The sequence below is a fragment of the Sulfitobacter delicatus genome (assembly GCF_900102535.1).
GTDB classification, from domain to species: domain Bacteria; phylum Pseudomonadota; class Alphaproteobacteria; order Rhodobacterales; family Rhodobacteraceae; genus Sulfitobacter; species Sulfitobacter delicatus.
In genome coordinates, this window is record NZ_FNBP01000007.1 from 57,672 (window position 1) to 170,301 (window position 112,630).

Annotated in this window: 109 protein-coding genes and 1 riboswitch (1 of these 110 running past the window's edge); of the genes, 60 read left to right on the plus strand and 49 right to left on the minus strand. The window is 61.4% G+C overall.

From position 1 onward, the window contains the following. From BLS57_RS12670 to BLS57_RS12690, 5 genes are all read left to right on the plus strand, one after another. Positions 1 to 1,139, plus strand: the 3' portion of a protein-coding gene (locus BLS57_RS12670; RefSeq protein ID WP_093742875.1) for a M20 aminoacylase family protein. It extends 34 nt beyond the left edge of the window; only the last 1,139 of its 1,173 coding nucleotides appear in the window; the start codon falls outside the window, past its left edge; the stop codon is at positions 1,137 to 1,139. Between the two features lie 72 nt (positions 1,140 to 1,211). Then, positions 1,212 to 2,351 (plus strand): M20/M25/M40 family metallo-hydrolase, encoded by a 1,140-nt coding sequence (locus tag BLS57_RS12675; RefSeq protein ID WP_093742878.1) that lies wholly within the window; start codon positions 1,212 to 1,214, stop codon positions 2,349 to 2,351. Between the two features lie 395 nt (positions 2,352 to 2,746). Next, entirely contained in the window at positions 2,747 to 4,351 is a 1,605-nt protein-coding gene (locus BLS57_RS12680; protein WP_244153685.1) for a flavin monoamine oxidase family protein, read from the plus strand. 3 nt (positions 4,352 to 4,354) lie between these two features. Next, positions 4,355 to 4,789, plus strand: a complete 435-nt coding sequence (locus BLS57_RS12685; RefSeq protein WP_093742881.1) for a c-type cytochrome — start codon at positions 4,355 to 4,357, stop codon at positions 4,787 to 4,789. 2 nt (positions 4,790 to 4,791) lie between these two features. Continuing rightward, positions 4,792 to 5,484 (plus strand): c-type cytochrome, encoded by a 693-nt coding sequence (locus BLS57_RS12690; RefSeq protein ID WP_167356430.1) that lies wholly within the window; start codon positions 4,792 to 4,794, stop codon positions 5,482 to 5,484. Positions 5,485 to 5,580: 96 nt separating this feature from the next. Here the strand turns inward: BLS57_RS12690 and BLS57_RS12695 are convergent, their stop codons facing one another. The 8 genes from BLS57_RS12695 to BLS57_RS12730 are packed head-to-tail and all read right to left on the minus strand — an operon-like array spanning position 5,581 to position 13,929. Beyond that, positions 5,581 to 6,297 (minus strand): cytochrome c oxidase assembly protein, encoded by a 717-nt coding sequence (locus BLS57_RS12695; protein WP_093742885.1) that lies wholly within the window; start codon positions 6,295 to 6,297, stop codon positions 5,581 to 5,583. Positions 6,298 to 6,309: 12 nt separating this feature from the next. Then, entirely contained in the window at positions 6,310 to 6,639 is a 330-nt protein-coding gene (locus BLS57_RS12700; RefSeq protein WP_093742887.1) for a hypothetical protein, read from the minus strand. Further along, on the minus strand, positions 6,636 to 9,173 hold the full coding sequence (gene ctaD / locus BLS57_RS12705) for a cytochrome c oxidase subunit I (protein WP_093742889.1): 2,538 nt from the start codon (positions 9,171 to 9,173) through the stop codon (positions 6,636 to 6,638). Before ctaD ends, BLS57_RS12700 begins: the two co-directional genes overlap by 4 nt. Beyond that, complete coding sequence (coxB, locus tag BLS57_RS12710) at positions 9,170 to 10,111, minus strand: cytochrome c oxidase subunit II (RefSeq protein WP_093742891.1); 942 nt, start codon at positions 10,109 to 10,111, stop codon at positions 9,170 to 9,172. The genes ctaD and coxB overlap by 4 nt, the downstream gene beginning before the upstream one ends. Next, positions 10,108 to 10,608 (minus strand): c-type cytochrome, encoded by a 501-nt coding sequence (locus BLS57_RS12715; RefSeq protein WP_208597568.1) that lies wholly within the window; start codon positions 10,606 to 10,608, stop codon positions 10,108 to 10,110. The genes coxB and BLS57_RS12715 overlap by 4 nt, the downstream gene beginning before the upstream one ends. Before the next feature lie 9 nt (positions 10,609 to 10,617). After that, on the minus strand, positions 10,618 to 11,436 hold the full coding sequence (locus BLS57_RS12720) for a c-type cytochrome (protein ID WP_093742893.1): 819 nt from the start codon (positions 11,434 to 11,436) through the stop codon (positions 10,618 to 10,620). Between the two features lie 22 nt (positions 11,437 to 11,458). Further along, positions 11,459 to 13,240 (minus strand): GMC family oxidoreductase, encoded by a 1,782-nt coding sequence (locus BLS57_RS12725; protein ID WP_093742895.1) that lies wholly within the window; start codon positions 13,238 to 13,240, stop codon positions 11,459 to 11,461. Further along, entirely contained in the window at positions 13,240 to 13,929 is a 690-nt protein-coding gene (locus tag BLS57_RS12730; protein WP_093742897.1) for a gluconate 2-dehydrogenase subunit 3 family protein, read from the minus strand. The genes BLS57_RS12725 and BLS57_RS12730 overlap by 1 nt, the downstream gene beginning before the upstream one ends. A gap of 115 nt (positions 13,930 to 14,044) precedes the next feature. On the opposite strand from BLS57_RS12730, the gene BLS57_RS12735 reads away from it, so the two are divergent. The 17 genes from BLS57_RS12735 (at position 14,045) to BLS57_RS12815 (ending at position 34,861) form a co-directional block, all read left to right on the plus strand. Beyond that, a complete protein-coding gene (locus BLS57_RS12735; RefSeq protein WP_341868833.1) occupies positions 14,045 to 15,076 on the plus strand; it encodes a sodium:calcium antiporter in 1,032 nt (343 codons plus the stop codon). A gap of 97 nt (positions 15,077 to 15,173) precedes the next feature. After that, entirely contained in the window at positions 15,174 to 15,941 is a 768-nt protein-coding gene (locus tag BLS57_RS12740) for a PRC-barrel domain-containing protein (protein WP_093742899.1), read from the plus strand. 58 nt (positions 15,942 to 15,999) lie between these two features. Further along, positions 16,000 to 17,601 (plus strand): sodium:solute symporter, encoded by a 1,602-nt coding sequence (locus BLS57_RS12745; protein ID WP_093742900.1) that lies wholly within the window; start codon positions 16,000 to 16,002, stop codon positions 17,599 to 17,601. Between the two features lie 3 nt (positions 17,602 to 17,604). Beyond that, positions 17,605 to 18,729, plus strand: a complete 1,125-nt coding sequence (locus BLS57_RS12750) for a mechanosensitive ion channel family protein (RefSeq protein WP_093742902.1) — start codon at positions 17,605 to 17,607, stop codon at positions 18,727 to 18,729. Between the two features lie 678 nt (positions 18,730 to 19,407). Beyond that, positions 19,408 to 19,902 (plus strand): hypothetical protein, encoded by a 495-nt coding sequence (locus tag BLS57_RS12755; protein WP_093742905.1) that lies wholly within the window; start codon positions 19,408 to 19,410, stop codon positions 19,900 to 19,902. Between the two features lie 317 nt (positions 19,903 to 20,219). After that, the gene (locus BLS57_RS12760) at positions 20,220 to 21,356 is read left to right on the plus strand and encodes an ROK family transcriptional regulator (RefSeq protein ID WP_093742907.1); all 1,137 of its coding nucleotides are present in this window, start codon (positions 20,220 to 20,222) and stop codon (positions 21,354 to 21,356) included. A 3-nt stretch (positions 21,357 to 21,359) separates the two neighbouring features. Further along, on the plus strand, positions 21,360 to 22,286 hold the full coding sequence (locus tag BLS57_RS12765) for a carbohydrate kinase family protein (protein WP_093742909.1): 927 nt from the start codon (positions 21,360 to 21,362) through the stop codon (positions 22,284 to 22,286). A 92-nt stretch (positions 22,287 to 22,378) separates the two neighbouring features. Then, complete coding sequence (zwf, locus tag BLS57_RS12770) at positions 22,379 to 23,842, plus strand: glucose-6-phosphate dehydrogenase (protein WP_093742911.1); 1,464 nt, start codon at positions 22,379 to 22,381, stop codon at positions 23,840 to 23,842. After that, positions 23,839 to 25,647 (plus strand): phosphogluconate dehydratase, encoded by a 1,809-nt coding sequence (gene edd, locus BLS57_RS12775; RefSeq protein WP_093742913.1) that lies wholly within the window; start codon positions 23,839 to 23,841, stop codon positions 25,645 to 25,647. The genes zwf and edd overlap by 4 nt, the downstream gene beginning before the upstream one ends. 3 nt (positions 25,648 to 25,650) lie before the next feature. Further along, on the plus strand, positions 25,651 to 26,304 hold the full coding sequence (eda, locus tag BLS57_RS12780) for a bifunctional 4-hydroxy-2-oxoglutarate aldolase/2-dehydro-3-deoxy-phosphogluconate aldolase (protein ID WP_093742915.1): 654 nt from the start codon (positions 25,651 to 25,653) through the stop codon (positions 26,302 to 26,304). Further along, positions 26,301 to 27,914 carry a glucose-6-phosphate isomerase gene (pgi, locus tag BLS57_RS12785; protein WP_093742917.1) on the plus strand — a complete coding sequence of 538 codons (1,614 nt, stop codon included), beginning with the start codon at positions 26,301 to 26,303 and terminating at the stop codon, positions 27,912 to 27,914. Before eda ends, pgi begins: the two co-directional genes overlap by 4 nt. Positions 27,915 to 28,028: 114 nt before the next feature. Continuing rightward, positions 28,029 to 29,060, plus strand: coding sequence for a LacI family DNA-binding transcriptional regulator (locus tag BLS57_RS12790; protein ID WP_093742919.1), 1,032 nt, complete (start codon positions 28,029 to 28,031; stop codon positions 29,058 to 29,060). A gap of 115 nt (positions 29,061 to 29,175) precedes the next feature. Beyond that, on the plus strand, positions 29,176 to 30,477 hold the full coding sequence (locus BLS57_RS12795; protein WP_093742921.1) for an ABC transporter substrate-binding protein: 1,302 nt from the start codon (positions 29,176 to 29,178) through the stop codon (positions 30,475 to 30,477). Positions 30,478 to 30,586: 109 nt separating this feature from the next. Further along, entirely contained in the window at positions 30,587 to 31,453 is an 867-nt protein-coding gene (locus BLS57_RS12800) for a carbohydrate ABC transporter permease (protein WP_093742923.1), read from the plus strand. Positions 31,454 to 31,463: 10 nt separating this feature from the next. Then, positions 31,464 to 32,294 (plus strand): carbohydrate ABC transporter permease, encoded by an 831-nt coding sequence (locus tag BLS57_RS12805; RefSeq protein WP_093742925.1) that lies wholly within the window; start codon positions 31,464 to 31,466, stop codon positions 32,292 to 32,294. A 15-nt stretch (positions 32,295 to 32,309) separates the two neighbouring features. After that, positions 32,310 to 33,314 carry an ABC transporter ATP-binding protein gene (locus BLS57_RS12810; protein WP_093742927.1) on the plus strand — a complete coding sequence of 335 codons (1,005 nt, stop codon included), beginning with the start codon at positions 32,310 to 32,312 and terminating at the stop codon, positions 33,312 to 33,314. Positions 33,315 to 33,388: 74 nt separating this feature from the next. After that, positions 33,389 to 34,861: a mannitol dehydrogenase family protein gene (locus BLS57_RS12815; protein WP_093743139.1), complete on the plus strand. Its 1,473-nt coding sequence runs from the start codon at positions 33,389 to 33,391 to the stop codon at positions 34,859 to 34,861. Between the two features lie 22 nt (positions 34,862 to 34,883). Here the strand turns inward: BLS57_RS12815 and BLS57_RS12820 are convergent, their stop codons facing one another. Further along, a complete protein-coding gene (locus tag BLS57_RS12820; RefSeq protein ID WP_093742929.1) occupies positions 34,884 to 36,104 on the minus strand; it encodes an FAD-dependent oxidoreductase in 1,221 nt (406 codons plus the stop codon). Positions 36,105 to 36,287: 183 nt separating this feature from the next. Here BLS57_RS12820 and BLS57_RS12825 point away from each other — a divergent pair, with 183 nt between their 5' ends. Then, positions 36,288 to 36,560, plus strand: coding sequence for a hypothetical protein (locus tag BLS57_RS12825; RefSeq protein ID WP_093742931.1), 273 nt, complete (start codon positions 36,288 to 36,290; stop codon positions 36,558 to 36,560). Between the two features lie 48 nt (positions 36,561 to 36,608). On the opposite strand, the gene BLS57_RS12830 is transcribed toward BLS57_RS12825, so the two are convergent. The 5 genes from BLS57_RS12830 to BLS57_RS12850 all read right to left on the minus strand — a co-directional run bounded on the left by BLS57_RS12830 (position 36,609) and on the right by BLS57_RS12850 (position 41,675). Then, a complete protein-coding gene (locus tag BLS57_RS12830) occupies positions 36,609 to 37,274 on the minus strand; it encodes a L,D-transpeptidase (protein WP_093742933.1) in 666 nt (221 codons plus the stop codon). Positions 37,275 to 37,415: 141 nt separating this feature from the next. After that, a complete protein-coding gene (locus BLS57_RS12835; RefSeq protein ID WP_093742936.1) occupies positions 37,416 to 37,844 on the minus strand; it encodes a YqaA family protein in 429 nt (142 codons plus the stop codon). Position 37,845: 1 nt separating this feature from the next. Then, the gene (locus tag BLS57_RS12840) at positions 37,846 to 39,171 is read right to left on the minus strand and encodes an MFS transporter (RefSeq protein WP_093742938.1); all 1,326 of its coding nucleotides are present in this window, start codon (positions 39,169 to 39,171) and stop codon (positions 37,846 to 37,848) included. A gap of 103 nt (positions 39,172 to 39,274) precedes the next feature. Beyond that, positions 39,275 to 40,894, minus strand: coding sequence for a BCCT family transporter (locus BLS57_RS12845; RefSeq protein ID WP_093742940.1), 1,620 nt, complete (start codon positions 40,892 to 40,894; stop codon positions 39,275 to 39,277). 136 nt (positions 40,895 to 41,030) lie between these two features. Continuing rightward, a complete protein-coding gene (locus BLS57_RS12850) occupies positions 41,031 to 41,675 on the minus strand; it encodes a 2-hydroxychromene-2-carboxylate isomerase (protein ID WP_244153686.1) in 645 nt (214 codons plus the stop codon). Positions 41,676 to 41,869: 194 nt separating this feature from the next. Here BLS57_RS12850 and BLS57_RS12855 point away from each other — a divergent pair, with 194 nt between their 5' ends. From BLS57_RS12855 to BLS57_RS12865, 3 genes are all read left to right on the plus strand, one after another. Further along, positions 41,870 to 42,085, plus strand: a complete 216-nt coding sequence (locus tag BLS57_RS12855) for a hypothetical protein (RefSeq protein ID WP_093742944.1) — start codon at positions 41,870 to 41,872, stop codon at positions 42,083 to 42,085. A gap of 122 nt (positions 42,086 to 42,207) precedes the next feature. Then, complete coding sequence (locus tag BLS57_RS12860; protein WP_093742946.1) at positions 42,208 to 43,182, plus strand: glucokinase; 975 nt, start codon at positions 42,208 to 42,210, stop codon at positions 43,180 to 43,182. A gap of 47 nt (positions 43,183 to 43,229) precedes the next feature. After that, complete coding sequence (locus tag BLS57_RS12865) at positions 43,230 to 44,513, plus strand: glycerate kinase type-2 family protein (RefSeq protein WP_093742948.1); 1,284 nt, start codon at positions 43,230 to 43,232, stop codon at positions 44,511 to 44,513. A gap of 76 nt (positions 44,514 to 44,589) precedes the next feature. On the opposite strand, the gene BLS57_RS12870 is transcribed toward BLS57_RS12865, so the two are convergent. From BLS57_RS12870 to BLS57_RS12900, 7 genes are all read right to left on the minus strand, one after another. Beyond that, positions 44,590 to 45,681, minus strand: a complete 1,092-nt coding sequence (locus BLS57_RS12870; protein ID WP_093742950.1) for a Zn-dependent alcohol dehydrogenase — start codon at positions 45,679 to 45,681, stop codon at positions 44,590 to 44,592. Positions 45,682 to 45,752: 71 nt separating this feature from the next. Continuing rightward, complete coding sequence (locus tag BLS57_RS12875; protein ID WP_093743141.1) at positions 45,753 to 46,964, minus strand: TCR/Tet family MFS transporter; 1,212 nt, start codon at positions 46,962 to 46,964, stop codon at positions 45,753 to 45,755. 4 nt (positions 46,965 to 46,968) lie between these two features. Next, on the minus strand, positions 46,969 to 48,294 hold the full coding sequence (locus tag BLS57_RS12880; RefSeq protein WP_093742952.1) for a lyase family protein: 1,326 nt from the start codon (positions 48,292 to 48,294) through the stop codon (positions 46,969 to 46,971). A gap of 2 nt (positions 48,295 to 48,296) precedes the next feature. Then, positions 48,297 to 49,100 (minus strand): 3-oxoadipate enol-lactonase, encoded by an 804-nt coding sequence (gene pcaD / locus BLS57_RS12885; protein ID WP_093742954.1) that lies wholly within the window; start codon positions 49,098 to 49,100, stop codon positions 48,297 to 48,299. A gap of 193 nt (positions 49,101 to 49,293) precedes the next feature. Then, complete coding sequence (locus BLS57_RS12890) at positions 49,294 to 50,265, minus strand: threonine ammonia-lyase (protein WP_093742957.1); 972 nt, start codon at positions 50,263 to 50,265, stop codon at positions 49,294 to 49,296. Continuing rightward, the gene (locus BLS57_RS12895) at positions 50,262 to 51,086 is read right to left on the minus strand and encodes an alpha/beta fold hydrolase (RefSeq protein WP_093742960.1); all 825 of its coding nucleotides are present in this window, start codon (positions 51,084 to 51,086) and stop codon (positions 50,262 to 50,264) included. The genes BLS57_RS12890 and BLS57_RS12895 overlap by 4 nt, the downstream gene beginning before the upstream one ends. Next, positions 51,087 to 51,773, minus strand: a complete 687-nt coding sequence (locus BLS57_RS12900; RefSeq protein ID WP_093742962.1) for a haloacid dehalogenase type II — start codon at positions 51,771 to 51,773, stop codon at positions 51,087 to 51,089. Positions 51,774 to 51,967: 194 nt separating this feature from the next. Here BLS57_RS12900 and BLS57_RS12905 point away from each other — a divergent pair, with 194 nt between their 5' ends. Both BLS57_RS12905 and BLS57_RS12910 read left to right on the plus strand, forming a co-directional pair. Further along, positions 51,968 to 52,405, plus strand: coding sequence for an FKBP-type peptidyl-prolyl cis-trans isomerase (locus BLS57_RS12905; RefSeq protein ID WP_093742964.1), 438 nt, complete (start codon positions 51,968 to 51,970; stop codon positions 52,403 to 52,405). A gap of 99 nt (positions 52,406 to 52,504) precedes the next feature. Continuing rightward, a complete protein-coding gene (locus BLS57_RS12910) occupies positions 52,505 to 53,620 on the plus strand; it encodes a THUMP domain-containing class I SAM-dependent RNA methyltransferase (protein ID WP_093742966.1) in 1,116 nt (371 codons plus the stop codon). A 367-nt stretch (positions 53,621 to 53,987) separates the two neighbouring features. Here BLS57_RS12910 and BLS57_RS12915 read toward each other — a convergent pair whose 3' ends face one another. Together BLS57_RS12915 and fabB are read right to left on the minus strand one after the other, a co-directional pair. After that, positions 53,988 to 54,779 carry an enoyl-ACP reductase FabI gene (locus BLS57_RS12915; protein ID WP_093742968.1) on the minus strand — a complete coding sequence of 264 codons (792 nt, stop codon included), beginning with the start codon at positions 54,777 to 54,779 and terminating at the stop codon, positions 53,988 to 53,990. Between the two features lie 9 nt (positions 54,780 to 54,788). Further along, positions 54,789 to 56,018: a beta-ketoacyl-ACP synthase I gene (gene fabB, locus BLS57_RS12920; RefSeq protein ID WP_093742970.1), complete on the minus strand. Its 1,230-nt coding sequence runs from the start codon at positions 56,016 to 56,018 to the stop codon at positions 54,789 to 54,791. Positions 56,019 to 56,182: 164 nt separating this feature from the next. Between fabB and BLS57_RS12925 the strand changes: the two genes are divergently transcribed. Both BLS57_RS12925 and BLS57_RS12930 read left to right on the plus strand, forming a co-directional pair. Continuing rightward, positions 56,183 to 57,562 (plus strand): NAD-dependent succinate-semialdehyde dehydrogenase, encoded by a 1,380-nt coding sequence (locus tag BLS57_RS12925; RefSeq protein WP_093742972.1) that lies wholly within the window; start codon positions 56,183 to 56,185, stop codon positions 57,560 to 57,562. 70 nt (positions 57,563 to 57,632) lie between these two features. After that, entirely contained in the window at positions 57,633 to 58,235 is a 603-nt protein-coding gene (locus tag BLS57_RS12930; RefSeq protein ID WP_425274348.1) for an SDR family oxidoreductase, read from the plus strand. 67 nt (positions 58,236 to 58,302) lie between these two features. Here BLS57_RS12930 and fabA read toward each other — a convergent pair whose 3' ends face one another. Then, positions 58,303 to 58,812, minus strand: a complete 510-nt coding sequence (fabA, locus tag BLS57_RS12935; protein WP_093742974.1) for a bifunctional 3-hydroxydecanoyl-ACP dehydratase/trans-2-decenoyl-ACP isomerase — start codon at positions 58,810 to 58,812, stop codon at positions 58,303 to 58,305. Between the two features lie 161 nt (positions 58,813 to 58,973). Here fabA and irrA point away from each other — a divergent pair, with 161 nt between their 5' ends. Continuing rightward, complete coding sequence (irrA, locus tag BLS57_RS12940; RefSeq protein ID WP_093742976.1) at positions 58,974 to 59,393, plus strand: iron response transcriptional regulator IrrA; 420 nt, start codon at positions 58,974 to 58,976, stop codon at positions 59,391 to 59,393. 6 nt (positions 59,394 to 59,399) lie between these two features. Here irrA and BLS57_RS12945 read toward each other — a convergent pair whose 3' ends face one another. Next, positions 59,400 to 60,302, minus strand: a complete 903-nt coding sequence (locus BLS57_RS12945; RefSeq protein WP_093742978.1) for a LysR family transcriptional regulator — start codon at positions 60,300 to 60,302, stop codon at positions 59,400 to 59,402. Positions 60,303 to 60,394: 92 nt separating this feature from the next. Between BLS57_RS12945 and BLS57_RS12950 the strand changes: the two genes are divergently transcribed. After that, positions 60,395 to 61,195: a phytanoyl-CoA dioxygenase family protein gene (locus tag BLS57_RS12950; RefSeq protein WP_093742980.1), complete on the plus strand. Its 801-nt coding sequence runs from the start codon at positions 60,395 to 60,397 to the stop codon at positions 61,193 to 61,195. A 152-nt stretch (positions 61,196 to 61,347) separates the two neighbouring features. Next, on the plus strand, positions 61,348 to 61,674 hold the full coding sequence (locus BLS57_RS12955; protein ID WP_093742982.1) for an SH3 domain-containing protein: 327 nt from the start codon (positions 61,348 to 61,350) through the stop codon (positions 61,672 to 61,674). 43 nt (positions 61,675 to 61,717) lie between these two features. Here the strand turns inward: BLS57_RS12955 and BLS57_RS12960 are convergent, their stop codons facing one another. The 4 genes from BLS57_RS12960 to BLS57_RS12975 all read right to left on the minus strand — a co-directional run bounded on the left by BLS57_RS12960 (position 61,718) and on the right by BLS57_RS12975 (position 64,966). Continuing rightward, positions 61,718 to 62,338, minus strand: coding sequence for a class I SAM-dependent methyltransferase (locus BLS57_RS12960; protein WP_093742984.1), 621 nt, complete (start codon positions 62,336 to 62,338; stop codon positions 61,718 to 61,720). A gap of 1 nt (position 62,339) precedes the next feature. Then, positions 62,340 to 63,119 carry a CDP-diacylglycerol--serine O-phosphatidyltransferase gene (gene pssA / locus BLS57_RS12965; RefSeq protein ID WP_093742986.1) on the minus strand — a complete coding sequence of 260 codons (780 nt, stop codon included), beginning with the start codon at positions 63,117 to 63,119 and terminating at the stop codon, positions 62,340 to 62,342. A gap of 9 nt (positions 63,120 to 63,128) precedes the next feature. Further along, positions 63,129 to 63,821, minus strand: coding sequence for a phosphatidylserine decarboxylase (locus tag BLS57_RS12970; protein WP_093742988.1), 693 nt, complete (start codon positions 63,819 to 63,821; stop codon positions 63,129 to 63,131). A 275-nt stretch (positions 63,822 to 64,096) separates the two neighbouring features. Then, positions 64,097 to 64,966 (minus strand): hypothetical protein, encoded by an 870-nt coding sequence (locus BLS57_RS12975; RefSeq protein WP_093742990.1) that lies wholly within the window; start codon positions 64,964 to 64,966, stop codon positions 64,097 to 64,099. Between the two features lie 123 nt (positions 64,967 to 65,089). Between BLS57_RS12975 and miaB the strand changes: the two genes are divergently transcribed. Further along, the gene (gene miaB / locus BLS57_RS12980; protein ID WP_093743146.1) at positions 65,090 to 66,394 is read left to right on the plus strand and encodes a tRNA (N6-isopentenyl adenosine(37)-C2)-methylthiotransferase MiaB; all 1,305 of its coding nucleotides are present in this window, start codon (positions 65,090 to 65,092) and stop codon (positions 66,392 to 66,394) included. 33 nt (positions 66,395 to 66,427) lie between these two features. On the opposite strand, the gene BLS57_RS12985 is transcribed toward miaB, so the two are convergent. After that, positions 66,428 to 66,772, minus strand: coding sequence for a hypothetical protein (locus BLS57_RS12985; RefSeq protein ID WP_167356431.1), 345 nt, complete (start codon positions 66,770 to 66,772; stop codon positions 66,428 to 66,430). 428 nt (positions 66,773 to 67,200) lie between these two features. Here BLS57_RS12985 and BLS57_RS12990 point away from each other — a divergent pair, with 428 nt between their 5' ends. The 7 genes from BLS57_RS12990 (at position 67,201) to metK (ending at position 73,457) form a co-directional block, all read left to right on the plus strand. Continuing rightward, on the plus strand, positions 67,201 to 67,776 hold the full coding sequence (locus tag BLS57_RS12990; protein WP_425274349.1) for an OmpA family protein: 576 nt from the start codon (positions 67,201 to 67,203) through the stop codon (positions 67,774 to 67,776). Positions 67,777 to 67,789: 13 nt separating this feature from the next. After that, the gene (locus BLS57_RS12995; RefSeq protein ID WP_208597569.1) at positions 67,790 to 68,113 is read left to right on the plus strand and encodes a hypothetical protein; all 324 of its coding nucleotides are present in this window, start codon (positions 67,790 to 67,792) and stop codon (positions 68,111 to 68,113) included. A gap of 147 nt (positions 68,114 to 68,260) precedes the next feature. Then, positions 68,261 to 69,250, plus strand: coding sequence for a PhoH family protein (locus BLS57_RS13000; protein WP_093742996.1), 990 nt, complete (start codon positions 68,261 to 68,263; stop codon positions 69,248 to 69,250). Positions 69,251 to 69,254: 4 nt separating this feature from the next. Beyond that, complete coding sequence (gene ybeY, locus BLS57_RS13005; RefSeq protein ID WP_093742998.1) at positions 69,255 to 69,779, plus strand: rRNA maturation RNase YbeY; 525 nt, start codon at positions 69,255 to 69,257, stop codon at positions 69,777 to 69,779. Between the two features lie 15 nt (positions 69,780 to 69,794). Then, positions 69,795 to 70,697: a hemolysin family protein gene (locus BLS57_RS13010; RefSeq protein WP_093743000.1), complete on the plus strand. Its 903-nt coding sequence runs from the start codon at positions 69,795 to 69,797 to the stop codon at positions 70,695 to 70,697. Continuing rightward, entirely contained in the window at positions 70,694 to 72,190 is a 1,497-nt protein-coding gene (gene lnt, locus BLS57_RS13015; RefSeq protein WP_093743002.1) for an apolipoprotein N-acyltransferase, read from the plus strand. The genes BLS57_RS13010 and lnt overlap by 4 nt, the downstream gene beginning before the upstream one ends. Positions 72,191 to 72,221: 31 nt before the next feature. Further along, positions 72,222 to 72,271: riboswitch (SAM-SAH riboswitch) on the plus strand. A 4-nt stretch (positions 72,272 to 72,275) separates the two neighbouring features. Then, on the plus strand, positions 72,276 to 73,457 hold the full coding sequence (gene metK / locus BLS57_RS13020) for a methionine adenosyltransferase (RefSeq protein WP_093743004.1): 1,182 nt from the start codon (positions 72,276 to 72,278) through the stop codon (positions 73,455 to 73,457). 91 nt (positions 73,458 to 73,548) lie between these two features. Here metK and BLS57_RS13025 read toward each other — a convergent pair whose 3' ends face one another. From BLS57_RS13025 to trmB, 4 genes are all read right to left on the minus strand, one after another. After that, positions 73,549 to 74,181 carry a (d)CMP kinase gene (locus BLS57_RS13025; protein WP_208597570.1) on the minus strand — a complete coding sequence of 211 codons (633 nt, stop codon included), beginning with the start codon at positions 74,179 to 74,181 and terminating at the stop codon, positions 73,549 to 73,551. Beyond that, a complete protein-coding gene (locus BLS57_RS13030; RefSeq protein ID WP_093743006.1) occupies positions 74,178 to 74,675 on the minus strand; it encodes a hypothetical protein in 498 nt (165 codons plus the stop codon). Before BLS57_RS13030 ends, BLS57_RS13025 begins: the two co-directional genes overlap by 4 nt. Then, complete coding sequence (aroA, locus tag BLS57_RS13035; RefSeq protein ID WP_093743008.1) at positions 74,672 to 76,024, minus strand: 3-phosphoshikimate 1-carboxyvinyltransferase; 1,353 nt, start codon at positions 76,022 to 76,024, stop codon at positions 74,672 to 74,674. The genes BLS57_RS13030 and aroA overlap by 4 nt, the downstream gene beginning before the upstream one ends. A 123-nt stretch (positions 76,025 to 76,147) precedes the next feature. Next, positions 76,148 to 76,849, minus strand: coding sequence for a tRNA (guanine(46)-N(7))-methyltransferase TrmB (trmB, locus tag BLS57_RS13040; RefSeq protein WP_093743010.1), 702 nt, complete (start codon positions 76,847 to 76,849; stop codon positions 76,148 to 76,150). A 143-nt stretch (positions 76,850 to 76,992) separates the two neighbouring features. Between trmB and BLS57_RS13045 the strand changes: the two genes are divergently transcribed. The 5 genes from BLS57_RS13045 (at position 76,993) to BLS57_RS13065 (ending at position 81,442) form a co-directional block, all read left to right on the plus strand. Further along, on the plus strand, positions 76,993 to 77,802 hold the full coding sequence (locus BLS57_RS13045; RefSeq protein ID WP_093743012.1) for a response regulator: 810 nt from the start codon (positions 76,993 to 76,995) through the stop codon (positions 77,800 to 77,802). A 253-nt stretch (positions 77,803 to 78,055) separates the two neighbouring features. Beyond that, on the plus strand, positions 78,056 to 79,870 hold the full coding sequence (rpsA, locus tag BLS57_RS13050; protein ID WP_279626456.1) for a 30S ribosomal protein S1: 1,815 nt from the start codon (positions 78,056 to 78,058) through the stop codon (positions 79,868 to 79,870). Positions 79,871 to 80,150: 280 nt separating this feature from the next. Next, positions 80,151 to 80,435, plus strand: a complete 285-nt coding sequence (gene ihfB, locus BLS57_RS13055) for an integration host factor subunit beta (RefSeq protein WP_093743016.1) — start codon at positions 80,151 to 80,153, stop codon at positions 80,433 to 80,435. Then, a complete protein-coding gene (locus tag BLS57_RS13060; protein ID WP_093743018.1) occupies positions 80,435 to 80,785 on the plus strand; it encodes a lipopolysaccharide assembly protein LapA domain-containing protein in 351 nt (116 codons plus the stop codon). The genes ihfB and BLS57_RS13060 overlap by 1 nt, the downstream gene beginning before the upstream one ends. A 9-nt stretch (positions 80,786 to 80,794) precedes the next feature. Continuing rightward, the gene (locus BLS57_RS13065) at positions 80,795 to 81,442 is read left to right on the plus strand and encodes a phosphoribosylanthranilate isomerase (protein ID WP_093743020.1); all 648 of its coding nucleotides are present in this window, start codon (positions 80,795 to 80,797) and stop codon (positions 81,440 to 81,442) included. Between the two features lie 78 nt (positions 81,443 to 81,520). On the opposite strand, the gene BLS57_RS13070 is transcribed toward BLS57_RS13065, so the two are convergent. The 5 genes from BLS57_RS13070 to BLS57_RS13090 all read right to left on the minus strand — a co-directional run bounded on the left by BLS57_RS13070 (position 81,521) and on the right by BLS57_RS13090 (position 87,274). Next, positions 81,521 to 83,017, minus strand: a complete 1,497-nt coding sequence (locus tag BLS57_RS13070; protein WP_093743023.1) for a phosphomannomutase/phosphoglucomutase — start codon at positions 83,015 to 83,017, stop codon at positions 81,521 to 81,523. 27 nt (positions 83,018 to 83,044) lie between these two features. Next, the gene (kdsA, locus tag BLS57_RS13075) at positions 83,045 to 83,878 is read right to left on the minus strand and encodes a 3-deoxy-8-phosphooctulonate synthase (protein WP_093743025.1); all 834 of its coding nucleotides are present in this window, start codon (positions 83,876 to 83,878) and stop codon (positions 83,045 to 83,047) included. Beyond that, a complete protein-coding gene (locus tag BLS57_RS13080) occupies positions 83,875 to 85,632 on the minus strand; it encodes a KpsE/RkpR family capsule polysaccharide export protein (RefSeq protein ID WP_093743027.1) in 1,758 nt (585 codons plus the stop codon). Before BLS57_RS13080 ends, kdsA begins: the two co-directional genes overlap by 4 nt. Then, positions 85,610 to 86,269 carry an ABC transporter ATP-binding protein gene (locus BLS57_RS13085; RefSeq protein WP_093743029.1) on the minus strand — a complete coding sequence of 220 codons (660 nt, stop codon included), beginning with the start codon at positions 86,267 to 86,269 and terminating at the stop codon, positions 85,610 to 85,612. The genes BLS57_RS13080 and BLS57_RS13085 overlap by 23 nt, the downstream gene beginning before the upstream one ends. 198 nt (positions 86,270 to 86,467) lie before the next feature. Next, complete coding sequence (locus BLS57_RS13090; protein WP_208597571.1) at positions 86,468 to 87,274, minus strand: acyl-homoserine-lactone synthase; 807 nt, start codon at positions 87,272 to 87,274, stop codon at positions 86,468 to 86,470. Between the two features lie 214 nt (positions 87,275 to 87,488). Between BLS57_RS13090 and BLS57_RS13095 the strand changes: the two genes are divergently transcribed. Next, positions 87,489 to 88,964 (plus strand): sensor histidine kinase, encoded by a 1,476-nt coding sequence (locus BLS57_RS13095; protein ID WP_093743031.1) that lies wholly within the window; start codon positions 87,489 to 87,491, stop codon positions 88,962 to 88,964. A 45-nt stretch (positions 88,965 to 89,009) separates the two neighbouring features. Here BLS57_RS13095 and BLS57_RS13100 read toward each other — a convergent pair whose 3' ends face one another. The 3 genes from BLS57_RS13100 to BLS57_RS13110 form a co-directional block, all read right to left on the minus strand. After that, positions 89,010 to 90,041 (minus strand): permease, encoded by a 1,032-nt coding sequence (locus BLS57_RS13100; protein WP_244153687.1) that lies wholly within the window; start codon positions 90,039 to 90,041, stop codon positions 89,010 to 89,012. Continuing rightward, a complete protein-coding gene (locus BLS57_RS13105) occupies positions 90,034 to 90,375 on the minus strand; it encodes an ArsR/SmtB family transcription factor (protein ID WP_093743035.1) in 342 nt (113 codons plus the stop codon). The genes BLS57_RS13100 and BLS57_RS13105 overlap by 8 nt, the downstream gene beginning before the upstream one ends. A 116-nt stretch (positions 90,376 to 90,491) precedes the next feature. Then, positions 90,492 to 90,857, minus strand: a complete 366-nt coding sequence (locus BLS57_RS13110; protein WP_093743037.1) for a VOC family protein — start codon at positions 90,855 to 90,857, stop codon at positions 90,492 to 90,494. A gap of 105 nt (positions 90,858 to 90,962) precedes the next feature. Here BLS57_RS13110 and BLS57_RS13115 point away from each other — a divergent pair, with 105 nt between their 5' ends. Beyond that, positions 90,963 to 91,562: a uracil-DNA glycosylase family protein gene (locus BLS57_RS13115; protein WP_093743039.1), complete on the plus strand. Its 600-nt coding sequence runs from the start codon at positions 90,963 to 90,965 to the stop codon at positions 91,560 to 91,562. Further along, positions 91,543 to 92,337, plus strand: a complete 795-nt coding sequence (locus BLS57_RS13120) for an SseB family protein (protein ID WP_093743041.1) — start codon at positions 91,543 to 91,545, stop codon at positions 92,335 to 92,337. Before BLS57_RS13115 ends, BLS57_RS13120 begins: the two co-directional genes overlap by 20 nt. Positions 92,338 to 92,339: 2 nt before the next feature. Here BLS57_RS13120 and BLS57_RS13125 read toward each other — a convergent pair whose 3' ends face one another. Then, complete coding sequence (locus tag BLS57_RS13125) at positions 92,340 to 93,548, minus strand: CaiB/BaiF CoA transferase family protein (protein ID WP_093743043.1); 1,209 nt, start codon at positions 93,546 to 93,548, stop codon at positions 92,340 to 92,342. A gap of 20 nt (positions 93,549 to 93,568) precedes the next feature. After that, positions 93,569 to 94,177, minus strand: coding sequence for a GcrA family cell cycle regulator (locus BLS57_RS13130; protein WP_093743044.1), 609 nt, complete (start codon positions 94,175 to 94,177; stop codon positions 93,569 to 93,571). A 360-nt stretch (positions 94,178 to 94,537) separates the two neighbouring features. Between BLS57_RS13130 and BLS57_RS13135 the strand changes: the two genes are divergently transcribed. From BLS57_RS13135 to BLS57_RS13145, 3 genes are all read left to right on the plus strand, one after another. Continuing rightward, positions 94,538 to 95,713: an aspartate aminotransferase family protein gene (locus tag BLS57_RS13135; RefSeq protein WP_093743154.1), complete on the plus strand. Its 1,176-nt coding sequence runs from the start codon at positions 94,538 to 94,540 to the stop codon at positions 95,711 to 95,713. Positions 95,714 to 95,780: 67 nt separating this feature from the next. Beyond that, positions 95,781 to 96,686 carry an ornithine carbamoyltransferase gene (gene argF, locus BLS57_RS13140; protein WP_093743046.1) on the plus strand — a complete coding sequence of 302 codons (906 nt, stop codon included), beginning with the start codon at positions 95,781 to 95,783 and terminating at the stop codon, positions 96,684 to 96,686. Next, entirely contained in the window at positions 96,683 to 97,708 is a 1,026-nt protein-coding gene (locus tag BLS57_RS13145; protein WP_093743048.1) for a 2-dehydropantoate 2-reductase, read from the plus strand. Before argF ends, BLS57_RS13145 begins: the two co-directional genes overlap by 4 nt. 49 nt (positions 97,709 to 97,757) lie before the next feature. Here BLS57_RS13145 and BLS57_RS13150 read toward each other — a convergent pair whose 3' ends face one another. Continuing rightward, entirely contained in the window at positions 97,758 to 99,239 is a 1,482-nt protein-coding gene (locus BLS57_RS13150) for an inorganic phosphate transporter (RefSeq protein WP_093743050.1), read from the minus strand. A gap of 178 nt (positions 99,240 to 99,417) precedes the next feature. Next, entirely contained in the window at positions 99,418 to 99,879 is a 462-nt protein-coding gene (locus BLS57_RS13155; protein WP_093743052.1) for an NUDIX hydrolase, read from the minus strand. A 137-nt stretch (positions 99,880 to 100,016) separates the two neighbouring features. On the opposite strand from BLS57_RS13155, the gene gndA reads away from it, so the two are divergent. Next, positions 100,017 to 101,465, plus strand: a complete 1,449-nt coding sequence (gndA, locus tag BLS57_RS13160) for an NADP-dependent phosphogluconate dehydrogenase (RefSeq protein WP_093743054.1) — start codon at positions 100,017 to 100,019, stop codon at positions 101,463 to 101,465. A gap of 177 nt (positions 101,466 to 101,642) precedes the next feature. On the opposite strand, the gene truA is transcribed toward gndA, so the two are convergent. Then, a complete protein-coding gene (gene truA / locus BLS57_RS13165) occupies positions 101,643 to 102,416 on the minus strand; it encodes a tRNA pseudouridine(38-40) synthase TruA (RefSeq protein ID WP_093743056.1) in 774 nt (257 codons plus the stop codon). Between the two features lie 89 nt (positions 102,417 to 102,505). Here truA and BLS57_RS13170 point away from each other — a divergent pair, with 89 nt between their 5' ends. From BLS57_RS13170 to BLS57_RS13180, 3 genes are read left to right on the plus strand one after another with little or no spacing between them, the layout of a single operon-like run. Beyond that, a complete protein-coding gene (locus BLS57_RS13170) occupies positions 102,506 to 103,933 on the plus strand; it encodes a YcjX family GTP-binding protein (RefSeq protein ID WP_093743058.1) in 1,428 nt (475 codons plus the stop codon). Next, positions 103,930 to 104,394: a GNAT family N-acetyltransferase gene (locus BLS57_RS13175; RefSeq protein ID WP_093743060.1), complete on the plus strand. Its 465-nt coding sequence runs from the start codon at positions 103,930 to 103,932 to the stop codon at positions 104,392 to 104,394. Before BLS57_RS13170 ends, BLS57_RS13175 begins: the two co-directional genes overlap by 4 nt. Next, complete coding sequence (locus tag BLS57_RS13180) at positions 104,394 to 105,398, plus strand: YcjF family protein (protein WP_093743156.1); 1,005 nt, start codon at positions 104,394 to 104,396, stop codon at positions 105,396 to 105,398. The genes BLS57_RS13175 and BLS57_RS13180 overlap by 1 nt, the downstream gene beginning before the upstream one ends. Before the next feature lie 6 nt (positions 105,399 to 105,404). Here the strand turns inward: BLS57_RS13180 and BLS57_RS13185 are convergent, their stop codons facing one another. Further along, on the minus strand, positions 105,405 to 106,181 hold the full coding sequence (locus BLS57_RS13185; protein ID WP_093743062.1) for a sulfotransferase family protein: 777 nt from the start codon (positions 106,179 to 106,181) through the stop codon (positions 105,405 to 105,407). Between the two features lie 150 nt (positions 106,182 to 106,331). Here BLS57_RS13185 and BLS57_RS13190 point away from each other — a divergent pair, with 150 nt between their 5' ends. From BLS57_RS13190 to BLS57_RS13205, 4 genes are read left to right on the plus strand one after another with little or no spacing between them, the layout of a single operon-like run. Next, entirely contained in the window at positions 106,332 to 108,380 is a 2,049-nt protein-coding gene (locus tag BLS57_RS13190; RefSeq protein WP_093743064.1) for an HAD family hydrolase, read from the plus strand. Beyond that, positions 108,377 to 109,534 (plus strand): glycosyltransferase, encoded by a 1,158-nt coding sequence (locus tag BLS57_RS13195; RefSeq protein ID WP_093743066.1) that lies wholly within the window; start codon positions 108,377 to 108,379, stop codon positions 109,532 to 109,534. The genes BLS57_RS13190 and BLS57_RS13195 overlap by 4 nt, the downstream gene beginning before the upstream one ends. Continuing rightward, positions 109,506 to 110,450 (plus strand): glycosyltransferase family 2 protein, encoded by a 945-nt coding sequence (locus BLS57_RS13200; RefSeq protein ID WP_093743068.1) that lies wholly within the window; start codon positions 109,506 to 109,508, stop codon positions 110,448 to 110,450. Before BLS57_RS13195 ends, BLS57_RS13200 begins: the two co-directional genes overlap by 29 nt. Next, positions 110,447 to 111,604, plus strand: coding sequence for a glycosyltransferase (locus tag BLS57_RS13205; RefSeq protein ID WP_208597572.1), 1,158 nt, complete (start codon positions 110,447 to 110,449; stop codon positions 111,602 to 111,604). The genes BLS57_RS13200 and BLS57_RS13205 overlap by 4 nt, the downstream gene beginning before the upstream one ends. On the opposite strand, the gene BLS57_RS13210 is transcribed toward BLS57_RS13205, so the two are convergent. Beyond that, the gene (locus BLS57_RS13210; RefSeq protein WP_093743070.1) at positions 111,601 to 112,350 is read right to left on the minus strand and encodes a Crp/Fnr family transcriptional regulator; all 750 of its coding nucleotides are present in this window, start codon (positions 112,348 to 112,350) and stop codon (positions 111,601 to 111,603) included. The genes BLS57_RS13205 and BLS57_RS13210 overlap by 4 nt on opposite strands. Positions 112,351 to 112,630 lie beyond the last annotated feature (280 nt).

Here is a 112,630-nt window from a genome sequence, read left to right on the forward strand (position 1 = left end):
CCGATCTAACCGCCATTCGCCAAGACATTCACGCCCACCCCGAACTGGGTTTCGAAGAGGTCCGCACCGCCGGGATCGTCGCCGAGAAACTGCGGGCTTACGGCGTGGACGAAGTCCACGAAGGGCTGGGCGGCACAGGGGTTGTTGGTATCATCAAAGGGACAGGGGGCGGTAACCGTCGCGTGGGTCTGCGGGCCGATATGGACGCGCTGCCGATTGTCGAGGATTCCGGCGTGCCCTATGCCTCGACCAACCCCGGTCGGATGCATGCCTGCGGGCACGATGGCCACACGACCATGCTCCTCGGTGCGGCGCGTTATTTGGCGGAAACACGTGATTTTGACGGCACCGTGGTGCTGATCTTCCAACCCGCCGAAGAAGGCTTGGGCGGTGCGCGGCGGATGCTCGAAGAAGGGCTGTTCGAGAAATTCCCCTGTGATGAAATCTACGGCATGCACAACGATCCAAATTCTGAGCCGGGCAAGGTCAATGTCACCCCCGGCCCGGCGATGGCAGGGGCGGCTTTCTTTGACATCACCGTCAAGGGCGTTGGCAGCCACGCCGCCATGCCACATCAGTCGCGTGATCCGATCGTCATCGGCACCGCGCTGGTGCAGCAGATGCAATCCGTGGTCAGCCGCAACACGCCACCGACCAAGCCGATTGTGCTCTCGGTCACCAAATTCAACGCAGGCTCAGCCTATAACGTCGTGCCGGATGCCGCGACCATTGCGGGCACGATCCGCTATTTTCATCAAGATGTCATTGAGATGGCCGAGGCCCGGATGCGCGAACTTTGCGCCGGGATGGCCAGCGCCTACGGGATCGAGATCGAGGTCGACATCCGCAATGTCTTTGACGTGCTGATGAACGACCCCGAGTTGACGACTGCCTATGTCGAGGCTGCCGCCAGCGTGGTGGGGGCCGAGAATGCGCGGGAGTCGACCGAACAGGCCAGCGGCTCCGAAGACTTCGCCGACATGCTGAAGGTCGTCCCCGGCGCCTATTGCCGGGTGGGTCACGCAGGCAGCGTGCCGCTGCACAATCCGGGCTTTGTGCTGGATGACGGCATCCTGCCCATCGGCGCGTCGATCTACGCCCGTATCGTGGAAACCCGCTTGCCCAAAGTCGGCAGCTAAACCGCCGCTTTTGTGGCCCTATTAAACAGCCCCGCGTTCGGCATTGGCCGCGCGGGCGCAAGGAACTTGTTTATGACAAACCCTCTTAATTTACCCTTTGATACCGATGAAATGCTCGCCGGGCTGCGCCCTTGGATCGAGACCGAAAGCCCCACTTTTGACGGTGCCGCCGTGAACCGCATGATGGATGTCGTGCAGCACGACCTCGCGGTGCTCGGCGCGCGGATTGAGCGTATCCCCAGCCCCATGGGCCTTGGCGACAGTCTGCGGGCGACCCTGCCGCATCCGCGTCAGGGGGAAGGGGGCATCCTGCTGCTTGGCCATATGGACACGGTGCATCCAGTGGGCACGCTCGCGAAACTTCCCTACAAGCGCGAAGGCAATATCTGCTACGGCCCCGGCCTGATGGACATGAAAGGCGGCAACTACGTCTACCTCGACGCGCTGCGCAAATTGCTGGCTGCCGGGGTTGAGACGCCGCTGCCGGTGACGGTGCTCTTCACCCCGGATGAGGAAATCGGCACCCCCGCCACCCGTGCATTGGTCGAGGCCGAGGCCAAACGCCACAAATACATCCTCGTCCCCGAACCCGCACGCCCCGACGGCGGTGCCGTGATCGGACGCTATGCCATTGCGCGCTTTAACCTCCAGACCCGAGGCCGCCCCAGTCATGCGGGCTGGGCTTTGTCCGAAGGCCGCTCGGCCATTGCGGAAATGGCGAAATCTGTGGGTGTGATCGAAGGCATGACCACCGAGGATTGCACCTTTTCACTCGGCGTTTTTCACGCGGGGCAGTGGGTCAACTGTGTGTCGTCCGTCTGCGATGCCGAGGTGCTCACCATGGCCAAGACCCAAGAGCAACTTGATGCGGGCGTAGCAAAGATGATGGCGCTGAACTCGGACAAAGGCGATGTCATCATGGAGATCCGCCGCGGGGTCACCCGTCCGGTTTGGGAACCTGACCAGCCGGGCACGATGGCGATGCTGAAACTGGCCCAAGAGATCGGCAGCGAGATCGGTATCGAGATTTCCGGCAGCTCCGCCGGGGGCGGCTCGGACGGGAATTTTACCGGCTTTCTGGGGCTGCCCACGCTCGACAGTATCGGCGTGCGCGGCAAGGGGCTGCATACGCTGCAAGAGCATATCTATGTCGATAGCCTCACCGAACGCGCCAAGCTCGCGGCGGGCTTGTTTTGTCGCCTGACGGGGTGAGAGGAGATACGGGCGCCGTCGAATTTTCGCGTTCGGCTGCGCTCGGATAGGCTTTCGCAAGGCGATCGAACTCAGCTTACGGACAGCGGCCGTGCAGTTTCCGCGCCGAAATGCAGCGTGACGCGAGCCGAAGGGTTTTAGACCGGGATTCTCATCTCTTCACGTTCGAGCTTTGCAGCGGTTTGCCCTGCTTTCGCGGCGCAAAGCGCAAAAAGCGGTCATCACTGCGATTCAGGCGCAATTTCAACCTCCATCCACGACCGTCCGCTCCTGCTGGCATGCATCTTGCCCAGTGCAGTAGCCCCTTGGCCTGCGCTTGCTGGAACCATTACGCAGCGGAAACGTTGACACACCAATTGTTCTGAAAATTTATCCTAACATAGGAGCGGTCACTCATGTCCCACCCCTCCAACGCCCAGCCTCCCTCGCGGCGCGATCTTCTTAAAATGATCGGATTGGCAGCAGGCTCTTCTACCATGCTGCATGCGATGTCCTCCTTAGGTCATGCCCGACAAAGCCCCTACAAAGGTCCCATAGACCTCTCGGGCGCACCAGAAGGGCGGAAGGTTGTGGTTCTGGGGGCAGGGCTTGCGGGGATGTGCGCCGCACTGGAACTGCGGAGCGCGGGTTACGAGGTCAGCATTCTAGAGTACCAAAAACGCGCTGGCGGACGGTGCTGGACATTGAAAGGCGGCGATGAGTTTGAGGAACTTGGGGGCTATAAACAAAAGGTAGAGTTCTCAAAGGGTCAGTATATCAACATTGGCCCTTGGCGTATTCCACATCACCATCTGGCATTGCTTGACTACTGCCACCGTCTGAACGTGCCCTTGGAAGTTTTCGTTCAAGAGAACCAGAATGCCTATCTCCATTCCCAAACAGCATTTGACGGTAAGCCGATCCGCTATGGCCATGCTTGGGCGGATTATGTGGGGCAGATCACCGAACTGCTCGCGAAGTCTGTGGATAAGGGGCGGCTCGACAGCCCGTTAAGTAAGGAAGACACCGAAATCCTGCTCGAGTCGCTGAAATCCTTTGGCGTTCTCAATAAGGATTACGCCTATGAGGCCAGCCTCGATACCGCTGAATACCGCGGCTATCCCGATGCAGGGGCGCCGGGTGGCGGGCTTTATAACGCGGCGCCTGAACCGTCCGAGCCGATTGAGCTAACGGACCTGCTGAAATCCCGTTTCTGGGAAAAGATGCGCAACCATACGACCTATCGCCACCATGCGCCGATGTTCCAGCCGGTCGGGGGCATGGAGGAAATTGCCCATGCTTTTGCCCGCGAGGTGGAAGATCTGATCACCTACAACGCCAAGGTTGACCGGATCAAACAGACCGAAAATGGCGTCGAAGTGGAATACTCTGGTGCCGATGGCGAAGGCAGCGGCGGGGTGGAGACGGCGGATTACTGCGTCTGCACGATCCCCTTTACCATCCTCAGCCAGCTCGAAGTCGATGTTTCTGCCGATATGCGTCGGGTCATGCGCGCGCTGCATTATCACGAGGCGGTCAAGGCGGGGCTGGAGATGAAGCGCCGCTTCTGGGAGCGTGACGAGCAGATCTATGGCGGCATTACACTGACCGACCTGCCGATTGCTGAAATCAGCTACCCTTCCGCCGAGATGCACTCGGATGGGCCGGGCGTGCTGCTGGGCGCCTATGTCTATGGCCCGCAGGCCTATGCCTTCAATTCCATGTCCCCGAAGGAGCGGTTGGAGACCGTGCTAGAGCAGGGCGCCAAAATTCACCCGCAGTACCGGGATGAGTTCAGCAATGGTGTGGTGCTAAGCTGGCACCGGGTTCCATGGATGCTGGGCTGCTACTCCGACTGGGATGACCGGGGCCGCGACTATGAGATCGCGGCAACGATGGACAATCGTCTGGTCTGCGCGGGGGAGCATATCAGCTACCTTCCCGGTTGGCAGGAAGGCTCGCTCTTGTCGGCATTGGATGCGGTGCGCCAAGTGCATGACCGCGCGGTTAAAGAGGGCTAAGCGATGCGTTATTTGATAGTGCCTTTACTGCTCGGCCTGGCCGCCCCGGGCTTTGCGCAGGAAGAAGAATCGCCGGTCGATGTGGGCCGCCGTGACCTCGGTTCTACGTTAGAAAAGTTCACCGACAGCGACGGCGCCGAGTTGTACCGCCGAGCTTGTTCCGGCTGTCACGGTCCCGAAGGGGAAGGCGCTTTTGGTGCCGGGAAATATCCCGCGCTCGCAGCCAATCCGCGTCTGGGCCATCCCCGCTATCCGGTCAATCTGATCCTGGAGGGCAACGGCGCGATGCCGTCCTTTGCGGACTGGCTGGACGACGAACAGGTGGCCGCAGTGGTGACCTATATTCAGACGAACATGGGCAATGACTACGCCGGAGAGGTGACTGCCGAGGATGTAAGCCGCATGCGCGAAGAATTTGCGGATCTGGATGAGGGATGATTATGAAACTCCATTATTTTCTACCACTCGCCCTAACCGCCGCGCTTGCTGCGCAGGCTGAAACGCCGCCCCCTCTGTTTGACGGCGTGGAAGGGGGCGAAGAGCTCACCCCTGATACCGCACTTGGCCGCACCGTGGCGTCAGGTGGTGCCCTGCATGGTGGTGTGGGGATGAAATGTATGGCCTGTCACGGGCTTGATGATGCTGGCGCCGGTTTGGGCGATATGCCCGGTCTTGCGGGGCAGCCCGCAGACTACCTTGTTGAACAGCTAGAGGCTTTCATGTCCGGCGCGCGGTTCTCGCCCATTATGGTGCCAATTGCGACACAACTGACCGACAAGGAGCGCATGGCCGTGGCGGACTACTATGCCTCAGTCGCGCCGAAGCTATCAAAGTTCGACCACGAGGCGCCGACCGATCTGGTACAGCGGGGCGGCGCGTTGGCGGCGTCAGGCAGCGACAGGGTTACAGCTTGTAGCCAGTGTCATGGCGGCGGCGATACCAGCGGTGCGGCGATCCCTCGGCTCAAGGGCCAGTCGGCGCAGTATATCGCGGATCAACTGGTGGCCTGGCGCGAGGGTGATCGGGCAAACGGACCCTTGGGTGTAATGGAGCAGATCGCCAAGTCGCTGACGCCTGAAGAGATCAAGGCCGTCGCACTGTATTACCAGCAGACACCCCCTGATACCCAGTAAGCTTGCGCAGTTTCCCCGCATAAGATCAAACAGCGCAGCGTGTCAAAACCACGTTGCGCTGTTCGCTTTTTCACCCTTTGTCAAAGGACCGCCGGCTCAAGCCGCCCCCCGCGGCAGCGCTTCTTGCCGCAGGAACAGCCGCACTTGCAGCGCCACCAACACCATGAAGAGCCCGCCGCCTGCGACCCACATCAACGCCCCGGCAAGCTGTTGGTCGGCCAGCGCGGATAGGCCGTAGGGCAGGGCGGTCATTGCGTGCCAGTCATGCCAAGCGGTAGGGGCGAGCGTCAGCGTCACTGCAAAGGCGGTCAACTGCGCGGCGGTGAAGACGGAAGGCACTGCGGCCTGTGCTCCAGCAGAACGGAAACTGGCAAAGAGGGCGATTGCTGTTCCGGTCAGCGACAGGTGCATCGCCCAATAAGTTACATCGGACTGCAGCGTAGCCGCATAGGGCGTTGGGCTATGCCATACCCAAAACAGCGCGGCGAAGAGCAGGGCCACAGGCCAGACCGGCAGGCGCAGCCGCGGCAAAGCTGCTGCGATCAGCGGCGCTGCGACCAGTGTCAGCAGGATATGCTGCCCGACCCGCGCTGAGAACAGCGCCATCGATGCGGCACAGAGGGGTGAGATGAATAGAAACGCAACCAGCGCCGCGCCGCTCATCGCCTGACCGCGCCGCTCGGCAGTCACCCACAGTGCTGCGGTAAAGAGCAGCAAACCGGCGAGCAACAGCGGGTCTAGCGTCCAGCGGGTCAGCAAGTCCCCGGGTAGAGGCGGGGTGCCGCAGAAAGGGGTATAGGCATCGGGTTCCATAAGGGTTCCTTTCTATCCGTGACAGCCGGGGAGGATCAGAACGGGAGTGAGGTTGGCGATCGTCGCGATCAGGGAAATCAAACCGGACCACCAAGCCGCCCGCGCCAGCGCAAACGCGTCGGGCGTTAACCCCGGTCGCCGCCCCTTGCTATGTGCGCTCCACATCCAGATGATTTGCAGGACCACAAATACCACGGTGATTGCCACCGCGGTGAGAACCAGATGTTCCGGCGAGAGCAGGGCTCGCGGCGCGCAAGCGGCAGAGATGAGCGCATACATTGTCGCGAAGTGAAGCGCCCAGAGCAGAACTGGTTTAGCGATACCTAGGGTCAGGCCTTTCATAGCGCACTCCCCGCCAGCAGATAGGCCGCTGCCGTCGCACCGCCCATGATCGCCACCACGCGGGCAAATGTCCCGATCAACAGGTTCGGCAGCATCTGCCCCGGCTTCACCGCGCCCACCGCTTTGCGCAGCGCGTTGATCAGCGACCAGTAGATCATCACCGCGAGATAGCCGGCGACGAAAGCAAAAAGAGACCAGCCCACGGCGGCATAAGCCGAGCCATAGGGGTCAACTGCGCGGATCGAGAAAAAGAGCAATGTGCCGAGCGCGGCAGCGCTGACCGCAAGACCAAGATCGACCGCGATCACCGGCGTCACCTTCGCTCCAAATGCCGCCCGTTTGCTGGCCCAGCCGAGCAATAGAACCGCCAGCGACGCGACCAGCGCCAGCCCGGCCATAAGCGGTTCTGCTGGGGGTGTCGTCTCGGCCCAATGCGGTTGTGTGTTCCAAAGATAGAGCCCGGCAAAGAGCAGTGAGGCGAAGAGCGCGGAGGAGATCAACATCGTCCCCACAACCGCGATATGCAAATGGCTGCGCGTGTCGACGACATTGACCGGCAGGCGCAGCCCCCGCAACCCGCTGTCACGCAGCACGCCGCTGTCTGACGGCTCCCATACCCATGCGGTAATGCCCATCAGCGCAATCGCAAAGCCCACCGCCACCAGCCAGTAGGCTGAGGCCAAGGTGGCCCCGAAGCCGAGCGCCAAGCCAAAGGCCGAGATCAGTGGCACCCATGTGGGATGCGGCAGTCGCACGATCTGCATCGGCGCGCCGGTGATCGGATCGTTGCCCATCGTCTCGCGGCGATGGTCTATGGTGGGCCGCAGCGCGCCCTCAACCTCACGGGCGGGGCGGTCCAACAGTTCAGGCTGGTCCCACAGCGGCTCGCGCGAACGGACCTCGGGAATGGCGTGGAAATTGAAGCCCGGCGGGATCGGTGGGTAAAGCCACTCCAGCGTCCCCGCGCCCCAAGGGTTGCGCCGCGCCCGCAGCCCGTTGCGCTGGTGCCAGAAGAAGTCAAAGACAAAGAGCACCACCCCAGCCGCGAGGATATAGGAGCCGATTGACGACAGCATGTTCAGCCGGTCCCAGCCCAGCCCCTCGGGGTAACTGGCGATCCGCCGTGGCATCCCGCGCAAACCGGTCAGATGCATCATGAAGAAGGTCACGTTGAACCCGATGAACATCAGCCAGAACACCCAGCGGCCAATGGCCTCGGACATCATCCGCCCGGTGAACTGCGGCATCCAGTAATAAAGCGCGCCAAACATCGGGAAAACGAAGCCACCGATCAGCACATAGTGCAGATGTGCCACGACAAAGTAGCTGTCATGCGCCTGCAAGTTAAACGGCACGGCGGCGACCATCACACCGGTCAGCCCGCCCAGCACAAAGATGAACAGAAAGCCGAAGATAAAGAGCATCGGCACATCCATGCGTGGCTTGCCCTGCGCTAGAGTGGCGAGGAAGCAGAAGATCTGCACCCCCGTCGGGATCGCCACCATGGTCGATGCAGCGGAAAACAACGTCAGCGACATCACCGGCAGGCCCGTGGCAAACATATGGTGCGCCCAGAGACCGAAGCTGAGGAAGCCCATTGTCACCACCGCGGCCACGGCGAAGCCATAGCCAAAGAGCGGCTTGCCCACGAAGGTCGGCAGCATCGTCGCCACCATCCCGGCGGCGGGGAGGAAGATGATATAGACCTCCGGATGTCCGAAGAGCCAGAACAGGTGCTGCCAAAGCAAGGGGTCGCCGCCCAAGGCGATGTCAAAGAAGGGCAGGCCGAGCAGGCGCTCCGCCTCCAAAAGTATCGAGCCAATGATCAGCGGCGGGAAACCCACGGCGATCATGAAAGCCGTGACCAGCAGATACCACATGAAGATCGGCATCTTGGTCAGGCTCATCCCCGGTGCGCGGGTGCAGAGGATCGCGGCGATGATCTCGACCGCTGCGGTGACGGAGGCGATCTCGGCAAAGGTAATGCCGATGAGCCAGAAATCCGCCGAGAGGTCCTGCGTATAGGCGCTGGTCGAAAGCGGCACATACATGAACCAGCCCCCGGCGGGGGCGGCGTCAAAGACGAAAGACGACAGCACGATGATGCCACCGAAGAGGTAGCAGTAGTAACCAAAGGCCCCGAGCCGCGGAAACACCAGATCGCGCGCGCCGACCATGAGCGGAATAAGATGCACCGCAAACCCTTCCAGCATGGGGATCGCAAAGAGGAACATCATGATCGTGCCATGCATGGTGAAGACCTGATTGTAGGTCTCGGAATCGAGGAAGGTATTGTCTGGCACGATCAACTGCGTGCGCACCAGCAGGGCGAGGAACCCGGCAATCAGGAAGAAGATGAAGCCGGTAACGAGGAAGCGCTTGCCCACCACCCGGTGGCTGACCGAGGACAGATAGCGGATGCCCGGCGGGGCGTCCCAGATCCGCTCGAACCCTTTGTCCGGCGCGCCCTTGGCGCTGCCGGAATAGGTCTGATCCTCGGGCAGATCCACGACATATGCGGTACGATCAGTCATTTAAGGCTCGCCAGATAGGCCGAGAGCGCGCGCAGGTCCGGCCCCGGCAAATGGTTGTAAGAAGGCATTTTGGCGCCCGGTTTCATTGCGGTCGGGTCCGCTATCCAACCCGCCAGCGTGCCTTGGTTCATGCGGTACATCCCGGCGCCAAGGCTGCCCCGTCCACCCACACGGGTAAGGTCGGGCCCAAGGTCACCGCCTTCGGCCACGCCGCGGATGGTATGACAGGCGGGGCAACCCGCTTCGACAAAGACATCGCGGCCGCGGGTGAGTTCTGTCGTCGCTGCGTCACGGGCCTCGCCGCTGCTGCGCTGCATCCAGGCGTCGAAATCTTCGGGCTCCATAACGACGACCTCAAAGGCCATTTTCGGGTGCGACAGCCCGCAGAACTCGGCGCATTGGCCGCGAAAGCGCCCCGTTTCGGTTGCCATGACGGGCAGGCTGTTCACCCGGCCCGGGATCATGTCCATCTTGCCGGTGAGCTTGGGCACCCAGAAGGAGTGGATCACGTCGCTGGATTTGAGACGAAAGGTGACAGCGCGGCCCTTAGGGATGACGATCTCATTTGCGCCGCGCATGGCCCAGCCTTCGGGGTCATAGACCACGTCCCACCAGAACTGTTTGCCGGTCACTTCGATGACCAGCGCTTCGGGGTCTTTCGACGTGATACGTTGCAGGATGACGGTGGAAAAGCCCATCAGGATCAGGACCGAGACCAGCGGCAGCGCGATGCCGCCCGCCCAAATCCACCAGTGGCGCGGGGCGAGGCGGCCCGAGACGACCGCCCAGACGAAGAGCAGCAGCAAGACGAAGATTAAGCCGAAAGCCACGGTCATGCCGATGGTCAGCCCGTTGATCGCGGTGGCGCCGACCCCCTCGGGCGCGAGGGCAGATTGCGCGCCGTATTCGCCGAGCGTGGACTGTGCGGTCTCGCTCATTCCCGCGCCTCCGATCCCAAGAGATAGGCGGCGATGTCACGCGCTTCGTCACGTTTCAGGCCGAGGTTCGGCATGGCGGTGGCAGGGCTATGCGCGGGCGGGTTCATCAGCCAGCGGGTCAGATCGCCAGGGCGATTGGGCAGCACGCCCGCAACATAGGATTGCTGGGCAAAATCATGCAGATCGGGGCCAACAGTCCCTTGCGCGTCGCGGAGGCCGGGCACGCGGTGACAGGCACCACAGCCGTGCTCTCTGATCAACGCCACCCCGCGTTGCGGGTCTGCATCGAGAAACCGGCGCGAGGCGGCATCGTAGTCCGGTGTCTTTTCGACCAGCCCTTGGCGAATGTTGATCCGATACCAATCCGAAACCAGCCGCGACGCCTCTCGCATCGGATCGGCCACGGCGGCGGCGAGGCTGCTTTGCGGTGGTAGGGCCGACCAGACCATCGCGAGGGTGGTGAGCAAGACAACCGATATGACGGTGAAGAGCCGCATCCCGTCAGCTCACTGCGTCGGCGCCGTGGAAGGCTCCAACAGCGGTGAGGTTTCGGGCGGCAGCGGCTGCGTGGGCCGGACGCGGTTGTAATAGGCGCTTACGGCTTCGATGTCTTTTGAGGTCATCTTTTTGGCGATGGCGGACATGACGTTGTTCACGTCGTTGTCGCGTTTGCCCTCTTTCCACATCTGCAATTGATGCGCCATGTAGCTGGCATATTGCCCGGCGAGATAGGGGACCGAAGGCGGGTTACCGAGGCCGCTCGGACCGTGACAATTCACACAGGCAGGCACACCGCGCTCAGCCGAACCGACAGCGCCAAGCTGTCCGCCCCATTGGAGGGTCATGCCATCCACATCGCCCAAAGGCGGGGTATAGGGGGCCGAGATCGTGGCGTAATAGGCGGCCACGGCCTCCATCTCTTCTTCGGTCAGTTTCTTGGCTATGCCTGACATAACGCGGTTCTGCCGGTCACCCGAAGCGTAGTCTTTGAGCTGCTTATAAGTGTACCACCCCGCCTGACCTGCAAGCCGTGGGAAAGCGCCTGATCCGTCGCCCGCGCCATCCCCGCCATGACAGGTGATGCAGGCCATGCCGCTATCGCCCGCTTCCGATCCGCCCATGGCCACAAGTCGCCCGAGCTCCAGCACATCGTCGTCGACCTCGGTATTTACCGTCGCGTTGAACCGCAGCACGTCGTCCTGCAAGCGTTGCTCCATCGTCGAGATCCCCGGCGCGGCCTCGTAGTTTTGTGCGTGGATGAAACCGGCGGAGATGCCCAGAACTGCGAGTGCGCTGCAGGTCGTCAGAACGGTGCGGAATGTCATGGGTCGGTCCTTTCGATCTGTCTTAGGCATCCATCAGGGGGCCGGGGTTCGGCAGGTAGTCGCGTTTCATATGCTCCAGCGTCCAATAGGCGAGGCCCATCAGCGGGCCGGTGGGGTTGTAGCCAAGGTTCTGCGGAAACAGGCAGGCGCCGAAGACGAAGACGTTGTGATGGTCCCACATCTGGCCATAGCGGTTGACCACGCTGGTCTCGGGGTCCGTGCCAATGACCGCGCCGCCAACGTTATGCGTGGTCTGGTAGGGGACGATGTCGTAATGCTTGTCGACGGCAGCGAGGTTTGTACCGCTGACCGAGGTCACGTTGTCCATCTCGCGGGCCACTTCCATCGCGCGTTGCATGACATAGTCCGACATCTTGCGGTCATTCTCGGGGAAATCGAAGGTCATCCGCAGCAGCGGGCGCCCATAGGCATCGGTCCAGGTGGGATCGAGGTCGAGGTAGTTCTCGGGCGTCGAGACCGAGGAGCCATGCACCACCAGATCGGCATGGTGGTTGTAGTTCTCGCGGACCGCTTGCTTCCATTCCGCGCCCCATTTCGGCGTGCCTTCGGGCACCGGCTGATAGCCGATGGGCCTGCCGTGGTACTGCTTGCAGGCGATATAGCCACCGCCGACGAAGCCCAGATCGCTGTGGTCAAAATTGTCGCCGTTGTAATCGTCGATCACCACACCAAGCGCGCCGGCGCCCATATAGGGATCGGTCTTCACACTGTCGTCAAAGAAGGCATCGACACCGGCCACGGTCTGATACGCATAGTTGCGGCCCACGACGCCGGTGCGGGTTTTGGGATCGTAAGGTTTGCCCAAGCCAGAGACGAGCATCAGATGCACGTTCCACAGCGCATAGGCATTCATGCAGATCGTGTCGGCGGGCTGAAAGACCTCTTCGCCGTTCTCATCTAGATAGACCGCGCCGGTGGCGGTTTTGCCGTCCTCGCTCTTCTCGATGCGCAGCACTTGGGCGTCAAAGCGGATCTCGAAATTCTCGTGGTCCTTGATCCGATCATAGACGCAGATGATCGGATCGGCCTTGGCGTAATAGCCGCAGCCGAAACGTTCGCAGAATCCGCAATAGGTGCAGGGGTGCAACTGCGCGCCATAGGGGTTCACATAGGCTTTGGTTACATTCGCCGAGGGCATGGGGAAGGGGTTCAGCCCCATGCGCGCCGCGGCCTCTCCGAAGAGCGTGTTGGAGATTGGCTGTTGCATCGGCGGATTGGGATAGTCCGCGCTGCGCGGTCCTTCGAAGACATTGCCGCCGGGACGCGCCTCGCCGCCGAGGTTGCCTGCTACACCGGCGGTGCCACAGATCCGCTCAAAGAAATCGAGATGCGGCTCAAGCTCTTCGTAGGTCACGCCCCAGTCTTGCACGCTGACGTCAGGCCCGATGAAATCCTTGCCATAGCGCTCTTCGTAATGGCTGCGCATTTGCAGGTCCGAGGGCAGGGGGCGCCACAGTTGACCGTTCCAGTGGATGCCCGCGCCGCCCAGACCAGAGCCCGGCAAGAACGACCCCAGACGCCGCATCGGCAGCGCCTGTTGGTCGCGGTTGTTGCGGATGGTGAGCGTCTCTTTTTTGACGTCCATCATATGGCTGTAGCGATGGGCGTATTTAAGCTCGTCATGTTCTTCTGGTGCGCTGAAGGAAGTGGCGGTGTGGCGTTTTTTGCCCCGTTCCAGCACCACGCAGCGTTGCCCGGCGTGGGCCAGTTCATAGGCAGCGGTGAGGCCGGTCCAGCCACCACCGATGATTAAGACGTCGGTTTTTGGCAGGGTTCTTGCCATCAGTCAGACCCTCCGCCAATCGCGCGGGGCGGGTAGGGGCTGCCGTCCCGGTCATGCGCAATGCCGCGCGGGGGAGGTGTGACCGAGCGCTTATGCGCGTCCACACGCTCTGTGTAATAGGCATGGGCACCGGGGAAGCCGACCATGCGCCATCCGGCATAATCGTGGTTCCCCAGATAGATAGGATCGGCGAAATAGCCTTGTTTTGTCAGTTTCCAAAGCTCAACAATAAGCGTGCCGGTGATGTCGTCGCGGTTCGACATTTCCTCAACGTGATCGGCACGCGCAGGGGCGTCCATTGTGGCGATATCCCCCAACTGGCGCGCCTGCTCGATCCCCTGCCGGAGCAGTTGGGCGGGGGTGAACTCCAACTGATACCCCTGTTCGGCAAGAGCACCTGCGGGGAAGGGCGGGTCAAGGTACAGGCCCTCGCCCGCGCCATAGGCAGTGGCCATCTGGAAATCGATAAAGTCGACTACTCCGGCTTGTGAGGCGGAGGGAAATTCATCTTGGGGAATAAAGACGTCAGCGACGGCAGCAGTCCAGCGGGCTTCATCATCGGTGAAGAAGGCCCATGGTCTGTCGTCGCTTGCGGCAAAGGCATGGGAAACGGGAAATCCGGCACCTGCAACGCCGGTACCAAGCGCGATCTGGGCTAAAATAGCTCGTCGGGAATAGAGCTTTGCCATAAATTGAGGCTCCGCTTGAAAATAGGTCTGACACCACCTCAACGGTAAACTTCCTGTGTGGTTCCGGAACTTTCTGAACCTTTTGGCCAGTTTGCGTGAACGGAACTGCTTTGCCGTGCGTTGGCTGACCATGTTCGCAAGCCTTTCTACCCCGATCCTTTTTGCGCTTGGCGGTTTTGCCGGGTTGATCATTCTCGCCACCGGCTACCGCATGACGGGGCTCAGCGACCAGATTGCTGACCGGACGGGATGGGGCGAAGCGCTGGTCGGCGCGGCCTTGCTGGGCGCGGCCACGTCCATGTCGGGCACAGTGGTGTCTTTGACCTCGGCGCTCGACGGGCGGGCGTCGCTAGCCTTCTCCAACGGCATCGGCGGCATTGCCGCGCAGACGGCGTTTTTGGCCTTTGCCGATATGATCTATAGGCGCGCCAATCTCGAACATGCGGCGGCGGATTTGGCAAATGTGTTTCAGGCTGGGTTGTTGCTCTTGCTGCTCACGGTGCCGTTGATGGCATTCACCGCGCCCGAAGTTGCTTTCTGGGGCATTCACCCCGCCAGCGTCGCGCTCTTTGTCCTTTACGCCTACGGCCTGCGCGCCACGGCCCGGCTGCGGGAAGAGCCGATGTGGCATCCTGTTGATACTTCAGAGACCCGCACAGACGCGCCCGAGCACGATGGGGAGGCGGAAAAACCTGCGAGCGCTTTGATACTCCCCTTTCTCCTGCTGCTGGTGCTCATGGCCCTGTCGGGCTGGAGCGTGGCGCGGATTGCCGGGGAACTGTCAGACCGGTTGGAGCTATCTGACACAGTGGTCGGTGCCACGATGACGGCGGTGCTGACCTCGCTTCCAGAACTTGTCACAACCCTTGTCGCCGTGCGGCGCGGAGCATTGCAGTTGGCCGTCGGTGGCATCATCGGGGGCAATACTTTTGACACCCTGTTCCTGACCCTGTCAGACGTCGGCTACCGCGATGGTTCGCTCTACCACGCGATCACCGCGGATGACCTGTTCTGGCTGACCGTAGCGATGATGATGACGGCGGTCCTTACCCTTGGCCTCATCTTTCGCCAACGGCACGGCATCGGGTGGGAGAGTATAGGGCTGCTGGTCATCTATGCCGGGGCGCTGGCCGTGCAAATCCTGTGAGTTTGGCGCTGGATCGGAACTTTTTCGCTCACGGCCCCGTTACATTTCCGATGCTTACGGCTTTGGCCGCCCGAGATTTACAGCAGGAGATTGATCCATGAAACATGCGCCGCTTCTCGCAGTCACGCTCATTGGCAGCCTCGCCGCCACCACTCTGAGGTCCGAGCCCGAAGCGCCGCAGTTCATCCCCGAAGACACGATGATCGCAGTATCGAGCCTGTCGGGGCACAAGCTTTTCATACCCAGTGAAGGCGCAAAGCTTGCCGAAATTGACCTCGAAGAACTCAAAGAACCCGCTGAAGACTGGACCATGGCCGGGCAGGTCGCAGAACTGGTGATGACCCGCGACGGCACCCTGCGCGGCGTGGTCGTGGATGCGGGCGGGTTCTTGGGCAAAGGGGCGACGAAAGTTCTGTCTCTACAAGACCTACGCTTTCTGCCAGACGCCGATGAGGAGAACGAATTTTTCCTGCTCTACACGGGCCAGAAGGACGATCTGAAGGCGGCGCCTGAGTATAACGAAGACGATGTTCGCCTGCGCGCCGCTGACATGCGCAAGGATGGCGAAAAGGTTGAGATCGTGAAGTTGGGCGATCTGGGCTCTGATGAGTTCTTGGGTCTCGCCGCCTTTGGTCAGAATGACAACTGGATCGGCGAAGTCTCTCAGGTGACTTTTAATGAAGACAGTAAGATCGACCAGGTCATTCTCGATATCGGCGGCTTCCTGGGACTGGGCGAAACCCAAGTCGCGCTGCCGCTCGATATGATTGAACTCCGACGCCTCGGTGCTGACGACCTGCGGGCCTATGTCTCGGCGACTGAAGAAGAATTGCAGAAAATGGACCCATGGGAAGAGGAAGGCTGAGCCTCACCCGGCAACCCCAATTGGAATTTAGACTAAGCTACGTCTCAGGAGACCCGGTATGGAGAGCGCGAAATTTGACCTTCACCTGATCGATTACGCGATTGTGGTGATCTATTTCATCGGGGTGGTGGCCCATGGCATCTATGTTTCGCGCAAGAACACTGGCGGCTCGGAGGACTACTTTCTCGCCGGGCGCTCGCTGCCTTGGTATCTGATCGGCTTCTCGCTTTTCGCCTCGAATATGTCCGGCTCCAGTTTCGTAGGCCTGATGGGCGGCGCCTATGCCAATGGTGTCGTGATCTTTAACTACGAGTGGACCGCGGCGCTGGTTCTGATCCTGTTCGCGATCTTCATTCTGCCCTCCTACCTGCGGGCCAAGATTTCGACCGTGCCGGGGTTCTTGGAAGAGCGCTATGACGTCCGCTCACGCCGGGCGTTTTCGCTTTTCACCATTCTCGCGATTATGTTCATCGATACGGCCGGGGCGCTGTATGCGGGCGGTTTGGTGATCTCCAACGTGACGGGGTATCTCAACCTTTGGGCCGCTGTGGCGGTGTTGGCGTTGGTCGCGGGGATCTACACCATTCTTGGCGGCCTGTCGGCGGTTGTTGTGACTGATACGGTGCAGGCGATCTTGCTGATCATCGGGGCCGCGGCCCTGTTCTGGATCGGATTGGATGAGATCGGTGGCTGGGAAGAACTGTTTACCGGTACGCCGGATGAGTTGACCCATATGATCCTGCCTGCGGACGATGATTTCCTGCCGTGGACCGGGCTTTTGGGAGTGATCCTGCTGGGCTTCTACTATTGGACGATCAACCAATTCGTCGTGCAGCGGACCCTTGGTGCGAAGGATCTGAAAGAAGGCCAGATCGGTGCGATCTTTGCGGGATTCTTGAAGTTGCCGAACATCTTTCTGATGGTCCTGCCGGGGATTATCGCGCTAAAGCTGTACCCCGACCTTGAAACGCCGGACCTTGCCTTCCCCACACTGGCGTTCGAGTTGATGCCCATCGGTGTGCGTGGCCTCATAATGGCGGCGCTGATCGCGGCGATTATGTCCTCGCTCGACTCCGCACTTAACTCGGCCTCGACCCTCGTGGTCAAAGATTTCGCGGAACCGATCTTTAACGTCAAAGAGGAACGACAGGTTTGGTTGGGCAAGCTGATCACAGCCGGGGTCATGGTATTTGGCGCAATCTATGCCCCGATGATTGCCGGGTTCGAAAGCCTCTTCAGCTACTTCCAGTCGTCGCTGTCCTACATCGTGCCGACCATTGTGGTGGTCTATATCTTGGGTCTCATGTTCAAGCGCCTGAACGGCAACGGTGCGTTTTGGACCATTATATTCGGTCTGGTGGTGGGCATCCCGCTCTTTGTGCTAAAAGAGGTGACGAACTATTGGGTCTACATGGGCCTGCCCGAGATCCATTATACGGTTATGTCGTCGATCATGATGACAATCGGCATCATCCTGCACTTCGGGATTTCGTACGCCACTTCGCCTAAGGAAAAGGAGAACCTCGAAGATCTCGTCTGGCAGGCAGATGAGGCCAAAGAGATTTTCACCCAATGGGAAAAACCGCTCTGGCAGGACCGCACCCTTTGGGCCGGCATCCTCGTGGTTGCGACTGCGGCGATGGTGGTCTGGTGGTGGTGATCTATGGAGACGCTCAACCGCTTTGGGGAAGAGATCAACCTTTGGCTCGACACAGCCCCTAATTTCGTCGCACCTATGCTCGCCGTTCTGGCGGCCTGTGTCGCAGCGCTGTTCCTTCATTGGCTGACGTACCGCGTTCTAACACGTGCCCTGGCACATGAGAATGCGACAGGCCGGTCCCTGCTGCGCCGGGCGCGTCGCCCCTCTCGCCTCGCCGCCGTGGTGGCCGCGCTGGCGTGGGTGCTGCCAAACATCCGGCTGCCCTACGGCTGGCAGGACAACGTAGGGCATCTGTTTCTGATCTTGCTGATCATTCTGGTGGGTTGGACGCTCATTCTGCTCACCAACCACTTCTCAGAGCGCGCGGTACGGCGGCATCGACTGGACGTCGAAGACAACCTTTCAGCACGGAAGTTTGTAACCCAAGCGCGGGTGTTACGCCGTACTACGACCATCATCCTCGGGATCTTCACGGTCGCCGGAGTTCTGTTGACCTTCGAGAGCGTCCAAAAATACGGCGCTGGGCTTTTTGCCTCTGCCGGGGCTGCGGGGCTGGTCTTGGGGCTGGCAGCGCGTCCCGTTCTCACAAACCTCATCGCCGGGCTTCAGATCGCCATTACCCAGCCTATTCGGCTCGAAGACGTGGTGATTGTCGAAGACGAATGGGGCTGGGTCGAGGAAATCTTCGCCACATATGTCATCGTGCGCCTGTGGGACTGGCGCCGCATGGTGGTGCCTTTGTCATATTTTATCGAAAAACCGTTCCAGAACTGGACCCGCGAGAGCGCGTCGATCATCGGTTCGGTATTTTGGTATCTCGACTACACGGTGCCCATCGACAAGATGCGCGCAAAGCTTGAGGAACTGGCCAAGGCGTCTGATCACTGGGACGGCAATGTGGTGAACCTGCAGGTCTCAGAGACAGAGAAAGACAGCATCGCCGTACGCGCTTTGGTGAGCGCCCAAACCTCTCCGAAAGCGTGGGACTTGCGCTGCGAGATCCGCGAGAAGATGATTGCTTGGCTGCACAGTGAGCACCCTGAAGCACTGCCGCGCCTGCGCGGGGAGATGCAGATGCAGTCAAAGGCGACGCTCAGTAGAGTGCGGGCGAAAGGGATGGCTGACTGAGCGTTGTGCTTTGAAGGTCATAGGACTGCGCAAACCTAGCTCAATAGATGAAGCATATCGCGCATATAGCGCACGGCTTCGCCCTAATTTAAAGAAGGCAATGCACGCGCTTTGAGCAAGGGCAAAACCGGACCGACAAGAGTATTGCGGCCGAGGGGAGGCCGGCGAACGCGACAGTGAAGCTCAAATAACACGCTATGATAGAATTTTCCGGACGTACTTCATGCCCGTTATGCGATTGCGATAGCCTCCTCGTGCAATCAAGGAGTTAATATGTATCGATCAATTCTCGGTCTCGCGTTCACCATACTTGCGGTGCCGGCAACGGCTGAAACCCCTCAGGGCGTTTGGGCCTCTAATCCAGCCCATTGCAGCGGGCCTTATCCCGAGACGCAAGTCCGTATCGCAGGGGACACGATTTCCTTCATTGAAACGAGTTGCAAGTTGGACAATCCCACAACTCTACGCGGAATACCTCAAGCCAAACTCTATGATGTGACATGTAGTGGCGAAGGTGAAACTTGGTCACAACGCGTATTTATTGGCACGGATGGGGACGGTCTGCTGATTTACAGCGATGGCGGCGCAAGCCGCTATCAGGGCTGCTAGTCCATTTAGGGTAGGCAGCTTCGCCATCCCTAAAGATTATATCTCAAAAACATAAGGTTAATTAAGATCATGAATAACAATACCAAGATTATTGTCGCCGGTACCGCAGCAATGGCAATTAGCTTTTTCCTCCCGTGGATCAATATCTGGGTTGGCGGTATTGCACCTTCCAACATGTTAAAGGCCGGTGCAGACGCGATGACACTGGGTACTCTGATTTTTATCGCAAGTTTTGTCCTTGCAGCCGTAGTCTGCGTTATGAGCGTTACGGGAAAAGAAAATCCTAAACTCGCAGTCGCCGCAGGGGCACTGCCATTTGCAATGGCAGCCTGGGCAATTCTCAAGTCTACAGCTGCCGTCAACAGCAGCGGATACGGTGGCAGCATCCCATGGGGAGATCTGGGGCAGTTGTTCCAGATTGTCGCTATCGGTTTGCCTATCTATGCCATCGGCGCAGCCGCGACGCTGGTTGGCGGGTTCCGGGAGTTGAACGCAGCCGCGCCGACTACTGAAGTTTCAGCCGCGCCAAACCCTGCAAGTGTATCGACTGACGAGCCGACCTGACCAAAATGTAAGTCGATCAGCCTTCAGCCCATGCGTGTTAAACCGGCGGATCTTACATGCGCCGGTTTAACTGCGAAGTATCTATCGTTCTAGCCAAGTCAGTTCATTCACTCATGCAATAGGATCTTACATTCACCACGGCCTTGCGTAGCCTGCTTACTAAATCAATCTGATTTAGTTATTGACTGCAGCAAGGAAACTTGGCACTGAACGGTCAGTGACGCATATGTCGGGGAGGGCGAGCGTTGGATTCAGCAGAACTGACAGAGCGACGTTTGCAACCGGCGCCTTCTGCGAGGGGGACGAACCAGAGCGGTATGCGTGCGCATAACGAAAGGCTCGTTCTCTCACTCGTGCGCCGCGGCGGTCCCTTATCAAAGGCTGAGATTGCTCGTCTGACCGGGCTTTCCGCACAGACCGTTTCAGTGATCATGCGCAAGCTTGAAGCGGAAGGCCTCTTGAAGAAGGACAAAAGGGTCCGGGGCAAGATCGGGCAACCTTCGGTCCCGATGAGCCTAAACGCCGAAGGAGCGTTTTTCTTTGGGTTGAAGGTAGGGCGGCGCAGCGTCGAACTGGTTCTGACCGATTTTGAAGGCACCCTTCGGGAGCATAGGAAAGTAACTTACCCCTTCCCCACGCCAGACCGCGTGATGGCTTTCGCACGGACCGCTTTGGCAGAGTTGCTCGCAACGCTCACCACTTCCCAGCAGGAGCGGGTCGGAGGGCTTGGGGTCGCCTTTCCTTATCACATGTGGGAATGGCAGGTGCCTGGCGCCGAAGGGCTTAAAGACTGGCAGTCCTTTGATATAGGGGGCGCCCTGCGTGCTATAACGGATCTACCAGTTTACCTTTGTAACGACACATCAGCGGCCTGCGGTGCGGAACTGGTCTTTGGCGCGCAGGACAAGCCAAGTGATTTTCTCTATCTATATATCGGCTATTTCGCAGGCGGCGGTCTGGTGCTCGACAGCAAGCTGTACACCGGCAAAAGTGGCAATGCTGCGGCCTTAGGGTCCATGCCGCTGCCCGCTGGCAGTAGCCCAACACGTCAACTGGTCGATGTCGCTTCTCTAGCGGTGCTTGAAGCTATGCTTGAGAAAGCCGGGATTACACGCGAGGCCAGCTGGGCCCTGCCGGACGCTTGGCATTTCCCAAAGAAGATCCGGGACGCTTGGCTCGACTCTGCGGCAGCGGGACTGGCCCAGACGGTTTTGGCGGCAAGTTGTTTGATAGATTTTGACACCGTGGTGGTGGATGGCACGGTGCCGGAAGCTGTTCGAGGCGATCTGGTCCAACGCATAAGCAAACAACTTGAGGGGAATCCGTTGGCTGGGATTGTTCCGCCCAAGCTGCGTGAAGGTTCCGTCGGAAGCGATGCAAGATCCCTCGGGGCCGCAAGCCTTCCGCTATCGGACCGCTTTCTCGTCGATCGCAACGTATTATCGAAAGTCTGACCTATGATCCTTTGCTGCGGAGAAGCCCTGATCGACATGATCCCGACCCCCACCAATGCCGGGCCGGACGGTTTTGTGCCTCATGCCGGGGGGGCGGTTTTTAACACTGCTATTGCCTTGGGCCGGCTCGGCGCACAGGTGGGAATGCTGTCGGGCCTGTCATCGGATATGTTCGGGCGGCAACTTGTGGATGGGCTGAAGGCCAGCCACGTTGATGTTTCGCATCTGGTCCTGTCAGATCGGCCAACGACCCTCGCCTTCGTGCGACTGGTGGGCGGCCATGCGACCTATGATTTCTATGATGAGAACTCGGCGGGCCGCATGATCACGGCGCAGGATATGCCAACCCTGTCGAACGAAGTCTCCGCGCTCTATTTCGGCGGGATCAGTCTGGCCTGCGAGCCGGGAGCGGATGCCTATGCTGATCTGCTCACAGGCGCCACAGAAGGACGGGCGGTGATGATTGATCCGAACATTCGGCCCGGCTTCATCAAAGATATCGAGCGCTACCGCCAACGGCTCGACCGCATGCTGGCACTGTCGGATATCGTAAAGGTGTCGGACGAAGATCTGAACTGGCTGAACCCCGCGACGATGTCCTTGCACGATAAGGTGCGTGAAATCCTGCGCAAGGGCCCGTCAGTCGTAATCCTGACCCGAGGCGGGGAGGGGGCGACGGGCTATCTGGCGAATGGGGATGAGGTGCAAGTCCCGGCCGTCAAAGCCGAGATGGTCGATACGGTAGGGGCAGGTGATACGTTCAACGCGGGTGTTTTGGCGAAGTTGTCCGAGTTGGGACAGTTGGAGAAAGATGCTCTGGCCAAGCTGGAACCGGAAGTTCTGGCAGAGGCTCTAGCCTATGGCGCCCGGGTAGCCGCGGTCACTGTGTCTCGTGCCGGGGCCAACCCCCCTTGGGTAGAGGAAGTATAAAATAATGAAGCGTTGGCTATCTTTTTCGCTCAAATTTGTTAGCGCTATCATAACAGCGGTAGCACAGTCTCGAATGCAGAAGGGCTGATCTTATGGTTTCACGTGTTATCCCCGTCGATCCCTTCGACCTCGTCATTTTTGGCGCCACTGGCGATCTTGCACGGCGCAAGATTCTGCCGGGACTGTTTCACCGCTTTACTGTCGGCCAGTTGCCCGAAACCTCGCGGATTGTCGGAGCCGCGCGCTCGGAATTGGATGCTGAAGCATTCCGCAGCATGATCCGCGAAAGCCTGCTGGAATTCGCGCCTAATATCGCTGCGGAAAGCAAGTTGTTAGCGCAGTTTCTCGACATGCTTCACTACGTACGTGTGGATGCCGGAGGCGATGCAGGCTGGGCGGAGCTCAAGGACTTGATGCGCGCTGGCGTGGTGCGGGCCTTTTACCTTTCGGTTTCGCCGTCGTTGTTCGGGACGATCGGCGGCAAGCTGCATGACCATGCCATCGCCACGCCTGAGAGCCGCATTGTCGTAGAAAAACCCTTTGGCCACGATCTCGAAACCGCGCAGGCGCTCAATGCGGACCTGCGGGCCAATTTCGACGAAAGCCAGATTTACCGCATCGACCACTATCTCGGCAAAGAGACGGTGCAGAACCTCATGGCGCTGCGTTTTGCCAATGCGCTGTGGGAGCCGCTGTGGAATTCGACCCATATCGATCACGTGCAGATCACCGTGGCCGAAAGCCTCGGCGTAGAGGGGCGGGGCGAGTATTATGACCGCTCGGGCGCCATGCGGGACATGGTGCAGAACCATCTGATGCAGCTTTTGTGCCTTACGGCGATGGAGCCGCCCTCGCGTTTTGACCCCAACGCCGTGCGCGATGAGAAGGTCAAGGTGATTGAGGCGCTTGAGCCTGTCGCACAGAAAGACATCGCCCGGGGCCAGTATCGGGCGGCGGGTGGCGAGGGCAGCTACCGCGATCACGCGGGCGATCCTGACAGCCGGACCGAGAGCTTCATTGCGATGAAGGTCAAGATCGCGAACTGGCGCTGGGCGGGCACGCCTTTCTACCTGCGCACGGGCAAAAAGCTGCGCGGGCGTAGCTCTGAAATTGCGGTGATCTTCCGCGATCCGCCGCATATGATTTTTCCCGCGATGGAAGGCCATAAGGGCAACGCGCTCATCATCCGTTTGCAACCCGACGAAGGCATCACCCTGCGCAATACGATCAAAGACCCCGGCCCCGGTGGCATGCGGCTGGCCGAAGTCTCGCTCGACATGACGTTTGCCGATGCCTTGGGCGAAGAGGCCACCCCGCAAGACGCCTATGAGCGGCTCATCATGGATGTGATCCGTGGCGACCAAACCCTGTTTATGCGCGGGGATGAGGTCGAGGCCGCATGGGCCTGGGCCGACCCGATTATCTACGGCTGGGAAGAGACCCGGCAACCTCCGTACCCCTATGACCCTGCCAGTTCCGGCCCCGAAGAAGCGCTGATGCTGATGCACCGCGACGGGCGCCGCTGGCGCGAGATCACACGAAAGGACGACAAATGACCCTGCATTCCACGATTGACCGCGTCACTGACCGTATCATCGCCCGCAGTGAGGCAACACGGCGCCCCTATCTCGACCGGATGGAGGCCGCCCGCGCCAAGGGTCCGGCCCGTGCGCATCTGTCCTGTAGCGGACAGGCCCATGCCTATGCGGCGTCGGGCGAGGATAAGGACCGGTTGGCGACCACCAGCGCTGGCAACCTCGGCATTGTGACGACCTACAACGACATGCTCTCGGCCCACCAGCCGTTTGAGCGCTACCCTGATCTGATCCGCGACGCGGTGCGTTCCGCAGGCGGCACCGCGCAGGTCGCGGGCGGCGTCCCGGCGATGTGTGATGGTGTGACGCAGGGCGAAGCGGGGATGGAATTGTCGCTTTTCTCCCGCGATGTGATCGCCTTGGCGGCCTCGGTGGCGCTCAGCCACAACACCTTTGACGCTGCCGTCTACCTCGGCGTCTGCGACAAAATCGTGCCGGGACTGGTGATCGCGGCGCAGGCGTTCGGGCATCTGCCCGCCGTCTTCCTGCCCGCCGGGCCGATGGAAAGCGGGCTGTCGAATGACGAAAAGGCCAAAGTCCGCCAGCAGTTCGCCGCCGGAGAAGTCGGGCGCGAGGCGCTCATGGCCGCCGAGATGGCGGCTTATCACGGGCCGGGCACTTGCACCTTCTATGGCACGGCAAACACCAACCAGATGCTGATGGAGTTCATGGGGCTGCACTTGCCGGGGGCGAGTTTCGTGCCGCCGAACGGAATGCTGCGTGATGCGCTGACCCAAGAGGGGGCGAAACGCGCACTGGCGCTTAGTGCTCTGGGCAATGACTACACGCCCGTCGCCTCGGTGCTGGACGAAAAGGCTTTTGTGAACGGCATTGTTGGGCTGAACGCGACGGGCGGCTCAACCAACCTGCTGATCCATCTCATCGCCATGGCGCGGGCCGGGGGGATCATTCTGGACTGGGAGGATTTCTCGGACATCTCCGACATCACACCCTTGCTGGCGCGGGTCTATCCCAACGGGCTGGCCGATGTGAATCACTTTCACGCCGCGGGCGGTTTGGGCTATATGATCGGCGAATTGCTCAAGTCCGGCCACTTGCACCCCGACACCCATACCGTCGCCGGACAAGGACTGGAGCATTACACCGCCGAGCCGAAGCTGAAAGCCGATGGTCTGGTCTGGGAAAAAGGCGCGGGCGAAAGCCTGAACGAAAAGATCCTCCGCCCGGCCAGTGACCCCTTCCAGCCAACCGGCGGGCTGCGGCGCATGGCGGGATCATTGGGCACCGCCTGCATGAAGGTTTCGGCCGTCGCGCCTGAGCATCATATCATCGAAGCCCCGGCGCGGGTCTTTGCCGATCAGAACGAGGTGAAGGCGGCCTTTAAGGCCGGTGAGCTGACCGAGGATGTGATTGTCGTGGTGCGCTTCCAAGGGCCAAAGGCCAATGGCATGCCGGAATTGCACAGCCTCACGCCGCTTCTGTCGATCCTCCAGGGGCGCGGCCAGAAGGTAGCACTGGTCACAGATGGGCGCATGTCAGGCGCGTCGGGCAAGGTGCCTGCGGCGATCCATGTCTGCCCCGAGGCCGTCGATGGCGGCCCCATCGCCCGCGTGCAGGACGGCGACATCCTACGCGTCGACGCCGTCGCGGGGACATTGGACGTGTTGGCCGATGACCTCGACAGCCGCCCCAACGCCACAGCAGACCTGAGCGCTGCCCACGCCGGCACAGGCCGCGAGCTTTTCGCCATGTTCCGCAACACTGTCGGTGCCGCCACCACCGGCGCGACCATTTTCGGAGGTTAAATCATGACACTCACCGCCCAAGACGCCAGCAAACGCACCCGCGAGATTTGCGCGCTCGCGCCCATCGTTCCTGTATTGGTCATCGAAGACGCCACACACGCCCGCGCCCTGGCCGAAGCACTGGTCGCCGGGGGGCTGCCCGCGTTGGAAGTCACCCTGCGCACCCCCGCCGCTCTTGAAGCAATTTCCGCCATGGCCGAAGTCTCCGGCGGCCATGTGGGGGCAGGTACATTGGTTACGCCTGATGATGTCCGCGCGGCCAAGCGGGCAGGGGCGACCTTTGGCGTCTCGCCGGGGGCTACCGACGCGCTTATCGCCGCTTGCGAAGAAGAAGACCTTCCGCTGCTTCCCGGCGCTGCGACGGCCAGTGAGGCGATGCAATTGCTCGCGCGCGGCTATGACATGCTCAAGTTCTTCCCTGCCGAAGCCTCAGGCGGCGCACCGGCGCTTAAGGCCATTAGCGCGCCGCTGCCGCAGATCACCTTTTGCCCGACGGGCGGCGTCAGCCCCGGCAATGCTGAAAGCTATCTTAGCCTGCCCAACGTGCTCTGCGCCGGTGGCAGTTGGGTCGCGCCGAAAGGGTTGATTGACGCGCAGGATTGGGCCGGGATCGAAGACCTTGCTCGCGAAGCCGCGAAACTAGGTGGCGCGGCATGAGCGAGATCTGGGATGCGCTGGCGCGGAACCACAAGGCTGCAGGGACGCGTAAGATTGTTGACCTCTTCGAAGATGAAGACCGCTTTGCTCGGTTCTCCGCCGAGGCTGATGGGATGCTGCTCGACGCGTCGAAAACGAATATCGACGCAGAGGCGCTCGACCTGCTGACGGCGCTTGCCGAAGACGCGGATTTGGCAGCAAAGCGCGACGCCATGTTCGCAGGCGACAAGATCAACACCACCGAAGGCCGCGCCGTCCTTCATACGGCCTTGCGCGCGCAGGAGGAGACGCCACTCTTGGTTGATGGCCAAGACGTGCGTCCCGAGATGGCAGCGACGCTGGCGCGGATGAGGAATTTCGCCGACGGCATTCGCAGCGGCACGATTGCCGCAGCAAATGGCGCGCGTTTCACCGATGTCATCAATATCGGCATTGGCGGCTCGGACCTTGGCCCCGCCATGGCCACCCGCGCGCTCGCGCCCTACCACGACGGGCCGCGCTGCCATTTTCTGTCAAATGTCGACGGTGCCGACGCGCAGGATCTGCTGAAAAAGCTCGACGCAAAGACAACTTTGGTGATCGTTGCCTCAAAGACCTTCACGACGATTGAAACCATGACCAACGCCGCCACAGTCTTTGACTGGCTGCGCGCAGAGGTTGGTGAAGATATCACCGCGCATCTCGCCGCCGTCTCCACCGCTCAGGACAAGACCGCCGCGATGGGCATTGATCCGGAGCGGGTTTTTGGGTTTGCCGATTGGGTCGGCGGACGCTACTCGCTCTGGGGGCCGGTGGGGCTGCCGATCATGCTGGCGGTCGGGCCGGAGGATTTCGATGCATTCCTCGCAGGTGCCGCCGCGATGGACGGGCATTTTCAGTCGGCTCCACTGGAGCAGAACCTCCCCGCGCTGCTGGCGTTCACCGGCATCTGGCACCGCAACATCTGCGGCTATGCCACCCGCGCGGTGCTGCCTTACGACCAACGGCTCGCGCGGCTGCCGGCCTATCTCCAGCAGTTGGATATGGAGAGTAACGGCAAGGCAACGAGACAGGATGGCAGCGCGGTCACGCGCGAAACGGGCCCCGTCGTTTGGGGCGAGCCCGGCACCAATGGGCAACACGCATTCTACCAGCTTTTGCACCAAGGCACCGATGTCGTCCCTACCGAATTCCTCATCGCTGCCGAAGGGCACGCAGCGGAACTTGCCCACCACCATGACCTGCTAAAAGCCAACTGTCTCGCTCAATCCGAAGCGCTGATGCTCGGGCGCTCTTTTGAAGCGGCGATGCAAATCGCTGCGGCGCAAGGCTATGAGGGCGATGAGCAAAAGCGCCAAGCCGCGCATCGGACGTTTCCCGGCAACAGGCCTTCGGTCACGCTGGCATACCCGAAGCTGACGCCTTTTGTGCTCGGCCAGATTATCGCGCTCTATGAGCACCGCGTTTTTGTCGAAGGGGTGATCTGGGGAATTAATTCGTTCGATCAATGGGGCGTGGAGCTGGGCAAGGAGCTGTCGAACACATTGCTGCCAATGGTGCAGGGCGGGGAAAGTGACGGTAAGGACGCTTCGACGCGGGGGTTGTTGCGCAAATTGGCAGCAACGGGATAGGCGGACGATCTCTGATCTCGCTCTTTGCCTATGTAAAGCTTGTACTTGCAAAGCTCGAAGGTCTATGTTGACGGTAACTTTACGCGCGTCGCGTTTTTGTCATCGAGGGTTAACATGGGTCAGCAGAAGCTTCGGAACATGGAGGAATTTGCCGCGGTTAGCGGCATTTCCCGTCCCACATTGTCGAAATACTTTAACGATCCCGACAGCGTGCGCCGCTCCACCCGGCAACGGATCGAGGCGGCGCTGACCAAATACGATTACCGGCCTAACGTTTATGCGGTGAACCAGAACCGCCGCCGTACCCGCAATATCGGGGTGGTCGTTCCGAACCTCGCCGACCCGTTCTTTTCCGAGATCGGTCGCGAAGTTGAGCTTGCCTGTATCGCGGCAGGCTATAGTCCGATCTTGCTAAGCTCGCACGGCAAACCCTCACAGGAACGCGCTAATCTTGACTCGCTCCGGGCGCTAAAGCCCGCCGGCGTGCTGCTGGCCGCGTTTGGCAAAGCTTCGGACCGCGATGCGATTGAGCGGTTCAACGAAGACGTTCCGGTGGTGGCTTTCGATGCGAACATTGAGGGGGCATGCGAGGCCTTCGTCGGTACGGACAATTTTCAAAGCGTTGATCTGATTGTCGAATATCTTTGCCGCAGCGGCGCGCCGCCTTGTTTCTTTGAGATGAAAACCCCAAGCAACCCGAACGCCAATAAAAGGCGGCAGGCCTATCTGGAGGCGATGGAGCGCCATGGGCATGCGCCGCATATCCATCAGGTGCCGGGGGAGGGCTGGGACTTTGAAGAGGTTGGCATGACAGAGGGCGGACGGCTGATTTCCTCGGGCGCCTTCGAGACCAATACGGTGCTATGCTCGAACGACCGCCTCGCGATCGGCATGCTTTCGGCGGCCTATGGACTGGGGGTGAAAGTTGGGCATGGCGCTGACTGTACGATGCGCATCGCCGGGCAGGATGACCATCCGTTTTCGCGCTATACCTGCCCACCGCTCACTACGATTGCCCAAGATTACGCGGCCATTGCGAATCAAGCCGCGAGCACTCTGTTCCGCATTTTGGACACGGAAACACGCCTCGCCGAGCGCGAAGAAACCCTTTTCGAGGGTAAACTGGTGATGCGCGCCTCGGCCTAAGTCATTGTCTTTGCAAATTGCCTATTAAATAATTAACGCGCGTAAATTTTAAGTTGACTGCGCGTCAGGGCTGCCGCTAGGGTCAATGCATCATCTATAGAGGGAGGAACTATCGATGTTCTGTAAAAATTCAGTTTACGCCGCCACGGCTCTGTCGCTTATGGCGGGCGGGGCTTTTGCCGAAACGATCACCATCGCCACCGTGAACAACGGCGACATGATCCGCATGCAAGGCTACACCGACAAATTCACCGAAGAGACCGGCCACGAGGTTGAGTGGGTCACATTGGAAGAGAACGTGCTGCGCCAGCGCGTCACCACCGACATCTCGACCAAGGGCGGCTCTTTCGACATCATGACCATCGGCATGTATGAAACGCCGATCTGGGGCGCGAATGGCTGGCTGGTGCCGCTGGACGACCTCAGCGAAGAGTATGATGTCGAAGACATCCTGCCCGCGATGCGGGACGGCCTGAGCCACGATGGCACCCTCTACGCTGCGCCTTTCTACGGCGAAAGCTCCATGATCATGTACCGCAAGGACCTGATGGAGAAGGCGGGCATGGAAATGCCGAAGGACCCCACTTGGGAGTTCATCCGCGAAGCTGCTGCCGCCATGACCGACCGTGAAAACGACATCAACGGCATCTGCCTGCGCGGCAAGGCCGGCTGGGGCGAGGGCGGCGCGCTGATCACAGCCATGTCCAACTCATTCGGCGCGCGCTGGTTCGATGAGGACTGGAACGCCCAGTTCGACTCTGAGGCTTGGGCCGACACGCTCAACTTCTACAAAGGCATGATGGATGAGAGCGGCCCCTCGGGCTACGCATCCAACGGCTTTAACGAGAACCTCTCGCTGTTCCAGCAGGGCAAATGCGGCATGTGGATTGACGCCACCGTTGCGGCGTCCTTCGTGACCAACCCGGAAGATTCCACCGTGGCCGACCAAGTTGGTTTCGCACTGGCACCTGACAATGGTTTGGGCAAGCGCTCCAACTGGCTCTGGGCTTGGGCACTAGCGATCCCCGCCGGTACTCAGAAAGAAGATGCGGCTAGAGAGTTCATCGAATGGGCGACGTCCAAAGAGTACATCCAGCTGGTTGCCGAAAACGAAGGTTGGGCCAACGTTCCTCCCGGTGCGCGCAAGTCGCTCTATGAGAACCCTGACTATCAGGAAGTGCCCTTTGCGCAGATGACGCTGGACTCGATCCTCTCGGCTGATCCGCAGAACTCGACAGTCGAACCGACACCTTACGTTGGTGTTCAGTTCGCCGCGATCCCCGAGTTTGCTGGTATTGCGACAGACGTGAGCCAAGAATTCTCCGCCGCCTATGCCGGTCAGCAGACCGTCGAAGAGGCGCTTGAGAAGGCCCAAGACCTGACTAACGACGCGATGGAAGCGGCGGGTTACCGTTAAGCTTCGATCCTAAGGGCGGCGGCTGCCGCCGCCCTTTACCCCTCGCATCACGAAATATGTTACCCTTCACCTGACGCGGCAATTGCCGCCAGCAGAGGAGATGTGCCCCATGGCTACCCAGCATTCCCGATCAGCGGCGCGCCTGATGATGGCACCGGCGGTGGTCCTGCTCCTTGGATGGATGCTCATCCCGCTGACGATGACGCTCTATTTCTCTTTTAAGAAATACCTGCCGATGCGCGGTGGCGATCTGGGCTGGGTGGGGTTCGACAACTACGTTCGCTTCGTCACCTCGAGCGCCTTCTGGCCCTCGGTGATGACCACGCTCATTATCGTCGGCGGTGTGCTGGCGATCACGGTGATCCTTGGTATCTTGCTCGCCATCCTTCTAAACCAGCCGATGTGGGGGCAGGGCTTTGTCCGCATCCTTGTCATCGCGCCCTTCTTTGTCATGCCCACCGTCTCGGCGCTGGTGTGGAAGAACATGTTCATGGATCCGAACTATGGGCTCTTTGCCCACCTGTGGGAATTCTTCGGCGCAGAGCCGGTGCAATGGATGAGCCAAGCCTCGCTGACCTCAATCATCATTATCGTGTCATGGCAGTGGCTGCCCTTTGCAACGCTGATCCTGCTCACCGCGATCCAATCGCTCGACCGCGAGCAGCTTGACGCCGCAGAGATGGACGGCGCCCCTGCGACCAAACGTTTTGCCTATATCACGCTCCCGCATCTGGGCCGCGCGATCACCGTGGTGATCCTGATCCAGACGATCTTCCTTTTGTCGATCTTTGCGGAGATTTTCGTGACCACCGGCGGTGCCTTTGGGACCAAAACACTGACCTATCTCATCTTCCAGCGTGTGCTGGAGAGCCAAAACATCGGCCTCGGCTCGGCAGGCGGTGTCTATGCAATCATTCTCGCCAATATCGTTGCCATCTTCCTGATGCGCATCGTCGGCAAGAACCTGGACGCCTGAGGAGGACATCATGGCCCGCGCAGTCACCCAGCAACGCAAGATCGCCAACACAGCCCTCGCTTGGGGCATCGGTTTCCTGATCTTCTTTCCGATCCTTTGGACAATCCTCACCAGCTTCAAAACCGAAGCACAGGCCATCGCCGATCCGCCGATCTTCCTCGGTTTCGATTGGACGCTGGCAAACTACGAGGCGGTTCTGGAGCGTTCGAACTACGGTCGCTTCCTGTGGAACTCCATCGTCATCGCCGGGGGATCGACCATCCTCGGTATCCTGATCGCGGTGCCTGCTGCATGGTCGATGGCCTTCGTGCCCGGCAAACGGACCAAGGACATCCTGCTCTGGATGCTCTCGACCAAAATGCTGCCAGCGGTCGGCGTGCTTTACCCGATCTATCTGCTCTGCATCCAGTTCGGCGTGCTCGACAGCAAGATCGCCTTGGTCATCATCCTAATGCTCATCAACTTGCCGATCATCGTCTGGATGCTCTACACCTACTTCCGCGAAATCCCCGGCGAGATTTTGGAAGCGGCCCGGATGGATGGCGCGAGCCTGCGCGAAGAGGTGCTCTATGTCCTCACGCCCATGGCGATCCCGGGCATCGCCTCCACGCTGCTGCTGAACTTCATCCTCGCATGGAACGAAGCCTTCTGGACGCTCAACCTCACGGCGGCCAAAGCGGCACCGCTCACGGCCTTCATCGCGAGCTATTCCAGCCCCGAAGGCCTCTTTTACGCAAAACTCAGCGCGGCCTCCACCATGGCCATCGCACCAATCCTCATCCTCGGCTGGTTCAGCCAGAAGCAGCTTGTCAGCGGCCTGACATTCGGCGCGGTCAAGTAAGTAAGGGACAGTCACATGGGACAAATCAAACTCAACCAAGTTTCCAAAAGCTTCGGCGATGTGCAAGTCATTCCGCCATTGGACCTGACCATCGAAGACGGCGAATTCACTGTCTTTGTCGGCCCTTCAGGCTGCGGTAAATCCACTCTGCTGCGCTTGATCGCGGGGCTGGAGGACATCACCGACGGTCATATCGAAATCGACGGGACCGATGCCACCAATGTACCACCCGCCAAACGCGGTCTGGCGATGGTGTTCCAATCCTACGCGCTCTACCCGCATATGTCGGTGCGCAAGAACATCGCTTTTCCAATGAAGATGGCGGGTCTGCCCGCAGATGAGCAGAACCGCCGGATTGAGGCTGCCGCCAAAGCGCTGAACCTGACCGACTACCTTGACCGACGTCCCGGCCAACTGTCGGGCGGCCAGCGCCAGCGTGTGGCCATTGGCCGTGCGATTGTGCGCGAGCCTTCGGCCTTTCTCTTTGACGAGCCGCTGTCCAACCTTGACGCCGCGCTGCGGGTCGGGATGCGGCTTGAGATCAGTGAGCTGCACAAGCGGCTGGCCACCACGATGATCTATGTGACCCACGATCAAGTCGAAGCGATGACCATGGCCGACAAAATTGTCGTGCTGCGGGCAGGCTTTATCGAACAGGTCGGCAGCCCGCTGGAACTGTATCACCGTCCTTGCAACGAGTTCGTCGCGGGCTTTATCGGCTCGCCCAAGATGAACCTGATCAAAGGGGCCGAGGCCGACAAACGCGGCGCGCCGACCATCGGCATCCGGCCTGAGCATATCGACGTTTCGACCAGTGCTGGCGATTGGCAGGGCAAGGTAGGCGTGGCCGAGCATCTTGGCTCTGACACCTTCCTACACGTCCACGGCGTGGATGGCTGCGATCCGATGACCGTGCGTGTCGATGGGGAACTGCCCGTGAAACACGGCGATACCATCTTCCTCACCCCACAGGCGGAAAAACTGCACCGCTTTGATGCGCAGGGCCTGCGGATCGAATGATGCAATTCACAGAGGGCGCGGTTTTGAACGCGCGCGACCGCGAGGTCGCGCAGACCTCTAATGCGGAGAGGCCAATGGACAAGCTGACAAGTCTTTCGAATGCGACGCTCGGCGATCTGACTGTCGCGCGCCCGCAATACGACCGCGCGGCGCTGACGCCGGGGATCGTGCATATCGGCGTCGGCAATTTTCACCGCGCGCATCAGGCGTGGTATCTACATCGGCTGATGCAGGCAGGCGAGGCGCAGGATTGGGCGATCCTCGGGGCCGGTGTGCGCCCCTACGATTCCGCCATGCGAGAAAAGCTGCTGGCCCAAGACTGCCTCACCACTCTAATCGAACTCGACCCTGCTGAAACCTCGGCAGAAGTTATCGGTTCCATGATCGACTATCTCCCGATTGAAGACGGCAACGCTGCCCTGATCCGCGCCATGGCAGACCCCGCCATCCGCATTGTGGGGCTCACCGTGACCGAAAGCGGCTATTACATTGACCCGGTAACCAAAGGTTTCGACGCAGCCCATCCCGATATCCAACATGATGTCGCCCAGCCAGAGACCCCGCGCACGGCCTTTGGTGCCATAGTCGCAGCCCTGCGTCTGCGCCGTGCCGAAGGGCTTTCACCCTTCACGGGGTTGAGCTGCGATAACCTGCAAGGCAACGGCGATATTCTGCGGCAGACAGTGGTTTCACTCGCGCGCCTGTCCGATCCGACGCTGGCCGACTGGATCGAAGACAACGGCAGCTTCCCGAACTCTATGGTCGATTGCATCGCCCCGGCAACCGGACCACAGGAGATCGCACTCGCCCGAGATTTCGGCATTGTCGACACCGCCCCGGTGACCCACGAAGCCTTCCGCCAATGGGTGATCGAAGACAACTTCTGCGCCGGACGCCCGGATTGGGACAAGGTCGGTGCTACCTTCTCAAGCGATGTTCATGCTTATGAGAAGATGAAGATCCGCATTCTCAACGCAGGGCACCAAGTGCTCGCGAATGTGGGCGACTTGATGGAGATCGAGACCATCTCGGGCTGCATGGCTAATCCGCAGATCCGCGCGCTGTTCCGCAAGGTGCAGGCCGAGGAGATCACCCAAACCGTCGTCCCGGTGCCAGACATGACTCCGCTGGCCTATCTCGACCTGATCGAGCAGCGTTTTTCCAATCCGCGCATTGTCGACACCACCCGCCGAGTTGCCTTTGACGGTTCGGCGCGCCACACTGGCTTTGTCTTGCCAATCCTGCGCGACCAGCTTGCCGCCGGGCGTTCGGTTTCCGGTCTCGCCTTGGTCGAGGCACTCTGGGCGCGGATGTGCGAAGGCACGCGGGAGGACGGCAGCACCATCGCGCCAAACGATCCGCTTTGGAACGAGCTGCAAACCTGTGCCCGCGCGGCGAAAGAACGGCCTGAGGCATGGTTGGAGCAAGAGCGGCTCTATGGCGATCTGGCGCAGGCGGCGCCGTTTCGTGACGCCTTTGTCGGCTGGCTGGCTTTGATCTGGGCCGAGGGATGCAGCGCGGCTTTGTCAAAATACGCCGACGTATAACGTTCGAGCGAAGGGCGCGGGCCTAGCGAAACAGATCGGGGTCTGGCCGTTCCGGTTGGACCCCCAATCCGACAAAGTGGCCCGGAAGGTTCCGAAGGAGCGGCAGGCGCAGAAGCATCCGCAGAAAGAGCGGCGGACGGAACGACGCGCCGCTGCGCAGTGCTTTTAATAGCACACGGTTCTGGTCCACGACCTGCACCCTCTGCGTCACCCGTGTCGGCCAAGCGCGGTGTTTTTGGACGGCGGCGAGGTCGAAGGTCGACAAGGTGCCGTCGCGCAGGGGACGGGCCAAATGGTTGGCCGCCGCAACCGCGTCTTGCACGGCCAGATTAACGCCGACACCGCCCACCGGCGACATCGCATGGGCCGCATCACCGATGAAGAGCAGCCCGGAGCACCACCATGTCTCAAGCCTGTTGATCTGCACGCTCAGCACTTTGATCTGATCCCAGTCTTGCAGCTCATTAACGCGCTTAGCCTCGAAAGGCGCAACCTTCGCCAGTTCCGTTCGAAAAGCCGCCAGCCCCGCAGCCTGCTTTGCCTCAAAACCGCCCTTGGGGACGACATAGGCGCATTGCCAATAGTCTCCGCGATTGAGCGTAATGAAGATCTGCCCCGCATCAAACCGCCCTTGGGTCTCCTCCGTATCTTTGGGTGCGCGAGAGAGCCGGAACCACAGCACATCAATCGGCGCACCTAGGTCTTTAAGAGGCAACCCGGCTTCGGCCCTTAGCTGGGATCCGCGTCCATCTGCGGCGACGGTCAGGGGTGCTTTGATCGTTAGGTCCCCTTTAGGTGTCGCCGCGGTTAGGCCCGTGACGCGGCCGTCTTGGGTCAGCAACTGCCTTCCTTCGGCCTGCATGATCAGGCGAAAGTTTGGATAGGCTTTGGCCTTGTTTGCAAGGAACGACAGGAAGTCCCATTGCGGCATCATCGCGACAAAGGGTGCCTCTACCGGCAGCCGCGAGAAATCGGCCAGTTGTAGACGCTCTGCGCCAAACTGCGCCACGAACTGTTCGACCCGTTGATGCGGCAAACTTAAGAACTCTGGCAAAAGACCGAGATCGTGCATCAATTCCAGCGTAGAGGGATGGATCGTGTCCCCGCGAAAGTCGCGCAGGAAGTCGGCGTGCTTTTCCAAGACCACCACATCGACACCTGCGCGGGCCAGCAGATAGCCAAGCGTCAGCCCCGCGGGACCGCCGCCATTGATACAGCACTGGGTCTCAAGCACGGATGACACATCCCGCCCTTTCCGATTGTCGCATGGCGGGAACGGTAGCAAGATCGCGGCAGCAAAACCATGTTAAACCGCCCGCAGAAAAGAAGCGTGGATGGCCCTGTCGTTAGGCACCAGTAATGCTTGCAATCCCGCATCGGTCTGTCAGGTTGTCGACGATTTTATTCAAATGGAATGGCATAGGCTATGAAGCAAACGAGAACTTTTGCGATCGGCGCGGCGCTGCTGCTCGCCGCCGGCTGTACGGCACCGATGGAGACATCCAGCCCTTCGGGTAGGGTCGGCAACCTGCCGGAATCTGTCGCCAGCCTTGCGGCCCCAAACCAAGACCTTAGCACCGCGCGTTTGCTGCCTGAGGATGGGTGCTACTGGTACGAGCACAGCGGGCCGGTCGAGACCACGATGGTTCCCCTGCGCGCTGTGGGCGGCAATCCGATCTGCACAAAACGCGCGGCTTAAAGCCCGCGGTCGGGGACGCTGAACCGGCGCCCCCGACTAACCTCGCGCCTAGCTGCGCGGAACCACGCTTTCCTCAGCCGAATAGAGATAGGCCGTCGAGCCGGTCTTTACCTGCGGGTAGAGGTGGTTGATATGCGCCATAATCATGCGCACGCAGCCCGAGCTTGCCCGACCGCCAATGCTGTGCGGCTCTGGCGTGCCGTGGATACGCAGATAGGTGTCCCGGTTGCCTTGAAAGAGGTATAGCGCTCGCGAGCCGAGCGGGTTGGTCGGGCCGGGATCGACGCCATCAGCGACCGGGCCGTAAAGCTCAGGATCGCGCTTGATCATGTTCTGGGTCGGGGTCCATGTGGGCCACTCAACCTTGCGTTTGATCGTATAAGTGCCCGCCTCATAAAGGTTGCCGCGCGCAATCGCCACGCCGTAGCGCATCGCGGTGCCGCCTTCTTCGATGTGGTAGACATAGCGAGCAACCGCGTCGACATGCACGTCGCCCGGCACCAGATTGTCATTGGCCACGACCCGCTGCGGCAGAAAACGCGGATGCACACCCCAAGGGTTGGACGTGGTCAGATCAAACCCCGCCGGGGTCACCTGCGCGTCCCAAGCTGCCTTTTGCGCCGCTGTCGGGCGCGTCGCCGCAAGAAGCGGGCTGCCGATGGCACCAGAGAAAAGGGCCGTGGTGGTTTGAATGAAATGTCGTCTTGTCAGCATGCTGTCGCTCCGTAGTCATGTCAGGGCGTGCCATTTGGCTCTATCTATCTATACCAACCATCAGCCTGCGCGAAAGTTCGCCAAAGGTCTCAACAGATGAAAAGACTGTGATGTTTTTGCCGTTTAATGCTTGGCGCGGGTTCAGCGGTAATTCAGCGCGGCCAGTGCCAGCACGACATAGCGTCCACCTTTAGCGAGGGTCACGATGACCAGAAACCGCCACAGTGGTTCCTTCAAAACCCCCGCCACCAAGGTCAAAGGATCACCGATAATCGGCACCCAACTCGCCAGCAGGCTCCAGTAGCCCCAACGCTGATACCAATTTGACGCCCGCGATACCTGCTTAGGGGAGGCGGGAAACCAGCGCCGGTCGGCATATGCGCTCAGGTAGCGTCCGAGGATCCAGTTGAGCAGTGACCCCAACACGTTCCCAGCCGTCGCGACGATCAGGAGCAGGGCAACAGGATGTGCGCCTGCCCAAATCAACCCGAGCAAGACGGCTTCGGACTGCGCAGGGACCAGCGTCGCGGCGAGAAGAGCCGCCATGAAGAGGCTGAGCAGAGACAGCATTTCAGCCCCTGTCGGGCCAGCGGGGGTGCAGGTCGTCAATGATGAACGGATGCGCATGCCCCTCAGTATCAGAGGGTTTCAGATGTGGATGGCCGCTAGGCAAGTTCGGGTGGGCATGGGCAAGGATTTCAGGATCGCCCGCGGGCCAGAACCTGAACGCCGCGATGACACCAATCGCACCGAGCACTGCCAACGCCAGTAAGGCGGTGATAGTGCCAAACTCCGTCATCAGCCAGCCCGCAAGGGGATAGGTCAACAGCCAGCACGCATGGCTAAGCGCGAATTGCGCAGCGAAAACAGCAGGGAGATCCGGCGCACGGGCCGACCTGCGTAACAGTCGCCCTGACGGGGTCATAACGGTGGAGTTGCCCAAGCCAATCAGCAGCCAGACCCCTAGCATGAGGGGCCAGCTTAGCCCAACGGCAGTTAGCGCCAGTGCAAGCCCGAGCAGGGCGGTGACCATCAGCGCGCCGCCCAAGAGCATCACAAGACGATCAGCTACGCGCTCCAGCAAAGGCGGCAGAGCAAACGCGGCAATCATACTACCCGCGCCAAAGGCGAACATCGTCCATGCCAGCGCGGTATCGTCCAGCCCCAACTGCCCGCGCACCAGCACGACGGAGTTGACCAAGACCATCGCCCCGGCTGCCGAAACGGCGAGGTTCAGCCCCAACAACCCGCGCAGCCGCGGGGTTGCCAGATAGAGCCGAATGCCGCGGGTGGTACGGTCATAGATGCCACGGCGCGTCACCGTCTTAGGGCTGGGTAAGACGACCGAAAGCACAAGCAGGGCTGAGGCCAGAAACCCGACGACAGTGCCGAGAAAAAGCATATTATAGCTCATCACCGCCAGGAAAAGCGCGGCCAGCGCGGGGGAGACGATATTCTCCAGATCATAGGCCAAACGGGACAGAGATAACGCGCGGGTATAGCGCGGCTCTTCCGGCAAAACGTCTGGGATTGTCGCCTGAAACGTCGGAGTGAATCCAGCAGAGGCGGCCTGCAACAGGAAGATTAGCACATAGATCTGCCAGACCTCGGTGACAAAGGGCAGGGCCAGCGCCACAGCCGCGCGGATTAGGTCCAAGGTCACCAGCATGGCCCGGCGCGGCACCCTCTCGGCAAAGGCGCTGGCGAGGGGGGCGATGCCGACATAAGCCACCATCTTGATCGTAAAGACTGTACCAAGGACCAGCGCCGCGCGCTCGCCGGCGAGGTCATAGGCCAAGAGCCCAAGCGCCATAGTGGCGAGCCCCGTGCCCAACAGCGCCACAACCTGCGCAAGAAACAGGTGCCGGTAAGTGCGATCAGCAAGGATATCCAGCATGGCCAACTTTTCCGAATTCTCTAGCTGTTGATAGCCGCGCTGGCCGCCTATGGCTACGCTTTAGCGTAAGCAGGAGAAAGGCTGTTTAGGTTAAGAAGGGCGCCTAGTCTTTTGCAAACTCATCCAATTCCGGGCGTTCGCTGATGGATATGTGATCAATCTCTTCCTGCCGAAACCCAAGAACCAGCGCGGGGATCATCATACAGACCAGCAAGAAGATTGGCAGGCCAACCACCGTGATGACCTGCTGCAAGGCTGTCAGTCCGGCTTCCCCAGTCAGCACGATCAACATGGCTGCCACCAGCCCCTCGGCCACACCCCAAAAGACGCGCTGGCGGACCGGACCGGACTCCGCATGACCGGTGCAGAGCATGTCCACCACCAGCGAGGCGGAATCCGAGGAGGTGGCAAAGAAGATCGCCACAATCACGACCGCGACGCCTTGGATCAAGGTGGTGAATGGCAACTGCTCAAAGAAGGCGAACATGGCGAGGGGCACACTATCGGCCACCGCCCGGCTGATCTCGCCCGCAGCATCGCCCATCGCCGCACGGGCCTCAGCGCCGATGCCGTCAAACGCCATCGCCTGCCAGCCGAAGATCGAGAACCAGATCAGGGTAAAGATGGTGGGGGCCAACAGGACGCCGGAAACAAACTCCCGGATCGTCCGCCCGCGGGAAATGCGCGCCACGAAAAGACCGATGAAAGGCGACCACGTGACCGTCCATGCCCAGTAAAAGACGGTCCAATTGCCCTGCCAGCCCCAGTCGTCGTTGCTGGGGTTTCTATTCGCCAGCATGTCATTCCAGAACGCCAGTCGGGGCAGGTTACTGAGGTAGAGCCCAACCGTCTCCACCATGCCGCGCAGCAGGAAGAGGGTCGAACCGGTGATGAGGACAAAGATCATCAGCAACACGGCCATACCGATGTTGATATTCGACAGCAGCTTCACCCCGCTGTCGAGCCCTGCGACGATCGACGCCACGGCAACTGCGGTGAGGACGGCGAGGATCGAGATCTTCAGAAAGGTACTGGGCTCCCAATCGAACAAAGCCGACAGCCCCGCTGCGATCTGTGAGGAACCCAGCCCAAGCGACACCGCAACCCCGAAAACCGTACCGAGGACAGATGCGATGTCGATGGCCTTGCCAATAGGCCCATGGATGCGCTCGCGCAAAAGCGGATAGAAGACCGAACTCACCCGAACCGGCAGCTCATATCGGTTGATGAAATATGCAAAGGCCAAGCCCGGCAGGGTGAAGATCGCCCATGTGTGCAGGCCAAGGTGGTAGATCGCGATGGAAATAGCATCGCGCGCGGCGTCTTCGGTGAAAGGCTCCACACCGGGCTGGGGCGGGGTTTGGAAATGGCTGATGGGCTCAGCCACGCCCCAGAACATCAGCACGGTGCCGATCCCGCCGGCAAAGAGCATCGTGAACCACGATAGGTTGGAGTATTCGGGGGTCGAGCCTTTGGGGCCAAGACGGATATGCCCATGTCGCGACATTGCCGCCCAGATCAGAAAGCCGAGCCAGAGGTTGACGCCGAAGATGAAGAACCAGCCTAGGTTGGTCACGACCCATGACCGTCCTGCGGCAAAAGCGGCACCAATGGGTTCAGGGGCGATAATTAAAAGCAGTACAAAGGCGACCGTCAGCCCGGCGGAGATAAAGAAGATGGTTGGATCGGTCTTCAATCCCAAACGGCGCGCAAGGCTTTCCACATTTGTCCCCTTCGTCTGATCAAGCTTGATCGAGCTGCGTTTTCTCGCGCGCTCAGGGGGTTAACTGCAAAAATAGGTTCTGCGTTCCCGCACAATTGGACTTTGCGATCGAACGGCGATCCGACACGGCGCAGAGTTAAGTGCTTGGCCGGGGAGGATTATAAAAGCTATGCGCCCCGTAGGGATGGTCAAAAGCATGGTCGAGCAGTTCCAGATGGTCTTGGCCGTAATACATGTCTCCGTCGAGGAAATAAGTCGGCGAACCAAAGACACCGCGCGCGATGGCTTCTTGCGTGTTCTGGTCGTGGATCGCCTGTACCTCGGCACTCTCCGCCCGCTGCAGCAGCCGCTCACTATCTACCGCCAAGTGCACCGTGGCGCGGCGCAGATGATCAGGATCGGCAAGGTCGATGTCATCGCGCCAATGGCCCTGCAAAAGCGCAAAGGACAGGGCGTCGACGTCAACGCCATCTTCGGCGGCGGCGATCAGAAAGCCGTTGGAAAGCTTCAGGGAATGATCGTGATGCGTCGGGCGGTGATTCAACACCTCCAGCTCGCGATACTGCGCCCAGCGGGTGATCTCGCGCCCGAAGAAGTAGTCGATGTAATGCGCTGAAAAGCTGCGGGATTGAGCGCCACGCGCAGCGTCAATGACTGGGTAGAGGTCAAAGGGGCGGTGAACCAGTTTGCAACCTCGGGCTTTGCATATCTCCAGCAACCTTTGGTGCCCGAGATAGGCATAGGCCGAATGGGCGGAATAGAAATATTCGATAGTACTCAAAGGGCTGCTCCAATAATCCAGCCGCTTGCCGCAGCTCTCTGAGACAGTTTGACAATAAAGACATTCCGCGTCCATCGCGCCTGCTCCGGGAACTTTCGCCGGTTCCAAGTGTTTGCCCGTTAACAGGGCGTGAGGCGGCGCATTTTAGCGCCCCCGTCCTTTTGCAATGTCCGCAGCCAGGAAAGGGACAGAACATGAGTCCACCAGACACAGACCTCAAGAAACAAGAACGCCGCCATATGGGGCCGCTGATTGGCATCGCCCTCGTCGTGATTTTCGGTATTGGTATCATTGTTTATTGGACGGGCGAAGAAGTCGCGACCGCGCCCGAAGATAATTCGGTGGTCGAAGAAGGCGCGACCGTTGAAGGCGAAGGCACTGCCGAAGTACCAGTCGCACCGACCGAATAAGAGGCGTTCTCATACGGACAATAGGCCCGGGGTTCATACCGCCGGGCCTTTTGCTGTTTGCCTCTTTTATGTTTGCAAGACAGACTGGTGAAGTTGCGGGAGTAGCGGCAAAGGAGGCAGGGATGTGGTATCTTTTAGGGGATGTGGGCGGCACCAATCTTCGGCTGGCCGCGATTGATGAAACAGGCGCTTTCGGCACCCGAGAAAGCCTGCCGACTGCAGGTGTTGCCGATCTGCCGGAAACCTGCGCAGCCTTCGTCGCCGGGATGGGAAGCCCCCCTAAGGCCATTGCTATCGCGGCTGCGGGGGTGGTTAAGGAAGGCCGTGTGACCTTCACCAACGCTGCAAAGCACGTCTCAACTACGCAACTGGCGAAGGCCTGTCAGGTGCCCGCGGAAAACGTGCTGCTGCTCAACGATTTCGAAGCCGCTGCGTGGTCGCTTGCTAAGATTGAGCCGGGGGAAGTGACCTATCTGCAAGGCGGTCCTGACCCGCAACCGGGCGCGCGGGTGATCATGGGGCCGGGCACCGGCCTCGGGGTCGGGGCGCTGGTCTGGCAGAAGGGGCATCCCTCTGCCGTGCCCGGCGAAGGCGGGCACTTGCGCCTGACCCCTCATTCTGCCGAAGAAGTTGCCTATTTCGAAGCCTTAATCGCGGATTGGCCGGAAGTGCAGATGGGCAACGGGTTGGCGGTCGAGGCCGAAGCGATCCTCTCGGGCACCGGTGTCCCGAGATGGTACCGCGCGATTGCAAAGGCGCGCGGGGAAGAGGCGCCGGTTGAGAATGCTTCGGCGATATTTGACGCGGCACAGGCTGGGAAGGACGCCAACGCTTGTCGTGCCATTGCCAGTTTCACACGGTACCTCGGCGGTATCGCCGGCGATTTGGGCCTCATTTTCGGCGCGCGGGGTGGGGTTTTTATCACGGGCGGGGTGGCGCAGGCCAATCCTTGGATCTTTGATGAGGCATTCCTCGCGGCCTTCAACGCAGGAGGGCGGCATAGCGATTGGCGCCGCGCCTTGCCGGTAGGGCTGTGCCAAGATCCCGACTTCGGATTAAAAGGCGCGCGCAACTGTCTGTTTACACGACTGGATTGACAGCCCCGCATCACCGGCCATGATCGCACCAGCAGCCGGAGCGCCCTATGACTGATCCCCTCGACCCCAAACGCCAGTTTCTCGCCGATCTATTCGATGCGGCTGTGGCCGCTGCTGACCCGAAGCAGATCTTGCAAAACAGCCTGCCGCCGCGCCCCAAGGGCCGCACCGTGGTGATCGGTGCGGGCAAGGGGGCCGCGCAGCTCGCGCAGGCTTTCGAAGACCTTTGGCCACATCCCTATGAGGGCGTGGTGGTCACCCGATACGGCTACGCAGCACCATGTCGTCAGATCAAAGTGCTAGAGGCGGCTCATCCGGTGCCAGACGAGGCGGGGATCGCCGCGGCGCGGGCGTTGCAAGAGGCTGTAACAGGCCTGGGGCCGGATGATCAGGTGATCGCGCTGATCTGCGGGGGCGGTTCCTCGCTCTTGCCTGCGCCGCCCGAAGGATTGACGCTCGCCGATCTGCAGGAGTTGAACGCGGCGCTACTTGCCTCTGGCGCGCCGATCTCAATGATGAACGACATTCGCAAACAGTTCAGCACGGTGAACGGGGGCCGGTTGGCAGCACTAGCTTCGCCTGCGTCCGTGCTGAGCCTGATCGTGTCGGACGTACCGGGTGACGATCCGGGCGCGGTGGCTTCTGGCCCCACAGTCCCGGGGTGTCCAACGGCCCGCGCGGTGCTGGCGGACATCAACGCACGTGGCTTGAACCTGCCGCCGCGCTGCATGGCGCATCTGGAGGCCACAGCCGCCGAAGACACGATGGAGGCCCAAGCCCATGACAATACCACCACCCGGATCATTGCTTCAGCCAGTCTCTCCTTAGAAGCCGCCGCCGAAGCTGCGCGGGCGCGTGGTGTCAACGCTTGGGTGTTGTCAGATGCGATCGAGGGCGAGGCGCAAGAGGTGGCTTCGGTCCATGCCGCCCTGGCCCGACAGGCAGAGCAAAGCGGTTTCCCGTATCCCGCGCCGTTGGTGCTGTTGTCCGGGGGCGAAACGACCGTCACCCTCCGCCATAAAGGACGCGGCGGGCGCAACAGCGCCTTTGCCTTGTCGCTGGCTCTGGCATTAGAGGGGCAGGGCGGCATCACCGCATTGGCCGCAGACACGGACGGGATTGACGGATCCGAAGACAACGCGGGGGCGTTCGCGGATGACCGAACTGCTGCCCAGATGCGTGAAGCCGGTGTCGACCCCCGCCATGCCTTGCAACACAATGATGCCTATGGCGCTTTTGCAGCGGCGGGGGGGCTGTTTCATACCGGTCCCACGGGGACGAATGTGAATGATTTTCGGGCAATTTTGATTGGTGATGTGCCAGTGCGGTGAGCGCGATGTTTGGGGCAGCCGCCGGGGGTTTCACACCCCCGGACCCCCGTGAAGTATTTTGGGCCAAAAAGAATAGTTAGTCGGCTTTGTCGAACAAGATCACGTTGCGGCGGGCGGCGCCGGTTTTCGTGTCGGCGATGGCCTCGTTGATTTGGTCTAGGCGCCAGCGGCCAGAGATCAGACTGTCGAGTTGCAATCGCCCTTGCAGGTAGAGGTCTACCATCCATGGGATGTCGCGCTGGATAACCACATCGCCCATTTTGGAGCCGACCATGCCTTGGCCCATGGCGGCAAGGATCACCGGCTCATAGCTCGACGCCGCACCGCTGTGGGGCATGCCGACCATGATGACGCGGCCCCCCGGCGCGAGGTAGCGCATGGCGGTGTCATAGGCGGGGATTGCGCCTACGGTGACGATCACCGCATCGGCCCCGCGGCCCATGGCTTTGTTGGCGCTGCGCCAGGGTTTTGCCTCCGTGGCCAGCACCGTGTCCGTGGCGCCGAATTCGCGGGCCACGGCGAGTTTGTCTTCGGTCATATCCACAGCAACGATGCGGCGTGCGCCGGCGATGCGTGCGCCTTGGATCGCGTTCAGGCCCACACCTCCCGCGCCGATGACCACCACATCTTGGCCCGCGCGCAGGCCTGCGGCGTTCACCACCGCACCAACGCCGGTGATGACGCCGCAGGCGATGAGGCAGGCGGCTTCTTTGGGAATGTCGGGCGAGATTTTCACCACCTGCGAACGGTCCACGACGACTTTCTCGGCAAAGCCGCCGGTCGCCATGGCTTGGAACAGGGGGGCGCCATCGCTGGTCTGCAACGGCCCCTCGGGGGGCTGCGGGGTAGTGCAGATCGTGGGTTGGCCGGAGGCGCAGCTAGGGCAGCTGCCGCAGGCGCGGATCAGGGTGACGACGACGCTGTCGCCTTCCTCCAGCCCCGGCACATTCGGCCCGATGGCGCTGATCCGCCCCGCCGCTTCGTGGCCATAGACCGCAGGCAGCGGCCCGCCCCATGCGCCTTCGGCGAAGGAGATATCCGAATGGCAGATCGCCACAGCATCAAGGGTGACTTCGACCTCGCCAGCCTTGGGCGGGCTGAGTTGGATGTCCTCAATAGTGAGCGGCTGGTCGAAGGCGTGGCAGACGGCGGCTTTGATGGTTTGCAAGGGGGCTGTCCTTTGGGTCCGAGGGTGTTTTTCGGAGCGTGGCGCGGATCAGGGCAGGGTGCAAGTCTGCGCTAGCCTGCCGCAGCGTCTTTTGGCAGCGGGCGGCTGGCGAAGAGGGCCAGTCCGGCGATGGTCAAGACCAGTGCCAATAGGAAGGGCGCGCCGGGGAGGTAGAGGGGGGCGCTGTCGCTGGTGAACTGTGCAAAAACGGCTGTCATGGCCAAGGGCGAGATGATCATCGCCATCGCGGTGGAGGAACTCAGTGCGCCGTGCAACTCGCCCTGCGCGTCGGCAGAGACACGGGCTGACATGATGCCCTGCAACGCGGGCGGGATCACCCCGGCAAGGGCCGCCAGAGGGGTCATGATCAGCGCCCATGTGCCTGAGGTCAGCAGCGTCAGAGCGAGAAAGGCGGCGAGGGCAAAGACATGCCCCGCGATCACCGTGCCGCGCGCCCCCAAGCGGCGCAGCACCGGGCCGATCAGCCCGCCTTGGACCAGCACCATTTGCACGCCAAAAAGGCCGAGCGACAGGCCGATCATCGTGGGCGACCAGCCGAAACGCTCTTGCCCGAAATAGGCCCAGACGGCGGGGTAGGCGGCAAAGCCCACGTGGTAGAGGAAATAGACCATGAGCAGCCTGCCAATCCCCGGCAGACGGCCAAGGGCTTGCAGCGCGCCAAGTGGATTTGCGCGGCGCCAGTCGAAGCGGCGGCGGTTGGCCTCAGGCAGTGTTTCGCGCAGCACCCGCCACCCCAGCAGCGCATTGCCCGCCGCCAGTGCAGCAGCCGCCCAGAAGGGCGCGCGGGTGCCGTATTCGCCCAAAACCCCACCGATCAGCGGCCCCAGCACGAACCCCGCGCCAAAGGCCGCGCCGATCAGCCCAAAGCGGGCAGCGCGGTCTTGGGCGGGCGAGATATCGGCCATATAGGCCGAAGCCGTGGCATGCGTTGCCGCCGTGATCCCGCCGACCAGACGTCCGATCAGCAGCAGCCAGATGGTGCCCGCCAAGGCCATGACGCTGTAATCCACCGTCATCACCACCAGTGCGAGCAGCAGCACCGGGCGGCGGCCAAAGCGGTCGGACAGCCCGCCCAGCACCGGACCAAAGAGGAATTGCATCGCGGCAAAACTGGTCGCCAAGACCCCGCCCCAGAGGGCGGCTTCGCTTAGGTCGCCGCCGCGCACCTCGCGGATCAGATCAGGCATCACCGGCAGGATCAGCCCGACGCCCATCGCGTCGATCATCACTGTGAGCAGGATAAAGATCAGCGGCAGCGGCATCCGGTCAGAGTTTTTCCGCACGGGCGGCAAAAGCTGCGGCATCGGCGGGGGCATGGCCCAGTTGCGCCTCGGCGCGGAACAGGTCTGCGGGCAGGTCGGGATAGTCGGCGCGGGCGAGATCGGCCAGCGGCACGCGTTTGTCGAGCGCGTCGTGGGCCAGCGCTTTGGTCACGCGTTGTGCTTCGGGGCGCGGCATCCGTTCGGCCAGCGCAAAGCTCAGCGCTTCGGCATGGATCAGCCCCAGCCCGGCGTCGAGGTTGTGGCGCATCTGCATGGGGTGCGGGGTGATCCCGGCGCTGAGCGCCTTGGCGTGGTGCAGGGCCGAGGCGAAGCCCAGACATATCTGCGGCAGGGCCAGCCATTCGGCGAACCATGCCCCGCCGTCGCGCTGGTGTTGATGCGCCGCGGCTGCTTGCAAGGTGGCGCGCAGCCCGCCGTGTTGGTGGTTCAGCGCGACAAGCACCGAGGGCGAGACCGGGTTTTGCTTTTGCGGCATGGTCGATGACCCGCCTGCTTGGCTCAGCGCCAGTTCCTGCGTGTCGCTATTGGTCAGCCCCAGCAAGGACTGCCCCATATGCGCAAGTGCTGCCATGACGCGGCCTTGCCAATCGACGAGGTGCAGGATCGGGCTGCGGTCCATGTGCCAAGTGCGGTGCGGATCGTTCAGGCCGAGGGCTTGGGCGAGGTCGGCGCGGGTCTTTGCCGCGTCTGGGCCAAGGGCGGAGGCGGTGCTTGCCGCGCCGGAGAGGGAGACCCAGAGGGTTTCCTTGCGCAGCGCGGGCAGGGCTTCCAGCGCGTCAATCAGAGGCATGCCCCATTCCGCCAGCACCGCGCCGAAGGAGGTCGGCGTAGCGTGTTGGCCATAGGTGCGGGCGGGCATCGGCAGATGCGCGTGGTCCTTGGCGGCTTTGCCCAGTGTTTTGATGACCTCGCGCAGGTCCGCTTCGGCGAGCAGCAGGGCTTGGCGCAGGCGGAGCATCAGGGCGGTGTCGAGAATATCTTGCGAGGTCGCGCCCCAATGGACGTATTGTGCGTGTTCGGGGGTCTGCATCTCTGAGCGGAACTGGTCCAGCAGGGCCGGGACGCTGACGCCGTTCTGGCCCGTCGCCTCGGCCAATGCGCCGGGGTCGACGCGGATTTCCAGACTGGCGCGGTGGATCGCGGCGGCGCTAAGTTCGGGGATCACGCCTTGGGTGCCCTGCACCTTGGCCAGCGCGCCTTCGACCAGCAGCATGGCGCGGACCGCCGCGCTGTCGGTGAAAAGCCGTCCGGCTTCGCCGCAGTCAAACAGGCGGGCGTAGAGGGAACTGTCGAAAACGCTGGCGGCCATGCTTAGCCCTTCTGTTTGGGGATATGGCCGACGCTGGCGAGGAAGTCGTTCAGGATGTCGGCGTATTCCTGGGGCTGCTCGACGCAGGGCAGGTGACCGGCGCGGCGGATCAGTTTGAACTTGGAGGCCGGGATCAGGTCCATCATTTCGCGCACCAGATCGGGCGGGGTGGAGCCGTCCTCGGACCCTGCGATGCCAAGCGCGGGCAGGCGCAGGCCGGAGGTGGGGGTCATGAAATCGCTGTGCGAGATCGCCGCCGAACAGCCCGCATAGCCCGCGTCGGGTTGGCGGGTCAGCATGTTGCGCCAGAGGGCGAGGTCGGGCGTGGCGCGGAAGTCGTCCGAGAACCAGCGTTGCATGATCCCATCGGCGAGGCTCTCGATACCGTGTTGCTCGACGCCGGCGATGCGCTCGGCCCAGATGTCGCGGGTGCCGATCTTGGTGGCGGTGTTGCTGAGTACCAGCGCGCGGATCATGTCGAGCCGTTTGACGGCCAAGCCCTGTGCGATCATGCCGCCGATCGACAGGCCGACAAAGACGCAGTTGCGCACGTTCAGATGGTCGAGCAGGCGCTCGGTGTCGGTGATCAGCGACCCCATCGAGTAGGGCGCAGGCGGGCAGGAGGAGAGACCGTGGCCGCGTTTGTCAAAACGGATGATGCGCAGGCCGGGGGCGAGGAGGGGTAGGATCGGATCCCAGAGGCGCATGTCGGTGCCGAGTGAATTGGCAAAGACCACCGGGGCGCCGTCTTCGGGGCCATCGACGCGGTAGTGGAGTTGGACGTCACCGGTGTCGAATATTTGCATGGGTGGTCTCCTTTAGGCGCTTTGCCGGATAGCATATCGCGCAAAGATCAGAGGGCAAAGGCGCAACCGTCCATAGGTGCCCCGCCCGGCTGCAAGCCGGGCAGCGTCATGCCACAGGCATGCCTTCGGCATGACCCGCCCCCCTGGGGCGGCGCTTTCAGCACCACCCCGCGGGTCGGCGCTGCCCTTATCGTTACCCTAACGTCTGCAGCGCACGCGCAAACATATCTGCATCCACGTTCCCGCCAGAGATCGTGACGATCACGTCATCGCCCTCAATCTGATCCCCACGGAACAACGCCGCCGCCAACGCCACAGCCCCGCCTGGTTCTGCCACGACCTTCAACCGGTTAAACGCATGCCCCATCGCCTGCAGAGCCTCCTGATCGGTCACCACCAGCCCCGGCCCGACAAGTCTTTGCATGATCGGAAAAGTCAGCTCCCCCGGCGCGGGGGTGATGATCGCGTCACAAATCGAGCCCAGAGCGCTCGCATTGCCTTCGATCTTGCCCGAAACCAGCGAGCGCGTGGCATCATCAAAGCCGTCCGGCTCGGCAGGCCGCACGCGGAACCCCGGTGCCTCGGCCTCAAGCGCCAAGGCAATGCCGCTGGTCAGCCCGCCGCCGCCACAGCAGACGATGACCTCGGCCTTCTTGATCCCGGCCTCGGCGGCCTGTTGGGCGATTTCCAGCCCCGTGGTGCCTTGGCCCGCGATGACCTGCGGCTCGTCATAGGGTTTGATCAGCGTCAGCCCGCGTTCCCCGGCAAGCTGCGCGCCGATCTCCTCGCGACTCTCGTTCGCGCGGTCATAGAGCACCACCTCGGCCCCATAGGCGCGGGTGTTTGCGATCTTGAGGCGCGGGCTGTCCGAGGGCATGACGATCACCGCAGGCGCGCCGTGCATCTTGGCGGCCAGTGCCACGCCCTGCGCATGATTGCCGCTGGAATAGGCGATCACGCCCTTGGCCCGCAGGTCCGGCTCCAAGGCCGAGAGCGCCGACCAAGCGCCGCGAAACTTGAAGCTGCCGGTGTGCTGCAGACACTCCGGCTTGACCCAGACCCGACGGCCCGCGATCTCATCCAAGAAATGCGAGTTCAGCAGCGGGGTGCGGCGCACATGGCCCCCGGCGCGGGCGGCAGAGGCGCGGATCATGTCGATGTTCATTGTAGCTGTCCTATCCAGTCTTGCAGGGCGGCTAGCGCCTCGGGTTCGTCTAAAAACGGCACATGGCCGCGGCCCGGCACTTCGACGGCGATCATGTCGGGGCGGCGGGCCTGCATCTCGTGCAGGGTCTCGCGGCTTAGAAGCGTCGAATTCGCGCCTCGGATTGCCGCCAGTGGCAGACCGGCCAGCGCGTCGAAATAGGGCCAGAGGTCGGGCGGGGTGTCGCCTGCCGCGGCGGCCACGGCATCGCGCAGATGCGGGTCATAGGTGATTTTCAGACCGGTCTCGGTCTGGATGTAGTGGCGTTTGACCTCGGCCATCCAGCGCACCTCGGGCACATCGTGGAATTCGGGGAAGGCGCGTGCCATGGCGGCGGCGGCCTCGGCATGGGTCTTGGCGGCGGGATTGCGACCGAGATAGCCCATGATGAAGTCGATACCCTTTGGATCCAGCTCTGGCCCCACATCGTTCAGCGCCACACCGAGCAGACGGTCCTTGGCCGCCATCGCCAGCCCCATGGCGTTCAGCCCGCCACGCGAGGTGCCAAGGATCGCGACTTGGTCCAGTCCCAGATGGTCGAGCAGTTCCAGCACATCGCGGCATTCCACCGGCAGGCTGTAGTTCTGCCAGTTCGGGTCGAAATCAGACTGCCCGCGCCCCCGGTAGTCCATGCGGATCAGCCGGTGCGCCGCCAGATGCGGCGCGACATAGTCGAAATCAGCCCCGGTGCGGGTCAGCCCCGAGAGGCACAGGATCGGCAAGCCGCTGCCTTCGTCCGTGAAATGCAGCGACAACCCGTCCGACGTGGTGAACCGCGCCATTTACAGCCCCGCGAGGGCAGGGATGCCGGTGAGGTCTTGCAACTGATGCGCGGGCCTCCACGGCAGGCGGTCGACCGGATCGCCGCCCCGGTTCACCCAAGCGGTGGTGAAGCCATAGCCGGTGGCCGCACCGGCGTCCCAGCCGTTGGAGGAAACAAACAGCACTTCGTCTTTGGCGCAGCCGAAATGCTGGCCCACCAGATCATAAACCGACGAATCAGGTTTGAAGATGCCCACGCTTTCGACCGAGAGGGAGACGTCCAAGACATCACCGATTCCCGCCGATTTCACCGCACCGTTCAACATTTCCGGCGAGCCGTTGGACAAAATGGCGGTGTTGAGCCCGCCATCTTTCAAAGCGCGCAGCATGTCGGGCACCTCGGGATAGGCCTGCAATTCCCAGTAGAGCGCCAGCAGACGTTCGCGCAGCGCGGGGTCTCCGGCGACGTCCATCTTCTCCAGCGCCCAATCCAGACCTTCCTGGGTGACCTGCCAGAAATCGCAATGCGCCCCGGTCACCGCGCGAAGCCATGAATACTGCAACTGCTTGAGCCGCCAGTGCTCTGCCAGTTGCGGCCATGTGTCGGCGATGGCGGCAAAGGCCGGCTCCTTGGCCGCCTCGCGCGCGGCGGCGGCCACGTCAAACAGGGTTCCGTAGGCGTCAAAAACGCAAGTTGTGATCGGCATTTGGCAAGCTCTCCCATGTCTCGCGGGCAGAGTGGCACGCAGCGGCAGCGGCGAAAAGGGGCGAAATCGGGTTCAGGCCGGGCCGCGGGGGTTTACTCTCAGCGCCGCAATCCCCATGTTGTCTGGGAATTCGGAGCACCCGCGCAGATACGCGGCCTCCCCCCTTTCCCCCCGATACAGATTGGAGACACCAAATGGCTGAGGTCAAATCCGGCGACACAGTACAGATTCACTATACCGGCACATTGCAGGACGGTACCACGTTTGACAGCTCCGAGGGCCGCGACCCGTTGGAGTTTGTCGTGGGCTCCGGCCAGATCATTCCCGGCCTCGACAGCGCGCTGCCCGGCATGACGGAAGGCGACAAGAAGGTCGTCAAAGTGGCGAGCGAAGAAGCTTACGGCCCGGTCAACCCGGAGATGCGCCAAGCCGTGCCGCGCGAAGGCATCCCGGCGGACATCCCGCTTGATCCCGGCACCCAGCTGCAGATGCAGACCCCCGAAGGCCAAGCCCTGCCGGTGACCGTTATCGAAGTGGACGAGACCACCGTGACACTCGACGCCAACCATCCGCTGGCGGGCAAAGACCTGCAGTTCGACATCGAACTGGTTAAGATCGCTGCGGCGGCCTGAGAATAGCGGCCGGGGGGAGCCTCCCCCCGGCATGCCTGCAAGACGGCGTTCACGTCTTTTCCCCTCGCACCGCAGCCCTTTGGCGCTTATGCAGGGGCCATGAATACCCCAGATACATTTGAGATTTTCCTCGTCTGCCCCCCGGGGCTTGAGGATTTGCTCTGCGCTGAGGCGCAGGAAAAAGGCTTTGCCGCAGCGCAGGCCCAGCCCGGTGGCGTGACCGTTCAGGGCGGCTGGCCCGAGGTCTGGCGCGCGAACCTAGAGCTGCGCGGCGCAGGCCGGGTGCTGGCGCGGATTGGTGGCTTTATGGCCTTTCATCTGGCGCAGCTGGACAAGCGTTGCCGCAAGTTTCCCTTTGCGAATGTGCTGCGCGCCGATGTGCCGGTGAAGGTGCAGGTAACGACCAAGGCTTCCAAGATTTACCACGCCGGGGCGGCGGCCCAGCGGGTCGAGACAGCGCTGCGCGAGAGCCATGGGATCACCGTGGATGCCGAAGCGGCACTGGTGCTGAAGGTGCGGATTGACGACAACGCGGTGATGTTCAGCATCGATACCTCGGGCGAGGCGCTGCACAAGCGCGGGCATAAGGAGGCCGTGGGCAAGGCGCCGATGCGCGAGAATATGGCGGCGCTGATGCTTCGGTCTTGCGGCTATGCGCCGGGCGAGCCGGTGGTGGACCCGATGTGCGGCTCAGGGACGTTTTTGATCGAAGCGGCGGAGATCGCGGCGCGGTTGAAGCCGGGGCGGAGCCGGAGCTTTGCCTTTGAGGATTTGGCGAGCTTTGATGCTGCGGCTTGGGAAGAGATGCGCAGTGGTGGAGAGGTTTCGGTCCCGTCGGCGCGTTTCTATGGCTCGGACCGGGACGCAGGCGCGATCCGCATGAGCACGGCTAATGCCGAGCGTGCAGGTGTGGGCGAGTTCTGTGAGTTTGCCTGTCATGGGGCAGGGGAGGTTCAGCCGCCCGAAGGCCCGCCGGGGCTGGTGATCGTGAACCCGCCTTATGGGGGGCGGATCGGGAATAAGAAGCTGCTTTATCCGTTGTATGGGACGTTGGGTGAGACCTTGAAGACGCGGTTCCGGGGGTGGCGTGTCGGGCTGGTGACGTCAGAGCCGCCTTTGGCGCGGGCGACCGGGCTGCCGTGGAAACCGCAGGGGCCAGCGATTGCGCATGGGGGGATGAAGGTCTGGCTCTGGCAGACGGATGTGTTGCGGTAGAGCCTACCACCCAGCCCGGAATCAAGCCGCAGGCGCCGGGCCATCGCCTGCCCGCCCCCCGGGTAGGCGATTTGGTGAGGCTGGGCGCGTCTCTGCAATCTAGTCCCAAGGCTGCACCATAAAGTGGCACGAAGCTAGGTTGCCATCGCCGACCCGCGGGCAGGCGCTGTCCCTCTGAATACGATTGCCACCTCAGCTCGGAACCAAGCCGCAGGCGCCGGGCCATCAACTGCCCGCCCGGACGGGTAGGCGATTTAGTGAGGCTGGACGCGACTTGGCGAAGTCACGTCACGGCTGAACCATAAAGTGGCTAGGTCCAGCCGTTGGATCGCCGACCCGCGGGCAGGCGATGGCCCTCAGTTCTTGATTACAGATGCTCCGCCTGCGGCATCCCCAGCACATGGAAACCGCCATCCACACGGACAATCTCCCCCGTCGTACAGGCTCCCGCATCCGACGCCAGATAGACCGCTGTCCCACCAACAGCCTCCAACGTCGCATTCGACCGCAACGGCGCATTCTGATCCGTATGCTTATAAGTCTTGCGCGCGCCACCGATTGCGGCCCCCGCCAGCGTCTTCATCGGCCCCGGCGAGATCGCGTTCACGCGGATCCCCTCCGGCCCCAGATCATTCGCCAGATAACGCGTCGCACTTTCCAGCGCCGCCTTGGCCACGCCCATCACGTTGTAATTCGGCGTCACCCGGTTCGAACCCATATAGGTCAGCGTCAACAGCGTGCCGCCGTTCTCCACCATCAACGGATGCGCCCGGCGCGCCACGTCGATGAAGGAATAGGCCGAGATATCCATCGAGTTCTTAAAATTCGCCCGGCTGGTGTTCAGGAACCGCCCCGTCAACTCGGATTTGTCCGAAAAAGCAATGGCATGTACGACGAAGTCAATCGTCGGCCAGCGCGCGCCCAATTCGTCAAAGGCCCGGTCAAGCGAGGCGTCATCGGTCACGTCGACATCGACCATGAAGTCCGACCCGACACTCTGCGCCAGCGGCTCAAGACGCTTGCCAAAGGCCTCGCCCTGATAGGTGAAGGCCAGTTCCGCCCCGGCCTCGGCCATCGCCTTGGCGATGCCCCAAGCGATGGAGCGTTCATTGGCCACACCCATGATTAGGCCGCGTTTTCCTGCAAGCAATCCTGACATAACGCGCCCTCAGCCTTTGTATTTCGACAGGATCATCGACCCATTGGTGCCACCAAACCCGAAGGAGTTGGTCATCACGGAATCGAGCCCCGCATTGTCCACACGCTCCAGCGCGATCTCCGACGGGTCCAGCGCCGGGTCGAGGTTTTGCACGTTGATCGACCGGGCAATGAAATCATTGTCGAGCATCAGCAGCGAGAAGATCGCCTCAAGCGCCCCCGCCGCGCCCTGCGCGTGGCCGGTCATCGACTTGGTCGAACTCACCGGCGGCGTGCTGCCCTGACCGAACACCCGCCGCACCGCTTCGATTTCGCCCACATCGCCGACGGGCGTCGAGGTGCCGTGAGCGTTGATATAGCCCACCTTGCGGCCTTCGGGCAGTGTCTCCAACGCCAGACGCATGGCGCGCTCACCGCCTTCACCCGAAGGGGCGACCATGTCATGGCCGTCGCTGGTGGCGGCATAGCCGGTCACCTCGGCATAGATTTTCGCACCGCGCGCCAGCGCGTGGTCGAGGTCTTCGAGCACCAGCATGCCGCCGCCGCCGGAGATCACGAAACCATCGCGGTCGGCGTCAAAGGCGCGGCTCGCGGTCTCTGGCGCGTCGTTATACTTGGACGACATCGCACCCATCGCGTCAAAGAGGCAGCTGAGCGTCCAGTCCAGCTCCTCACCGCCCCCAGCGAACATTACATCCTGCTTGCCCAGCATGATCTGCTCAGCCGCGTTGCCGATGCAATGCAGCGAGGTGGAGCAGGCCGAGGTGATCGAATAGTTGATGCCTTTGATCTTGAACGCGGTCGAGAGGTTCGCGCTGACGGTCGAAGACATGCACTTTGGCACCGCGAAGGGCCCGATGCGCTTGGTCGCGCCTGTGTCTTTCACGATGTTATGCGCGGCGAACATGGCGCTGGTCGACGGCCCGCCCGAGCCTGCCACCAGACCGGTGCGTGGGTTGCTGATCTGGCTCTCGTCCAGACCCGCATCCTTGATCGCCTGATCCATTGCCACATAGGCATAGCCCGCGCCCGGCCCCATGAACCGCAGGGTGCGCTTGTCGATGTGATCGGCCAGATTGATCTTGAGCGTGCCCGCAACGCGGCTGCGGAACCCGTGCTCTGCCATCTCCGGGCTGGCTTCGATCCCGGAGGTGCCGTTCTTGAGTGCTTGGAGCACTTCTTCGGCATTGTTTCCGATGGATGAGACGATCCCCAACCCTGTGACGACGACGCGGCGCATGGGCAGCACTCCTTTGTTTTACTCGCCCCGGTGTATGACAGCACGGCGGGACGGCGCAAGCGGTTTGCAATTCGGGCCCGCCAGTTCTGCGCGGTCAAGGTTCCGTGATGGAACGACAAAGCCGCAGGTCGTGTTGGCCCTGCAACAGCCCAAAGGAGACTGGAATGCCCGAGATCAAGACAGTGAACCCTGCGACCGAAGAGGTGCTGAGCACCTATAGCGTGATGTCCGAAGCTGAGGCCATCCGCGTCGTCGAGGCCACCCATGCCGCTTTTAACGACTGGCGCAAACTGTCGCATAGCGACCGCGCGCCCTATCTGAAAAAGATCGCCGAAAAGCTACGCGACAACAAAGAGGAACTGGCCGAGCTAATGACCCGCGAGGTCGGCAAGCTGTACAAAGACAGCCTCGACGAAGTTGACCTCTGCGCCGCGATCTTTGACTGGACCGCCGATGCGGGTCCGGAAAAGCTCAAGGATGAGACCCGCGAGTTGATGGATGGCAAGAAAAACGGCGTGGTGACCTATCAGCCGATTGGTGTGATCTATTCGGTCCAGCCGTGGAACTTCCCCTTTTACCAACCGGTCCGCGTGCTGGCGGCCAACCTGATGACGGGCAACGGGAACGTGTTGAAACATGCGCAAATCTGCACCGGCAGCGCGCTGCGCCTTAAGGAAATCTGCGAAGAAGCAGGCCTCCCGAAAGACCTGTTTAACGTCGTCATCATCGACCATGACACCAGCGACAAGCTGATCGCCCATGATCTGGTGCGCGGCGTGACCATGACTGGCTCCGACAAAGCGGGCAGCCATATCGGCTCGCTGGCGGCAAAGCACCTGAAGAAATCGGTGCTGGAGCTTGGCTCGAACGACGCCTTTATCGTGCTGGATGACGCCGAAATCGACACGGCGGTGAAATTCTCTGCCGCGGGTCGGATTTACAACAACGGTCAGACCTGCATCTCGGCGAAGCGCTTTATCGTAACCGACAAAAATTACGACGCTTTCGTCAGCGCCTTTGTCGAGCAGATGAAGTCGATCGAGATGGGCGACCCGATGGACAAGAACACCGGTCTTGGCCCGCTGTCGAGCCAAGAGCAGTTCGAGACGGTGCGCGATCAGGTCAAGGAAAGCGTCGAGAAGGGCTGCGAGTTGCTCTGCGGCGGCGAAGTGCCTGACCGTACGGGGGCTTACTACCCCTCGACCGTTCTGGGCAACGTGAAGCCGGGCACGCCAGCCTATGACGACGAAATCTTTGGCCCCGTGGCTTCGGTGATCCGGGCCAAGGATGACGAAGATGCGATGCGCATTGCCAATGACAGCCGCTATGGCCTCGGAGGTGGTATCTTTTCGAAAGACGAAGACCGCGCGCTTGAACTGGCCCGGGCCGAGTTCGACACCGGGATGATCCGGATCAACGGCTTTGGTCTGGCGGACCCGAATATGCCCTTTGGCGGGGTCAAAAACTCCGGTTACGGGCGAGAGCACGGTGGCTTTGGCATGACCGAATTCGTCAACGCCAAGGCAGTTTTCTTGCCGTCCTAAACAGGATCGCCAAAGGGCGGGCTAGTCACGGCCCGCCCAAGGTTTTGTCCATAGTTACAAGGGGTTCAGAATGACAATGAAAGTACTTGTTGCAGGCGCTACCGGGAAAACCGGCCGCCTATTAGTCAGCGAATTGCAAGACCGCGGTGCGACACCAATCGCATTGGTGCGAGACGGGTCGGACACTTCCGTATTGCCCAAAGGCACCGAAGAGCGCAGCGGCGACTTGACCAAACTCACCCCAAACGCCTGCAAAGGCGTGGACGCGGTGGTCTTTGCCGCCGGATCAGGTGGCAGCACCGGGCCGGAAATGACCGATAAGGTCGACCGTGAGGGCGCACAGCATCTGGTCGATCTGGCCCGCGACGCCGGCGTGACGCGCTTCGTGATGCTCAGTTCCGTCGGCGCGGACAACCCGCCCGAAGACCACGAGATGACGCATTACCTAAAGGCAAAACAGGCGGCAGATGAGCATTTGATAGGCTCTGGATTGACCTATTCCATTCTCCGCCCCGTCGCGCTGACCGACGACCCCAAGACCAATGCGGTCACCATGGGCGACGACGTGGATCAAAGCGGCAAAGCCCATCGGGCCGATGTTGCTGCGGTCCTCGCGGAGGCGGCGGTTACGGGCCGCCACGACGGTAAGGTGCAGGAAATGCAGACCGTCTAAGGCGTTTCTATCTGGCAACAAAAAAGGGGGCCGCGCGGCCCCCTTTTCACGCGCAGACTGCGAAAGATCAGCTTTCGCTCAGCGCCACTTTCATGTCTTTCACCTGATAGATCACTTCGCCATCCGCTTCGACGATACCGTCGGCCACACCCATGGTCAGACGGCGGGTCTGGATCGCCTTGGTGAAATCGATCTTATAGGTCAGCATCTTACGGTCCGGGCGCACCATGCCGGTCAGTTTCACTTCGCCAACCCCAAGCGCATAGCCGCGCCCCTGCCAACCGCGCCAGCCGAGGTTGAAACCGGTGAGCTGCCACAGGCCATCAAGGCCAAGGCACCCGGGCATAATCGGGTTGCCGGGGAAGTGGCATTCAAAGAACCACAGGTCCGGTGTGATGTCGAACTCGGCGGTGATATGGCCCTTGCCATGCGCGCCGCCATCGCCAGAGACATCGGTGATCCGGTCCATCATCAGCATCGGCGGGGCAGGAAGCTGCGCGTTGCCGGGGCCGAAAAGCTCGCCGCGGGCGCATTTCAGCAGATCATCCTTGTCGAAACTCGTGGGGTAGTCGGCCATGCTGCGGCTCTCCTGCTGTGTCATGTCTGACGCCCCGTCTAACATTGCGCCGATGCAGCCCGCAAGGGCCGCGGAGGGCATGCTGCCGATGCCGAAGAACGGTTTTCGTTTGAAAATCGGGGATTTTCTCCTTTATAAGAAGTTGAAAAGGCGGGAACGTAATGTCCGAACAGGAACATGCAGTCGAAACGCACTGGCTGGCTCAGGCCGGGCTGCGCCCCACGCGGCAGCGGGTGACGCTGGCGCGATTGCTCGTGGGCGATGGTCAGGACCGTCACGTTACCGCCGAGAGTTTGTTTGAAGCTGCAAAGGGGCAGGGCGACGCAGTTTCGCTGGCCACGGTCTACAACACGCTCCGCGCCTTTTGTGATGCCGGGTTGCTGCAGGAAGTGACCGTCGACGGCTCGAAAAGCTATTTTGACACCAACACCCACGACCACCCGCATTTCTTTTGGGAAGACGAAGATCGTCTGACCGATGCGCCGTCAGAGCAACTGGTTATCGCGCAACTGCCGGACGCGCCCGACGGGGCCGAGATCGCCTCGGTCGATGTCGTGATCCGCCTGCGCCGCAAGGGCTGACCGTCTTCAAACCGCGCCGGGCAACGGCAGAGTCAGCAGCGCATCGCGCAATTGCGTCAGCGGATCACCCGCCTGCCACGGTCCAAGCTGCGCCACGACCACCTGTTCCACCGCTGTCTTATCCGCTAAGGGCCGTGTGACCACTGGCTTCCCATCATATGTCTGGACGCCCGGCGGCACCGAATAGCTCAACCCCAGCCCTTCGCCATGTGCTGCCAAAGCCCGCATCACTTCGACAGAGGCTGCGCGTTGCACACGGCTTGGCACGAGCCCTTGGCTCGCGAAAAGCCCCATCATATGCCGAACCGACAGCCCGTCGTCTGCGAGGATCACCGCCCGCGTTGCAAGATCCCTAAGGGCGATTGCACTGCGCTCGGCCAGCGGGTCACTTTCTGCCAGAAAGACATGCGGTCGTAGTCGCGCCAGTTCAGATCGTGCAAAGCGCCCGTCGAGCCCAATATCCCAAGTCACCGCAAGATCAATGCGTTCGCTGAGCATGGCGTCCTGCATCTCCTCAAACCCGCAAACCTGCGGGTGCAACGATAGATGGGGAAAATTCTTGCGCAGAAGAGTCAGCGCAGGGGCCAAGACAAAGGGTGCGAGGTCGTCAAAAACTCCGAGACCGATGCGGGTTTGGGGCAGGGGGCTACTGCCTGCGGCTTCCAAACGGGCCGCGCTCGCTATGAGCTTGCGCGCTTCTTCTACCACCCGCTGTCCCTGCGGCGTCAAGCTGAACCCCTGACCCCGCCCTCGAAGAAACAGACGCTGGCCTAAGCGCGCTTCGATCCGCGTAAGCGCTGTGCTCAGCGCAGGTTGAGAAACATTTAGTGCCAACGCCGCACCCGAAAGGCTGCCCGCTTCGGCAATGGCAATGACGTATTCGTAGTGGCGCAGCGTTAAATATAGCATGAGGTTATTTATTACTTAGCTAGCTATTATTTGAAGCTAATATCGATTTAGCGGAATGTCAGCCTTGAAACTAGCAACAAGAATGACGCCGCATGACACACCCCCTCGTCTCGCAAAGCGATATCGAAACCTATCAGCGCGACGGTGTCGTGCTGATCAAGGGCCTCTTTGTCGATCACGTCGACACCCTGCGCGCCGGGGTCGCCCGCAATATTGAAACGCCCGGACCCTATGCTTCGAACAACGATAAGCCTGGCGAGACTGGGCGGTTCTTCGATGACTACTGCAACTGGCAGCGCATCCCCGAGTTCGAAGAAGTCATCCGTGAAAGCCCCGCCGCAGAAGTGGCCGCCGATCTGATGCAGAGCAAGACCGTGCAACTGTTTCACGACCATGTGCTGGTCAAAGAGCCCGGCACTTCTATGGCGACGCCATGGCATCAGGACGGGCCCTATTACTTCGTCGAAGGCGCGCAGACCGTGAGCTTTTGGTCACCTCTTGATCCGGTCACCGATGCCTCGCTGCGCTGCGTGGCCGGGTCGCATCGGTGGGAGAAACCGGTACTGCCAACCCGCTGGGCCAAGGGCGATGCCTTCTTTGACCCCGCCCCCTATATGCCGGTGCCGGACCCCGAGGCCGAGGGCATGGAGATCCGCGAATGGACGATGGAACCCGGCGATGCAGTGGCCTTCAACTACGGTACGCTACACGGCGCGCGAGGCAACACAGCGGGGGCACGGCGGCGGGCGTTCTCGTTGCGTTTGCTGGGCGATGACGCGCGCTACACGCAGCGACCGGGGCCGACGTCACCACCCTTTCCGGGGCATGAAATGGAGCAGGGCCAACGTCTGCGCGAAGACTGGTTTCCGGTGATTTATCCGGGCAGGGCATAAGACGAAGGGCTTGTTTTGTCGCGCCAAGACTGACCGGCTGCCCGGCTATTTGGTGGGCAGCTTTTAGCCAAGTTAGAGTGTCGCGACTGTTGGCGCAGCTTCGCAAGGCCGTTTGTAGTATGCTCGCGTCAGTCTTGGAGCGAGGTAACTAGATGCGAACGCTACTCTTGGCACTTGGCCTGACGTTTCTTGCCGGGAATGCACATACCCAACAACTCGACGTGGAGTTCCAAATCATCGAAGATCGGCAGGCTGCGGGCTGCGCTGGTAGCTATGTTGCAGGCCTAGATCCCAACGGCGACGGCTTCTTGGCTGTGCGCAAAGGACCGGGGACGCAGCACGCAAAGATTGACGAACTCTACAATGGGGACATGGTCCGGACCTGTGCGCAGGCCGGGCGTTGGATAGGGGTTTACTACGGAGAGCCCCGCCGGAAAGGGTGGGTGCATAGCAACTGGCTTATCGACGGGGCAGGCTGAGCGTTAAAACCGAGATTCTAGCCGTACCCTGCCACACGGTTTCCTAGCCTGCCCGCTTACGCAGCACCAGAAAGGTCATCATGCCCAACGGGGGCAGGGCGCGTTCGTCTTCGATATGCAGTGCGTCCTGTTGCAACACCGTCTCCATCTCGAAATCCGAATGCCAGCCGAGCGTATTGGCAAAGGGGGCCGAGACCTTTTCGATAAAGGCCAGCACCCCTGTAGTGCGCATGAAGTGATTGGCGATGACAACTTGGCCACCGGGTTTCAGCACGCGGGCGATTTCTTCCATCACCCGTTCCGGCTCTGGCACCACCGAGAGCACATGCATGGCGGCGATGGTGTCGAAACTGGCGTCGGGAAAGTCAAGGTCGCGGGCGTCCATCTGGCGCAGTTCCGCCACATGAGTCACCCCTTCGCGCGTCACACGTTCGCGGGCTTTGGCGAGCATCTCGTCGCTGAAATCGATGCCGGTGACCCTGAGGTGCGGGGCGTAGTGGGGTAAGGACAACCCGGTGCCGACACCGACTTCAAGAACCGATCCTTCACCTTTGTTGATATGGGCCACCACATGGCGGCGGCCGCCGCTGGTCAAGGCGCCGAAGGTCTTGTCATAGATCGGCGCCCACCGCGCATAGGATGTTTCGACCGCCTTGATATCCATTTCAATTCCCTTTGTTTTTAATCGGTTTGCGTCCGCGCAGGAGGCCCCAGATCACCATGCCGATATAGGCAAGGCAGAGGACGACGAGCGTGGTCCAGGCGTAGGTGGCCAGCGCTGCGGCGAAAATTGCCACGCCGACGAGCAGGTATTTCACATGGCGGCGCGAGACCTTGGTGGTCTTGAACGACCATGTGGGGATGCGGCTGATCATCAGGAAGCCAATCAGCACCATATGCGCGGCGATCATCCAGTCCGGCATAATGGGCCGGTTGTGAAAGGCGAAGGAGAGTGTCATCGGCAAGAGCACCAGAAGCGCGCCTGCGGGCGACGGGATGCCGGTGAAGAAAGAGCCGGATTCGCCTGCGGCATCGCCATTCTTGGCGCGCTCTGCCTCGGCGCGGTCGTTCACGTTGAAACGCGCTAGGCGGACCACACAGCAGACCGCATAGATCAGGACCGAGATCCAAGCCGCGCTGCGCATGTCTTGCAGCGCCCAGAAATAGAGGATCAGCGGCGGGGCGACACCAAAGTTCAGGAAATCAGCCAGCGAGTCCAGTTCCGCGCCCATGGGGCTGGAGGAGCGCAAGAGCCGGGCCAACCGTCCGTCTAGGCCATCGAGCACACAGGCCAGCAGGATCAGTTGCACGGCCAGTACGTAGTTGCCCTGCACGCCAAAACGGATCGCCGAGAGACCGGCGCAAATGGCCGTGATCGTCAGCGCGTTTGGCAGCAGTTGGATCAGCGCAAGGTCTGCGCCGGACTTTTCAGAAGAGGGGCGCATGCAGCAATCCTAGACGGGGGTGGTCTCGGCCACCGGCGGTTTCAACTCGGCCAACACGGTTTCCCCGGCGACCATGGTTTGCCCGATGCGGACCATTGGGTCGACGCCTTCGGGCAGGTAGACATCTAGCCGCGAGCCGAAGCGGATCAAGCCGAAGCGTTCGCCGGTTTCCAGCCCATCGCCGGATTTCACGAAACAGACGATGCGCCGCGCCACGAGGCCCGCAATCTGCACCACGGCCAGATCGCGGCCATCGTCCATGCGGATGCACAGGCTGTTGCGCTCATTGTCGGCGCTGGCTTTGTCGAGCGACGCGTTAAAGAACTTGCCCGGGCGGTAGGCCACGGCCTGCACCTTGCCCGCGACGGGGGCGCGGTTGATGTGGCAGTTGAACACGCTCATGAAGACGCTCACGCGGGTTAGGGGCACATCGGGCATGCCAAGCTCAGCAGGCGGCACGGCGGGCTCGATGAGTGAGACGATGCCGTCGGCGGGGCTGATGATCAGGTCCGGTCGGTCTGGGGTGACACGCTCGGGGTCGCGGAAGAAGTAGTAGCACCAGACGGTGAGGCCCACGCCGATCCAGCCCAGCACATCGGCGATGGCAAAGAGCACCAGCGTGACGGCAGCAAAGATCGCGACGAATTTAACGCCCTCGCGATGCATTGGCTTGATGAATGTTGCGAGCAAATTGACGGACATCGGACCCTCCCGTGGTGGCTGTCTTCCGTCATAGGAGTAAAGCGCGTGAGTGCAAGGAGGTTTTGGGAACGGGGTTGGTTTGCGCGGGGCTGCGCAGGCTTGGCGGTAAGGGCAGCGCCCTCCCTGGGGGCGATCCTCTTCCTGCGTTGTTGGCGGTCGCTCCGCTGAGCGGGCTAAGGCAGCAGTAGATGGAAACGTTGCAAAATCGCCCTCCGGGGGGAGGGAGGGCGATGCCCGGTGTGCCACCGGGCGGGACAGGTGCTAGCGTTGGGACTTCAAAACCATTGGCCCGGCTCCATCAGGCCCAGATCCAGCAACTGCCGGGAATGCCACTCAAAAGGCTCTGAGTTGTGCCACTTAAAGCTGGAAATATCATAGCGACTGCCGGGGTTGCTCTTCAGCGCCTTGGCGGTGCGGAAGGAGCAGACCGCCGTGGTGATGTTGTGATGCCACTTGCAGGCATAGGTGTTGTATTCCTCGTCGTTGAACGTGTGATCCGGCCGCAGTTCCAGCCCCGGTTTGGCCTTGAACAACGGGATACGATCAATCTTGCGGCTCTCTGGCGGGACATGTTCCTCAAACCGCCAGCGCAGCCCGCCGAAGAAATCCAACTGCCGTTCTTTCGGATGCCCATTGTTGGCCGGATCACTGCGCGCCAAAGCGTAATAGCCGGAGCGGTCCAGATGTGCTTCATCCAATGACACTGCATGCGGGTTGGCCTGCAAATCCAGCGCGTAGAGGTCGATCACATAGGCCAATAGCGCGTCACGGCGCTCTTCGGCATGAAATGCCAGCAGTTCGACGATATTGCGTGTCTCGCAGAACGGGTGAAACAAATACTCCGCGTTATAGCAGTAATAGATCCACTGACCCGGCACCGCCGGGATCAGGCGGTTCACGGCCCGCGTCAATGCGCCTTCGTCAGATGTATTATAGTCCACCCGCAAGACGGTCTCTTGCAAATCCCGCGGCAGATCAAAGCTCGGCGGCATCAGCGCCAGCACGGACTTGAACCCGGCCTGCTGGTGATGGCGCAGCGTGGTGTCGACCTCTACGTCATCCTCAACCAGCACCATCGCAATGGGGCCAGCCAGCAGTTCTGCGCCTGCCTCTTTGATAAGGTGATCAAGGTCGCGATACCGCATATGTCCCCGCATGGCCGCTCAATAGGGCAAAGTCGGTTAATTCCGGGTGCATTGCAAGATGCCCCTGCCGCTGCTATGCGGCGCCATCTGCCCAAAATCTGCCAAACCCGTTGGATGCCCGCCATGACACAACCGAAAAAGCTGTTCATCAAGACCTATGGTTGCCAGATGAACGTCTATGACAGCGAACGCATGGCCGAAAGCCTGGGCGGTCAGGGCTATGTCACCACTGACAAGGCCGACGACGCGGATATGATCCTGCTCAACACCTGCCACATTCGCGAAAAGGCGGCGGAGAAAGTCTATTCCGAACTGGGCCGCCTGAAGCCTTTGAAAGACGCGCGCCCCGATCTCAAAATTGGCGTGGCGGGCTGTGTGGCACAGGCCGAGGGCGAAGAGATCATGCGCCGCCAGCCCGCCGTTGATCTGGTGGTTGGCCCGCAAAGCTACCACCGTCTGCCCGAGATGGAGGCCAAGGTGCGCAGCGGTCAGAGCGCGCTCGACACGGATTTCCCGGCAGAGGACAAGTTCGACCACCTCAAAGGCCGCCCCAAGATGAAACGCGCCCCGGCGGCGTTCCTGACGGTGCAAGAAGGCTGCGACAAATTCTGCGCCTTCTGCGTGGTGCCCTATACCCGCGGGGCCGAAGTCTCGCGCCCCGCCGAAAAGGTGCTGGAAGAAGCCCGCGATCTGGTGGAGCGCGGCGTGCGCGAAGTGACATTGCTGGGCCAGAACGTGAATGCCTACCACGGCGGCATGACGCTGGCTGAACTGATCCGCGCGCTGGCCAAGGTCGACGGGCTGGAGCGCATCCGCTACACCACCAGCCATCCCAACGACATGGGCGACGACCTGATCGCGGCGCATGGTGAGGTGCCTGAGTTGATGCCCTATCTGCACTTGCCGGTGCAATCGGGCAGCGACCACATCCTAAAGCGCATGAACCGCAGCCACACCGCCGAGAGCTATCTCAAACTGCTGGAGCGTATCCGCGAAGCGCGGCCTGATATTCTGCTGTCCGGTGACTTTATCGTGGGTTTCCCCGAAGAGACTGACGCCGATTTCGAGGCCACGATGGAGCTCGTCCGTCAGGTGCGCTACGGCTATGCCTACTCGTTCAAATATTCCACCCGCCCCGGCACACCCGCAGCGGAGCGCCCGCTGGTTGACCCTGCGGTGGCAGATGAGCGCCTGCAACGGCTGCAAGGGCTGATCACCTCGCACCAACGCGAGATCCAGCAGTCCATGGTCGGGCGTGAAGTGTCTGTCTTGGTGGAAAAGAAGGGCCGTCTTCCCGGTCAGATGCTCGGCAAATCCGAGTACCTGCACGCGGTACATATTGAGAACAGCACCGCGGCGATTGGTGATATCCAGCGCGTCCGCGTGACCGAAGCCAAAACCAACTCGCTGGCGGCCGTTCTGGTCTAAGAGGGTGCGCGTGGCCGCGCACCCCGCTACGTATCAGTAGTTATGCTTGCGGTGCGACGCGCGGTCCGCAAAGATCCGCTCCATATGCGCCTTCAGGCCAGCAGGGTTGCCCACCAGACGCTCATCGCGGCAAACCCGCTCGGCGATGGCATGTGCGGTCGAGAAGTCATAGCCCACGGCGACAAGGCTATCGACAAAAACGCTGTTGGGCCGGTCCCAGATCACGTCATGCCACGGGCCACGGTAGCAGCTGACGTGGATTACATTGCCTGTCGGTACGGCAACACCTTGGTTGTGGTAGGCGTATTTCACGCCACCGGCAAATGCGGGCAGGGCAAGCAGCCCGGCCACAGCGGTTGCTATCATTGTTTTCATCATCACATAGTCCCCCAGTTGAGATTGCAGCATCAGTCGGCCTCGGCAAAGCCGCGCGAAAGTCCCACCCTCGCGATCCGATGAATAGAGGGATAGGCGCCTAGAGCAGCAATTCAAGGAAATTCGGAGGCACTGTTGCCTGTCTGTGGACGGTGATTTGGTGATGGGGGTGATTGTCGCAACACCTTCTCCAATGCCTTAATTCGACGTGCGGAATGCAAGGTTTCGGCGAAATGCCAATTGCTGAGGATTTACCCCATTCCAGCGACAATCCTTTAAGTTTGTTGTGACCATGGCGAATTAAGCCACAAAATGTTGATATCTAAGCTTCACAGGACGGGAAATTTTACCTAACCTGCTGATATATTGCCTGAGTGTGGTTCCGGGAAGGGGGCCACCTTTGCCAGAGAATTAGAATAAGGACAAAAGCTGTGGGAAACTATATTTCCAATGCAATGCGCGCGGTGGCCAGTCTGGCGCTTGCGGCGGCGCTGACCGTTGTCGGCGTGACAGCCGACGCCCAAACCCCGTCGCAACAGGGTCGTGACAAGGGTATTTACACACCAACCATCTGGGTCGATCCCGATGGCTGCGAACATTGGGTCATGGATGACGGCGCCGAGGGCTATATGACGCCCCACGTCAGCCGTCAGGGCATTCCGGTTTGCCGCCGCGGCAATGTCTGCGGTGTGATGGAGACGGATCAGTTCTTTGCCACCGACAAATACAACATCTCGCGTGCCGGTCAGGCGCGTTTGGCGAATTTCTTCAAGACGACAGGTGCTGTGTCCTACATCATCACCGGCCACACCGACAGCCGCGCGTCGGACGCCTATAACATGCGTCTGTCCTATAACCGCGCCAATGCGGTAGCGCGCATCGCCAATCAGGTCGGCGCGCGTATTGCTGATGTTCGCGGCTACGGCGAACGGATGCCCGCCGCGCCGAACAATTCAGCTGCGAACATGGCCAAGAACCGCCGTGTCGAAATTATCTGCATTCGCTGAAGGGACCGCAAAAGTGATTAAGACAAAACTTCTCATGGTCACCGCCTGTGCCGTTGGCCTCTCGGCCTGTACCGATTACGAAGGCGGTCTGGGCCGGGGTTACCCATCGGACAAAACCTTTGACCGGGGCATCGACAAAAAGCACCTGAGCCAGCTTCAGGCGGGCATCTGGGTCGATCCTAATGGCTGCGATCACTGGATCATTGACGACGGGGTTGAGGGCTATCTCTCGGCGCGGCTCGATAAATTCGGCAAGCCGGTCTGCTCAGGGGTGGCCCCTCCGACGCATACCGCCGGTCATTTCAAGGGTGGGTCGTCCATCCCGGATCCGAATTGAGCCGCGCGCCGCATATCACGAACACCGGGCCGGAGCGCGTTGCGCTTCGGCCCTTTTTGTCTCTACGGGTTGGTAATTCCGCCCGCTCTGCCTATTTCTCTATTCAGTGCTACACAAAGGATACGCGCATTGCCTTCAACTGATCTGATGACCCCGGAAAACGCAGCCGAACGGGTGGTGGAATTTCCCGACAATCGCCTGCTGATCGATCTATGCGGCGCTTATGATGCGCATCTGGCGGCCATCGAAAAGGCGCTTGAAGTGCAGATCATCCGGCGCGGCAACCACCTGCAGTTGCTGGGCGACAGTGACGCCGTCGGGAAGGCCGAGACGATGTTGAACGCGCTTTATGGGCGGCTGGAAAGTGGCCGTTCGGTTGAGCCGGGTGATATCGACGGTATGCTGCGCATGGGCAATTCCGAAGCCGACACCGGGGTACGCCAAGGCGACCAGTTGGAAATGCCGATGGGCGATACCATCGAAATTCAGACCCGCAAAAAACGGGTTGAGCCGCGCACCGATGCGCAAAAGGCCTATGTGCAGTCGCTCTTTGACAATGAACTGGCCTTTGGCATCGGGCCGGCGGGGACGGGCAAAACCTATCTGGCCGTGGCCGTGGGCGTGTCGATGTTCATCGGCGGCCATGTGGACCGGATCATCCTGTCGCGGCCTGCGGTCGAAGCCGGCGAGAAGCTGGGCTATCTGCCGGGCGACATGAAAGACAAGGTCGACCCTTATATGCAGCCGCTTTATGACGCGCTGAATGACTTTCTGCCGGGTAAGCAATTGGCCAAACTGCTGGAGGAAAAGCGCATCGAGATCGCGCCGCTGGCCTTTATGCGGGGGCGCACGCTGTCGAATGCGTTTGTCGTCTTGGATGAGGCGCAGAACGCCACGTCGATGCAGATGAAGATGTTCCTCACCCGTCTGGGTCAGAATTCGCGCATGGTGATTACCGGGGACCGGACCCAGATCGACCTGCCGCGCGGGGTGCAATCGGGGCTCCAAGATGCCGAGCGTTTGCTTAAGACGATCCCGAGCATCAGCTTCAACTACTTCACCTCTAAGGACGTCGTCCGCCATCCACTGGTGGCTGCGATCATCGAAGCCTATGAGGCGGATTCAGGGACCGCTTGATCTGATGGAGGATTTCGATGTTCTGATTGAGGACGACCGTTGGGAAACGGTCGACCTTGAGCGCTTGGCCCAAGGGGCGGCGGAAGCCACCCTGCGCCATCTGGGTTTAACCCCCGATGCTGCGGAATTGACCCTTCTGGCCTGCGACGACACCCGGATCGCCGCGCTCAACAATGACTTTCGCGGCAAAGCCCGCGCCACGAATGTCCTCAGCTGGCCCGCAGAGGAACGCGGGTCGGCCATTCCGGGCGGCGATCCGCTGCCCGTTTCGCCAGGCGTTGACGGGATGGTCGAGTTGGGCGACATCGCGCTGGCCTATCAGACTTGCGCAGCCGAAGCGGAGGCGGCAGACAAACCGCTTGCCGATCACGTGACCCATCTTATTGTTCACGGGCTCTTGCATCTTTTAGGCTACGATCATGAAAATGACCCCGACGCTCTATTGATGGAGGGGTTGGAAACCGAAATACTTGGCAAAATGGGTCTTGATGACCCATATAGGGAAAACGGGCCCCGCGGGCTCAGTTAACACAGACAGGACCCAATGGGCGATACAGACGGATCATCTGACGCGGCGCAGAGCGCGCTGCTGGATGAAGACAGCCAAAACCAACCGGATGACACGGCGCTGCGCACCGGTAATTTCTTTTCTCGCGTGTTTGAGGCTTTGAGCCCGTCGGACAGTGAGGACGACAGCCCCGAGGCGTCGACCCAGACCGAGCGGCCCAGCGGGCATGGCATGATGAATCTGCGCCGGATGCGCGTGGATGACGTGGCGGTGCCTAAGGCTGACATCATCGCCGTGCCAGCCAATGCGACGCTCGAAGAACTGGTGGCCGTTTTCAAAGAAAGCGGCATGACGCGGTTGCCAGTCTATGACGGTACGCTCGACACGCCTGTGGGCATGGTTCACCTTAAAGATCTGGCGCTGAACCACGGCTTTAACGGGAAAAGCACCAAGTTTGACATGCAAGCCATTCTGCGCCCGTTGGTCTATGTGCCGCCGTCCATGACCATCGGTGTTTTGCTGACCAAAATGCAGGCCGAGCGGCGTCACATGGCGCTGGTGATCGATGAATATGGCGGTGTCGACGGGTTGGTGACCATCGAAGACCTGATTGAGCAGGTCATAGGCGAGATCGAAGACGAACATGACGTTGACGAAGGCACCTATTGGACGGTTGAAAAGCCCGGCACCTATCTGGCGCTGGCCAAGACGCCTTTAGGTGATTTCGAGGCCGAGATCGGCCATTCTCTGACCGATCATGATACGGTGGACGAAGAAGAGATCGACACGCTCGGGGGGCTCGTCACCATGCTGTCGGGCCGGGTGCCCGCGCGGGGCGAGGTGGTTTTGCACCCCGATGGGCCGGAGTTCGAAGTGATCGACGCCGACCCGCGCCGCATCAAACGTTTGCGGGTCCGTACCCAAGGGGCTGGCGGATGATCCAAGGACTGGCGCGGCGGGGTCGCTGGTTGCTGGCCCCCCTCGCCGGGGCCATCGCAGCGTTTGGGCAAGCGCCCTATGATCTGCCGCTGGTGCTCTTCGCTGCGCTCGTTGCTGCCTTTTGGCTCTACCGCGCCCAATCTGGCAACGCATGGCGTGCAGCGCTGCTAGGCTGGGGCTTTGGCTTTGGCTACTTCCTGCATGCGCTGCAATGGATCGTCTCGCCCTTCATGGTCGACGTGGCGCGGCATGGCTGGATGGCGCCCTTCGCGCTGATCCTGCTCGCGGCGGGCATGGCGCTTTTTTGGGGGCTCGCCTTTGGCGCTGCGCGCTGGTTCGCACCGCGCCGAGGCTGGGCTTTGGTGGTCACTTGGGCCGCTGTGGAATTGTTGCGTGCTTACATCTTCACCGGCTTCCCATGGGCCATGCCCGCGCAGGCGCTGGTGGGGGTCATGGCCGGGCAGGGACTGGCTTGGGTCGGTCCCTATGCGCTGAACCTCTGGCTCTTTGCCATCGCGGCGCTTCTGGTCCTGCGCGGGCCATTGCCGGTGCGCTTAGGGCAGGGGGCATTGGCACTTTCTATGGTGCTGCTGCTTGTCCTGCCGCCGCAATCCCCGCCGGCACCGCTGACTGACCACGTCGTGCGCCTCGTCCAACCCAACGCCGCGCAGCGGGACAAATGGAACCCCGATACCTTTGAGTTCTACTTCAAACGCCAACTCGACTATACCGCCGCTGCACCCAAAGACCCTGCCGCCGCGCCCGATCTGGTGATCTGGCCCGAAACGGCGATCCCATGGGCGCTGGATATGGCCGGCAGCGCGCTGGCCGAGATCGGTGCCGCAAGCGACGCGCCGGTGGTGATGGGCGTACAGCGCCGCGAGAACATGCGCTACTACAATTCGCTGGTGGTGCTGGATGCCGACGGCGCGGTTGATCAGCTCTATGACAAACACCATCTCGTGCCCTTTGGTGAATATATGCCCATGGGTGATCTCATGGCGCAGTTCGGTATCCACGGTCTCGCCGCGCAGGAGGGGAATGGCTACTCTAGCGGACCGGGCGCGCGGTTGCTGGATCTTGGCGCCCTTGGCGCAGGGCTGCCGCTGATTTGCTATGAAGCCGTCTTTGCCCATGACGTCAACGCTGCACCGACCCGGCCCGCCTTCTTGATGCAAGTGACCAATGACGCGTGGTTCGGCAAAGCTGCGGGGCCAAAACAGCATTTGGCACAGGCGCGAATGCGGGCGATTGAACAGGGGCTGCCAATGGCGCGTGCGGCGAACACCGGTATTTCGGCGATGATCGACCCTTGGGGGCGGGTCATTGCCTCGTTGCCGCTAAACAGCGAAGGCTACGTCGATGCGCCTCTGCCAAAACCGCTGGCGTCGACGCTCTACAGCCGCAGCGGGGATTTGCCGCTGGCCTTGTTGCTTGCGCTGTTCTTAGGCGGCATGGCCGTCCTGCGCCGACGCGCCGGGAATGCTGATTGACCATCCACCAGCGGTTGTCTAAGCCTTTGACCGAGCATCACAACGGCTTCCTGACGTGGTGCGTTATTTCACACTGGAGCACTACATGTCCCGTCAGAACTACACTTTCACTTCGGAATCCGTTTCCGAGGGCCACCCGGATAAGGTCTGCGACCGGATTTCCGATGCGATCCTCGACGCTTTCATCAGCGAGGAACCCGAAGCGCGGGTCGCTGCCGAAACCTTTGCCACCACCAACCGCGTCGTCATTGGCGGCGAGGTCGGTTTGGCCAATAAGGCCAAGCTCGACGAATATCTGGCGGGTGTCGAAGACATCGCCCGCGCCTGCATCAAAGACATCGGCTATGAACAGGACGAGTTCCACCACGAGACATGCGAGATCACCAATCTGCTGCACCCGCAGTCGGCGCATATCGCCCAGGGTGTTGACGCGGCTGATGGCAGAGAAGAGGGCGCTGGCGATCAAGGCATCATGTTCGGTTTCGCCACCGATGAGACGCCCGAGCTTATGCCCGCGCCGATCCACTATGCCCATGCGATCCTGCGCCGTCTGGCCGAAGTGCGCAAAGACGGCACCGAGCCGACCCTGCGCCCCGACGCGAAAAGCCAGCTTTCTGTGCGCTATGAGAACGGCAAACCTGTTGGCGTCAGCTCCATTGTGCTGTCCACGCAGCATGAGAGCGAGAAGCAGACCAGCGCCGACATCCGCGACATCGTTGAACCCTATATCCGCGAAGTCCTGCCCGAGGGTTGGATCGACGCTGATACCGTCTGGCATGTGAACCCCACCGGCGTCTTTGTCATCGGGGGGCCGGACGGTGATGCGGGGCTCACAGGCCGCAAGATCATCGTCGACACCTATGGCGGTGCGGCCCCCCACGGCGGCGGCGCGTTCTCGGGCAAAGACCCGACCAAGGTTGACCGCTCGGCGGCCTATGTGGCGCGCTATCTGGCGAAGAACGTGGTGGCAGCCGGATTGGCAAAGAAATGCACCATCCAGCTGAGCTATGCGATTGGCGTGAGTGAGCCGCTGTCAATCTATTGCGACACCCATGGCACTGGCGATGTTCATGACGCGTCGGTCGAGAAGGCGATCCGCCAGATCATCGACCTTACCCCACGTGGCATTCGCGAACATCTGCAGTTGAACAAGCCGATCTACCAGCGCACCGCAGCTTATGGCCACTTTGGTCGGGCACCGGACGCAGATGGCGGCTTTAGCTGGGAACGCCGCGATTTGGTCGATCAGTTGAAGGCGGCTGTGTAAGAAAGACAGGGTGGGTCAAGCGCCCGCCCGATTTTTTGATAATCAAAGCCCGGTCCGGCACTGTCGGGTGGGCCCTAACTCAGGCGATTGTTTAAGAACGTTCGGCTTGCTTCGCCTCAACCAGCGCCACTGCCGCCGCAATCGCATCCTCAATCGCCATCTCGGTCGTATCGATCTGCTTGGCGTCGTCAGCAGGTTTCAGCGGCGCTTGATCCCGGCTCATGTCGCGCAGGTCGCGCTGGTGCACGTCCTCCAGCACGCTTTCGTAAGTTACCTCAATCCCCTTGCCCGTAAGTTCGGCAAAACGCCTCTGCGCACGCACCTCGGGGCTGGCTGTGACAAAAAGTTTCACCGGCGCATCCGGGCAGATCACCGTCCCAATGTCGCGCCCATCCAGCACCGCACCGCCGGCGCGGGTGGCAAAGCTGCGCTGGAAACGAACCAGCGCTGCACGCACCGCCGGGATCACCGCGACTTTGCTGGCCTCTTGGGCTACATCGGGGTTCCGTAGAGTGGGGTCTTCCAGATCGGCCGGGGCGAGGCCGCGCGCCGCGGTCTCGGGATCCATGCCCGTTAGCGTCTTGGCCGCAACGGCGCGGTACAATAGGCCCGTATCGAGATGCGCAAATCCAAAATGGGCGGCCACGGCCTTGGCCACGGTGCCCTTGCCCGCGGCGGCTGGCCCGTCGATGGCGACTGTCAGTGCTCGTATTTCGCGTGTCATCGCATCGTCCTTCTGTTGCGCGCCCAAAGCAGCGATATGGCCGCGAGGTTCAGCGCTAATATCGCCCATTTCGCCTGTGTAAACAGGCTCGCCGTGGCCACTGTCTGTCCAGTAATACCCTCAGGCCCCAGTTCGAGCAGCCGCCCAATCAGCATGTTTTCTGTGTAATCCGCCGCGAGATAGAGTGCGACCGCCATGGTTAAAGCGAGCCGAAACCCGCCCTTCGCATAGCGCCGCACCCAAAGCAGCAACGCCAGCGCCAAAAGCGCCGGGAAAGCCGTGTCGGCCAGTCTGAATTGCCCGCCATAAAGCGCGGTCTGATCTGGTGTGAGCGCCGCGAGATAGGCCCGCGCCTCGGCCAGGGTATAACCCAGCAGGCGGGCATCGAACACGCCCATGCCGTCGACTCGCAACTGGGTTTCGGCAAAGCCTGCCAGTGTGGCGAAAGCCAAAACTGTGGCAATGCTGAGCCAGAAGAGCCGGTCCTTTGTCATTCAGCCAGCCGCGACACCTGCGCGCCCAGCTCGGCCATCAGCGGCTCGAAAATTGGGAAGGAGGTGGCAATCGGTCCGCCGTCATCCACCTGAACCGGCTGCTGCGACACCATGCCGAGGATCAGGAAAGACATGGCGATGCGGTGGTCAAGGTGGCTCTGACAGACCGCGCCGCCCGGAATATTGCCGTGGCCCAGCCCCGTTACCGTCCACCAATCTGGCCCGTCTTCGACCTCGATACCATTGGCGCGCAGCCCGCTGGCCATGGCCTCGATCCGGTCGCTTTCCTTCACCCGCAATTCCTTCACGCCGCGCATGACGGTCTCGCCCCGTGCACAAGCCGCGACGACCGAGAGGACCGGGTATTCGTCGATCATGCTTGCTGCCCGCTCTGGCGGCACTTCGATACCCTGCAGGTCAGGCGAGAACCGCGCGCGCAGGTCGGCCACAGGCTCGCCCCCCTCGCTGCGTTCGTTTTCATAGGTAAGGTCCGCGCCCATCTCGCGCAGCGTCGTGAACAGGCCCGCCCGCGTTGGGTTCAGCCCGATGCCCGGCACCAGCACGTCCGAGCCAGGCACGATCAGCGCGGCACAGACGGGGAAAGCGGCGGAGGAGGGGTCGCGGGGCACGTCGATATGCTGCGACTTGAGTTCCGGCTGTCCGGTCAGGGTGATGACGCGGCCCTCGTCGGTTTCCTTAACAGTGATCTCGGCCCCGAAACCGGCCAGCATCCGTTCGGTATGGTCTCGGGTTGCTTCGGCCTCAATCACCACCGTCTTGCCCGGAGCATTCAGTCCCGCGAGCAACACGGCAGATTTCACCTGGGCCGAGGGCACCGGCACCGTATAGCGCACCGGCACCGGTTCGGCGGCACCAACCAAGGTCATTGGCAAGCGGCCCCCGGCGCGGCCAACAGCCTGCGTACCAAAAAGCGCCAGCGGATCGGTGACCCGCGCCATGGGACGGCTGTTCAGGCTGGCGTCGCCGGTAAAGGTCACGCAGATCGGCGAGGTCGCCATGGCCCCCATTAGCAAGCGCACCCCGGTGCCGGAGTTGCCACAGTCGATCACGTTGTCAGGCTCGGCAAAACCACCGACGCCAACGCCATGCACGGAGTAAGAGCCGCCGCCATGGTCAATCACCTCTGCCCCGAAAGCGCGCATGGCCTTAGCGGTATCCAGCACGTCTTGACCTTCCAGCAGCCCGGTGATCGTGGTCTCGCCCACGGCCATCGCGCCAAGGATCAGGCTGCGGTGGGAGATGGATTTGTCTCCCGGCACTTCGGCAGTGCCGTTAAGCGGCCCGCAGGCGCGGGATGACATCGGAATGGGGCTGCCGTGACTGGACATGAGGTACCTCTGATCTGCTCAAGGCCCTAATATCCTAGCCCGTCGCCAGCGTCCATCGCCGCCACCCCGCTCTTTTTGGCCAAAAATACTTCGGGGGTCCGGGGGCTGGCCCCCGGCTCGGGTTCAGCGCTTACGGAAGGTCAAATAATGCGGCCTACGCCCTTCGCGCAGAGCTTTCTGCTCATAGCGCGTCGACAGCCAGTCATCCCACGGCTGCCGCCAGTCCTCTGGCCCTTCGGCCAGCCAGTCGAACCCATGCTGCGGCACCTGTTCCAAGGTCTGACGCACGTAGTCCTCGATATCCGTCGCCACCCGAAAGATCGCGCCGGGTTTGAGCACGCGAGCCAACGGTTCCAGATGCTCGGGCGTCACAAAACGCCGCCGGTGGTGGCGCGTCTTGGGCCATGGGTCGGGATAGAGCAGAAACACCCGGTCAATCGACGCCTCAGGCAGCACGTCGAACATATCGCGCACATCCCCGGGGTGAATGGCGAGGTTATCAACCCTCGCCCGCCGGATCTTGCCCAGCAGCATCGCCACGCCGTTAATATAGGGCTCGCAGCCGATGATGCCGACGTCCGGGTTGTTGCCCGCCTGATGCACCAAATGCTCACCGCCGCCAAAGCCGATCTCAAGCCAGACCTTTCGCCCGCCGAACAGGCCCTCAAGGTCCAGCGGCGTGCGCTCGGGGTTGGCCTCCCAATCGACAGCGCCGGGCGACAGAGGGGCGAGGTCCTCATCGATATAGGTCTTTTGCGATTTCTTCAGCGACTTGCCTTTGAGGCGGCCATAGAAATTGCGGCGGGGGCGTGTTGTATCTGTCATGACGGCCCATGTAGCGGCCCCGCGGCCCTATCGCAACGGTCTACTGTATCGATCCGGCGCGGGGGTGAATCGCGCGCATCTTAACTCTTTGTTAGTGTCCCGTTCCCTAACGTGTCCCTAAAGACAGCGAAGGGGATCGTGATATGAGCCTGGCCAGCCAAGAGACCGGCGCAGGAAGAGCAGTGGCGTCTGGGGCAGGGACGGCGGTCGGACCGGCGGCGCGCATTCTGATTGTGGATGACCACCGTTTTGACCGAATGCGCCTCAAACGGCTTTGCGGCGGGCTAGATTTTCCCACTCGGCTTGCGGAAGCGGACAGTCTCGCGGCCATGCGTCGAGAGATGGATGAGGGACGGTTTGATCTTATCCTGCTGGACTATACCCTTCCGGATGGCACCGGTTTGCAAGGCTTGGAGATCATACGCGCTCACCCAAAGAACGCAGGCGCGGCCACCGTTATGATAACGGGCACAGACCAAACCGAGGTCGCAATTGAAGCCCTGCGTGGTGGGTGCAGTGATTATATCGACAAGGACGAGCTTTCGCCCGCCGCGCTGCGCCGGTCGGCGATCAATGCGCTGCAGAAAAGCGCGTTGCAGCTGGGGATTGAAACACAGGAACATAAACGCGGTCAGGTCGAAGAGCTGCTTCAAAAATTCTCGGGCGAATGTGCTGAAGAGATAAAGCCGATTGTCAGCCGTATGCTCCGTCAAATGCGCGGGCTGCGGGAGGCGGGGCCGGGGAATGCGGCGGCGCTGGCGGATGGCTTGGGTGATATCGAACGTTCCTGCCTGCGCCTTTGGGAGTTTCTCGAAGACCTAAGCGACTATAAGGGCGATGATCTGGCGCAAGAGGCGTTTTCCGATCGGCCATTCCAGCCGACACCGGGCCTTGGCGCCGGGCGGAGCCGGCTGGTGACCAAACCGCCATCCCCTTTTCGGTCGCGCCGGTAAGGGGCGGGGGAGGGCGATAATTCGTCGTTAGTTGCAATCCCCGCGTCGAGAAGAGCCAGAGGCGCGCGAACCATTGGCAGGTTCAAGCGCGATAGGCGGCCCCCTACGCTTCACCCTTGCGAGAGCGGCAAATATCCCCTATACGGCGCCTTGTCTAAGGGGCGGTTACAGCTTCGGACGCGATATAACGGGCAGGGTCGGTTTCAACCGGCCCTCTTTTGTTTGCGTTCGACTGCGGCGCCACGCCACGCGCGTGGACAACCGCTGTGCCTTTGTCGTCGGGTCAAACCGGCGTGATCTGCACAGTGCCACCACGACGACCAATTGCAACTCCAGACCGGCGGAGACAACCGCGCGGCCAGAAACATTTGATAAGGAAACGAAAAGCTACATGACCAAAGCAATGGACGAATTCGAAGCGCTTCTGAACGAAAGCTTCGAGATGGACACGCCCGAAGAGGGCACAGTCGTCAAAGGCAAGGTGATCGCTGTCGAAGCGGGCCAAGCCATCATCGACGTCGGCTACAAAATGGAAGGCCGCGTTGAGCTCAAAGAATTTGCTGATCCCGGCGAATCCCCCAAAATCGAAGTTGGCGACGAAGTCGAAGTTTTCCTTCGCCAAGTCGAAAACGCGCGTGGCGAAGCTGTCATCAGCCGCGAAATGGCCCGCCGTGAGGAAGCCTGGGATCGTCTGGAAAAAGCCTATGCCGCAGAAGAGCGTGTCGAAGGCGCGATCTTTGGCCGCGTCAAAGGTGGCTTCACCGTCGACCTCGGCGGCGCCGTGGCCTTCCTGCCCGGTTCGCAAGTCGACGTGCGCCCCGTGCGCGACGCTGGCCCGCTCATGGGTCTCAAGCAGCCGTTCCAGATCCTTAAGATGGATCGCCGTCGTGGCAACATCGTGGTTTCGCGCCGTGCGATCCTTGAAGAGAGCCGTGCCGAACAGCGCGCCGAAGTCATTGGCAACCTGACCGAAGGTCAGACCGTCGATGGTGTGGTCAAGAACATCACCGAATACGGTGCGTTTGTTGACCTCGGCGGCGTGGACGGCCTGCTGCACGTCACCGACATGGCATGGCGCCGGGTCAACCACCCGTCCGAAATCCTGGCGATTGGCGAGACCATCAAGGTTCAGGTCATCAAGATCAACAAAGAGACCCACCGCATCAGCCTCGGCATGAAGCAGTTGCAAGAAGATCCGTGGGATCTGGTTGGCGCGAAATACCCGCTCAGCTCCGTGCACAGCGGTCGTGTGACCAACATCACCGATTACGGCGCATTTGTTGAACTGGAGCCCGGTGTTGAAGGTCTGGTTCACGTGTCCGAGATGTCTTGGACCAAGAAGAACGTGCACCCCGGCAAGATCGTGTCCACTTCGCAAGAAGTCGAAGTCATGGTTCTGGAAATCGACAGCGCCAAGCGTCGCGTTTCCCTTGGTCTCAAGCAGACCATGCGCAACCCATGGGAAGTCTTTGCTGAGACCCACCCCGAGGGCACCGAAGTTGAAGGCGAAGTCAAAAACATCACCGAATTCGGTCTGTTCGTTGGCCTGCCCGGCGACATCGACGGCATGGTTCACCTCAGCGACCTCAGCTGGGACCAGCGCGGCGAAGAAGCGATCCAAGACTACCGCAAAGGTGACGTGGTTCAGGCCGTTGTCTCCGAAGTGGACGTCGAGAAAGAGCGCATTTCGCTGTCGATCAAAAACGTTGGCGGTGACAAGTTCGCCGAAGCCGTTGGCGGCGTGAAGCGTGGCTCGATCGTGACCGTGAACGTGACCTCCATCGAAGAAGGTGGCATCGAAGTCGAATACGAAGGCATGAAGAGCTTCATCCGTCGTTCCGACCTCAGCCGTGACCGTGCCGAACAGCGCCCTGAGCGTTTCTCGGTTGGTGACAAGGTTGACGTGCGCATCACCAATGTCGATGCCAAGGCACACCGTCTGGGCGTCTCCATCAAGGCGCGCGAGATCGCAGAAGAGAAAGAGGCGGTACAGCAGTACGGTTCCTCCGACTCCGGCGCGAGCTTGGGCGACATCCTTGGTGCGGCGCTGAAGGGCGACGACGAGTAAGCGCATCACGCGTTTCAGCTAGAAATTGCGAGGGCCCCGTATGGAAACATACGGGGCCTTTTGCTGTCTAACAGCTGCGTCGAATCGCATGCGCAGAGCGCTTAAAGGATGTGCTTGCTGCGGTGCAATGCAGCGCTTAGCAGCGCGGCTGGCGGAAAAAAGCCGAAAAAACAGGGTCTTCGCCCTGAAAAATCTCTGGTCGATGTTACGGAACACCTTCCCGAGTGAGGCGTTATTTCCTATAGTCTGAATATATACCAACAATCTCGGGGGACGTGCCATGATCCGGTCGGAACTGATCCAGAAGATCGCTGACGACAATCCGCATCTTTATCAACGTGATGTGGAGCGGATCGTGAATACTGTTTTTGACGAGATTACTGGCGCCATGGCGCGTGGTGACCGTGTTGAGCTTCGCGGATTCGGCGCCTTTTCGGTCAAGAAGCGTGATGCCCGGATTGGCCGCAATCCCCGGACCGGCGAGACTGTAAATGTCGAAGAGAAGCACGTGCCTTTCTTCAAAACCGGCAAGCTCCTGCGCGACCGGCTGAACGGGAAAAGCTAATGCGTTACATTCGTTATGCCTGCATCGCGCTCTTCGCGATTGCCCTGATCTCGGTCGCCTTGGCGAACCGCGCTATTGTGACGCTTCAGGTTTTGCCCCAAGAGATTTCTAATTGGTTCGCAGTGAACCCCAGCGTGCAACTGCCGCTATTCATCGTCATTCTTGGCAGCATTATCGTCGGTCTGCTGGTTGGCTTTGTCTGGGAATGGATTCGCGAACATGGCCACCGCGCCGAACTGGCCCGCCAAGCGCGTGAGCGCCGCCGGTTGGAGCGCGAAGTCATCCGCCTCAAGGAAGAGAAGCACGAAGGCAAGGACGAGGTTCTGGCGCTCTTGGACGAAGCGGGCTAAACCGCAGCCATGCCAGAGAACGTGAATGTCAAAATCTGCGGCCTGACCGACCCTGCCGATGTGCCTGCCGCTTTGCTGGCGGGCGCTCGGACGTTAGGCTTTGTGTTTTTCGAAAAATCACCCCGCCATCTGTCCCTCGACGCTGCCGCGCATATGACCGAAGCCGTGCCCGAGGGCATCTGTAAGGTCGCGCTGACGGTGAATGCGGACGACGCGGCGCTGGACACCCTTTTGGCCGCAGTGCCATTCCTAGACATGCTGCAACTCCATGGCAGCGAAAGCCCTGCGCGTGTGGCTGAGGTCAAGGCGCGCTATGGGCTGCCGGTGATGAAGGCGGTGGGCGTAGCAGATCGGGGCGATCTGGCGCTGTTGAACGACTATGTTACCGTAGCCGACCAGCTTTTGATCGATGCCAAACCGCCTAAAGATGCGGTGCTGCCGGGGGGCAATGGGTTGGCCTTTGACTGGCGCCTGATCGCCGGGCGTCGCTGGCCGAAGCCCTGGATGCTTGCTGGCGGGCTTACAGCTGAAAATGTGGGTGAGGCGATTGCCCTCACCGGGGCGCGTCAGGTTGACGTCTCTTCTGGCGTTGAAAGCGCGCCGGGGGTGAAGGATGCCAGTTTGATTAACGCCTTCTGCGCGGCGGCTCTGACGTAAGAGCGCCTGCGCGGGGCGCAGGCGCCGGGGGCTTTGCCCCCGGACCCCCAAAGTATTTCTAGCCAAAAAGAGTGGTGATCAGATGGACTGATCGTAGTCGCCAACGCCGGGTTCGGTGCGGATGACGGCGTCGATGTCTGCAAAGATGGCGCGCATTTCGGCCTCGGATTCGGGGCTCTCACAGACCACCACAAGGTTGGGCGTGTTGGAGGAGGCTCGCACCAGTCCCCAACCGCCGTTGTCGAGCATAACGCGGGCGCCGTTGACGGTGATGACCTCGGCAATGGCCCGGCCACCGATCTTTTCGCCGGCCTCAGCCTTAGTGACGAGCTTCTGCACGATGCGGTCCAGAATGTCGTATTTCTCGGTGTCCGAGGCATAGGGCGACATCGTTGGCGTCGCCCAGGTTTGGGGCAGGGCGCGGCGAAGGTCAGACATGGATTTGTCCGGATTGCGGTCCATCAGCTTGCAGATTTCCACCGCGACGCGCATGCCGCAGTCGTAGCCTCGCCCGACAGGTTCCGCGAGGAAGTAGTGGCCCGACTTCTCAAACCCCGCCAGCGCGCCCAGTTCCTTGACCCGGCGCTTCATGTGGCTGTGGCCGGTTTTCCAATAGTCGGACTTGGCGCCATATTTCTGCAACTCGGGGTCCGAGGCGAAGAGGCCGGTCGATTTTACGTCCGCCACAAAAGTGCTGTTCGGGTGAAGCTTGGCAAAATCGCGCGCCATGATGACGCCCATTTTGTCAGCAAAGATTTCTTCGCCTTCATCGTCCACCACACCGCAGCGGTCGCCATCTCCGTCAAAGCCGAGCGCGAAATCTGCACCGGAAGCGCGCACGCTGTCGGCCATATCGTGCAGCATTTCCATCGCTTCGGGGTTCGGGTTGTAGTGCGGGAAAGTATAGTCCAGCGCGTTGTGGCTATCGACTACTTCGACGCCCAGACGGCGGAATAGCTCGGGTGCGAAGGCCGAAGCCGTGCCGTTACCGGTGGCACAGACGACCTTGAGCTTGCGGGTCATTTTGAAGTCACCGACGAGGTCATCAAGGTAGGCTTCGCGCACGCCTTCGACGAACTCATAGGCGCCGCCGGGGCGGGGCTGGCCGCGGCCTTCGAGCACGATGTCGCGCAGTTCGGCCATCTCGTCCGGGCCGTGGGTAAGGGGGCGTTCAAAGCCCATTTTCACGCCGGTCCAGCCGTTCGGGTTGTGGCTGGCGGTGACCATGGCGACGGCAGGTGCGTTCAGGTGGAATTGCGCGAAATAGGCCATGGGCGAGAGCGCCGGGCCGATGTCTTTGACAGTGATCCCGGCCTGCATCAGCCCCAGCATCAGCGCGTTTTTGATCGATAGCGAATAGTCGCGATAGTCGTTTCCGACGGCGATCACTGGCTCGATCCCGCGCGCGTGCATCTGTGTGCCAAGGCCGAGGCCAAGCGCTGTGATGCCGGGCAGGTTGATATCGTCGGGGTATTTCCAGCGTGCGTCGTACTCGCGGAAGCCCGTCGGCGTGATCATTGCGTCGCGGAGAAATTCCCATGTGTTCGGGGTCACGGTGGAAGCCGGTTTGGTCACGTATAATACTCGCTTTATCGTAAAATTTTAGAAACTAAGGGGGTGGGTTTTGGCCAGCGCGTCAAACTCCATCAGCAGCTTGATCAACCCCGGCATCTGGTCGAGGTAGATCATGTTCGGCCCGTCGCTGGGCGCGCGGTCCGGATCTTCGTGGGTTTCCATAAAGATCGCAGCCACGCCGATCGCTGCTGCGGCCCGCGCCATGACCGGCGCGAACTCGCGCTGACCGCCCGAGGAGCCCCCCTTGCCGCCCGGTTGGGCGACAGAGTGCGTGGCGTCCATGACTACCGGATAGCCTGTTTGGGCCATCTGCGGCAGGCTGCGCATGTCGGCCACCAGCGTGTTGTAGCCAAAGGTCGTGCCACGCTCGGTCAGCAGGATGTTTTTGTTTCCGGTGCTTTCGATCTTGTCGACGATATTCTGCATTTCCCAAGGCGCAAGGAACTGGCCCTTTTTGACGTTAACCGCCTTCCCCGTCTCGCCAGCAGCGAGCAGAATGTCGGTTTGCCGGCAGAGGAAGGCGGGGATTTGCAGCACGTCGACAACTTCGCCAGCCTTCGTGCATTGCGCCTCATTGTGCACATCTGTCAGTACTGGCACGTCATTGGCACGCGCCACGGATTGCAGCACTTGCAGGCCTTTCTCGATGCCCAGACCGCGTTTGCCCGAGAGCGAGGTGCGGTTGGCCTTGTCATAGCTGGCCTTGAAGATGAACTGCGCGCCTGCGGCGTAGCAGGCCTCTTTCAGGATGCCTGCTACCATCTGCGCGTGGTCTTCACTTTCCAGCTGGCAGGGGCCGGCGATCACCGTAAGGGGCCGGTCGTTGCCGACGGTCAGATTTCCGATGCGCAGTTGAGTCATGAGGTTACCTGTTCTCTAAGAATGGACGCTGTCAGGGACAACATCAGGTAGATGCCTGCAAAGATAAGGAAAGCCAATATCGTGTTTTCGAACTTGCGCGGATAGGTGGCTTCGTCCGGTGCCACGGGGTTGACGGCCACGGTGAGGTAGCGCACCTGCCGCCCAGCCTCGGCGCGAGCCTGCTCCATGCCGGTCTGGGCACTTTGCAGGACCATGTCGGCAGCGGCCAGATCGGCTTGGGCGAGTTGTGCCGCAACCGCTTGTTGTGCCAATGAATTTTCGCCCTCGGATGCGGATGTCATTCGTTCGCGAAGCTTTGCCAACTGCTCCCGCAGACGCCGTACATCCCCGCGTGCGCCGTCCACCTTAGCTTTGTTCGGACGCTGGTTGTCGAGCAGAGCGGCGAGTTCCAGTTCTTTTTCGATAAGAAGAGTTTCGTAGTTCGTGATCTGCGTGCGGATGGAGGCGATCATCGCCTCGGGGTCGACATTGTTATCCACCTGCAGCTTAATCAGCGCCTCTTGCGCCGCGCGGCGGTTGGCGAGGGCGGTTTCATAGCCCTCTAGCGCGTCGCGCATGCCGTCTTCGCGTTTTTGCTTGCTGAGGTCGTTCACCCGTTCTTCAGCATAGGTCAAGAGGCGTTTGGAGAACTCCTCAGAGACTGCGGGATCGGCGGCGATAACCTCCATCCGGATCACGCCTTCGGTCGGGTCGTAACCGATTTTTACGTTTTTCTTGTAGGCCTTATAGGCTTCTTCGTTGGTCGGATCCTCGGTCAACCGCTGGATCGGATCAATGTCTTTGTCTGAAAAATGCGCCCGGAAGTCTGCGTCTTCGTCCAAGCGCAGCATGGCGTCTTTGGATTGCAAATAGGCTTGCGTGGCGATGCTGTCGGCGCTGTTTGCAAATTGGGTGGGCAACAGACCGCCGAAGGGGCTGGCACCGCCGCCGCCTTCGTTCTGGATGATCAGGAACTGGCTTTCGGTCGCATACATCGGGGTCGCGATTTTGTAGAAGTAATAGCCTGCCATCAGCGTTGGAAGCATGACAAAGAACGCCAGCCGGACGAGCAGTAGCGCACCCTTTTTGCGGCGGCGGCGCGTGATGTCGCGCTGGATGTCAGAGATTTCGCGTTGGCGACGCTCAGCCGGGCTGGCCTCGGTCGAGGGTACGCCACGTCCGCCGGGCGTGGTTTGTGGCAATTGCACGCGCGGGCTGCCGGGGCGGTGTCGTGTGGCGGGCAGGCCGGGCTGTCCCGCGCTATCTGTTTTGACATCACCGTCTTGCGGGACCACCAGTTCCAGCATGTTGGAGCGTTGGAACGGATCGATCCCTTCGGCGCGCAACAGGCGTACGGCATCAAAGTCTGAAGTCGGGGCAAGCCCGTGCTTCTGCGCAACACGGCGCGCCATCCGCAACTGCCGTCCGGTGAGCCCCTCACGGCGGATCGCGTCGATGTCTTGCTCGCCTGACACTTCATTGGCCGAGGAAACCTCCCCGGTGCGGCTCTGTTCGGGCTCTGCGGGGGCGCTGTCTTTCACAGGTTTTTCCGGCGTCTGTGGTTTGGCCTTCTCAGCCTTCGGCGCAGGTTCGTTTGCCACGGCCCGAAGGTTAGCCGCCATTTTTGCCCGAGCGTCATCCTCAACCGGGGGCTGCTCGGCCCGCAAAGCCGCACCTGCGCCACCGCTTACAGCAGCCGCGGGGGGAGGGGCCTTGCGGATGCGGAATTTCCTAGCCTTGGGTTTCGTAGTCATAGAGCTGTTTCGCTTCTTCCAAGGTGTCGAACATATGCAATTTCCCGTCGAGCAATACGGCAGCGGAGCGGGCAAATTTCTCCAAAGTCTGCGCCTGATGCGAGACGATGATGATCGTGGTGGTGCGCAGCCGTTCTTGCAGGATATCCCCGGCCTTGCGGTTAAATTCGACGTCGGTCGTGCCGGGCATGCCTTCGTCAATGAGGTAGATGTCGAAATCGAGCGCCAACATCAGCGAGAACGAAAACCGCGACCGCATGCCGGCGGAATAGGTGCCGAGCGGCTGGTCGAAGTACTCTCCGAGCCCACAGAGCCAACGACAGAAGCTTTCGACATAGTCTGGGTCCAGCCCATAGAGCCGGGCGATATAGCGGGCGTTTTCCATGGCAGAGACTTTGGTCACCACCCCGCCCATGAAACCAAGGGGGAAGGAGATATTGCAACTGCGCCGGATCTCACCCTCGTCAGGTTTCTCCAATCCGGCCATCATATTGATTAGCGTCGTCTTGCCGGTGCCGTTGGGGGCCAGAATGCCAAGCGAGTGACCCAAGTCCACGCGAAATGACACCTGATCAAGAATGACCTTGTGCTGGGAGCCTGTCCAAAAAGATTTGGACACATTTTCAAATTCCAGCATTCCCTGCTCCGGTTGGTGCTGTCTCTGCCGTCGGTGCCTCTTTGTACCAGAGGTATATTAACGGTCTATCCACCGATTTTGACCAGAATATGTCGAAATGCACAGGAAAGCTATAACGCAGGTGCCGCAGCCCTGCATTTGCTGTGATTTCAATGGGCTGTGGGTCTGGCACGGAGCCGACGGCGGCTCCTGTGCGCCTTAATGTAGCTTGGTCAGCGTTCCGGCTGGTGCATGGTCGCCGATATAGGTCACATTCATCAGGGCCGCTTGGGTGCGATCCCCGTCGATGTTCTGGACCGGCCCCACTGGCACCGCGCTCATCAGGCGCAAGCGTGTCATCCAGCGGCTGAAGGTGGCCGGGACGATGCCGAGCACGTGGCTGGCCCCCATCGCAAAGGCTGCGCCGGCCATTTGGTTCATTAGCATGCGCTGCACCGCGATGCGGCGTTGTGCAGGCACGGCATGGGTGAGGAAGAGGCGGGTCGCTTCCCAGATGTCATTGCGGACGGGCGCTTTAAAGAACAGCACATCCTGCGGAATGTCGGGCAGCATCCCCAATTGCGCGTCGCGCAGCATGTAGCTGTATTGCGCGCAGGTGGAGGTGGTGGGCATCAGGCGTACACCGCCGAGGACCTCGCCATATTCATGCAGAACGATCCAGCGCGCGCGGGGCGTGTCGTATTGATCGAACTCCATTCCATCGACGTGAGGCAAGTCCCAACCCTTGTCGTCAATGAAGACCTGACGCCGTGCACGAAGAAAATTAACAAATAATTCACCGTGCTCATGCATGTTCAGAAAGGACAAAGTCGTGGCGCGGATATAGGGATTTTCGCGCGCCAGCGCCTCTGGGCTGAAGGGATCCTGCGCTGCATCTGTCGTTGTCGACGCTTTGCGGAGCAGGGGTTTTCCCTGCTTTTCTAGCGCTTTAGCATCTTGTGGCGTCAGTTCAGGGAGCACATCCTGCCATGATCTGCCACGGAAATTCCTGTCCTGTAAACTCATTCGTCTGCCCCGGATTATTCTCGGTATGCTTGCCTCTGGTTGTTAGGCTAACCTGTAGTTGCATTAAATAGCCATAGTTCTGTCTCATTTACGTGGGAAGATGGAACAACGGACGCGTCTAACCTGTGCTTCGATGCTGAAATGCCACATTTTTAGACGCAACCAGCGGCAGAAAGCCGTACGTCGAGCAGTCGATCGAAGAAACGAGAGCGCTATGTCGCAGGAAAAAATGATTTACGGGCCCTCCCAATCGGCCACGCTGGCAGATGCGACGAAAGTGCAGCAGATGCGCGACTATTCGCAGGTCGGGGTGAATCTCTTCTGGCAGAGGCAGATGATTTTTGCCGCCGCGATCTGCCTATCGGCCTTTTATTACGAGCTGTGGCTGTCGATCTCGACCCTGATCTTGATCGCTATTTCAGAGACCTACGACTATATCCTGTTCCTCAACATCACCCGCTGGCGGGGCCGCAGCCCGCGTCTCGCGCGGATGTTCATGCGCCGAATCTATATCAGCACGGTGCTCAGCGCCGGGGTGATCAGCTATTTCGCACTTGGTATCGCGCTGGAGCAGGGGGCAACGACGCATTTCCTGCCGCTCTTCTTCCTTTTTGCTGCGGCGCTTTTTGCCTCGATGAACAACCACCACATCCTGCCGGTGCTCATGCTGCGCTTGGCGATGTACGGCGTGACCTTTCTGTTCATCCCGATCTGGGACATCGTGCGCACCGGGGCAACGATTGACTCCGAGCTTTGGACACAGCTCTTCACCGTTGTTTTCGTTCTCTACTTCATCGTCGATTGTTCGCGCATCTTCCTGAAAATGTACCGCACCAACGCGCGCCAGTTGGAAGAACTGAAAGCAGAGCACGAGAAAACGAAGATCGCCTTCAAGGCGAAGACCGAGTTCGTCTCGACCATCAGCCACGAGCTGCGCACCCCGATGACCTCGATCAAAGGCTCGCTCGATATGGCTTGCGCGGGCGTCTTGGGCGAAATGTCCCCGCAGATGGAGAAGGTGCTCAAGATCGCGCAGCGCAACTCGGCGCGGCTGACTTCCATCATCAATGAAATCCTCGACCTGCAGAAGTTCGAAGCGGGCAAGATCAGCTTCGACATCGAACCTCTTGAAGTGCAGACGGTAATTGAGGACGCGATTGAGCTGAACCAGGCTTTTGCAGGCAAGCTCAACGTTACCCTGCGCTATGCCAAACCCTCCGAGACTGCCGGGATCGCGACAGACGAGAAGCGTTTGCAGCAGGTGATGTCGAACCTGCTGTCCAACGCGGCCAAGTTCTCGCCCGCGGGATCAACGGTTAAGGTCACCTCGCAGACGCAGGACGGTATGATGCGCATCAGCGTGATTGATGAGGGGATCGGCCTCGCGGAATCTGAGCGTGAGAAGGTCTTTGATGAATTCTCGCAGATCGATTCCTCGGATCAGCGCGCAGTGGGCGGGACCGGCTTGGGGATGAATATCTCCAAGCGGATCATCGAAGCGCTTGGCGGCAAGATCGACTATTTCAAAAATGACGGCCCTGGCACGACCTTTTTCATCGATCTTCCTTTGAACGATGGCAAGGGCAGCGAATTGGCGCAGGAGATCGCTGTGCGCGAAATTGTCAGCGGGAAGAGTGCGCTAGATAATGTCCCTGAAAGCAAAGCAGCAACGGCCAGATCCGCTGCATGATCGTGCGCCCGGCGATGGGTTCGCCGAGCGCATGTTCAATCTAGATTACGCAACAAACTGCCATGCCATCCCCGCCAGCACAGCGCCCACCAACGCGAAACCAAGGTAGGCGGCAAAGACACGCGGCTTTACCAGCGCCCAAACGGCAATGGCCGCTGGGATACAACTGACCCCGCCCGCGATGACAAAGGACATGGCCGCCCCTTGGGTCATCCCCTGAGCCAGCAGCGCGTCAATCAGCGGCACAGCGGCATAGCCGTTCAGATAGGCCGGTGCCCCGACGAGCGCGCCCAACAGAATTGGCGTGACCCCGTCGCCGCCCAATACGCCCGCGATCCATTCGGCTGGGACATAGGTTAGCATCAAGGCTTCGACGACATAGGCCAGCGTCAGCCATTTCACGAGGAAGAGCGCATTGCTCAGAGCGGTTTCATTGAAGCTCGCACGACGGTCGGCGTCTTGCCAAAACTTCCAGACTGGTTCGCCGGAAAAGGGTTTCGCCGACGAGCAGCAGCTGCCTTTGGCAGGTTGTGGGCGCAGCGGATCGTTAAAGATCGGCGTGCGGGCCAGTGCCATGACAGTGAAACCACCGAAGAGCCCGAGGCCAACAGCAGCGAAGGTTTTGGCCAACGCAAAGTCGAACCCCAGCGTGCCAGAAGTGATCGCGAACATCGCCGGGTCCATCAGCGGCGAGGCGAGCCAGAAGGCCATAACCGCGCCAAGCGGCGCACCGACAGCGAGTAGAGCCGCGATAAAGGGGATCACCTCGCAGCTGCAAAAGGGCGATATGCCACCCAACAGCGCGGCCATCACCACCATGCGGGCCGGGTTGCCTTCAAATGCACGGGCGAGCAGGCTTTCCGCCCCGCTGGCCTTTAGATAGGCGACCGCGAGCACGGCGAAGGCAATAAAGGGCGCGGTGCCAAGCAGCGCTTCGGCGGTGAAAATCAAGGTCGGCGGGAACTGCGCCGGGTCGAACAGGGCCACCAGCGCCAAAAGGACGAGTGTCATGCCCCAAGCGCCTTTGAGGAAGCCCAGCCGCTGCAGCGGGGGAAGGGATTGCGTGGTATCAACCATTGTCATGCTCCGTGCATTGGCTGGCCGCATCGGCGCAGCATTCGGTCAAAAGGAAATTCGCCAGCGCCTGCACTTCTTCATAGGCCACAGCAGCGCAGATTGTGGTGCGGCCTTGCTTTTGCTGTTTCACCAGCCCGGCAGAGGCGAGCAATTTCAGATGATGGGTCAGCGTGGAGCCGGTAACGCCGGTGCGGTCGCCGAGCGTGCCGATGCTCAACCCCTCCGATCCGGCGCGCACCAGCGTGCGCAGTACCAGCAAGCGTTGTTCCGATCCAAGCGCGGCAAAGCTGCTGGCCGCGAGGGTGAGGGCGGGGGTTTGGGATTCGTGTTTCATGTTTCTAGAATTATCGAAATAATTTGATCGCGCAAGATTTATTTCGATAATCGTCGAAGCTTCCGGTGGAGCGGTCTTGTAGCAGGCAGTCTAGCCGTAGGAGGTGACTGTTGGTTTCAGGGCGTCTCCGGCTCCCACAGTTCGATCGGATTGCCTTCAGGATCATGGATACGAGCGAATTTGCCGATACCGTCCATCTGCAAGACTTCACCACAATCAATTCCGGCAGCCCCCAATTCCTCCAATGCTTCACCAAGGTCCGCCACGCGGAAATTTATCATGAAACTTCGCTCTGATGGGAAATAGGTGCTGTCTTCGGGAAAGGGGGCAAAGACCGTTACGCCCGCGTCGGCGTTCCAAGGCGCGCCCTCTGCCGTGCTGGGGGGCGGGTTGATGCCGAGATGTTTCTCATACCAAGCAGCAAGCGCCGCCGGGTCTTTGGCCCTGAAGAACAGACCGCCAATGCCAAGCACCTTTACCATGCCGTCCCTCCCACTTCGATATCGGGTTCAGTTGAGCACGAATGTCGCGCAGCGGCAAATGTGGCTCCCTCTTTTTCTTTTGCGGGCGCCCCCTACCTTTGGCCTATGAAAGACATCCGAGAAGACCTGCACGCCTGCCGCCTATGTGCAGAGCGTTTCGCTGTTACGGCCACGCAGCACCGCCCGCGGCCCATCGTTTGGTTCAAACCCGGCGCGCGCCTGTTGATCGCCAGCCAAGCCCCCGGCAAGCGCGTGCATGAGGCGGGCAAGCCCTTTTGGGACAAGTCCGGCACCCGTCTGCGCGACTGGCTGGGGTTGGATGAGCCGACATTCTATGACCGTAGCCGCGTCGCCATTGTGCCGATGGGCTTTTGCTTTCCGGGCTATGATGCCAAGGGCAGCGACCTGCCGCCGCCCCGCATCTGTGCGCAGACATGGCGTGCGCCAGTGCTCGAGATGTTGCCTGACCTGCGGCTCACGGTGCTGATCGGCGGCTATGCGATGAAGTACCACCTGCCCGGATTTCGCAATGTGACCGAGGCCGTGGCGGGCTGGCGCGACCATCCGCCGGGGGTCTTTGCCTTGCCTCATCCGTCTTGGCGCAATACCGGATGGTTGAACAAGAATCCCTGGTTCGCGGAAGAGGTCTTGCCCCGTCTGCGCGCCGCTGTGTCTGAGGTGATGAATGACCGACAAGAAACCTGACGCCACACCGTTGGACGAGGCCCACGCCGCGATGATGGCCGCGCCCGATGACGATGCCGCACGCCTGCGCTTTTACGAGCGCGTGGCGGATGTTGAGCTTTTCATGCTGCTCGAAGACGAGCCGCAGGGCGATCAGATCAGCCCAGTGCTGTTGAACGACAGCTACGTCGTGGTCTTTGACCGCGCCGCCCGGCTGTCAGCTTATGTGGGGGCGGCGTCACCCTATGTGGCCCTTTCAGGCCGGGCGATTGCGGCGATGTTGGAGGAGCAGCCGCTGGGCATGGCGGTGAACATCGGCGTGGCGCCTTCGGAAATTCTGCTGCCCGCCGAGGCGATGGACTGGCTGCGCGACACGCTGGCCCATGCGCCGGGCGAGGTCGAGGCCGGGATCGACCGTGTTTTTCCCCCGCAGGGTCTGCCCGAAACTCTCATCGCGGCGATTGACGCCAAGCTAGCGACGGCCACGGGCATGGCGGCGGGGGCTTTCCTTGTCGGCGTTGAATACAGCGGCGGCGGGCGCGGGCATCTGCTGGCCTTCGTCGGCTCGATCCCCCGCGCACAGGACGCGCTGGTACGGGCGGCGTCTGAGGCGCTGACCTTTTCCGGAATTGAGGCGGGGGCGATGGATGTGGGCTTCTTTGGCCCCAACGACGCAGTGGTCGAAAAGCTGGCCCGCGTTGGCTTGCGGTTCGACCTGCCGCAGATGGAGCCTTTGCAGAACACGCCGCGTATGGCGCCGGGCAGCGATCCGGCGAAACCGCCGAAGCTCAAGTAAATCTAATCGTCGCTTTCGCCAAACTCGGCCAGCACCGCATCGGTGTCCTGCCCGAAATTCGGCGGGGGGCGGCGGTAGCGCACGGGGGTGCGCGAGAACTTGAGCGGATTGCCCAGCAGTTCCAACGCGCCGCCCGCGACCCCGTCATGCGGGATCGACACCACGGCCCCGCGCGCCTGCGCCTGATCCGAGCGCAGCGCTTCGGCCACGTTGTGGATCGGCCCCGCCGGGACTTTCACCGCCCGAAGCCGCGTCAGGATTTCTGCGCGGGGGAGGGCCAGCAGAGCGGGTTCCAGCTTCTCCATCAAAGCTGCCCGATTCTCGATCCGGCCCATGTTGGTGGTGAAACGCGGGTCTTCGGCCAGACCCTCCAGCCCCACGGCATCGCAGAACCGTGCGAACTGCGCGTCATTGCCCACGGCCAGCAGGAAATGCCCATCGGCACAGGCGAAAGCGTCATAGGGCACGATGTTGGAATGGGCATTGCCGCGCCGCTGGGGCAGGTTGCCTGAGGTCAGATAGTTCGTCCCCTCGTTCACCAGCCACGCCATCTGGCTGTCGACCAGTGACAGATCCACATGCTGCCCCTCGCCGGTCTGGTCCCGATGCCGCAGGGCGGCGAGGATGCCGATGGTCGCATACATGCCGCACATGACATCCGCGATGCCCACGCCCACTTTCATCGGCGCGCCATCCGGCTCCCCGGTAAGGGACATAATGCCGCCATAGCCTTGGGCCATCAAGTCATAGCCGGGCAGGGCGCTGTTTGGCCCGGTCTGGCCGTAGCCCGAGATTGAACAATAAACGAGGCCGGGGTGGGCGGCGCAGAGCGTTTCAGCATCCAGACCATATTTCTTCAGCCCGCCGGGTTTGAAATTCTCCACCACCAGATTGGCCCGTGCCGCCATACGGCGCAACAGGGCTTGCCCGTCTGCGCTGGCGATATCGACAGCGACCGAGCGTTTGTTGCGGTTGGCGGCCATGAAATAGGCGGAAAGATCGGTGGGATTGCCCGCCGCATCGCGGGCGAAGTTCGGCCCCCAGCCGCGGGTGTCGTCGCCCTTGCTGATCGGGTTTTCGATCTTGATGACCTCGGCCCCCAGATCGCCCAACATCTGTGTGCAGGTCGGCCCGGCAAGGATACGCGTGAGGTCAAGCACCACCAGCCCGTCGAGCGCGCCTTTGGTTGCGGTCTCGGGCTGGTCGGTCATGTGCTGTCTTTCTTGAAGTCTTAGCGGCGGCGGTCGCGGCGGGCGCTCATCGGCTGGAAAGCGACCCCGACATGGGCCTCGCAATAGGGTTTGCCCTGTTGCACGGGCAGGCCGCAGAACCAAAAATCATCGGTCGCCGGGTCACCCACGGGCCATTTGCAGGTGCGCTCGGTCAGTTCCATCAGGCCGATTTTCTTGGCCTTCTTTTCGACTTCGCTGACCTTGGCCAAGGCCTCGGGGCTGATCTCATTGGCCGAGGGCTGCGGCGGCAGGGGCTGACCTGCGGGGATGATCTGTTTGCGCGCGGGCAGGTTCGGCTTGGGCGCCGGGGCTGCGGCGGGCTCTTCGGCTTCCGGTGCGGGGGCGGCTTCGGCTTCGGGTTCAGGCGCTGCTTTCGCGGCGGGCTTTGGCTTGGCCTCGGCCTTGGGAGCTGCGGGTTTGGCTTTGGGCTCGGGCTTGGCCGCCGCGGCAGGCGCGCCTGCGGTGCGGTTCGACAGGCCCAAACGGTGCACCTTGCCGATCACGGCGTTGCGCGTCACCCCGCCCAGTTCTTTCGCGATCTGGCTGGCGGACTGGCCTTCGCCCCACATCTTTTTCAGTGTTTCAACGCGCTCATCAGTCCAGGACATATGGGGTTCCCCAGTTAAAAAGCGGCCCCTTTGCCCGGACCGCTTTGTCAGTGTATCGGCCTCCATTTTATCCTCTGGGGCCGCAGGTGCAAGCGCCGATCCCCCAAGAGGGCGGCAGGCTGCGATTGGGGCTTTACGTGGGGGATGAAGGGCGGCTATGCAAGACCTATGATCAAACACGCGACATATTCTATCCGACGACGCTCCGTCCGATAACCGTGCGGCCCTCTGGGCCCGCCCCGCGGCCTGATCTCGCAGCATGTCTGCTGCACCCTTTCAAAAACCACCAAATCCCATTGACCCTGCGCCAGCCCCATGCCCTTTTACCGGCGTGACATGGCCCCCTTTAAGGACAAGATGATGATCGCTTCCGTTCTGCCGACCTACAACCGTGCCCCGATGAGCTTTGTCAAAGGCGAAGGCACTTGGCTGATCGAAGCGGACGGGCGACGTTTTCTCGACCTCGGCGCGGGGATCGCGGTGAACGCCCTTGGCCACGCGCATCCGGCACTGGTCAAGGCGCTGACCGATCAGGCACAGGCGCTGTGGCATACGTCGAACCTCTATCACATCCCGCAACAAGAGGCGCTCGCGGACAAACTGGTGGCCGAGACATTCGCCGACACGGTGTTCTTTTGCAATTCCGGCACCGAGGCCTGTGAGTTGGCCGTCAAGATGGCGCGCAAGCATTTCTACGATAAGGACCAGCCGGAACGCGTTGAGATTATCACCTTCTCCGGCTCATTCCATGGCCGCTCCTCGGCAGGCATCGCTGCCGCCGGGTCAGAGAAGATGACCAAGGGCTTCGGCCCTTTGCTGCCCGGTTTTGTTCACCTTGACCTTGGCGACAGCGACGCGCTGAAGGCCGCGATCACCGATAAAACCGCCGCGATCATGGTCGAGCCAGTGCAGGGCGAGGGCGGCATTCGCGCCATCCCCGACGCCGACCTGCAAGAGATGCGCGCGCTGTGTGATGAACACGGGCTGCTGCTGATCTTGGACGAGGTGCAATGTGGTGTGGGCCGGACAGGGCGGCTCTTTGCCCATGAATGGGCGGGGGTTACGCCCGACATCATGATGGTCGCCAAGGGCATCGGCGGGGGTTTTCCCTTGGGCGCTGTGCTGGCGACGGAGAATGCCGCGGCGGCGATGACAGCGGGCACGCATGGGTCGACCTATGGGGGCAACCCGCTGGGCTGTGCTGTTGGATGTGCCGTGCTTGACGTGGTGGCCGAAGAGAGTTTCCTCGCAGATGTGAACCGCAAGGCAGGGTTGATGCGCCAGCGTCTCGAAGGGCTCGTCGCGGAACATCCCGACGTGTTTGAAGAGGTCCGCGGCGCGGGGTTGATGCTGGGCCTCAAGTGCAAGGTGGCGAACGCCGATGTGGTTGCGGCAGGCTATGAGGCCGAGCTTATCACCGTCCCCGCCGCCGACAACGTGATCCGTCTTCTGCCCCCGTTGACCATCAGCGATGATGAGATTGCGGAGGCCGTAAGCCGCCTCGACAAAGTCGCTCGCAGCCTGACCTCGGCCTAACGGTTTCGCCATAAATATTCCTCAGCGTCCGGACCTGCTCCGGGCCGCCGCAAAGACAGAGATAGATATGAACCATTTCCTCGACATCCACGAAACCGACCCGACCGCCCTGCGCGAGATCATCGACAGTGCCGCTGCCATGAAAGCCGCCCGCCAAGGCCGCCCGAAAGGGGCACTTGATGACGAGCAGCCGTTGAAAGACCAGATGGTCGCGCTGATCTTTGAGAAACCCTCGACCCGGACGCGGGTGTCTTTTGACGTCGGTGTGCGCCAGATGGGCGGGCAGACCATGGTGCTCTCGGGCGCGGATATGCAGTTGGGCCATGGCGAGACCATTGCAGACACCGCCCGCGTGCTGTCGCGCTATGTCGATATGATCATGATCCGGACCTTTGAAGAGCAAACCTTGGTCGAGATGGCCGAACACGCCACCGTTCCAGTGATCAACGGGCTGACCAACCGCACGCACCCCTGTCAAATCATGGCCGACATTCAGACATTCGAAGAACACCGCGGCCCCATCAAGGGGCGCAAGGTGGTCTGGTCAGGCGACGGCAACAATGTTTTCGCCAGCCTTGCCCATGCGGCCAAACAGTTCGACTTTGACCTGACTTTTACCGGCCCGCCCCCGCTGGACCCTGAAGGCGCGCTTGACGGGCTCTATACCATTGAACGCGACCCGCAGAAGGCTGTGGAGGGCGCCGATCTGGTGGTCACGGACACCTGGGTCAGCATGCACGACCCGCAATCGGCCCGTGAGCGGCGCCATAACCAGCTGCGCGGCTATCAGGTGAATGATGCCCTTATGGCACGCGCCAAACCTGACAGCCTGTTCATGCATTGCCTTCCCGCCCACCGCGATGATGAGGCGACGTCGAGCGTGATGGACGGCCCGCATTCGGTGATCTTTGACGAGGCCGAGAACCGCTTGCACGCCCAGAAAGCGATCATGCGCTGGTGCCTCGGGGCATGACCCTAGGCCCCCGCATCGTGATCGCGGGCGCGGGGGCGGTCGGCTGTTTCATTGGCGGCCTGCTCGCCGGGGGCGGGCGACGGGTGACCCTGCTTGCCCGCCCGCGCATTCAGGCTGAGATCCGCACCCACGGGCTGACGCTGACTGATTTCGGCGGCATGGCGCAGTATCTGTCTCCGGATGATCTGACGGTTGCCGGCGATCCTGCTTGTCTGCGCCATGCGGACATCGTGCTGGTCACTGTCAAATCGCGGGACACTGCCGCCATGGCCGCGCAGATCGCGCAACATGCGGCGCCGGGCACGCAGGTGATCAGCTTGCAAAACGGCGTGGGCAACCGCGCTGTGCTGGCCGAAGCGCTGCCGGGGTTTGATCTGCGGGCGGGCTTGGTGCCGTTTAACGTCGTGCCCTTGGGGCAGGGGGGGTATCACCGGGCCAGCGATGGTGATCTGGTGATTGAGGATGGGTCGATTGATCTGACCGGGCCGCTCACCGTGCCGGGACTGGCCACTGTCACCCGAGAGGACATCGAAGCGCTGCAATGGGGCAAGTTCCTCATCAACCAATTCAACGCGCTGAATGCGTTAAGCGGGCTGCCGCTGCAAAAGCAGTTGCACGACCGCGACTGGCGCCGCCTGATGGCCGATCAATGGGCCGAGGCACACGCCGTTCTGCGCGCCGGAAAGATCCAGCCCAAGCTGACCGCGCCCGTCCCCCCGCGCCTGATGCCCGCGCTGCTGCGGCTTCCGACCCCGCTCTTCACGCGCATCGCTGCGAGAATGCTCCAGATCGACCCGCAAGCGCGCACGTCGATGGCGCAAGACCTCGCCGCCCGACGCCCGACCGAGATCGACGCCTTGCAGGGCGAGGTGCAGCGGATGGGGGAGGCGTTGGGGCGGGCGACCCCGGTCACGGATATGGTGCTGCGCGTGATGGAGTGGGCCGCGCTTGCGAATGAAGGCTTGCCGCATCTGCCTGTCGCCGCCCTGCGCGCTGAAATCGCGACAGGGCGGAAACGCTAGACAAAAGAAAAGGCGCCGAAGCGCCTGTCCTTTTAGCTTGCCGATGTCCTTAGCTCACCAATGTATTGAGCAGCCAGAACACGATGGCCGAGAGCAGCGCGGCTGCAGGCACAGTGATGACCCAAGCGGCCACGATGGTCATGAAATGCGAGCGGCGCACCAGTTTGCGGCGACGGCGTTCCTCAACCGCAATGCGCTTAACCTCACCAGCCTTGCCGCCAACGGTGCGCAGACGGCGCTCCATATGCCATTCGCGGTAGAAGCCCACGCCAAAGACCCCGCCCACGGCGATATGGGTCGAGGACACCGGCAGACCCAGCCAAGAGGCGATGATTACGGTGATGGCCGCCGAAAGCGCCACACAATAGGCGCGCATGGGGTTCAGCTTGGTGATCTGGCTGCCGACCATGCGGATCAGTTTTGGGCCAAAGAGGAACAGGCCAAAGGAGATGCCGAAGGCGCCGATGATCATAACCCAGGTTGGGATGCTTACCTTATCCTCAAAACCGCCAAACTCGCTGGCATGGACAATCGCCGCCAAGGGGCCAACCGCGTTAGCCACATCATTCGCCCCATGCGCAAAGCTCAGCAGAGCAGCAGACAGCACCAGCGGCAGGCCGAAGAGGATTTTGACCGAGCGGTTGCGGTTTTCCATCCCCTCGGACTTCTGCCGGATCAGCGGGGCAGAGATGGCATAGGTCACGAGACCCACCACAAGGCCGATGACCAGCGCCATGGGCATGTCGATGGCGATGATCTTTTTCAGCCCCTTCAGCGCCAGATAGGCGGCAAAGACCCCGGCCATGATGCCCACCAGCACAGGCACCCAAGTGCGTGCGGCGGCGATCTTGTCGTCTTGGTAGATGATGCGCGCCTTGATGAAGGCCAAGAACATCGCCGCCACGGCCCCGCCCAAGACGGGCGAGATCACCCAGCTGGCGGCGATCATGCTCATGGAACTCCAGTTCACCACGCCAAAGCCAGCGGCAGCAATGCCCGCACCCATGACACCGCCCACAACCGAGTGCGTGGTCGAGACCGGCGCACCGACCCATGTGGCAAGGTTCACCCAAAGCGCCGAGGAGATCAGCGCGGCCATCATGGCCCAGATAAAGATGCGGTTGTCGGCGACACTGGCCGGATCAATGATGCCTTTGGAGATGGTCGAGACCACATCGCCCCCCGCAAGCAACGCCCCCGCGGATTCGCAGAGCGCGGCGATCACGATGGCACCGCCCATGGTCAGCGCATTGGCGCCCACTGCCGGGCCCATGTTGTTGGCCACATCATTGGCGCCGATGTTCACGGCCATATAGGCCCCGAAAACCGCCGCCGCGATGACGACATAGCTCGAAGGCGTTTGCCCGAAAAACACTGCCGCCACGGCCCCGGCTACGACGATGAAGGCCAGCGCAATCCCCGGCCCCACGAGCGGACGTGCGACATAGGTTGCGGCCAGTTCGACTTGGGAAATGCGGTTGAGGTCTTTATCCAGTGTTTTCCACTGGCTGCCCTGCGGTTCATTCGCCATGCTGTCGTGATCCCCCCAAAAGGTCATTTTGTACCGACCCGAGGTGACATAACGATTACATTCGCGCAAGCCGTTCTGTCACAAAACGGTTACGTGAGGCCGGTTTGTGCACTGCGCTGAAATAGGACGTTGTAGGGAAAAAGCCAGCGGGCCAGAGGATTAGGCCCGCTTTGCTGTCTTAGCCAAAGGCGGTCAGGATTGCCTTGAGGTCCGGTTCATCCACCAGATCGGCGGCCTCTTTGGGCGAGAACCAAGCGCGTTTGCGCATGCCTGCATCGGGGTATTCCTCGCTCAGGTCACGCACGCGGGTCAGGTAAACTTGGGTAGTGACGGGGACTGTAAGCCCTTCGCCCAGACCTTTGTCATACTCAAAGATACCCATCGGCTCGGTCTCAATGTCGGCCTTGGTCACGCCCGCTTCTTCCCACGCTTCCTGAAGTGCGGCGCCCGCGCCGTCGAGCCCGTCAATCGGCCAGCCCTTGGGCATGATCCAGCGGCCCGTATCACGGCTGGTGATCAACAGGACCTTTTTGCCCTCATCAGTGTCGCGGTAGCACAGGGCTGCCACTTGCACCCGCTTGGGGCGTTTGAAGATCGGCAGAACCATGTCCTGCCATGCGCGTTTAAAAACATGATTCATGAACTAACTAAGCCTCGGTCGGGTGTTTTTCTTGTTATCCTTTCATTATATAGTGTTTCCCGACGCAAATCAAACTGTTGCGCTGCGCCATAGGCGGGGCGGCGCGCTGACCCGGCAAGAGATGAGGCAACTTTGATATGGCACTAGGCACGCAGGCGAAAACTTCTACAGCAGGCGGCAAAGGGGCCGATATCGGCGTTTACGGGCTGGGCACGATGGGTTCAGCGCTGGCGCTTAATCTTGCGGACAATGGGTTTAATGTTGCGGTGAGCAACCGCGAGGCAGATTGGATCGCGCCCTTCCTAGATGAGGCCGGACCGCTTGCAGAGCGGCTGACCGGGGCGGAGAGCCTAGAAGATTTCGTAACCGCCATTGCCCGACCGCGGAGCATCTTGTTTATGATCCCCTCAGGCGCGCCGGTGGATGCGATGATCGAAGCGATAAAGCCGCTGTTGGATGAAGGGGATACTTTGATCGACGGCGGCAACGCCGATTTCCACGACACCCGCCGCCGCAGCGCCGAGCTTGAAGGCGCCGGGCTGCATTTCGTTGGCATGGGCGTGTCCGGCGGGGAGGCTGGCGCGCGCACTGGCCCGTCGATGATGGTCGGCGGCAGTGATCATTCCTGGCAGCAGTTTCAGCCGATGGCCGAGGCGATTGCCGCGCGGTTTGACGGCTCGCCCTGTGTCGCGCATCTCGGTCCCGATGGGGCGGGGCATTTCGTCAAGACCGTGCACAATGGCATTGAATATGCCGACATGCAGATGATCGCCGAAGTTTACGGCCTGCTGCGCGATGCGGGCGGGCAGGGGGCGGTCGAGATCGGCAATCTCTTCGCCGAATGGCAGAAGGGGCCGCTGAGTTCCTATCTGATCGAAGTGTCGGCAGCGGCGCTTTTGTCGGTGGACACGCAAACCGGCACGCCGATGGTGGATGTGATCCGCGATCAGGCGGGGCAAAAGGGCACGGGCCGCTGGACCTTGATCGAAGCGCTCAAGATGGGGCAATCGGCCAATACCATCGAAGCCGCCGTCGGCGCGCGGGGATGGTCGAGCGAGAAGGCGGTACGCGTCAAGGCAGAGCCGCTTTTGCCCGAAGCCGTGCAGGACGCAGCCTTGCCGGAACCGAGCGATCTGGAGTTGGCCTTGCTGGCCGGGCGGATCATTGGCCATGCGCAGGGGTTCCGTATTCTCAGCGCCGCGTCAGAGGAATTTGACTGGGGGCTCGACTTGGCCCGGATTTCGGAAATCTGGCGGGCGGGCTGTATCATCCGCTCGGCGCTGCTGGATGAGTTTGCGGACGCCTTCCGGGGCGAGTTGCCCGGCGGCCATCTGATCCTTGCGCCGGCCATGCGCAAGCGGTTGGAAGAGAGCATTCCCGCGCTGCGCCGTGTGGTGGCTGCGGGGGCGCTCTTGGGTGTGGCGTTGCCTGCGCTGTCGGCGGCGCTGGCGTGGTACGACAGCATGCGCCGGGCGCGGGGGACGGCGAATATGATCCAAGCGCAGCGGGATTTCTTTGGCGCGCATGGGTTTGAGCGCGATGGCGAAGAGGGCAAGTTCCACGGAACATGGAATCCCTTGCCGTAAGAGCGTTGACAGGTCCGGAATCAAGCCGTCAGGCGCCGGACCATCGCCTGCCCGCCCGGACGGGTAGGCGATTTGGCGAGGTTTTGCACGACATTGCAAGCGCACATCACGGTTGAGCCATAAAGTGGTATTTACAGACCTTAGGATCGCCACCCCGCGGGCAGGCGATGGTCCTCGTCATGCTTTGGCGAAGGGGTCCACCGGATAGCTCACATGCGCCAAGTACAGGCCCTGCGGCGGGCAGACCGGTCCGCAGGCGGCACGGTCCTTGGCCGCCAGTGCCGCAGCCATATCCGCAACACTCCATGACCCAGCCCCGACACGCTCCAGCGTGCCGACAAAACTACGCACCTGATTGTGCAGGAACGACCGCGCCCGCACGTCAAAATGATACTCGGTCCCTCCCAAGGTCTCGACCTCGGACACTTTTAGACGGTCCAGTGTTTTGATCGGGCTTTCTGCCTGACAGATGGTCGAGCGGAAGGTGGTGAAGTCATGCTTGCCCACTAGCAGATCAGCGGCGGCCTGCATGGCCTCCACATCCAGCGGATGTTTGATTTGCCACACCAGCCCCGCCTGATGCACCGCAGGGGCACGGCGCGAAAGGATACGAAAGTGATACCGCCGTTCTAACGCCGAGAAACGCGCATGGAAATCATCCGGCGCCAGCACACACTCGGTGATCGCGATAGGCTGCGGTTTCAGATGGTAATTCAGCGCCTCGCCCAGGCGAAACGGCGACCAGTCACGCTCCATATCGCAATGGGCCACTTGGCCCAGACCGTGCACTCCGGTGTCGGTCCGCCCGGCGGCGGCAATCGTATGCGCACGCGGCTCCAACCGCGCCAGCGCGGTCTCGATGAAACCTTGCACAGTGGGCAGGTCCACCTGTCGCTGCCAGCCGTTGAACGGCGCGCCGTGGTATTCGATTTTCAGAGCATATCTGGGCATGGACGCGGCCTTAGCGCGGGCGGGCGCTTCTGGCAATCCCTGCCTGCCAGCCCTATGTTAGCGACAAAGACAAAGGGACGGGCGCAGCATTGGGTATTACAGGCATCGCCGACGGCATCTGGCGGCAGTTTGAGAATGTCACCGACACGGTGGGCGAGACGTTTTTCGAGCCGGTGATCCGGCTTGGCGTTACGGGCCTTGCACGCTCGGGCAAAACGGTTTTCATTACCTCGCTGGTGGCAAACCTGTTGGACCGAGGGCGGATGCCGGGGCTGCTCGCGGCCTCCGAAGGGCGGATCGAAGCGGCGTTCTTGCAGCCCCAGCCCGATGACACCGTGCCGCGCTTTGACTATGAGAACCACCTCGCCGCACTGACGGGCAAGACGCCCCATTGGCCCGAGAGCACGCGGGCGATCTCGGAACTGCGGCTGTCGCTCAAGGTGCGGCCCAATGGGCTTCTTGCAGGGCTGCAAGGGCCGCGCACGCTGCATCTGGATATTGTCGACTACCCCGGCGAATGGCTGCTCGATCTGGCGCTGATGGACGTGAGCTATGCTGAATGGTCCGCGCAGGTGGTGGAGCGCATCGCAAACCGCGAGGAAGCCGCGGGCTTTCGCGCCTTGGCGGAACAGACCGACCCCCATGCGGAACTGGACGAGACCACCGCCCGCAAACTTGCCGACAGCTTTGCCGACTACCTGCAAACCGCCCGCGCCAATGGCTATTCCGACTGCACGCCGGGGCGGTTCTTGCTGCCCGGTGACCTTGCCGGTTCGCCCGTGCTGACCTTCGCGCCGCTGCCCGGTTCCGACGGTGCGCCGCGCAAATCGTTGATCCGCGAAATGGCACGGCGGTTTGAGGCTTATAAGAAACAAGTGGTGCAGCCCTTCTTCCGCGATCACTTTGCGCGGATCGACAGGCAGGTAGTGCTGGTTGATGCGCTTGGCGCGATCCACAAAGGGCCCCGCGCGGTCGAGGACTTGCGCGGTGCGATGGCCGATATTTTGGGTGCGTTCCGACCGGGGCGGAACAACTTTCTAAGCAGTCTGCTGCGCGGCAAGCGGGTGGAGAAAATCCTCTTTGCTGCGACCAAGGCGGACCACCTGCACCACAGCCAGCATCCGCGCCTCAGCGGCATCATGCAGGCGCTGATCCGCGAGGCGCGCGATCGGGCGCAATATGCGGGGGCGGGCACGCGGGCGATGGCGATCGCGAGCCTGCGGGCCACCACAGAGGATACGATGCCCCATGGGGGCGAGAACCTCGACGTAGTGCGCGGCACACTACTCAACGATGACGAAACCCGCGGGCGGCAGGCGGCCTTCTACCCCGGTGAGTTGCCCGAAGACCCGGCACATCTGCTGACCCCCGCACGGCAGGGCGCGCAGAATTGGCTGGGCGCGGACTACCAGATTATGCGCTTTGCGCCTGCGGTGCTCGACCTGCGCCCCGGCGACGGGCCGCCGCATATCCGGCTGGACCGGGCTGCGGAGTTCCTGATCGGGGATCGGCTATGAGCGAGGTGCTGACACGTGCCGCCACCCTACGTGCAGCGCAGCCGCTGGACGCGGGGGCGGTGGGTGAGATCATGACGGACTTTGCCCGCGATACCAATTGGTTGCCGCGCATTCATACCGCAGCCGAAGACATCGCCCATGCCGACGCGATGATCGCGCGCGGCTGGGTCACGGTGGCGGAACAAGGTGGACAGATTGCCGGTTTCGCAGCCTGCACAGAGGGCGAATTGGACGCGCTTTTTGTGGCAGAGGGCGCGCGGGGGCAGGGCGTTGGCTCGGCACTGTTGAACCGGCTTAAGGCTAGGCACCCGGCGCTGACCTGCTGGACCTTTCAAGCCAATGCACCCGCCATCGCCTTTTACCGCCAGCATGGCTTTGCCGAAACCGCACGCGGCGATGGCAGTGCCAATGACGAAGGTCTGCCCGACCTTACATTGCAATGGCAGAGGGAGGCCGCCTGATGGCCCGAGGACCGATCCTGTTTGACCTAGAGGATGACGCCAAGCCGCAGCCCTCGGTGGCCGAGGCCCAGCCGGTGCCTGATTTGGAGGCCGAGGCACCCGCGCCGAAAGGGCAGGCCATGCAGATCGCCGCACAATTGGCGGCGCGCAAACCCTCACGGCTCGTGCGCCTGTTTTGGGGGTTGGCCGGGGCGCTCATCACGGCGCTAGTATCGATCGCTGCTTGGACTTTTGTGACCGACCTGATGGCGCGGTACCCGTTGCTTGGCTGGGCGATGACTCTCTTGCTCGGGGCATTCTTGCTGGTGCTGTTGCTCTTGTCCCTGCGCGAGTTGGCCGCTTTCGGGCGTCTCGCGCGTCTAGACGGATTGCGCCACGACGCGGGTGAAGCGTTGGCACAAGGGGATTTGGCGGCGGCACGTGGCGTGACCGACCGGCTTGAGGCGCTATACAAACACCGCGAGGATACACGCTGGGGCCGTGACCGTCTCACTGAATTGCGGGGCGATCAATTTGATGCAGAGGCGCTGCTAGGACTGGCCGAACGCGAAGTTCTCGCACCCTTGGACCGTGCTGCTACGCGTGAGGTTGAGGTCGCGGCGCGGCAGGTGGCTGCCGTGACTGCGCTGGTGCCCTTGGCGCTGGCCGATGTAGCCGCGGCGCTAAGCAGCAACTTGCGGATGATCCGGCGCATTGCTGAAATCTACGGCGGGCGTTCTGGTTTCTTCGGCTCATGGCGGCTGACCCGCGCGGTGCTCTCGCATCTGGTCGCGACGGGCGCCGTGGCGGTGGGCGATGACTTGATCGAGCCGCTCTTGGGCGGGTCTATCGTGGCAAAGCTGAGCCGCCGCTTCGGCGAAGGTTTGGTGAACGGGGCGCTGACCGCGCGGGTGGGTGTGGCAGCGATCGAGGTTTGTCGGCCACTGCCCTTCGCCCGCGAAAAGCGACCCGGTGTGCGGGGTATCATCAAACGCGCGCTCACCGGGGTATTCGGTAAGGAATAGATAGAGTTAGGGTGCGGCTGCCTCGCGCACGGCGCGCAGCGGGTGTTGAACCAACCCTTCGTATGGCACGACATGCAGGCCCGGCTGATAGCCCCATCTCGCGACCTGTTCAGCCTGTGAGGCGGTCATCTCTGTAGCCCCCCGATACTGCTGGTTGCCATCTGCGATGGCTTCGGGTGTTGAGGTTTCTGGAAGGTCCAGAAAGCCCGCGATCCGGCGGAGCGCTTTGGGCGTGTCTGCAACGATATCTTCATAGCGCAAAATCATGACCGCATGCAGATAGGGCAGGTCAGCCATCATCTGCGCCTGCGCTGCGAGCCAATGGTCAATCAACGTGGCGGGTGCCTCGTCTACCCAAGACGCGACAGAGGCCGCAACCGCCTCCGGGTGGCGCAGCACGACGATAAACTGCGACATCGGAAAGAGCTGCTGCAGGAGGCGCATTCGGGTGAGGTTCACCGGCGACTTCTCAACCCGCCACTGCAGATCAGGGGCGAACCACGGGGCCCAGTCATGCTCCAATCGCTCTCGTGTCTTCAAGCTGTTGAGCGGGTGATCTTCGGTCAGATGTTCCGCCGGGTTGATGGCGAAATGCATGGGGCGGCCAGAGAGTGCTGTGTGCGGAATGGCCCCTTGCAGATAGACCCCTTCGTTCTCCGGCGCGGCGGAACCGGTGATCCCACCCGCGCCCGGCAGGGCATTGGCCAGACGGTTCACCAGTGATGTTCCCGAGCGATGCAAGCCTCCGATAAACAGATAACGCGGAGGGGTTTGCAGGGTCATGCGGGGCTTTCAACAGATGGAAATTCGCGGAGTGATGGGAGCCCAGCTAGCGCCGCTCAGAGCAGGGTCCAGTTCTAAATGAGTTAACATTTGTTATCGGAACGGAAAGGGTCATCCGGGGGCTTCCTATTCCGTAAGGAGACCCGTTTCATGCACATTTGCCACATCGCTCTGGGGGGCTGTTTGACCGCCCCAAATGTCAATTATGGCGTTACCGAAGATACCGGTGGCCATATTGCCTATATCCTCGGCGCAGCCCGCGCGCAGGCGGCACGGCGTGATGTGGACGGGGTTCAGATTGTCACCCGCGCTTTCGATGACCCGGCTCTGGGCGCGGTGCATACGCAGACCGAGCAGCAGGTCGGTCGGGGCTTGTCGATCCGCCGCCTCTGGACGGCGCAGCGTGGGTATCTGAGCAAGGAGAACCTCGCTGCTGAGGTGCCCGCGTTGACCGAGGCCTTTCTCGCAAGTCTAGCAGCAGCCACCCGCAAACCCGACGTGATCCATGCGCATTTCGCTGATGCCGCAGAACTCGCGCTGGCCGCGCGGGAACGGTTCGGCATTCCGGTGATCTATACGCCGCATTCACTTGCGCTGAGCAAATCTGGCGCGTCGGTCGACCAGAAACGCGTCGAAGCTGAGCGTCGCGCGTTGATGGAAACAGACGCCGTCGTGCTCTCTTCACGCGATGAGGCCGAGCATCAGGTTGCAGCCTATGGCGACGGCGCGCAGGCGCGGGTGCACCGCGTGTCACCCGGCGTGTCCCTGCGGCGACCGGCGGCGCAGGGCGCGGGGCGGGCGCTACTGGCCGAGACTCTCGACACGCCGGACCGCCCCATGCTGCTCGCCGTAGCGCGCCCTGTGGCGCGCAAAAACCTCGCGACCCTGGCGCGGGTCTTTGCCAATAGCCCTGCATTGCAGGATCGGGCCAATCTCGTGATCCTCGCAGGTCAGCACGGCGATCCGTTGCAGGCCAATGCAGAGGCGCGGGGCGAGTTGGACCAATTGCGCGCGCTGCTGGGTGCCGAAGCGTTGCGGGGCCAAGTTGCCTTGCCGCCGCGCCATACCCAGGCGGACGTTGCAGCCCTCTATGATGGGGCGGCGCAGAGCGGCGGGGTATTTGTGAACCTTGCACTGCATGAACCTTTCGGTCTGACCATGCTGGAAGCCGCGTCTCACGGTCTTCCGGTGGTGGCGACACAAGAAGGCGGCCCGGCGGATATTGTGGCCGACCTTGGCCACGGCATCTGTGTGCCGCCGCGCGACGAAGCTGCGATTGAGGCGGCTTTGCTGAAGCTGTTGGACGATCAGGCGCTGTGGTCTGACGCGGCCATAGCAGGCCGGGCGCATGTCTCGCGCTATGACTGGGCGCAATGGGCGGAAAGCGTGCAGCAAATCTGCCACGAGATCCGCAACCCTCGCCCGGCACGCGATACCCATGTCATGCTGGCCAGCGACATCGACAATACGCTGACCGGCTGCGTGCCTTCGGCAGCGCTCTTCGGTGCTTGGATTGCCCGCGATCGCCCGCTTTTTGCCGTTGCGACAGGGCGGTCGTTGCCCGAGGCGCGGCGGATCCTGCGTGATTGGGATTTGCCCACACCGCAGGTGTTCATCACATCCGTCGGCACCGAAGTATACCTCCCTGATAGCAAAGGCCGTCTTTGCCTCGACGCCGAGTTTGCGCGCAAGCTGAACGCCTCTTGGCACCGCGACCATGTCGCGCGGGTGCTATCAGAATTCGGCTTTAACTGGCAGCCCGAGGTCGAGCAGCGCCGCTGGAAGCTGAGCGGCTATGGCGACATGCGCACCGCGCGGCGGTTGGAGCGTCTCTTTACCCGGCGCGGCGTTGCGGCACAAATCGTGGCGTCGCATGGTCGAATGATCGACGTTCTGCCCCGCGCTGCGGGCAAGGGGCCTGCGGTCTGTGCGGCTGCGAAACGTTTGGGCCTACCCATGAACCGCGTCGTGGTTGCGGGGGACAGCGGCAATGACTTCGACATGTTGCAGACTGTCGAAGCCGGACCGGGGCGTGGCATCCTTGTGGGCAACGCGATGGACGGCATGCGCGAGCGTTGTGCCGGCGGGCGGATCTATATGGCGCGGGCGTCCCATGCGGCGGGTGTATTGGAAGGGTTGGAGACCTTCGGATTTGCCCAAAATGCCATGGATTCTGATAGCAAGATGGTGGCCCAATGACCCGGCCCATCGGATACTTCGTGCACCACCAAGGCCGGGGCCATGCCGAGCGCTGCGCCGCCGTGGTCAACGCCTTACCGGAAAGTCAGTCGGTTACAGTCTTTTGCGCGAAGCCGGACATATTCCCCGCCTTCACCCGTCCGGTCGAGATGATTTCCCTGCCGTCGCTGTTCGAACCGTCCGGGCAGGAAGACATCCACGACAAAACCACGGCGCCCGATACCGTTCACTGCGCGCCACTGGGTTGGCCGGGCATCCGTCAGGCGATGGCACAGCTCGCAGGGTGGTTTGCCAGCGCCAATCCGGTGCTGATGATCAGCGATGTCTCTGCCGAAGTGGCGCAACTGGCGCGGCTTTGTTCCGTGCCCCATGTAAAAGTCCTGCAGCATGGTCTGCGGGACGATCCGGGGCACAGGGCGGCTTACGACGGCGCGGTGGGGCTGCTATGTCCGGGCGCTGAAGCTTTAGCGCAGCCGGATTGGCCCGAACGTCATCTGGCCAAAAGCCATTTCGCGGGTGGCTTGGGCGTCGACGTCCAACGGCCCGATCCTGCGCGGCGCGCTGCGGCCCGTAGTGCGCTTGGCGTGTCCCCGGATCAGCGGCTGGTCGTCGTGATGTCTGGCGGGGGCGGGACGGGGTTCGCCTCGGCCCCCTTTGGCATTTCCGCCCGCGCTATGCCCGAGACCGCGTTTATCACCATTGGCCAAACGGCGCGGGACTGGCATGCGACCGAGCCTGCCAATCTTCAGCATCACGGTTGGGTCGACAACGCTGCAGACTATCTAGCTGCAGCCGATATGGTTGTGGCCTCTACTGGCAACACCACCTGCCACCAGATACTTGCCGCCGAAACCCCTTGGCTGGCCGTGCCCGAATGGCGCTATTTCGACGAACAGGTCGAGAAGGCCAAAGCCCTTGCGCGCGCCGGAGCAGCCCATCACCTGCCGCATTTTCCGGCCTCCGCGGGCCAGTGGAAAACCGCGATACAGCAGACGCTCGAAACCCATGACCCGGCGCGACAACGCGCCCTGGTCGATGAGAACGCAGCGGCGGGAACCGCCCGCTGGTTGACCGGGTTAAGCGACAGCCTGCTGCCCGAAACATCTAATAATTCCGGAGATTTACATGACGTCGTTCACCCCATCCGCGCCTAATGAAACCAAGGTCAGCGCCCTGACGCTCGCCCGCGGGCGCGAGGCGCATCTGCGTAATGTCATTCTCGGGCTGACCCGTCAGACCCGGCAGCCGGATGAACTGGTGATCGGGGTCATGCAAGACACGCTCTATGACAACCTGCCGCAGACAGATTTCCCGATCCGTCAGGTGCAGGTGACAGGCCGCGAACTGCCGTTGTCTCGCGCGCGGAACACCGTGGCAGCCGAGGCCACCGGCGAGTGCCTGGTCTTCCTTGATGTGGACTGTATCCCCGCAGCGGAGCTTATCGCGGACTATACGCGCTATGCCGCGCCCGGGAATGGGCTGATCATGGGCGAGGTCAACTACCTCCCGGCCGGAACCGCCACCGAGGGTTGGGGCTACCGTGACCTCGAGGCCGTTGCTGTGCGCCATTCCGACCGCCAAGGGCCGCCCGCGAAAGGGTTAAAGCGTTGCAACGACTACCGATGCTTCTGGTCGCTGAACTTTGCCATTCACCGCGCCGATTGGGACCGCTCAGGCGGCTTCGACGAACGCTTTACCGGTTATGGCGGTGAGGATACGGATTTCGGGCGCGAGTTGGACGAACGCGGCGTGGCGATCCATTGGGCAAAAGGGGCTAAGGTCTTTCACCAGCATCACCCGCATTGCATGCCGCCCATTCACCACATCCCTTCGATCCTGCGCAATACCGAGATTTTCGCAGAGAAATGGGGTCACCGCACCATGAATCACTGGCTCACCGCCTTTCGTCTGATGGGTTTGGTGGGCACGGACGGCGACGCGCTGGTGCAACTGCGCGAACCCGATGCAGATGACTTTGCACTTTGCGAGCAGCAGTCGGACCAGCCCTACGCCAACACCGCGCGCGTGCTGCGCTATCTGCGGGGCGAAGAGCGGATCGCGGCGGAATGACACTGCGCATCGCCATCGTCGGCCACATTCGCCACCCCATTGCGCCGCCGTTCAAGGGGGGCATGGAGGCTTTTACTCATGCGTTGGCGCGGATGCTGGCCGAGCGGGGGCATGATGTGACCCTCTTGGCCAGCGGCGACAGCGCTACGGGCCTGCCGCCGGGAGTGAAACTGCTGCCGATCTGCGATGCCCATTATGATGCGCGTTTTCCATGGCATAATTTTCATGGAACTGACGTGCTAAACGACCACCTAGACGCCTGCTATGCCCGCGCTGCGCGACTGCTGCTCGACGGGCGGTTCGACGTGGTTCACAACAATGCACTGCATCGGTTTCTGCCGCGGCTTTCGCGGGCCGAGCGGTTGCCGATGGTAACCTCGCTTCATATTCCGCCATTCAAAGTCTTGCGCCGCGCAATCACAGATGGGGCGGCGCCATGGCATCTGCCAACCGTTGTCTCAGAGCGGCAGCGCGACATCTGGTGGCCCGAAGGCGCGCCGGAGACGTCGCACGTGGTGCACAACGGAATAGACCTCGCCCGCTGGCCGCAGGGCAAATTGGGGGATGGCAGCGCGGTCTGGGCCGGGCGGATCACCCCAACCAAGGGCACGCATCTTGCTGCCGAGGCCGCTCAGCGTGCCGGAGTGCCGCTGCGCATTTACGGGATCGTGGAGCATGAGGATTATTTTAACGACGCTGTGAAGCCGCATTTGCATCGGGCCGTGGAATATGTCGGTCATCTTAATACGGCAGATTTGGTCGAGGCTTATGGCCGGGCATCGGTCGCGCTCTTCACGCCGCAATGGGAAGAACCCTTTGGTCTCGCCGCTGTGGAAGCCATGGCGACGGGTCTGCCTGTCGCGGCGACTCCGCATGGCGCGGTTGAGGAGGTGCTGGGCGAAGCCGGTGTCATCGCCAGTGAGGACACGTCGGAAGCGCTGGCAGATGCCTTGCGACAAGCGCTCAAAATCTCCGCCGAAGTACCACGTGCGCGGGTCGCGCGGCTGTTTGATGCCCGCCAGATGGTGGATAAGTTCGAAGCGCTTTACCGCACTGCCCACGCGCGGCGGCGTGAAGGGGCGGTCGAAAAGACCTATCCGGAATTTGCCCTGCGGGTCGAAGAAACGCGCCGCCCAACGGTGGCTGCCAGTTAAAGCGCTGTGCCTGACTGCGGCATATAGAGATATGCCGCATCGAACATCCCCATCTTATGCAGGCCCGCCCGGTCATGGATCGCGAGTTGGCCGCCTGATACGCTACAGCACCCGTGCTCGCGCAGGTCTCGCAGGGTGCGGCTAACGTGGACTGAGGTCAGGCCCGTGGCATCGGCGATGTCGGACTGGCGGAGGGAGAAGGGCAGGCTGTCACGCTCTCCGGCATAGGCGGCTGTCATCCGCGCGTCATATTCGCAAAGGAAGTTCGCCACCCGCGCCAACGCGCGCATCGCGCTGTTGCGCATCACCCAATGGCGGTGGATCGACGCATCAACCAATGTCATCAGCCAGAGCTTGCGGGCCAGTTCCACGTCGCCATTCAGCAAATGGTGCAGGTCGTCATGAGCAATCCGCGCCACGCTCGTCCCGGTCAGTGAGACCACGTCATGGTCCAGCTTTTTCAGTGGAAAAGCGTGCAGGTCGACGAACTCCCCCGGAAACTGCAGCGCTACGACAGTGCTGCGCGCGCGCTGGCCGCGGGGCACTTTGCGCGCCACAAGCCCGTCGAGAAGCAGCAAGCTGTGGTCAAGCAGGTCGCCGCGATGGCTGACGATATCGCCGGGTGCAAAATGCCCGTGGTGCATCATTAAAGGGGAGAGTTTCCCCCATTGCTCGGCATTAAGGTGGTCTACCATGCCCGAGGGTTTGGAGGTCATTTCTGGGGGGGAGAACTGATCAATTGTCACATGCAGGCCTTTCCACCCATTCCAAAGAGCGCAGCCTCCGTCAGGTGGGATGCCGCGCGCAAATCTCTAAATCAATGGCGCGCATGATGCTGTTTTCGCCGAATTATTCAATAGCATCAGGCCTTTCTTAAAAAATGTTAAACACGCCACAGGCGGCTTTGGGGTAGAAGACAATGCTGCCAGAAAGCGGCGTAACCGGGGCTTGTCGGGGCAGGGGGTGCTGTTTATAAGCGCCCCTATGACACGCCTCACCGCGATCATTATTCGAATTATATCCCCG

Excerpts from the sequence above, each read along its gene's own strand:
- BLS57_RS13150 (WP_093743050.1), bottom strand. The coding sequence starts at position 99,239 with ATGGCGAATGAACCGCAGGGCAGCCAGTGGAAAACACTGGATAAAGAC.
- trmB (WP_093743010.1), bottom strand. The coding sequence starts at position 76,849 with ATGACAGATACAACACGCCCCCGCCGCAATTTCTATGGCCGCCTCAAA.
- gndA (WP_093743054.1), top strand. The coding sequence starts at position 100,017 with ATGGCACTAGGCACGCAGGCGAAAACTTCTACAGCAGGCGGCAAAGGG.
- BLS57_RS13205 (WP_208597572.1), top strand. The coding sequence starts at position 110,447 with ATGACACTGCGCATCGCCATCGTCGGCCACATTCGCCACCCCATTGCG.
- BLS57_RS12855 (WP_093742944.1), top strand. The coding sequence starts at position 41,870 with ATGAGTCCACCAGACACAGACCTCAAGAAACAAGAACGCCGCCATATG.
- BLS57_RS12765 (WP_093742909.1), top strand. The coding sequence starts at position 21,360 with ATGATCCTTTGCTGCGGAGAAGCCCTGATCGACATGATCCCGACCCCC.
- BLS57_RS13145 (WP_093743048.1), top strand. The coding sequence starts at position 96,683 with ATGACCCTAGGCCCCCGCATCGTGATCGCGGGCGCGGGGGCGGTCGGC.
- BLS57_RS13190 (WP_093743064.1), top strand. The coding sequence starts at position 106,332 with ATGCACATTTGCCACATCGCTCTGGGGGGCTGTTTGACCGCCCCAAAT.
- BLS57_RS13080 (WP_093743027.1), bottom strand. The coding sequence starts at position 85,632 with ATGACTACGAAACCCAAGGCTAGGAAATTCCGCATCCGCAAGGCCCCT.
- pcaD (WP_093742954.1), bottom strand. The coding sequence starts at position 49,100 with ATGCAAATATTCGACACCGGTGACGTCCAACTCCACTACCGCGTCGAT.
- ihfB (WP_093743016.1), top strand. The coding sequence starts at position 80,151 with ATGATCCGGTCGGAACTGATCCAGAAGATCGCTGACGACAATCCGCAT.
- BLS57_RS12685 (WP_093742881.1), top strand. The coding sequence starts at position 4,355 with ATGCGTTATTTGATAGTGCCTTTACTGCTCGGCCTGGCCGCCCCGGGC.
- BLS57_RS12875 (WP_093743141.1), bottom strand. The coding sequence starts at position 46,964 with ATGCCGCTGCCGCTGATCTTTATCCTGCTCACAGTGATGATCGACGCG.
- pssA (WP_093742986.1), bottom strand. The coding sequence starts at position 63,119 with ATGCGCCCCTCTTCTGAAAAGTCCGGCGCAGACCTTGCGCTGATCCAA.
- argF (WP_093743046.1), top strand. The coding sequence starts at position 95,781 with ATGAACCATTTCCTCGACATCCACGAAACCGACCCGACCGCCCTGCGC.
- BLS57_RS13175 (WP_093743060.1), top strand. The coding sequence starts at position 103,930 with ATGAGCGAGGTGCTGACACGTGCCGCCACCCTACGTGCAGCGCAGCCG.
- BLS57_RS12860 (WP_093742946.1), top strand. The coding sequence starts at position 42,208 with ATGTGGTATCTTTTAGGGGATGTGGGCGGCACCAATCTTCGGCTGGCC.
- BLS57_RS12720 (WP_093742893.1), bottom strand. The coding sequence starts at position 11,436 with ATGACATTCCGCACCGTTCTGACGACCTGCAGCGCACTCGCAGTTCTG.
- BLS57_RS12970 (WP_093742988.1), bottom strand. The coding sequence starts at position 63,821 with ATGTCCGTCAATTTGCTCGCAACATTCATCAAGCCAATGCATCGCGAG.
- BLS57_RS13155 (WP_093743052.1), bottom strand. The coding sequence starts at position 99,879 with ATGAATCATGTTTTTAAACGCGCATGGCAGGACATGGTTCTGCCGATC.
- BLS57_RS13120 (WP_093743041.1), top strand. The coding sequence starts at position 91,543 with ATGACCGACAAGAAACCTGACGCCACACCGTTGGACGAGGCCCACGCC.
- BLS57_RS13180 (WP_093743156.1), top strand. The coding sequence starts at position 104,394 with ATGGCCCGAGGACCGATCCTGTTTGACCTAGAGGATGACGCCAAGCCG.
- BLS57_RS13125 (WP_093743043.1), bottom strand. The coding sequence starts at position 93,548 with ATGACCGACCAGCCCGAGACCGCAACCAAAGGCGCGCTCGACGGGCTG.
- BLS57_RS12895 (WP_093742960.1), bottom strand. The coding sequence starts at position 51,086 with ATGGCGCGGTTCACCACGTCGGACGGGTTGTCGCTGCATTTCACGGAC.
- lnt (WP_093743002.1), top strand. The coding sequence starts at position 70,694 with ATGATCCAAGGACTGGCGCGGCGGGGTCGCTGGTTGCTGGCCCCCCTC.
- BLS57_RS13200 (WP_093743068.1), top strand. The coding sequence starts at position 109,506 with ATGACGTCGTTCACCCCATCCGCGCCTAATGAAACCAAGGTCAGCGCC.
- BLS57_RS13110 (WP_093743037.1), bottom strand. The coding sequence starts at position 90,857 with ATGGTAAAGGTGCTTGGCATTGGCGGTCTGTTCTTCAGGGCCAAAGAC.
- truA (WP_093743056.1), bottom strand. The coding sequence starts at position 102,416 with ATGCCCAGATATGCTCTGAAAATCGAATACCACGGCGCGCCGTTCAAC.
- BLS57_RS12985 (WP_167356431.1), bottom strand. The coding sequence starts at position 66,772 with ATGATGAAAACAATGATAGCAACCGCTGTGGCCGGGCTGCTTGCCCTG.
- BLS57_RS12790 (WP_093742919.1), top strand. The coding sequence starts at position 28,029 with ATGGGTCAGCAGAAGCTTCGGAACATGGAGGAATTTGCCGCGGTTAGC.
- BLS57_RS13030 (WP_093743006.1), bottom strand. The coding sequence starts at position 74,675 with ATGACAAAGGACCGGCTCTTCTGGCTCAGCATTGCCACAGTTTTGGCT.
- BLS57_RS12930 (WP_425274348.1), top strand. The coding sequence starts at position 57,633 with ATGACAATGAAAGTACTTGTTGCAGGCGCTACCGGGAAAACCGGCCGC.
- BLS57_RS12880 (WP_093742952.1), bottom strand. The coding sequence starts at position 48,294 with ATGGCCGCCAGCGTTTTCGACAGTTCCCTCTACGCCCGCCTGTTTGAC.
- BLS57_RS13085 (WP_093743029.1), bottom strand. The coding sequence starts at position 86,269 with ATGCTGGAATTTGAAAATGTGTCCAAATCTTTTTGGACAGGCTCCCAG.
- aroA (WP_093743008.1), bottom strand. The coding sequence starts at position 76,024 with ATGTCCAGTCACGGCAGCCCCATTCCGATGTCATCCCGCGCCTGCGGG.
- BLS57_RS12840 (WP_093742938.1), bottom strand. The coding sequence starts at position 39,171 with ATGCTGGATATCCTTGCTGATCGCACTTACCGGCACCTGTTTCTTGCG.
- BLS57_RS12900 (WP_093742962.1), bottom strand. The coding sequence starts at position 51,773 with ATGCCGATCACAACTTGCGTTTTTGACGCCTACGGAACCCTGTTTGAC.
- BLS57_RS13105 (WP_093743035.1), bottom strand. The coding sequence starts at position 90,375 with ATGAAACACGAATCCCAAACCCCCGCCCTCACCCTCGCGGCCAGCAGC.
- BLS57_RS12815 (WP_093743139.1), top strand. The coding sequence starts at position 33,389 with ATGGACAAGCTGACAAGTCTTTCGAATGCGACGCTCGGCGATCTGACT.
- ctaD (WP_093742889.1), bottom strand. The coding sequence starts at position 9,173 with ATGACTGATCGTACCGCATATGTCGTGGATCTGCCCGAGGATCAGACC.
- BLS57_RS12715 (WP_208597568.1), bottom strand. The coding sequence starts at position 10,608 with ATGCGGCTCTTCACCGTCATATCGGTTGTCTTGCTCACCACCCTCGCG.
- coxB (WP_093742891.1), bottom strand. The coding sequence starts at position 10,111 with ATGAGCGAGACCGCACAGTCCACGCTCGGCGAATACGGCGCGCAATCT.
- BLS57_RS12700 (WP_093742887.1), bottom strand. The coding sequence starts at position 6,639 with ATGAAAGGCCTGACCCTAGGTATCGCTAAACCAGTTCTGCTCTGGGCG.
- BLS57_RS13115 (WP_093743039.1), top strand. The coding sequence starts at position 90,963 with ATGAAAGACATCCGAGAAGACCTGCACGCCTGCCGCCTATGTGCAGAG.
- BLS57_RS12830 (WP_093742933.1), bottom strand. The coding sequence starts at position 37,274 with ATGCTGACAAGACGACATTTCATTCAAACCACCACGGCCCTTTTCTCT.
- edd (WP_093742913.1), top strand. The coding sequence starts at position 23,839 with ATGACCCTGCATTCCACGATTGACCGCGTCACTGACCGTATCATCGCC.
- BLS57_RS12695 (WP_093742885.1), bottom strand. The coding sequence starts at position 6,297 with ATGGAACCCGATGCCTATACCCCTTTCTGCGGCACCCCGCCTCTACCC.
- BLS57_RS12740 (WP_093742899.1), top strand. The coding sequence starts at position 15,174 with ATGAAACATGCGCCGCTTCTCGCAGTCACGCTCATTGGCAGCCTCGCC.
- BLS57_RS12745 (WP_093742900.1), top strand. The coding sequence starts at position 16,000 with ATGGAGAGCGCGAAATTTGACCTTCACCTGATCGATTACGCGATTGTG.
- BLS57_RS12950 (WP_093742980.1), top strand. The coding sequence starts at position 60,395 with ATGACACACCCCCTCGTCTCGCAAAGCGATATCGAAACCTATCAGCGC.
- BLS57_RS13090 (WP_208597571.1), bottom strand. The coding sequence starts at position 87,274 with ATGAGTTTACAGGACAGGAATTTCCGTGGCAGATCATGGCAGGATGTG.
- BLS57_RS13130 (WP_093743044.1), bottom strand. The coding sequence starts at position 94,177 with ATGTCCTGGACTGATGAGCGCGTTGAAACACTGAAAAAGATGTGGGGC.
- BLS57_RS12975 (WP_093742990.1), bottom strand. The coding sequence starts at position 64,966 with ATGCGGTATCGCGACCTTGATCACCTTATCAAAGAGGCAGGCGCAGAA.
- BLS57_RS12960 (WP_093742984.1), bottom strand. The coding sequence starts at position 62,338 with ATGGATATCAAGGCGGTCGAAACATCCTATGCGCGGTGGGCGCCGATC.
- metK (WP_093743004.1), top strand. The coding sequence starts at position 72,276 with ATGTCCCGTCAGAACTACACTTTCACTTCGGAATCCGTTTCCGAGGGC.
- BLS57_RS13025 (WP_208597570.1), bottom strand. The coding sequence starts at position 74,181 with ATGACACGCGAAATACGAGCACTGACAGTCGCCATCGACGGGCCAGCC.
- BLS57_RS12865 (WP_093742948.1), top strand. The coding sequence starts at position 43,230 with ATGACTGATCCCCTCGACCCCAAACGCCAGTTTCTCGCCGATCTATTC.
- BLS57_RS13060 (WP_093743018.1), top strand. The coding sequence starts at position 80,435 with ATGCGTTACATTCGTTATGCCTGCATCGCGCTCTTCGCGATTGCCCTG.
- kdsA (WP_093743025.1), bottom strand. The coding sequence starts at position 83,878 with ATGACTCAACTGCGCATCGGAAATCTGACCGTCGGCAACGACCGGCCC.
- fabA (WP_093742974.1), bottom strand. The coding sequence starts at position 58,812 with ATGGCCGACTACCCCACGAGTTTCGACAAGGATGATCTGCTGAAATGC.
- BLS57_RS12690 (WP_167356430.1), top strand. The coding sequence starts at position 4,792 with ATGAAACTCCATTATTTTCTACCACTCGCCCTAACCGCCGCGCTTGCT.
- BLS57_RS12905 (WP_093742964.1), top strand. The coding sequence starts at position 51,968 with ATGGCTGAGGTCAAATCCGGCGACACAGTACAGATTCACTATACCGGC.
- BLS57_RS12910 (WP_093742966.1), top strand. The coding sequence starts at position 52,505 with ATGAATACCCCAGATACATTTGAGATTTTCCTCGTCTGCCCCCCGGGG.
- BLS57_RS13010 (WP_093743000.1), top strand. The coding sequence starts at position 69,795 with ATGGGCGATACAGACGGATCATCTGACGCGGCGCAGAGCGCGCTGCTG.
- BLS57_RS12760 (WP_093742907.1), top strand. The coding sequence starts at position 20,220 with ATGCGTGCGCATAACGAAAGGCTCGTTCTCTCACTCGTGCGCCGCGGC.
- BLS57_RS13065 (WP_093743020.1), top strand. The coding sequence starts at position 80,795 with ATGCCAGAGAACGTGAATGTCAAAATCTGCGGCCTGACCGACCCTGCC.
- BLS57_RS12800 (WP_093742923.1), top strand. The coding sequence starts at position 30,587 with ATGGCTACCCAGCATTCCCGATCAGCGGCGCGCCTGATGATGGCACCG.
- BLS57_RS12730 (WP_093742897.1), bottom strand. The coding sequence starts at position 13,929 with ATGGCAAAGCTCTATTCCCGACGAGCTATTTTAGCCCAGATCGCGCTT.
- BLS57_RS12755 (WP_093742905.1), top strand. The coding sequence starts at position 19,408 with ATGAATAACAATACCAAGATTATTGTCGCCGGTACCGCAGCAATGGCA.
- BLS57_RS13045 (WP_093743012.1), top strand. The coding sequence starts at position 76,993 with ATGAGCCTGGCCAGCCAAGAGACCGGCGCAGGAAGAGCAGTGGCGTCT.
- ybeY (WP_093742998.1), top strand. The coding sequence starts at position 69,255 with ATGGAGGATTTCGATGTTCTGATTGAGGACGACCGTTGGGAAACGGTC.
- fabB (WP_093742970.1), bottom strand. The coding sequence starts at position 56,018 with ATGCGCCGCGTCGTCGTCACAGGGTTGGGGATCGTCTCATCCATCGGA.
- BLS57_RS12810 (WP_093742927.1), top strand. The coding sequence starts at position 32,310 with ATGGGACAAATCAAACTCAACCAAGTTTCCAAAAGCTTCGGCGATGTG.
- BLS57_RS13195 (WP_093743066.1), top strand. The coding sequence starts at position 108,377 with ATGACCCGGCCCATCGGATACTTCGTGCACCACCAAGGCCGGGGCCAT.
- BLS57_RS13100 (WP_244153687.1), bottom strand. The coding sequence starts at position 90,041 with ATGGTTGATACCACGCAATCCCTTCCCCCGCTGCAGCGGCTGGGCTTC.
- BLS57_RS12725 (WP_093742895.1), bottom strand. The coding sequence starts at position 13,240 with ATGGCAAGAACCCTGCCAAAAACCGACGTCTTAATCATCGGTGGTGGC.
- BLS57_RS12945 (WP_093742978.1), bottom strand. The coding sequence starts at position 60,302 with ATGCTATATTTAACGCTGCGCCACTACGAATACGTCATTGCCATTGCC.
- BLS57_RS12825 (WP_093742931.1), top strand. The coding sequence starts at position 36,288 with ATGAAGCAAACGAGAACTTTTGCGATCGGCGCGGCGCTGCTGCTCGCC.
- irrA (WP_093742976.1), top strand. The coding sequence starts at position 58,974 with ATGTCCGAACAGGAACATGCAGTCGAAACGCACTGGCTGGCTCAGGCC.
- BLS57_RS12750 (WP_093742902.1), top strand. The coding sequence starts at position 17,605 with ATGGAGACGCTCAACCGCTTTGGGGAAGAGATCAACCTTTGGCTCGAC.
- BLS57_RS12955 (WP_093742982.1), top strand. The coding sequence starts at position 61,348 with ATGCGAACGCTACTCTTGGCACTTGGCCTGACGTTTCTTGCCGGGAAT.
- BLS57_RS12680 (WP_244153685.1), top strand. The coding sequence starts at position 2,747 with ATGTCCCACCCCTCCAACGCCCAGCCTCCCTCGCGGCGCGATCTTCTT.
- BLS57_RS12805 (WP_093742925.1), top strand. The coding sequence starts at position 31,464 with ATGGCCCGCGCAGTCACCCAGCAACGCAAGATCGCCAACACAGCCCTC.
- eda (WP_093742915.1), top strand. The coding sequence starts at position 25,651 with ATGACACTCACCGCCCAAGACGCCAGCAAACGCACCCGCGAGATTTGC.
- BLS57_RS12890 (WP_093742957.1), bottom strand. The coding sequence starts at position 50,265 with ATGAACATCGACATGATCCGCGCCTCTGCCGCCCGCGCCGGGGGCCAT.
- BLS57_RS13185 (WP_093743062.1), bottom strand. The coding sequence starts at position 106,181 with ATGACCCTGCAAACCCCTCCGCGTTATCTGTTTATCGGAGGCTTGCAT.
- BLS57_RS12675 (WP_093742878.1), top strand. The coding sequence starts at position 1,212 with ATGACAAACCCTCTTAATTTACCCTTTGATACCGATGAAATGCTCGCC.
- pgi (WP_093742917.1), top strand. The coding sequence starts at position 26,301 with ATGAGCGAGATCTGGGATGCGCTGGCGCGGAACCACAAGGCTGCAGGG.
- BLS57_RS12795 (WP_093742921.1), top strand. The coding sequence starts at position 29,176 with ATGTTCTGTAAAAATTCAGTTTACGCCGCCACGGCTCTGTCGCTTATG.
- BLS57_RS13135 (WP_093743154.1), top strand. The coding sequence starts at position 94,538 with ATGATCGCTTCCGTTCTGCCGACCTACAACCGTGCCCCGATGAGCTTT.
- BLS57_RS12925 (WP_093742972.1), top strand. The coding sequence starts at position 56,183 with ATGCCCGAGATCAAGACAGTGAACCCTGCGACCGAAGAGGTGCTGAGC.
- zwf (WP_093742911.1), top strand. The coding sequence starts at position 22,379 with ATGGTTTCACGTGTTATCCCCGTCGATCCCTTCGACCTCGTCATTTTT.
- miaB (WP_093743146.1), top strand. The coding sequence starts at position 65,090 with ATGACACAACCGAAAAAGCTGTTCATCAAGACCTATGGTTGCCAGATG.
- BLS57_RS12915 (WP_093742968.1), bottom strand. The coding sequence starts at position 54,779 with ATGTCAGGATTGCTTGCAGGAAAACGCGGCCTAATCATGGGTGTGGCC.
- BLS57_RS12835 (WP_093742936.1), bottom strand. The coding sequence starts at position 37,844 with ATGCTGTCTCTGCTCAGCCTCTTCATGGCGGCTCTTCTCGCCGCGACG.
- BLS57_RS13000 (WP_093742996.1), top strand. The coding sequence starts at position 68,261 with ATGACCCCGGAAAACGCAGCCGAACGGGTGGTGGAATTTCCCGACAAT.
- BLS57_RS13095 (WP_093743031.1), top strand. The coding sequence starts at position 87,489 with ATGTCGCAGGAAAAAATGATTTACGGGCCCTCCCAATCGGCCACGCTG.